The sequence below is a fragment of the Pseudomonas agarici genome (genome assembly GCF_001543125.1).
Taxonomy (GTDB): Bacteria; Pseudomonadota; Gammaproteobacteria; order Pseudomonadales; family Pseudomonadaceae; genus Aquipseudomonas; species Aquipseudomonas agarici.
The window spans coordinates 2222023-2307389 of the sequence record NZ_CP014135.1 but is presented as its reverse complement, the minus strand read 5'-3'; the positions used below and the strand labels follow the sequence as shown (position 1 = coordinate 2307389).

69 protein-coding genes and 2 pseudogenes are annotated in these 85367 nt (G+C 58.2%); 45 read left to right on the top strand and 26 right to left on the bottom strand.

Annotated features, from left to right (window positions below; genetic code table 11):
- Positions 1-56 precede the first annotated feature (56 nt).
- On the bottom strand, positions 57-659 hold the full coding sequence (locus tag AWM79_RS10190; protein WP_060782760.1) for a peroxiredoxin: 603 nt from the start codon (positions 657-659) through the stop codon (positions 57-59).
- A 298-nt stretch (positions 660-957) separates the two neighbouring features.
- Here AWM79_RS10190 and AWM79_RS10185 point away from each other — a divergent pair, with 298 nt between their 5' ends.
- Positions 958-1176, top strand: coding sequence for a bacterioferritin-associated ferredoxin (locus AWM79_RS10185; protein ID WP_017131301.1), 219 nt, complete (start codon positions 958-960; stop codon positions 1174-1176).
- A 201-nt stretch (positions 1177-1377) separates the two neighbouring features.
- Positions 1378-1851, top strand: coding sequence for a bacterioferritin (bfr, locus tag AWM79_RS10180; protein WP_017131300.1), 474 nt, complete (start codon positions 1378-1380; stop codon positions 1849-1851).
- Positions 1852-1943: 92 nt separating this feature from the next.
- Here bfr and grxD read toward each other — a convergent pair whose 3' ends face one another.
- Positions 1944-2282: a Grx4 family monothiol glutaredoxin gene (grxD, locus tag AWM79_RS10175; RefSeq protein ID WP_017131299.1), complete on the bottom strand. Its 339-nt coding sequence runs from the start codon at positions 2280-2282 to the stop codon at positions 1944-1946.
- A gap of 162 nt (positions 2283-2444) precedes the next feature.
- Entirely contained in the window at positions 2445-2735 is a 291-nt protein-coding gene (locus tag AWM79_RS10170; RefSeq protein WP_017131298.1) for a hypothetical protein, read from the bottom strand.
- 424 nt (positions 2736-3159) lie between these two features.
- On the opposite strand from AWM79_RS10170, the gene argF reads away from it, so the two are divergent.
- Together argF and AWM79_RS10160 are read left to right on the top strand one after the other, a co-directional pair.
- Positions 3160-4080 (top strand): ornithine carbamoyltransferase, encoded by a 921-nt coding sequence (gene argF, locus AWM79_RS10165; RefSeq protein ID WP_026013099.1) that lies wholly within the window; start codon positions 3160-3162, stop codon positions 4078-4080.
- Entirely contained in the window at positions 4077-5126 is a 1050-nt protein-coding gene (locus AWM79_RS10160) for an ABC transporter ATP-binding protein (protein WP_060782759.1), read from the top strand. Before argF ends, AWM79_RS10160 begins: the two co-directional genes overlap by 4 nt.
- Here AWM79_RS10160 and AWM79_RS25565 read toward each other — a convergent pair.
- The 4 genes from AWM79_RS25565 to ybaK form a co-directional block, all read right to left on the bottom strand.
- The gene (locus AWM79_RS25565) at positions 5111-5296 is read right to left on the bottom strand and encodes a hypothetical protein (RefSeq protein WP_244159631.1); all 186 of its coding nucleotides are present in this window, start codon (positions 5294-5296) and stop codon (positions 5111-5113) included. The two genes, AWM79_RS10160 and AWM79_RS25565, sit on opposite strands and share 16 nt — an antisense overlap.
- Before the next feature lie 17 nt (positions 5297-5313).
- On the bottom strand, positions 5314-8115 hold the full coding sequence (locus AWM79_RS10155) for a non-ribosomal peptide synthetase (RefSeq protein ID WP_244159630.1): 2802 nt from the start codon (positions 8113-8115) through the stop codon (positions 5314-5316).
- A gap of 262 nt (positions 8116-8377) precedes the next feature.
- A complete protein-coding gene (locus tag AWM79_RS10150; protein ID WP_060782758.1) occupies positions 8378-9160 on the bottom strand; it encodes a PhzF family phenazine biosynthesis protein in 783 nt (260 codons plus the stop codon).
- A gap of 63 nt (positions 9161-9223) precedes the next feature.
- A complete protein-coding gene (ybaK, locus tag AWM79_RS10145) occupies positions 9224-9694 on the bottom strand; it encodes a Cys-tRNA(Pro) deacylase (RefSeq protein ID WP_060782757.1) in 471 nt (156 codons plus the stop codon).
- A gap of 359 nt (positions 9695-10053) precedes the next feature.
- On the opposite strand from ybaK, the gene AWM79_RS10140 reads away from it, so the two are divergent.
- The 11 genes from AWM79_RS10140 (at position 10054) to AWM79_RS10090 (ending at position 22621) form a co-directional block, all read left to right on the top strand.
- A complete protein-coding gene (locus AWM79_RS10140; RefSeq protein WP_060782756.1) occupies positions 10054-10902 on the top strand; it encodes an MIP/aquaporin family protein in 849 nt (282 codons plus the stop codon).
- A gap of 78 nt (positions 10903-10980) precedes the next feature.
- Positions 10981-12486 (top strand): glycerol kinase GlpK, encoded by a 1506-nt coding sequence (glpK, locus tag AWM79_RS10135; RefSeq protein ID WP_060782755.1) that lies wholly within the window; start codon positions 10981-10983, stop codon positions 12484-12486.
- A 184-nt stretch (positions 12487-12670) separates the two neighbouring features.
- Complete coding sequence (locus AWM79_RS10130; protein ID WP_060782754.1) at positions 12671-13426, top strand: DeoR/GlpR family transcriptional regulator; 756 nt, start codon at positions 12671-12673, stop codon at positions 13424-13426.
- 317 nt (positions 13427-13743) lie between these two features.
- Entirely contained in the window at positions 13744-15288 is a 1545-nt protein-coding gene (gene glpD, locus AWM79_RS10125; protein WP_060782753.1) for a glycerol-3-phosphate dehydrogenase, read from the top strand.
- 316 nt (positions 15289-15604) lie between these two features.
- Positions 15605-16537, top strand: a complete 933-nt coding sequence (locus AWM79_RS10120) for a glutamate/aspartate ABC transporter substrate-binding protein (protein WP_017131290.1) — start codon at positions 15605-15607, stop codon at positions 16535-16537.
- 201 nt (positions 16538-16738) lie between these two features.
- On the top strand, positions 16739-17485 hold the full coding sequence (locus AWM79_RS10115) for an amino acid ABC transporter permease (RefSeq protein WP_017131289.1): 747 nt from the start codon (positions 16739-16741) through the stop codon (positions 17483-17485).
- A complete protein-coding gene (locus AWM79_RS10110; protein ID WP_017131288.1) occupies positions 17485-18156 on the top strand; it encodes an amino acid ABC transporter permease in 672 nt (223 codons plus the stop codon). Before AWM79_RS10115 ends, AWM79_RS10110 begins: the two co-directional genes overlap by 1 nt.
- Positions 18153-18887: an amino acid ABC transporter ATP-binding protein gene (locus AWM79_RS10105; protein WP_017131287.1), complete on the top strand. Its 735-nt coding sequence runs from the start codon at positions 18153-18155 to the stop codon at positions 18885-18887. Before AWM79_RS10110 ends, AWM79_RS10105 begins: the two co-directional genes overlap by 4 nt.
- A gap of 170 nt (positions 18888-19057) precedes the next feature.
- On the top strand, positions 19058-20959 hold the full coding sequence (aauS, locus tag AWM79_RS10100; RefSeq protein WP_017131286.1) for a two-component sensor histidine kinase AauS: 1902 nt from the start codon (positions 19058-19060) through the stop codon (positions 20957-20959).
- A 44-nt stretch (positions 20960-21003) separates the two neighbouring features.
- Positions 21004-22281 (top strand): two-component response regulator AauR, encoded by a 1278-nt coding sequence (gene aauR / locus AWM79_RS10095; protein ID WP_244159651.1) that lies wholly within the window; start codon positions 21004-21006, stop codon positions 22279-22281.
- Between the two features lies 1 nt (position 22282).
- The gene (locus AWM79_RS10090) at positions 22283-22621 is read left to right on the top strand and encodes a GlpM family protein (protein ID WP_060782752.1); all 339 of its coding nucleotides are present in this window, start codon (positions 22283-22285) and stop codon (positions 22619-22621) included.
- Positions 22622-22736: 115 nt separating this feature from the next.
- On the opposite strand, the gene AWM79_RS10085 is transcribed toward AWM79_RS10090, so the two are convergent.
- The gene (locus tag AWM79_RS10085; RefSeq protein WP_060782751.1) at positions 22737-23393 is read right to left on the bottom strand and encodes a DsbA family oxidoreductase; all 657 of its coding nucleotides are present in this window, start codon (positions 23391-23393) and stop codon (positions 22737-22739) included.
- A gap of 52 nt (positions 23394-23445) precedes the next feature.
- Complete coding sequence (locus AWM79_RS10080) at positions 23446-24438, bottom strand: alpha/beta fold hydrolase (protein ID WP_060782750.1); 993 nt, start codon at positions 24436-24438, stop codon at positions 23446-23448.
- Between the two features lie 226 nt (positions 24439-24664).
- On the opposite strand from AWM79_RS10080, the gene metR reads away from it, so the two are divergent.
- Entirely contained in the window at positions 24665-25582 is a 918-nt protein-coding gene (metR, locus tag AWM79_RS10075) for a transcriptional regulator MetR (RefSeq protein ID WP_026013097.1), read from the top strand.
- A gap of 177 nt (positions 25583-25759) precedes the next feature.
- On the opposite strand, the gene nosR is transcribed toward metR, so the two are convergent.
- A complete protein-coding gene (gene nosR / locus AWM79_RS10070) occupies positions 25760-27112 on the bottom strand; it encodes a response regulator c-di-GMP phosphodiesterase, NosR family (RefSeq protein ID WP_060782749.1) in 1353 nt (450 codons plus the stop codon).
- A 248-nt stretch (positions 27113-27360) separates the two neighbouring features.
- On the opposite strand from nosR, the gene AWM79_RS10065 reads away from it, so the two are divergent.
- From AWM79_RS10065 to AWM79_RS26060, 6 genes and pseudogenes are all read left to right on the top strand, one after another.
- Positions 27361-29625 (top strand): GGDEF/EAL domain-containing response regulator, encoded by a 2265-nt coding sequence (locus AWM79_RS10065; RefSeq protein WP_017131279.1) that lies wholly within the window; start codon positions 27361-27363, stop codon positions 29623-29625.
- Positions 29625-31499: a putative bifunctional diguanylate cyclase/phosphodiesterase gene (locus tag AWM79_RS10060; RefSeq protein ID WP_060782748.1), complete on the top strand. Its 1875-nt coding sequence runs from the start codon at positions 29625-29627 to the stop codon at positions 31497-31499. The genes AWM79_RS10065 and AWM79_RS10060 overlap by 1 nt, the downstream gene beginning before the upstream one ends.
- 27 nt (positions 31500-31526) lie before the next feature.
- A complete protein-coding gene (locus tag AWM79_RS10055) occupies positions 31527-32483 on the top strand; it encodes a cytochrome-c peroxidase (protein ID WP_060782747.1) in 957 nt (318 codons plus the stop codon).
- On the top strand, positions 32480-34294 hold the full coding sequence (locus tag AWM79_RS10050) for a DAHL domain-containing protein (RefSeq protein ID WP_060782746.1): 1815 nt from the start codon (positions 32480-32482) through the stop codon (positions 34292-34294). Before AWM79_RS10055 ends, AWM79_RS10050 begins: the two co-directional genes overlap by 4 nt.
- A gap of 593 nt (positions 34295-34887) precedes the next feature.
- Positions 34888-34974, top strand: a pseudogene (locus tag AWM79_RS26065) (hypothetical protein); the annotation flags it as partial.
- A 57-nt stretch (positions 34975-35031) separates the two neighbouring features.
- Positions 35032-35700 carry an ATP-binding protein gene (locus AWM79_RS26060; RefSeq protein WP_425262057.1) on the top strand — a complete coding sequence of 223 codons (669 nt, stop codon included), beginning with the start codon at positions 35032-35034 and terminating at the stop codon, positions 35698-35700.
- 54 nt (positions 35701-35754) lie between these two features.
- Here AWM79_RS26060 and AWM79_RS10040 read toward each other — a convergent pair whose 3' ends face one another.
- Both AWM79_RS10040 and AWM79_RS10035 read right to left on the bottom strand, forming a co-directional pair.
- A complete protein-coding gene (locus tag AWM79_RS10040; RefSeq protein ID WP_060782744.1) occupies positions 35755-37080 on the bottom strand; it encodes an APC family permease in 1326 nt (441 codons plus the stop codon).
- A 129-nt stretch (positions 37081-37209) separates the two neighbouring features.
- Positions 37210-38031 carry a carbon-nitrogen hydrolase family protein gene (locus tag AWM79_RS10035; RefSeq protein ID WP_060782743.1) on the bottom strand — a complete coding sequence of 274 codons (822 nt, stop codon included), beginning with the start codon at positions 38029-38031 and terminating at the stop codon, positions 37210-37212.
- A gap of 157 nt (positions 38032-38188) precedes the next feature.
- On the opposite strand from AWM79_RS10035, the gene AWM79_RS10030 reads away from it, so the two are divergent.
- The 4 genes from AWM79_RS10030 to AWM79_RS10015 all read left to right on the top strand — a co-directional run bounded on the left by AWM79_RS10030 (position 38189) and on the right by AWM79_RS10015 (position 44971).
- A complete protein-coding gene (locus tag AWM79_RS10030) occupies positions 38189-38989 on the top strand; it encodes a helix-turn-helix transcriptional regulator (protein ID WP_060782742.1) in 801 nt (266 codons plus the stop codon).
- Positions 38990-39244: 255 nt separating this feature from the next.
- Positions 39245-41716: a beta-glucosidase BglX gene (gene bglX, locus AWM79_RS10025; protein WP_244159629.1), complete on the top strand. Its 2472-nt coding sequence runs from the start codon at positions 39245-39247 to the stop codon at positions 41714-41716.
- Between the two features lie 89 nt (positions 41717-41805).
- Positions 41806-43425 (top strand): FMN-binding glutamate synthase family protein, encoded by a 1620-nt coding sequence (locus AWM79_RS10020; protein ID WP_060782741.1) that lies wholly within the window; start codon positions 41806-41808, stop codon positions 43423-43425.
- A 421-nt stretch (positions 43426-43846) separates the two neighbouring features.
- Positions 43847-44971 carry an OpgC family protein gene (locus AWM79_RS10015; RefSeq protein ID WP_060782740.1) on the top strand — a complete coding sequence of 375 codons (1125 nt, stop codon included), beginning with the start codon at positions 43847-43849 and terminating at the stop codon, positions 44969-44971.
- 71 nt (positions 44972-45042) lie between these two features.
- Here the strand turns inward: AWM79_RS10015 and AWM79_RS10010 are convergent, their stop codons facing one another.
- The gene (locus AWM79_RS10010) at positions 45043-46464 is read right to left on the bottom strand and encodes an amino acid permease (RefSeq protein WP_060782739.1); all 1422 of its coding nucleotides are present in this window, start codon (positions 46462-46464) and stop codon (positions 45043-45045) included.
- Between the two features lie 527 nt (positions 46465-46991).
- On the opposite strand from AWM79_RS10010, the gene AWM79_RS10005 reads away from it, so the two are divergent.
- Positions 46992-50204, top strand: a complete 3213-nt coding sequence (locus tag AWM79_RS10005; protein WP_060782738.1) for a transglycosylase domain-containing protein — start codon at positions 46992-46994, stop codon at positions 50202-50204.
- On the opposite strand, the gene AWM79_RS10000 is transcribed toward AWM79_RS10005, so the two are convergent.
- From AWM79_RS10000 to AWM79_RS09990, 3 genes are all read right to left on the bottom strand, one after another.
- Positions 50106-50627, bottom strand: a complete 522-nt coding sequence (locus tag AWM79_RS10000) for a C40 family peptidase (protein ID WP_082712603.1) — start codon at positions 50625-50627, stop codon at positions 50106-50108. The genes AWM79_RS10005 and AWM79_RS10000 overlap by 99 nt on opposite strands.
- Before the next feature lie 135 nt (positions 50628-50762).
- Positions 50763-51377, bottom strand: a complete 615-nt coding sequence (locus AWM79_RS09995) for a Pr6Pr family membrane protein (RefSeq protein ID WP_060783968.1) — start codon at positions 51375-51377, stop codon at positions 50763-50765.
- A gap of 69 nt (positions 51378-51446) precedes the next feature.
- Positions 51447-51671, bottom strand: coding sequence for a VF530 family protein (locus tag AWM79_RS09990; RefSeq protein ID WP_017131742.1), 225 nt, complete (start codon positions 51669-51671; stop codon positions 51447-51449).
- A 265-nt stretch (positions 51672-51936) separates the two neighbouring features.
- On the opposite strand from AWM79_RS09990, the gene AWM79_RS09985 reads away from it, so the two are divergent.
- A complete protein-coding gene (locus AWM79_RS09985; RefSeq protein WP_060782736.1) occupies positions 51937-53961 on the top strand; it encodes a TonB-dependent receptor in 2025 nt (674 codons plus the stop codon).
- Between the two features lie 163 nt (positions 53962-54124).
- On the opposite strand, the gene AWM79_RS09980 is transcribed toward AWM79_RS09985, so the two are convergent.
- Positions 54125-55147: an NAD-dependent epimerase gene (locus AWM79_RS09980; RefSeq protein WP_017131740.1), complete on the bottom strand. Its 1023-nt coding sequence runs from the start codon at positions 55145-55147 to the stop codon at positions 54125-54127.
- Positions 55148-55636: 489 nt separating this feature from the next.
- Between AWM79_RS09980 and lon the strand changes: the two genes are divergently transcribed.
- From lon to cmoB, 4 genes are all read left to right on the top strand, one after another.
- Positions 55637-58069 carry an endopeptidase La gene (gene lon / locus AWM79_RS09975; protein ID WP_060782735.1) on the top strand — a complete coding sequence of 811 codons (2433 nt, stop codon included), beginning with the start codon at positions 55637-55639 and terminating at the stop codon, positions 58067-58069.
- A 70-nt stretch (positions 58070-58139) separates the two neighbouring features.
- Positions 58140-58532, top strand: coding sequence for a protease inhibitor I42 family protein (locus AWM79_RS09970; protein WP_060782734.1), 393 nt, complete (start codon positions 58140-58142; stop codon positions 58530-58532).
- Between the two features lie 214 nt (positions 58533-58746).
- Positions 58747-59490 (top strand): carboxy-S-adenosyl-L-methionine synthase CmoA, encoded by a 744-nt coding sequence (cmoA, locus tag AWM79_RS09965; RefSeq protein WP_017131737.1) that lies wholly within the window; start codon positions 58747-58749, stop codon positions 59488-59490.
- Positions 59487-60443 (top strand): tRNA 5-methoxyuridine(34)/uridine 5-oxyacetic acid(34) synthase CmoB, encoded by a 957-nt coding sequence (cmoB, locus tag AWM79_RS09960; protein WP_017131736.1) that lies wholly within the window; start codon positions 59487-59489, stop codon positions 60441-60443. Before cmoA ends, cmoB begins: the two co-directional genes overlap by 4 nt.
- Positions 60444-60513: 70 nt before the next feature.
- On the opposite strand, the gene tadA is transcribed toward cmoB, so the two are convergent.
- The 7 genes from tadA to treP all read right to left on the bottom strand — a co-directional run bounded on the left by tadA (position 60514) and on the right by treP (position 69977).
- Positions 60514-61008, bottom strand: a complete 495-nt coding sequence (tadA, locus tag AWM79_RS09955) for a tRNA adenosine(34) deaminase TadA (protein WP_017131735.1) — start codon at positions 61006-61008, stop codon at positions 60514-60516.
- On the bottom strand, positions 61008-62384 hold the full coding sequence (locus tag AWM79_RS09950; protein ID WP_060782733.1) for a multicopper oxidase family protein: 1377 nt from the start codon (positions 62382-62384) through the stop codon (positions 61008-61010). The genes tadA and AWM79_RS09950 overlap by 1 nt, the downstream gene beginning before the upstream one ends.
- A 239-nt stretch (positions 62385-62623) precedes the next feature.
- The gene (locus AWM79_RS09945) at positions 62624-62914 is read right to left on the bottom strand and encodes a PTS sugar transporter subunit IIB (protein ID WP_017131733.1); all 291 of its coding nucleotides are present in this window, start codon (positions 62912-62914) and stop codon (positions 62624-62626) included.
- Positions 62915-62916: 2 nt separating this feature from the next.
- Entirely contained in the window at positions 62917-65451 is a 2535-nt protein-coding gene (ptsP, locus tag AWM79_RS09940; protein ID WP_060782732.1) for a phosphoenolpyruvate--protein phosphotransferase, read from the bottom strand.
- Positions 65452-65514: 63 nt separating this feature from the next.
- Positions 65515-66741 (bottom strand): maltoporin, encoded by a 1227-nt coding sequence (locus AWM79_RS09935; protein WP_026013147.1) that lies wholly within the window; start codon positions 66739-66741, stop codon positions 65515-65517.
- A gap of 99 nt (positions 66742-66840) precedes the next feature.
- Positions 66841-68490, bottom strand: a complete 1650-nt coding sequence (gene treC / locus AWM79_RS09930) for an alpha,alpha-phosphotrehalase (RefSeq protein WP_060782731.1) — start codon at positions 68488-68490, stop codon at positions 66841-66843.
- Positions 68491-68534: 44 nt separating this feature from the next.
- Positions 68535-69977, bottom strand: coding sequence for a PTS system trehalose-specific EIIBC component (treP, locus tag AWM79_RS09925; RefSeq protein ID WP_017131729.1), 1443 nt, complete (start codon positions 69975-69977; stop codon positions 68535-68537).
- A gap of 227 nt (positions 69978-70204) precedes the next feature.
- Here treP and treR point away from each other — a divergent pair, with 227 nt between their 5' ends.
- The gene (treR, locus tag AWM79_RS09920; protein WP_060782730.1) at positions 70205-70909 is read left to right on the top strand and encodes a trehalose operon repressor; all 705 of its coding nucleotides are present in this window, start codon (positions 70205-70207) and stop codon (positions 70907-70909) included.
- Positions 70910-71048: 139 nt separating this feature from the next.
- Here the strand turns inward: treR and AWM79_RS09915 are convergent, their stop codons facing one another.
- Positions 71049-73772 (bottom strand): AAA domain-containing protein, encoded by a 2724-nt coding sequence (locus tag AWM79_RS09915; protein WP_060782729.1) that lies wholly within the window; start codon positions 73770-73772, stop codon positions 71049-71051.
- A gap of 889 nt (positions 73773-74661) precedes the next feature.
- Between AWM79_RS09915 and AWM79_RS09910 the strand changes: the two genes are divergently transcribed.
- The 10 genes from AWM79_RS09910 (at position 74662) to AWM79_RS09865 (ending at position 82202) form a co-directional block, all read left to right on the top strand.
- Entirely contained in the window at positions 74662-75279 is a 618-nt protein-coding gene (locus AWM79_RS09910) for a cytochrome b/b6 domain-containing protein (RefSeq protein ID WP_026013146.1), read from the top strand.
- On the top strand, positions 75276-76061 hold the full coding sequence (locus tag AWM79_RS09905) for a molybdopterin-dependent oxidoreductase (RefSeq protein WP_017131726.1): 786 nt from the start codon (positions 75276-75278) through the stop codon (positions 76059-76061). Before AWM79_RS09910 ends, AWM79_RS09905 begins: the two co-directional genes overlap by 4 nt.
- A 54-nt stretch (positions 76062-76115) precedes the next feature.
- Complete coding sequence (locus AWM79_RS09900; RefSeq protein WP_017131725.1) at positions 76116-76382, top strand: pentapeptide MXKDX repeat protein; 267 nt, start codon at positions 76116-76118, stop codon at positions 76380-76382.
- Positions 76383-77018: 636 nt separating this feature from the next.
- Positions 77019-77729, top strand: a complete 711-nt coding sequence (locus AWM79_RS09895; RefSeq protein WP_060782728.1) for an SDR family NAD(P)-dependent oxidoreductase — start codon at positions 77019-77021, stop codon at positions 77727-77729.
- A 53-nt stretch (positions 77730-77782) separates the two neighbouring features.
- Positions 77783-78016 (top strand): tautomerase family protein, encoded by a 234-nt coding sequence (locus AWM79_RS24290; RefSeq protein ID WP_082712602.1) that lies wholly within the window; start codon positions 77783-77785, stop codon positions 78014-78016.
- Positions 78017-78180: 164 nt separating this feature from the next.
- Positions 78181-78591 (top strand): nuclear transport factor 2 family protein, encoded by a 411-nt coding sequence (locus AWM79_RS09885; RefSeq protein ID WP_017131722.1) that lies wholly within the window; start codon positions 78181-78183, stop codon positions 78589-78591.
- A gap of 110 nt (positions 78592-78701) precedes the next feature.
- Positions 78702-79949 carry a phthiocerol/phthiodiolone dimycocerosyl transferase family protein gene (locus tag AWM79_RS09880; RefSeq protein WP_060782726.1) on the top strand — a complete coding sequence of 416 codons (1248 nt, stop codon included), beginning with the start codon at positions 78702-78704 and terminating at the stop codon, positions 79947-79949.
- A gap of 519 nt (positions 79950-80468) precedes the next feature.
- Complete coding sequence (locus AWM79_RS09875; RefSeq protein WP_060782725.1) at positions 80469-80963, top strand: Hcp family type VI secretion system effector; 495 nt, start codon at positions 80469-80471, stop codon at positions 80961-80963.
- An 11-nt stretch (positions 80964-80974) separates the two neighbouring features.
- Entirely contained in the window at positions 80975-81820 is an 846-nt protein-coding gene (locus tag AWM79_RS09870) for an RNase A-like domain-containing protein (protein WP_060782724.1), read from the top strand.
- Positions 81821-81842: 22 nt separating this feature from the next.
- A complete protein-coding gene (locus tag AWM79_RS09865) occupies positions 81843-82202 on the top strand; it encodes a hypothetical protein (protein WP_082712601.1) in 360 nt (119 codons plus the stop codon).
- Positions 82203-83247: 1045 nt separating this feature from the next.
- Here the strand turns inward: AWM79_RS09865 and AWM79_RS24930 are convergent.
- Positions 83248-83999: pseudogene (locus AWM79_RS24930) on the bottom strand (IS5 family transposase).
- 171 nt (positions 84000-84170) lie between these two features.
- Between AWM79_RS24930 and AWM79_RS09850 the strand changes: the two are divergent.
- Positions 84171-84674: a YybH family protein gene (locus tag AWM79_RS09850; protein WP_060782722.1), complete on the top strand. Its 504-nt coding sequence runs from the start codon at positions 84171-84173 to the stop codon at positions 84672-84674.
- A 419-nt stretch (positions 84675-85093) separates the two neighbouring features.
- The coding region (locus tag AWM79_RS09840; RefSeq protein WP_156430171.1) for a transposase at positions 85094-85367 on the top strand (274 nt) is incomplete at its 3' end.

Genomic DNA, 85367 nt, shown 5'->3' with positions numbered 1-85367 from the left:
TAGTGTGTTTTCACACAGTCTGCTCAAGGCCGGTTTTTTGTTCGTAGAACAACAACTTACAACTTGCTGGCGTTCTCGGTCAGGTAAGCAGCCACGCCTGCTGGCGAAGCGTTCATGCCCTTGTCGCCTTTTTTCCAGTTGGCCGGGCAGACTTCACCGTGCTCTTCGTGGAATTGCAGCGCATCAACCAGACGAATCAGCTCTTCCATGTTACGGCCCAGCGGCAGGTCGTTGATGATCTGCGAACGGACCACGCCCTTGTCGTCGATCAGGAACGCGCCACGGAAAGCCACGCCGCCCTCGGACTCAACGTCGTAGGCCTTGGCGATTTCGTGCTTCATGTCGGCAGCCATGGTGTATTTGACCTTGCCGATGCCGCCATCATTGATGGCAGTGTTGCGCCAGGCGTTGTGGGTGAAGTGCGAGTCGATGGAAACGGCAACCACTTCAACGTTACGCGCTTTGAAATCCTCCATGCGATGGTCCAGGGCAATCAGCTCGGACGGGCAGACGAAGGTGAAGTCCAGCGGATAGAAGAACACCAGGCCGTATTTGCCTTTGATGGCCGAGGACAGGGTGAAGCTGTCGACGATTTCGCCATTGCCCAATACAGCCGGGACGGTGAAGTCCGGGGCTTGTTTGCCTACGAGTACGCTCATTGGATATCTCCTGGTGTAGTAACGTTCAGAACAAGATCGCGCCTAGCCTGCCAGCCTTAAGCGACAAGCCTGTGACGCGATCTCGTTTCCTTGGAATCGACCATCATACACCGCGTTTTTTGACGCTCCTAAACGGTTTTTACAAACTCGCCCCCGCTACCCATTGCCGGGCGCTACTTCCCGTTCGTCAGCCAACCATGCAACGGACAAAGATTTTACACAGACAGCTTTGACAATCATTCTCGTTAACATTAAGATCCATGGCAATTGAACCCTAACCAGCGACAGTTCTCATCTTATGTATGTCTGCCTTTGCGCCGGCGTCACCGACGGACAAATCCGCGAGGCGATCTTCGAGGGTTGCTGCAGCTACCGCGAAGTGCGCCAGGCGACCGGTGTTGCCGGTCAATGTGGCAAATGTGCGTGCCTGGCCAAGCAAGTGGTACGCGAAACCCTGACCGAGCTGCAAAGCAGCCAGGCTGCACTGCCCTACGCGGTAGAATTTTCAGCAGGGTAAAATACGACGATTGTAAGTAACCGGACTCAGTGTCCGGTTTTTTTATGCCTGTAATTCAATCGCTTAGCACCAAGACGCGGAACACAAACATTCTTATTCCGATTAATTTTCATATATTATTCAATAACTTAGGTTTGACTCTCGCAGTTGTCGGGATCAAACTCTGCCTTATACACAGCTATTACAGGGCAGGACCCCATCATGAAAGGCGACAAATCAGTCATCCAGCATCTCAACAAGATCCTCGCCAATGAGCTGGTCGCGATCAACCAATACTTCTTGCATGCCCGTATGTACGAGGATTGGGGTCTGAACAAGCTGGGCAAGCACGAGTACCACGAGTCCATCGACGAGATGAAACACGCGGACAAGCTGATCAAGCGCATCCTGTTCCTCGAAGGCCTGCCGAACGTGCAGGACCTGGGCAAGCTGCATATCGGCGAGAACACCAAGGAAATGCTCGAGTGCGACCTGAAAATTGAAAGAACAGGCCACAAGGATCTGAAAGAAGCGATTGCCCATTGCGAAAAGAGCGGAGACTTCGGCAGCCGCGAACTGCTGGAAGATATTCTCGAATCCGAAGAGGAACATATCGACTGGCTGGAAACCCAACTGGGCCTGATCGATAAAGTCGGTATTGAAAACTATTTGCAATCGCAGATGGGCGACGAATAACTCGTCCAAAATAAAAAGCCCCGCCCTTCGATGAAGAGGCGAGGCTTTTTTATCCCTGGGCAACGTTGAACGCCGTCCAGGGTCATCCGAAATCAGGCTTCGGTCTTGGCAGCGGCTTTTTCGGCAGCATTCTTGATCAGCGTCTGCAGCTCACCGTTGGCGTACATCTCAGTCATGATGTCGCTACCACCGACCAGCTCACCGCCGACCCACAGCTGTGGAAAGGTGGGCCAGTTGGCGTACTTGGGCAGGTTGGCGCGAATTTCCGGGTTCTGCAGAATGTCTACGTAGGCGAACTTCTCGCCACAGCCCATGACAGCTTGAGCGGCTTTCGAGGAGAAGCCACATTGTGGGGCATTCGGCGAGCCTTTCATGTAAAGCAGAATGGTGTTGTTGGCAATCTGCTCTTTAATCGTTTCGATGATATCCATGGAACACCTCGGCTAAACTTTCCGACTCAGTTGTCGGCACGGTCACGCATTGTATCGGAAAGCCGAGCGTGGTGCTCGGTCTCCCCGCAGACGGCCTGTCGCGGCGGACTCAGAGTGCCGTGCTCCGCGACACGGCCGCACTGTCTGGTGAGTCGATGGGCTTCAGGCCAGAGGGAGCCTGGGGGCAGGTTGTAGTTGGATTTCCTGGACGGTTTCGCTCCGCTCCTGGCCGACATGTACGCCGGTCAGCTCACCGATCAGGCGCCAATGCTCGTCGAGGCCAGAACTGATGGTGCCCATGCGGTGGATCATCCGCCGCCCGGCTGCACGGGTGGCTTCATCTTCGCTACGTAACAATTCGAAAGACATCGAGGTCACCGAAGCGGTCATATGCGTCAGCGCCTGGGCGGTCAATCTTAGCAACTCCATGAGTTGCTGTTCTTTCGATTCCATTCCAAAGCCTCTGCGTGTCTGCAATGATACCTTTATAACCTAGGCGCATAGTTTAGGAAATGTTTCTGCTTTTAGCTGAAGCATGATGCCGCAGACAACCGCCCGAGCCAGACGCAGAAAACCACCGCAAGCCGCTTGTAGCCGCCGTCTTCAATTGCCAAGCGCCGTCGCGCCAGTGTAAAAGTGCATCGATTGTGAGGATGGAAACGAGCTTGGACAGACGTGAAAACCGACGGGAACAACTTAATTCCCTCGCTTTGGCGTGCCAAAACAAAGTCTCCTATTGGTAACACGCGACATTTTCTTATACGATCGCGTCTTCCCCTATTTCGTCGCCCCGTGCGGCTTACGCCGCAGGTCTCGCCCGTTTTTCCGAAAAACCCGGCTTTGAGCATCTGCGGTCTGTTGCAAAAGGTACTTAATGATGAGCGCAAGGCACTTTCTCTCCCTGATGGATTGCACGCCCAAAGAGCTGGTCAGCGTGATTCGTCGAGGCGTCGAGCTGAAGGACCTGCGTGATCGCGGCGTATTGTTCGAGCCACTCAAGGGGCGGATTCTCGGCATGATTTTCGAGAAGTCCTCGACCCGTACCCGTGTATCGTTCGAATCCGGCATGATCCAGCTCGGCGGCCAGGCGATCTTCCTCTCGCCACGCGACACCCAACTGGGCCGTGGCGAGCCTATCGGCGACAGCGCCATCGTCCTGTCGAGCATGCTCGACGTCGTCATGCTACGCACCTTCAAGCACAGCACCCTGACCGAATTCGCCGCCAACTCTCGCGTACCGGTGATCAATGGCCTGTCCGACGACCTGCACCCCTGCCAGTTGCTGGCAGACATGCAGACCTTCTTCGAACATCGCGGCTCGATCCAGGGCAAGACCGTGACCTGGATCGGCGACGGCAACAACATGTGCAACAGCTATATCGAAGCAGCGATCCAGTTCGACTTCCAACTGCGCATCAGTTGCCCCGAGGGTTATGAGCCCAGCCCGGCACTGCTGGTCCTGGCCGGCGAGCGGGTGCGGCTAGTTCGCGATCCGCGCGAGGCGGTACGTGGTTCGCACCTGGTCAGCACCGACGTCTGGACCTCCATGGGCCAGGAGGAGGAAACCGCCAAGCGCCTGGCCCTGTTCGCGCCACTGCAAGTTACCCGTGAACTGCTCGACCTGGCCGCTCCCGAGGTACTGTTCCTGCATTGCCTGCCGGCTCACCGTGGTGAGGAAATCAGCCTCGACCTGCTCGACGACCCGCGTTCGGTCGCCTGGGACCAGGCCGAGAACCGCCTGCATGCGCAAAAGGCCCTGTTGGAGTTTCTGGTCCAGCCGGCGTACCGCCCGGCATGAGTCATCCGCTGCTGTTGAATCTGCACAACCTCGCCTGCGGTTACCAGGACCAGCGGGTGGTGCAGAACCTCAATCTGCACCTGAACGCTGGCGATATCGGCTGCCTACTGGGCGCTTCCGGTTGTGGCAAGACGACTACGCTGCGCGCCATCGCCGGTTTCGAACCGGTCCACCAAGGCGAGATTCAGTTGGCGGGCGAAGTCATCTCCAGCGCAGGGTTTACCCTGGCTCCAGAGAAACGCCGCATCGGCATGGTGTTTCAGGACTATGCGCTGTTCCCACACCTGAGCGTCGCGCAAAACATTGCCTTCGGCATTCGCAAGCACCCGCAACGGGCTCGTGTCACCGAAGAACTGCTGGAGCTGGTCAATCTCAAGGGCCTGGGAAAGCGTTATCCCCATGAACTCTCCGGCGGCCAGCAGCAACGCGTGGCTCTGGCCCGCGCACTGGCTCCGGAACCACAACTGCTGCTGCTCGACGAACCCTTCTCCAATCTCGATGGCGAACTGCGGCGCAAGCTCAGCCAAGAAGTCCGCGAAATTCTCAAGCTGCGCGGCACCAGCGCGATCCTGGTCACCCATGACCAGGAGGAAGCCTTTGCGGTCAGCGACCATGTTGGCGTGTTCAGGGAAGGTCGATTGGAGCAGTGGGACACCCCATACAATCTCTATCACGAACCAGCGACACCGTTTGTGGCCAGCTTTATCGGGCAGGGCTACTTTATTCGCGGGCAACTGATCAGCCCGGAGTCGGTGCAAACCGAACTGGGCGTGCTGCGTGGGAACCGGGCCTACGCCTTGCCGCTGGGCGGCGCGGTGGACGTACTGCTACGACCGGACGACATCGTCCACGCGCCCCACAGCCCGCTGAAAGCGCGGGTCATCGGCAAAACGTTCCTCGGCGCGGCGACCCTCTATCGCCTACAGTTAGCGACCGGCAGCCAGTTGGAGTCGATCTTTCCCAGCCATGCCGACCACTTGCCTGGAGACGATGTCGGGATTCGCGTTGCCGCCGAACACCTGGTGCTGTTTCAAGCCCCTGGCTGATGCTGCTCCATACGTGAATATTCTTTTAGCACCCCTAGATACACCTGGAGCAGCGCGGCATCGAACTCAGGCTCAACGATGCCAGTCCCTTCAAGGAACTGCCTTACATTCGAGCAATCCCACAGGTAAGTGTCCTGGTAGAGTTCAACGGTGGACTTGCCATCGAACATATTATCCTTGAACAGACTCAGCAAAGGATAAAGGGGGGCCTTCTGATCCCACTCCCAAAGAGCGAGCCAGTCCTTGAACGGTATGGTGTCGAAAACCAGATCGCTACTCTCTTGCAACCTTGAGAAAAAATCCTTGAAGGTGAGGTTTTCTCAGGTGAGGGAATAAGGTTGAATTTCTTCCCCAGGGCCTGTGGTTTTCGAGAAATACAGCCAATGGCTCTCACCATATAGTCAACCGTGGTCAAACCTTCGCGCAAATCCTTCAGATCGGGGACCATCTTGAGGTTCATGCACGTCTGGATCAAACGTCCCCACCACTGATAACCCGCGAAGGCCCCCGTCCGGCTATGGCAGGTTGCGTAACCCAGGCGGAAAGTCATCAATGGCAGGCCTTTCGATGCCGCAAGGTCGGCAATTTTCTCCATCACCCACTTGCTGCGCACATAACCAAGATCCGTAGCCACGGCCGGCAGGTTCTGGTCGATATCATCGGCCTCATACATCACCGTTTTTCCCGTATGCAAATGCCCCCAACTATAGACCGATATGGTCGATAGCAATATCAGTGCCTTGCTGCGCATGTTTGCGGCAAACTCTATAATTTGCTTCAAACCCTCCACATTATCCTTCTTCATATACGAGTAAGGCTGGATAAAATTAACCGAACTGGCAGAGTGATAAATCATGTCAACCTTCTCCGACAGCATTTTATAAGTGCTATCAGCAAGCCCCATCAGCTCATGGGATAACTCTCCGGTATAGACTCGGACACGCTCGATATTTTTACCCAGATGTATTTCATATCGCTCCGCCGTCATCTCGATCCGCTTGCGCGCCAGCACAGGATTACTCGCTCTGACGAGACAATGAACTTCAGCCTCGCTGCTGGACAACAGTTCATCGAGAAGATGAATACCGACAAAACCTGTTACGCCAGTCAACAGGATATGTCTCGGACACTCCATTTGCTCATGACTGAAGCCTTCAGGAATATCAAACTTGAGTGGCAGTCTTACATCGTACTGCAACTCATGGACAGGCTCTCCATCCAGAGGCGCGGAACGACTGCCTTTTCGCGCCTCAAGCACAGCCGCGAGCCCGTGAATGGTTCCATGCTCATAGAGGTCTCTGATGTAGGTTTTGACGCCAAGCTGTGCGGTAATCTCCGTGAGTAATGAGATCGCCAGCAGCGAGTGCCCTCCAACCTCAAAAAAATTATCATCCAGGCCAAAGTCAGAGTGCCCCAGGAATCGACTCCAAACCTCGGCGATCAGCAATTCTTCCTGGCTACCGGCCTGAAACTTTTTAACCTCGTCATCGCGCTGAACCGATGCCAGCTCATAAAGTGCTTTCCTGTCTGTCTTTCCATTGGCGTTATAAGGTATTGAATCGAGCAAAACATATCGTGCGGGAATCATATAATCAGGAACTTCATTTCTCAGCTGTGCTGTCAACTTTCTTGTAAAGTCGCCAGAGACCTCTTCTTTATCGCGAGGAACGACAAACGCAACAAGCCGCTTACCCTGAAGCTCACTGAATGCATCAAGCATAACGACAGCAGCAACCAGCCAAGGACTACGCAGCAAAGCTACTTCTATTTCGCCCAACTCGACACGATTGCCGCGGATTTTCACTTGATCGTCTGCACGCCCGAGAAACTGTATGCTGCCATCTGGAAGCCGACGGGCCAGGTCCCCGCTGCGATACGCCCGAAGATTCATTGACGGCACCGTAATGAAACGCTCTGCCGTCAAATCCGGACGTCCCAGATAACCCCGCGCCAAGCCATTTCCGGCTATGAAAAGCTCCCCCGTGTCGCCATCCGCCACGGGGTCGAGATTATCATCCAGCACAAACACTTCCATATCCGCGACAGGAAATCCTATTGAGGAGGCAAGCTGCGGATCTGCAGTATTGCGAACGATGCGACAGGTCGCATAAATAGTCGTCTCCGTCGGTCCATAGTAATCAACCAGCGTGAAAGCCAGGCGCTCAGTATCGACCGGGTGTAGTTTTTCCCCGGCGGAGAACAAAAACTGGAGCGCCTGCTTATCTGGCTGTGGCTGGCGAACGAACTCTCCGACCATGACTGCCGGAATATAAGCATGGGTTATACCATGCCGATTATAAAACCCTAGCAGGGCCTCGGTAGAAATACGTACAGCTTCATCCAACAGATAGATCGTTGCACCAGCACTGAGGGTAGACCATATCTCCCACTGCGAGACGTCAAATCCGACACCCGCCATCAGCGTTGTACGCGATTGCGGTGTCATCATGAAACGATCATTGTGCCATTTTATCAAGTTAACCAGGGAATGATGCTCGATCAAGACACCTTTCGGCTGTCCCGTGGTGCCGGAGGTGAATATGGTATAAATAATATCATTGGGAAAGACAGAAACATCATCCGTCAAATCGTGTTTTTCTTCGTTCAGAATATCAAAAACAGCGATAACATCTTTTTCCACGAGGCAATCTGTATCAACCGCCTCCGTCGCAAGAATAACAGGAGCGAGACACTGGCTGGCAATATTCAATTTCCGGGCTTTCGGGTATTTGTTATCTACTGGAACATAGCTTGCCGACGTCTTCATTACGCCCAACTCAGCAATGATCAAATCGATCGAGCGATGTCCGAATATGGGTATGAAATCGCCCTTACCAACTTTTCGTCGACGAAGATACGCGGCTATCGCATCGCTTTTTCTATCGAGTTCAAAATAAGTAATTGCGCGGTTATCACCCTGTATGGCGATGTGGTTTGGCCACTGTTCAACACTACGATAAAATAGGTCAAGAACTGTTTCAGTACGCATGACGACTCCCTTTGTCAAATCCCCTCCCGATTCCCCTTTCAACTTTATCTTGCGCTGAATGGTCAAAGAATCGTGGGGCACGCGGACTATAGTGAAAAAACGGCAAAGCGGCCAAAACATTATTGAAACTTAAACCTGCTCTTTTATTTCAAAGCAGAATAACCTTCCAAAGCTGCTCAACGACTATTCCAACGAGAGGAGAAACATTTCCCTGGCTCGCCGGTGCTGCCACCTGGCAGCACGGTGCAAGACAATATTACGTTTACCCCAGCAGCAATTGCCCTTTTGCCACCAGAGCCGCACGACCGCCGATCTTCACCCGATCGCCTTCAAGGCGGCAGAACAACTCACCGCCCCGCGGCGAGCATTGGTAAGCCGTCAAGCCGGTCTTGCCCAGGCGTTGTGCCCAGTAGGGAATCAGCGCGCAATGGGTCGACCCGGTGACTGGGTCCTCGTTGATGCCAATGGCAGGGGCAAAATAACGCGAGACAAAATCGTGCCGCTGGCCCGGCGCGGTGACAATCATCCCTGGCCAAGGCAGCTTCGCCACCATCGCCCAATCTGGCGTGCATCTACGCACCGCCTGCTCCGAGGCCAACACCACAAACAACTCATGAGCCCCGAGCACATCGACCACAGTCGTACCAAGCGCCCGTTCGATCTCCAGGGGTCTCTCAATCTCAGCAGGCATGATTACCGGAAAATCCAGCCATAACAGGTCCCGCCCGCGACTGACACTCAGAGGGCCGGACTGGCAGACAAAATCGATGGTTTCCAGCGTTTCGCCGTAGACCTCGAACAGCACCAAGGCACTGGCCAGTGTCGCGTGACCGCAGAGCGGAACTTCGGTTGTGGGAGTAAACCAGCGAATGTGCCATTGCGCCCCTTCCCGAACCACAAACGCGGTTTCCGCCAGATTGTGTTCGGCGGCAATCCTCTGCATCAGTTCGTCCGCCAGCCAGGCGTCGAGCCGATAGACCATCGCCGGGTTACCACCGAAGGGGCGCTCGCTGAAAGCGTCGACCTGGTGAAATTCAAGCTGCATGACGTCTTTTCCTTGTCTTTGCCAACACCATAAGGGCGATGTCACTAGAACAATGCCCACCGATCAGACCCGACCGATATCCGCGAACTTCGCCTGGGTATGTTCGGCCAGTATCGACGGCGCCAACTCCACCTCAAGGCCGCGACGTCCGGCGCTGACAAAAATGCTCGCGAAAGACCGTGCACTCTGGTCGATAAAGGTCCGCAGGCGCTTCTTCTGCCCCAACGGGCTGATACCACCCAGCAGATAGCCGGTGGTCCGCTGGGCTGCGGCGGGGTCCGCCATTTCGACTTTCTTGACCCCCGCCGCTTGAGCCAGCGCCTTCAAATCCAGACTTGTGACAACCGGCACCACCGCGACCAGCAATTCGGCCTTTTCGCTGCAGACCAGCAATGTCTTGAACACCCGGGCCGGCGCGAGCCCAAGCTTTTCCACCGCCTCCAAGCCATAGGACGCAGTTTTCGGATCATGTTTGTAACTATGCACGAGATGTTCGGCACGCACTTTTTTCAGCAAATCCAGTGCTGGCGTCATGGTCGTTCCTGACGATAGGAAGGCGAACCCGGATTTTAGGCCATCCTGAGAAAAAAAGTTCCTATGACAAACTCTCAAGCCTCTATTTCAAGCCGCTGGGCATACCCGAAACAGTGCCTGCCCGACAGACACAATCCCTCATTCATCCAATCAAGGGTCAGAATATGGACGACAGTTCATTTTCGACCTTTGACATAAGCGTTCCTTGTCTATATTTTTTCGAATGTGAAAATAACAACCCGGCACCCACAGTGCTCAGTAGCAAACAGCTTTCACGGATAGGCCCTCCCGCAAGTCGGTGAACGATCACACCGATCATCGGGATTGGCGCCGGACAACAACAAAAACCGAGGTATCCAATGACCACCGCTTTGAAACAACCGTCGCTGTCGGGACAATGCATCGCCGAATTCCTCGGTACCGCGTTATTGATTTTTTTTGGTACAGGTTGTGTTGCCGCGCTCAAAGTCGCGGGTGCCAGCTTTGGCCTGTGGGAAATCAGCATCATTTGGGGGATCGGCGTAAGCATGGCGATCTACCTGACCGCCGGCGTTTCCGGCGCCCACCTCAATCCAGCCGTCAGCATTGCACTGTGCCTGTTCGCCGACTTTGAAAAACGCAAACTAGGGTTCTATATCCTTGCCCAGATGGGCGGCGCCTTCTGTGCCGCCGCGTTGGTTTATACACTTTACAGCAATCTTTTCTTCGATTTCGAACAGACTCACCATATGATCCGTGGTTCGCAAGCCAGCCTGGAACTGGCGTCGGTGTTCACCACCTATCCGCATCCGGCGCTGACCACCGCCCAGGCCTTCTTGGTCGAAGTGATCATCACCGCCATCCTGATGGGGGTGATCATGTCCCTGACCGACGACGACAACGGCTTGCCCAATGGCCCTCTCGCGCCGTTGCTGATCGGCCTGCTGATCGCCGTGATCGGCAGTGCGATGGGCCCGCTGACCGGCTTCGCAATGAACCCGGCACGGGATTTCGCGCCAAAGCTGATGACCTTCTTCGCCGGCTGGGGTGAAATAGCGTTAACTGGCGGACGCGATATCCCCTATTTCCTGGTTCCGATTTTCGCACCCATTGTCGGTGCCTGCCTTGGCGCTGCGCTGTATCGCGGGATGATCGCCCGCCATCTGCCCCGTGCCGCTGCCGTAGAGGATGCACCGACCACCACCGCCAACAAAGTCCAGGCTTCCTGAAACCCCCTGATACGCCAGCGCCTACAGGCGCCGCACCAGCGAGCCGATTTCCCCTATTTCAGTCCAAGGCAATCGAAAATGACCGACCTTCAGAATAAGAACTACATCGTCGCCCTCGACCAGGGTACGACCAGCTCCCGGGCAATCATCTTCGACCGCGATGCCAACGTGGTCTGCACCGCCCAACGTGAATTCCAGCAGCATTACCCGCAGGCAGGTTGGGTCGAGCACGATCCGATGGAAATTTTCGCCACCCAGAGCGCGGTGCTGGTCGAAGCCCTGGCACAAGCCGGCCTGCACCATGATCAGGTCGCCGCCATTGGCATCACCAACCAGCGTGAAACCACCGTGGTCTGGGATAAGACCAGCGGCCGTCCGATCTACAACGCAATCGTCTGGCAATGCCGGCGCAGCACCGAGATCTGTCAACAGCTCAAGCGCGACGGCCATGAAGGCTACATCCGCGAAACCACAGGCTTGGTCACCGACCCGTACTTTTCCGGGACCAAGCTGAAATGGATCCTCGACCACGTCGAAGGCAGCCGCGAACGCGCGCGCAATGGCGAGCTGCTGTTCGGCACCGTCGACAGCTGGCTGATCTGGAAATTCACCGGCGGCAAGACCCATGTCACCGACTACACCAACGCCTCGCGCACCCTACTCTTCAACATCCATTCGCTGGAATGGGATACGAAGATGCTGGAGCTGCTGGACATTCCCCGAGAAATGCTCCCGCAAGTGAAATCGTCCTCGCAAATCTACGGCCATACCAAGAGTGGCATCGCTATCGGCGGGATCGCCGGCGACCAGCAGGCCGCCCTGTTCGGCCAGATGTGCGTAGAGCCCGGCCAGGCCAAGAACACTTATGGCACCGGCTGCTTCCTGTTGATGAACACCGGCACCAAGGCGGTGAAATCCAACCATGGCATGCTCACCACCATCGCCTGCGGCCCGCGTGGCGAAGTGGCGTATGCCTTGGAAGGCGCGGTGTTCAACGGTGGCTCCACGGTGCAATGGCTGCGTGACGAGTTGAAGATCATCAACGATGCCCATGACACCGAGTACTTCGCCAATAAGGTCAAGGACAGCAACGGCGTGTACCTGGTCCCGGCTTTTACCGGTCTGGGCGCGCCCTACTGGGACCCCTATGCCCGTGGCGCTTTGTTCGGCCTGACCCGTGGCGTGCGTGTCGACCACATCATCCGCGCCGCACTGGAATCGATTGCCTATCAGACCCGCGACGTGCTGGATGCCATGCAACAGGATTCGGGCGAACGCCTAAAGGCGTTGCGCGTGGACGGAGGCGCGGTGGCGAACAACTTCCTGATGCAATTCCAGGCCGATATCCTCGGCACCCACGTCGAGCGCCCGCAAATGCGCGAAACCACCGCGCTCGGCGCCGCCTACCTGGCAGGCCTGGCGTGCGGCTTCTGGGGTAGCCTGGAGGAATTGCGCGATAAGGCGGTGATCGAGCGGGAATTCGAGCCGCAACTGGCCGACATCGAGAAGGAAAAACTCTACGACGGCTGGAAAAAAGCCGTGAGCCGTACCCGCGACTGGGAGCCGCACGAAGGCAGCCATTAAGCCAAACCTCCACGGGCGGAGCCGACTACCCGGCTCCCACCAATTCGCTGCCCGACCCTCAGGCACTCGCCCGCTTGACGACACCACCAGCGCACCTGCACGATTCATTGGCCGCGCAAGTAGCAGACAGGTTCTTCCTGCGGCATGATGGAAGAATTTATACGGCCGCCCAAAAGGACGCCCCATGAATCTGCCTCCCCGCCAGCAGCAAATCCTCGAACTGGTCCGCGAACGCGGCTATGTCAGCATCGAGGAACTGGCTCAGTTATTTGTCGTGACCCCACAAACCATCCGTCGCGATATCAACCAGTTGGCGGACGCCAATCTGTTGCGCCGCTACCACGGTGGCGCCGCCTACGATTCGAGCGTGGAGAACACCGCCTACGCCATGCGCGCCGACCAGATGCGCGATGAAAAACAGCGTATCGCCGAGTCCATCGCCGCGCAGATCCCCGATCACGCCTCGCTGTTCATCAATATCGGCACCACCACCGAATCCATCGCCCGTGCCCTGCTCAACCACAATCAGTTGAAGATCATCACCAACAACCTGCATGTGGCCTCGATCCTCAGCGCCAAGGACGATTTCGAAGTGCAATTGGCCGGCGGCAACGTCCGTCGCGACGGCGGTGTGGTGGGCCACGCTGCCGTCGACTTCATCAACCAATTCAAGGTCGACTTCGCCCTCGTCGGCATCAGCGGCATTGATGAGGACGGTAGCCTGCTGGATTTCGACTATCAGGAAGTGCGGGTTTCCCAGGCGATCATCGCCAATGCCCGCCAGGTCATATTGGCCGCCGACTCCAGCAAGTTTGGCCGCAACGCCATGGTCCGCCTGGGGCCGATCACCCTGATCGACTGCCTGGTGACCGACCAGTCTCCAGCCCCGGCGCTGGCGCAACTGCTCAGCCAACACAAAATCCGCCTGGAAGTGGTCTGAGCTTTAGCGGGTTCTCCTCCGTGGCGAAGGAGCTTGCCTGCTTGCCTGCACAGCAGCCATAAAATCAGCCAACGGGTTTCACTGATCACAGGGTTGTGGGACCGCATAGGGCTCCGGCGGGAGCAAGCTGCTTCATCACCGTCTCTGCTCTCACTGCCAATCGCTCCACAATGTTCGATAATTTTCCTTTCGTCCTATCCTGATCAATTTTTTCAATCGGACTTGAGTGGTCTCATGGGATTTTATCCGCTATTATTTTCGAAAATGAACATTCATGTTCAGATTCAAATATGAGATCAACACCGCGAGGCTTACCGATGACCCCCAGCACCTTGCCTGCCACCTCCCCCCCTCTTGCCGAGCGCTATGACATCGCCGTCATTGGCGGTGGCATCAACGGCGTGGGGATTGCCGCGGACGCAGCCGGTCGCGGTCTTTCGGTGTTCCTTTGCGAGAAGGACGACCTCGCCAGCCACACGTCGTCAGCCAGCAGCAAGCTGATCCACGGTGGCCTGCGCTATCTGGAGCACTATGAGTTCCGCCTGGTGCGCGAAGCACTGGCCGAACGCGAAGTGTTGCTCGCCAAAGCGCCGCATATCGTCAAACCGATGCGGTTTATCCTGCCGCACCGCCCGCACCTGCGTCCGGCCTGGATGATTCGTGCCGGCCTGTTTCTTTATGATCACCTGGGCAAGCGCGAAAAACTCGCCGGTTCCCGTAGTTTGAGATTCGGCGCCGACAGCCCGCTCAAGGCCGAAATCAGCAAGGGTTTCGAATATTCCGACTGTTGGGTCGATGACGCCCGCCTGGTTGTGCTCAACGCCATGGCTGCGCGGGAGCAAGGAGCCCATATCCATACCCGCACCCGTTGCGTCAGCGCCCGCCGCAGCAAGGGCCAGTGGCATCTGGAGATGGAACGCGCCGATGACACCCGCTTCTCGATCCAGGCCAAGGCCCTGGTGAATGCGGCCGGCCCGTGGGTCGCCAAATTCATCAAGGATGACCTGAAGCTGGACTCGCCCTACGGTATCCGCCTGATCCAGGGCAGCCACTTGATCGTGCCACGGTTATACGAAGGCGAACATGCGCACATCCTACAGAACGAAGACCAGCGCATCGTGTTCACCATTCCATACTTGGACCGTTTTACCCTGATCGGCACCACCGACCGTGAATACCAGGGCGATCCGGCCAAGGTCACGATCACCGAGGCGGAAACCGATTACCTGCTCAAGGTGGTCAACGCGCACTTCAAGAAACAACTGGTCCGCGACGATATTCTGCACAGCTACTCCGGTGTCCGGCCACTGTGCAATGACGAATCCGACAACCCTTCGGCGGTGACTCGCGACTACACCCTGGCCCTGTCCGGCAATGACGACGAAGCACCGCTGCTGTCGGTATTTGGCGGCAAGCTGACCACCTACCGTAAGCTGGCCGAGTCGGTGATGGCGCAACTATCGCCATTCTTCACACAGATGCGCCCGAGCTGGACCGCCACTTCGACGCTGCCCGGCGGTGAACAGATGAGCACCCCGCTGGCGCTGGCGCAAGAGATACGCCGCCGTTTCGATTGGCTGCCCAGCGACATCGCCCGCCGCTGGGCCACCAGCTACGGCAACCGGGCCTGGCGCCTGCTGGAAGGCGTGCAAAACCTGAGCGAGCTGGGCGAACACCTCGGTGGCGGCCTGTACACCCGTGAGGTGGATTATCTGTGCAGTGACGAATGGGCAACCACCGCCCAGGACATTCTCTGGCGCCGCAGCAAGCTAGGCCTGCTCACCAGTCCGGCGGAACAACAGCAGCTGCAGGACTACCTCGACAAGATTGGACACGATCGCAGCAAGATCGAAGCCGCGTGAACCTCTCAAGCCCCTCCCCCGAGGGGCTTTCCTCCCGTCACCGGGCAAGCGGTTGATGGCATCGACGTTCGGTTTTCCGAATGCCATCATTGGCCAGTATTCGGCTTACCGGACAAGCATTCTCGGCTCCCGGCCCAGGCTTTAAATTAAATTCCTTTAAAATCAATATCTAAAGTCATTTATCCTGGCCTGGCACGACTCATGCTCTACACTTCTGAGCGAATGTTCTGTCTGCCTTGAGCCGACCGAACCGTTCGAGGTTTCCAAGAGTCGGTTGAACGGCTCCATAAAAAAACAATTCCGAGGACATTATCTGATGCGCATCGTTCCCCATATCCTGGGCGCAGCAATCGCTGCTGCTCTGATCAGCACTCCAGTTTTCGCCGCCGAACTGACCGGCACTCTGAAGAAGATCAAAGAGTCCGGCACCATCACCCTCGGTCATCGTGACAGCTCCATTCCGTTCTCCTACTTCGCCGATGCTTCCGGCAAACCCGTGGGCTACTCCCATGACATTCAACTGGCCATCGTCAAGGGCGTTGAAAAGGACCTGGGCATGAAGGAGGGCGAACTTAAGATCAAGTACAACCTGATCACCTCCCAAACCCGTATTCCGCTGGTACAGAACGGCACCGTTGATGTTGAGTGCGGCTCCACCACCAACAACGCCGAACGCGCCCTACAAGTCGCCTTCTCGACTAACATCTTCGAAATCGGCACCCGTCTGCTGGTCAAGAAAGACAAAGATGGCAAGCCGTCCTATAACGACTTCGCCGACCTGAAAGGCAAGAACGTGGTAACCACTGCTGGCACCACCTCCGAGCGCATCATTAAAGCGATGAACGCCGACAAGCAGATGGGCATGAACATCATCTCCGCAAAAGACCACGGCGAATCCTTCCAGATGCTGGAAAGCGGCCGCGCCGTAGCCTTCATGATGGACGATGCGTTGCTGGCGGGCGAAGAAGCCAAGGCCAAGAAACCGGATGATTGGGTGATCACCGGCACCCCACAGTCTTATGAAGTCTACGGTTGCATGGTTCGCAAGGACGACCCTGCCTTCAAGAAAGCGGTCGATGACGCCATCATCGCCACCTACAAATCCGGCGAAATCAACAAGATCTACAGCAAATGGTTCGAAAGCCCGATCCCACCGAAAGGTCTGAACCTGAACTTCCCGATGAGCGACAAGGTCAAGGAATTGATCGCCAATCCGACCGATAAGCCGGCACCTGAAGTAAAAATCTAAGTCGCGACTAACCTTACCTTCAGGGCTGTCTCGGCAGCCCTGAAGGTCTGTTGACCACTTGCTGTACTGGCTTCTTATTGATTACATGGAACAACACTCGGACCGCGAGCGGTGCGCGTGTGCCTAACCAACGTCGTTAGGCGGGGCGGAGTCCCGGGAAGCACGTGCTCGTACACCGATCGAATCCGAGGGGAGACCCGAATGAATTACAACTGGGACTGGGGCGTGTTCTTCAAGTCCACCGGCGTGGGCAGCGAGACTTATCTCGACTGGTTCATCTCCGGACTAGGCTGGACCATCGCGATCGCCGTCGTGGCCTGGATCATTGCATTGATCCTGGGTTCGCTACTCGGCGTGATGCGGACCGTACCCAATCGCCTGATAGCTGGCATCGCGACCTGCTATGTGGAATTGTTTCGCAACGTGCCATTGCTGGTCCAGCTGTTCATCTGGTACTTCCTGGTACCCGACCTGCTGCCGCAAAACTTGCAGGATTGGTACAAGCAGGACCTGGACCCGACTACCTCGGCCTACCTCAGCGTCGTCGTCTGCCTCGGCCTGTTCACCGCCGCGCGGGTTTGCGAACAAGTGCGTACCGGGATCCAGGCATTGCCACGCGGCCAGGAGGCGGCTGCCCGCGCCATGGGCTTCAAGCTGCTGCCGATCTACTGGAACGTGCTACTGCCTCAAGCCTATCGCATCATCATTCCACCGCTCACCTCAGAATTCCTCAACGTTTTCAAGAACTCCTCGGTTGCCTCGCTGATCGGCCTGATGGAGCTGCTCGCACAAACCAAGCAGACCGCCGAATTCTCCGCCAACCTGTTCGAAGCCTTCACCCTGGCGACGCTGATCTACTTCACCCTGAACATGAGCCTGATGTTGCTCATGCGCCTCGTAGAGAAGAAAGTCTCGGTGCCCGGCCTGATCTCCGTGGGGGGTAAATAATGGAATTCGACTTCAGTGACATCGTTCCGGCCGTTCCCGGCCTGTGGAACGGCATGCTGATGACCTTGCAACTGATGATCCTCGGCGTCGTCGGCGGGATCATCATCGGCACCATCCTGGCATTGATGCGTCTGTCCCACAGCAAGCTGCTGTCGCGGATCGCCGGGGCCTATGTCAACTATTTCCGTTCAATCCCGCTGCTGCTGGTGATCACCTGGTTTTACCTGGCGGTCCCCTTCGTGTTGCGCTGGATCACGGGCGAAGACACGCCGATCGGTGCGTTCACCTCCTGTATCGTGGCCTTCATGATGTTTGAAGCGGCGTACTTCTGCGAAATCGTCCGGGCCGGCGTGCAGTCGATCCCCAAGGGCCAGATGGGTGCCGCCCAGGCGCTGGGCATGGGCTATGGCCAGACCATGCGCCTGATCATCCTGCCCCAGGCGTTCCGCAAGATGACCCCATTGCTGCTGCAGCAGAGCATTATCCTGTTCCAGGACACCTCGCTGGTCTATACCGTGGGCCTGGTGGATTTCCTCAACGCCTCGCGCTCGAGCGGCGATATTGTCGGTCGTTCCAATGAGTTCCTGATCTTCGCCGGTCTGGTCTACTTCACAATCAGCTTTGCCGCCTCGCTGCTGGTCAAGCGTCTGCAAAAAAGGTTTGCCGTATGATCTCTATCAAGAACATCAACAAGTGGTATGGCGACTTCCAAGTGCTGACCGACTGCAGCACCCAAGTCAAAAAAGGTGAAGTGGTGGTGGTTTGCGGCCCCTCGGGCTCCGGCAAGTCGACCCTGATCAAGTGCGTGAATGCCTTGGAACCCTTTCAGAAAGGTGACATCGTGGTCGACGGCATCTCCATCGCCGACCCTAAGACCAACTTGCCACAGTTGCGTTCGCGGGTCGGCATGGTGTTCCAGCACTTCGAGCTGTTCCCGCACCTGACCATCACCGAGAACCTGACCATCGCACAGATCAAGGTCCTGGGCCGCAGCAAGGCAGAAGCGACCCAGAAGGGCCTGCAACTGCTCGAGCGCGTCGGCCTGTCGGCTCATGCTCACAAGCACCCCGGCCAACTCTCCGGTGGCCAGCAGCAGCGCGTGGCAATTGCCCGTGCACTGGCGATGGACCCGATCGTCATGTTATTCGACGAACCGACTTCGGCGCTTGACCCAGAAATGGTCAACGAAGTGCTCGACGTGATGGTCCAACTAGCCCAAGAAGGCATGACCATGATGTGCGTGACCCATGAAATGGGTTTTGCCCGCAAGGTCGCCAGCCGCGTGATCTTCATGGACCAGGGCAAGATCATCGAAGACTGCAACAAGGACGAGTTCTTCGGCGATATCAGCGCCCGCTCCGACCGTGCGCAGCACTTCCTCGAAAAAATCCTGCAGCACTGAAACGACACCGCTCCCACCACAACGCCATAGCTGTATGAGAGCGGACATTGTGGCAGCGCCGATTACGTGGAGGCCTGACCTCCACGTAATCGGCGCGGCTACAGGTTATGCGTACATCCCGATCATTGTTTCCACAAGAAAGACGATCTGGTTGACCCAAGGCACCTGTGATGAAATGCGACCCTAATTCCTATCGCTCGACGCCGCCATCACTCGCCGTGAAACCTCGCCTGATTCGCCACCTATTCCTGCCGCCCCTGGTCATCCTGCTGATGATCGGCCTGGGTTATGCCGGCTATCGCATCAGCGAACACTACGGCATTCGCACCCTCAGCGAGAGCGGTGAACGGGCCTTGGAACTGCATGCGCGTACCGTCGAGAGCGAGATCAGCAAGTACACCTATTTGCCCAGCCTGCTGGAGCTCGAATCCAGCGTCTCGGCCCTGCTCAAGGACCCCGACGCCGAGCACCGCCAGACCGTCAACGAATACCTCGAAGGCCTGAATCGCCGCAGCCGCAGCCGCGCTATCTATGTTCTGGACACTACGGGCCGGGTCCTCGCCACCAGTAACTGGCGCGAGGCCGACAGCTACCTGGGCGAAGACCTGTCGTTCCGCGCCTACTTTCAGGACGCCGTGCGTGGCCAACCTGGACGCTTCTACGGCATCGGCAGTACCCTCGGCGAACCGGGCTACTACCTGGCCCACGGGCTTGAGGATCAAGGCAAGATCATCGGTGTGGCGGTGATCAAGGTCCGCCTCGAAGCCCTGGAAGAACGTTGGAAGCGGGCGCGACTGGAAGCCTTCGTCAGCGACGAGAACGGCATCATCATTCTCTCCAGCGACCCGACCCGGCGCCTCAAATCGGTGCGACCGCTGACCCCAGAGATCAAAGAACGCCTGGCCCGCAGCCTGCAATACTACTGGTGGCCGCTAAACGAACTGCAGCCACTGGCCCGCGAGCGCCTGGCCGAAGGGGTAGAGACTCTGACCTTCCCCGCCAACAGCGAGGTGGCCAAGGAAGGCGACAATGTCAGCTACCTGGCCCAGACCCGTGGCCTCGCCGATACCCCCTGGCATTTCACCCTGCTGACACCGTTGCAGGATCTGCGCCGGGAGGCAGCCAACCAAGGCAGCCTGGTGGCCGTGGCGTTCGCCCTGGTAGCGTTCCTACTGATCGCCTGGAATGAGCGACGCAAAGTGATCGCGACCCGGTGGGCCGCTCGCGAAGCCTTACAGGAAGCCAACAACCAACTGGAACGCAGAATCACCGAGCGTACCGTCGACCTACGAGCCAGCAACGAGCGCCTCAAGGATCAGATCCGCGAACGGCGCCAGGCCGAGGAAACCCTGCGCCGAGCCCAGGACGAACTGGTTCAGGCCGGCAAACTGGCCGCCATCGGCCAAATGTCCACCAGCATCGCTCATGAACTGAACCAGCCGTTGGCGGCATTGCGCACCCTGTCTGGCAATACCGTGCGCTTCCTCGAACGCGGTGAATTGGAGACAGCCAGTACCAACCTGCGAACCATCAACGAGCTGATCGATCGCATGGGTCGTATTACCGCCAGCCTGCGCTCCTTCGCCCGGCGTGGCGATGACAAGGGCGAAGCGAGCCTGGGCAAGGCCATCGAGGCGGCGCTGCAGGTCCTCAATAGTCGTATCGAAGCTTTGCACCTGGAAAGCCATCGCAACTATGACGATGTTCAGTTGGCGATCGACCAGACGCGCCTGGAACAGATCCTGGTCAACCTGATTGGCAATGCCCTGGATGCCATGCAGGCCCAGCCGCTGCCGAAGCTGTGGCTGGAGGGTGACTTCGTCGAAGACAAGTATCGCCTGCTAGTGCGCGACAACGGGCATGGCATTGAGCTTAAGGCACGCAAGCACCTGTTCGAACCCTTCTTCACCACCAAGCCCGGGGAACAGGGCCTAGGGCTGGGGCTGACCCTTTCCGCGAGCCTCGCCGCAGCCGCTGGCGGCCAACTGGGAGTGGAACACCCGGCCACCGGCGGTACCGCTTTCGTCCTCCATTTACCGCAGGTCAACCCTACCAAGGCCGAGCCGATATGAACAACGATCTGACCGTCCTGATCGTCGAAGACGATCCCCACGTACTGCTCGGCTGCCAGCAGGCGCTGTCTCTGGAGGATATTCCCAGCGAAGGTGTCGGCAGTGCCGAAGAGGCCTTGGCACGGATCGGCGACAATTTTCCCGGCATCGTCATCAGCGATATCCGTCTGCCGGGTATCGATGGCCTGGAGCTGCTGACCCGCCTCAAGGCCCGCGACCATAGCCTGCCGGTGGTGCTGATCACCGGCCATGGCGATATTTCTATGGCCGTCGGTGCGATGCGCAGTGGGGCCTACGACTTTATGGAGAAACCTTTTTCTCCCGAGCGCCTGGTCGATGTCGCCCGCCGGGCCCTGGAACAACGCGGCTTAGCGCGGGAAGTCTGGTCGTTGCGGCGACAACTGGCCGAACGCGACTCCCTTGAGGGGCGGATCATCGGCCGCTCGCCGGCCATGCAGAACCTGCGGGAGTTGATTGCCAACGTCGCCGACACGTCGGCTAATGTGCTGATCGAAGGTGAAACCGGAACTGGCAAGGAACTGGTCGCCCGCTGCCTGCACGACTTCAGCCGCCGCCAGTCGCAACAGTTCGTCGCTCTCAACTGCGGCGGCTTGCCGGAAAACCTCTTCGAAAGCGAAATTTTCGGCCACGAAGCCAATGCCTTCACCGGTGCCGGCAAACGCCGGATTGGCAAGATCGAACACGCCCACGGCGGCACGCTGTTTCTCGATGAAGTGGAAAGCATGCCGATTCCGTTACAGATCAAGCTGCTGCGGGTCCTGCAGGAACGTACCCTGGAGCGCCTGGGGTCGAACCAGAGCGTGGCAGTGGACTGCCGGGTGATCGCCGCTACCAAGTTTGACCTGGATGAACGAGGCAGGGCCGGCGAATTTCGCAGCGACCTCTATTACCGCCTGAACGTGGTCACTCTGGAGCTACCGCCGCTGCGCGAGCGGCGCGAGGATATCCTGCAACTGTTCGAGTACTTCCTGCAACAGTCCTCGTTGCGCTTTGACCGCACTGCGCCGGAGCTGGACAACCAGACCCTCTCGAGTCTGATGAGCCATGACTGGCCGGGGAACGTGCGCGAACTGCGCAATGTCGCCGAACGTTTCGCCCTCGGCCTGCCGGCCTTCAAGAAACCCGGCGCACAAAGCAGCGGCGGCCTGGGCTTCGCCGAAGCGGTCGAAGCCTTCGAACGCAACCTGCTCAACGATGCCTTGCTGCGCAGCGGCGGCAATCTGACCCAGGCCAGCCAGGAACTGGGCATGGCCAAGACCACCCTATTCGACAAGGTCAAGAAATACGGCCTGAGCCACTGATATGGATCTGTTCTTCAAGGCCGTGCTCGGCGCGCTGGTCGTGCTGTTGCTGGCCACCCTGGCGAAGACCCGCAACTACTACATCGCGGGCCTGGTTCCGTTGTTTCCCACCTTTGCCCTGATCGCTCACTATATCGTCGGCAAGAATCGCCCGATGGAGGACCTGAAGACCACCATCGTGTTTGGCATGTGGTCGATCATTCCGTACTTCATCTACCTCGCGACACTCTACGTGGCCCTCGACCGACTGCGCCTGGAACTGTCCCTGGCAGTGGCCCTGCTGGCGTGGCTGATTACCGCGACGCTGTTGGTGAGCCTCTGGTTGCGCTTGCACGGCTGATTCGACCACGCGTGCCGAGGCGCCACACGGAGTGATCGAACACCAGCAGATCGACAGCCTGGTGGGCGGATCCAGGTGGACAAGATCATTCACCCAAGGCACGCCGTTGAAGGCCTCAGGCCTTTGTGGACTCGGCAATGATCTGCCGGATCGCCCCGACAAAGGTTTCCACCGGCTGTCCGCCACTCACCGCATATTGATCGTTGAAGACGATGGTCGGCACTGAACTCACCCCACGCGATATCCACAATTGCTCTTGTTCACGGACCTCGGCGGCATATTCCTCAGAGGCGAGAATGGCCTCGGCGCGCTGGCGATCCAGGCCCACGCTCTCGGCGACCCGGCTCAACAGGGTGTGATCGGAAGGATCCCCCTGGTCGGTGAAGTACGCCTTGAACAAGGCTTCCTTGAGGTTGTACTGACGCCCTTCCAGGCCGGCCCAATGCAACAATCGATGGGCATCGAAAGTGTTATAGATACGGCTGTCGCCACGGGTCATGAAACTGAACCCGACTTGCGCTCCCCGCTCGCGAATCATCTCGCGGTTTTTTTGCGACTGCTCCGGCGTCGAGCCGTATTTTTGGGTGATGTGCTCGGTGATGTTCTGCCCTTCGGGCCCCATCTTCGGATTCAGTTCGAACGGCTGGAAATGAATCTCGGCCTGGACCTCACTGCCCAACAAATCCAACGCCTCGGACAGCCCACGCAGGCCGATCACGCACCAGGGGCAGGACACATCACTGACAAAATCGATTTTCAACGGGATACTCATGACAAACCTCACAGGCTCGAACGCGCCGGAAAGTTTGCACGATACACCTGCCTCAGAGCTGCGCCCAGTGGCTGATGTCCTGCTGGTGCTCGCGCAGATATGGCAGCACCGCCGCCAGCAATGGCGCCTTGAACGCCTCTTGGAAACGATGGGCCAGCCCCGGAATCAGTACCAGCCGGCTGCCCTGGATATGCGCCGCCAAGTGCACGCCGTGCATCACCGGCAACAACGGATCGGCAGTGCCATGCACCACCAGGGTCGGCACCCGTAACTGATTGAGCAAGGGCACACGACTCGGTTCGGCGAGAATCGCCATGATCTGGCGCTTGACCCCATCCGGATTGAAGGCTCGATCATAGGACGTCGCCGCCTGCTGCAACAGCATGTCCCGGTCATCGCGGACCTTCGGACTGCCCAGCGCCGCCAGCAGATCGGCCTGCTGTTCGATCGCCACCTGGCGACTCGGCGCGCTACGCCGCGACAGCAACTGCACCAGGGCCGCATTCGGCGCCGGCAGGCCTTCGGCACCGGAGCTGGTCATCACCAGAGTCAGGCTCTCGACCCGTTGTGCAGCCATGGCCGCCACACGCTGGGCGATCATGCCGCCCATGCTCGCGCCAAGCACATGAAACCGCTCAATCTGCAAGGCATCCATCAACCCCAGCGCGTCGCCGGCCATATCGGTCAAGCTGTACGGCGCCGCCACCGGTAGGCCAAGCTTATAGCGCAAGACCTCGAAGGTCAGGTTGGCACTCGCGGGCGCCTGTCGCCAGCTCGACAAGCCAACATCGCGATTGTCATAACGAATCACCCGGAAGCCTTGCCGGCACAGCGCGACCACCACCTCGTCAGGCCAGTGGATCAATTGTCCACCCAAGCCCATGACCAGCAACAAAGCCGGATCCGAGGCGCGACCGATACTCTGATACGCCAGACTGACCTGATCCAGGTCGACATACTCGGTTGGAACATTGACATCACATCGAGCAGCCGCAAAAGACGGCAGGCCGAACAACAGTGCGGCCAGGAAAATAACTACACGCATGAAAAAACACCGAAACGCAGAACCCCAATAGAGCGCGAATCTGATGAAATTTTTTCAAGCGCGCTGCCACACTTCAATGACAGTTTGATGAAGATTGCCCAGTGGTATTTTTCCGCATGACCGGCGACGCTCGCGCCAGCCGTAGCACCCTTATCGACAGTCGCCACCGTATGAGACAAACTCACCCCTAGCGCACTCACTACAAAGTTTATTCATGGAGTCCCTGGTGCTGGAAATCCGTCACTTGAAAACCCTTCACGCCCTGCGTGAATCCGACAGTCTGGTAGAGGCTGCCGAGCGCCTGCACTTGACACAATCGGCGTTGTCCCACCAGTTCAAGGAACTGGAAGAGCGCATGGGCATGCCGTTGTTCGTGCGCAAGACCAAGCCGGTACGCTTCACCAGCGCCGGTTTGCGCCTGCTGCAACTGGCTGATGCGACTTTGCCGCTGCTGCGCGGGGCGGAACGGGATATCGCGCGACTGGCCGGCGGCACCGCGGGACGCTTACATATGGCGATCGAGTGCCATAGTTGCTTCCAATGGCTGATGCCGACCATCGACCAATTTCGCGATGCCTGGCCGGAAGTCGAACTGGACCTGGCCTCCGGATTTTCCTTCGCGCCACTGCCGGCCCTGGCACGCGGCGACCTGGATCTGGTGGTAACCTCCGACCCGCTGGAATTGGTCGGTATCACCTACGTCCCGCTCTTCACCTATGAGGCGATGCTCGCGGTCGCCAACCAACATGCCCTGGCAAACAAAGCCTATATCGTGCCCAAGGACCTGCTCAAGGAAACCTTGATCACCTACCCGGTGGAACGTGATCGACTGGATATCTTCACCCGGTTCCTGGAGCCGGCCGATATCGAGCCGGCACAGGTACGTACCTCGGAGCTGACGGTGATGATGATGCAACTGGTGGCCAGCGGTCGGGGTGTCTGCGGCATGCCTCACTGGGCACTGCATGAATACAGCTCACGGGGTTATGTGAAGGCCAAGCGGCTAGGAGACAAAGGCCTGTTCGCTACACTGTACGCAGCCATCCGCGCGGACATGCTCGATGCCCCCTATATGCGCGACTTTCTGCTGACGGCCAAGGACACGTCGTTCTCGACCCTCGATGGCGTCAGCGCGGTCCGCTAGGGCCAACCCAGCAACACAGGGGGCTGGCGTCGCCGGCTCAACCGAGACGCCTGCACCCGGCGATAAACTCGCGGTTCAAGCGGTACGACGTTGTTCGAGCATCAGGCACACGGCCAGTTCAGCCCGCAAGAAGCCCATGAAGCAAGCTTCCTTTCGCTCAAGCCGTTCGAGCAAAGCTCAGGTCGCCTGCTCCAGCACCACCTCCTCCTCGGGCAGCTTGACGAAGACGCTGTACTTCGCCCTTTCCATAGCTTCGAAGCCGATCAGCTTCTCTACCAGTTGCGCGCTCAATACCTTGCCGGCATTGAGCAGTAGCATGCCGTTGTCGGCATTGAGGTTGCGCGCCAGGATCATTCCCGCCGACAACTCGCGGGTGCCCAGGACCTTGACGCTCGGATCAGCGGCGGTCACATCGCTCAGATGGTCGGCACAGACCTTGACGAACGCCTCGACCAGCTCCGGGTCGTATAGGCGCCCCGCATACTTGCGGATAAATACCAGCGCCTCATCGCTGTTCAAATGCCGTTCGAGAATCAGCCCGCGCTGCAACTCGACAAAGTCGACGACCAGTTTCAGCACCCGTGCGCCAAGGGGAATCGCTTCGCCCTTGAGGTGATCGGGGAAGCCGCTGCCATCCCAGCGCTCCTGATGATGAAGAATCAAGCGGGCCGCATCCTGCATGGGCTCCAGCGTCATCAGCAATGATTCGCTCTGCTTCGGATAGCCGCGATAACGCTCACGATCGGTATGGTGCAGCAGGTCCGCTGGCGCGCCCATCATGCCGTCGGTCCAGCTCATCTTGCCGATATTGTGCAAGGCAGCCGCCATGGCCAGGTTGCGACTATCGGTCTCGTCCAATTCATGGGCCTTGCACCAGGCCCGCACCAATTCAATGACCGCTCGATTGGTCTGCTTGTCTTGGGGCAGGCGCCACTCGACCATCCGCGAAAACACCTCGGCGGTCACGGCATAGCTGCGCTTGAGTTCTTCATAGGCCAGGTCGAGCATATCGGCGGTCTGCTGGATTTCGCTGGTGCGCGCCAGCACGCGTTTTTCCAGGGACGCGTTGAGCGATTGCAACTGCCTGTTCTGTTCTGCGGCCAACACCTGCAAGCGCTGGCGCTCATTTTCCGAGTGCTGGAACACCAACGCCTGGCGTATCGTCAGCAGCAGTTCTTCGTCGTTCCAGGGTTTGCTGATATAGCGATAGATCTGCCCCTCGTTGATTGCCTTGATCATCATGTCCATGTCGGCGTAACCGGTCAGCAGGATGCGTAGGGTCGATGGATACAATTGATGAACGCGCGCCAGTAGCGTCGCGCCATCCATATTCGGCATGCGGGCATCGCTGATGATCAGGTCGATAGGCTGCTGGGCCATGATTTCCAGAGCCTGGGCCCCGCCATCGGCCAGAAACAGTTCATAGGGCTGGCCGCGCAGCAGGCGCCGCAAGCTGTTCAGAATCGACGCCTCGTCGTCGACCAACAAAACACGGGGTTTGGTCACGGCACCGGCAGTGGATTCATCCATGGAACACCTCATGTCAATGTAGGGACTTCGTTTGCGAGACCTTTGGACGACGGACAATACCGGTCTTCGCCATAAGGGTAGATACTTTATCGCCACTACGACCGTCGCTGACACAAGTATTTCAGCATGTCAGCGCAAGCCGATCTATGCTTCAGGGAGTCGAGCGCGCAGTCGCCGTGTAGTCAACCGAGAAAGGATTTCTGCATGCATTCGGTATATTTCGACCTTCATATGCTCCAGGATTGGCAATGAGCAGCATGGTGCCCCGTATCAACCGCCGCATTTTGGTTATCGATGACACGGCATCCATCCACCAAGACTTCCGTAAGATTCTTTGCCCTTCTGTCGTCGAAGACGATCTGCAATCGGCTGAGTCAGCCTTGTTCGGCGCCGTCATCACCCGTTCGCAATACGTTTTCGAACTGGACTCGGCCTTCCAGGGCCAGGAGGGCCTGGTCAAGGTCGAACAAGCATTGGCCGGGAATCGCCCCTATGCCATGGCCTTTATCGACATGCGTATGCCTCCGGGTTGGGACGGCCTGGAAACCATCGAGCGGCTCTGGCAGGTCGACCCCAAGCTGCAGATTGCCCTGTGCACCGCCTACTCTGACTACTCGCTGGAGGACATGAGCGAGCGTGTCGACATGGGCGATCGCCTGTTGATTCTGAAAAAGCCGTTCGATGCGATCGAGATCCGCCAGCTAGCCAGCGCCCTGACCGCCAAATGGCAAATGACCGAAGAGGCGGCGCTGAAAATGGATTTGCTCGAACAGGCCGTCGAGGAACGCACCCGCGAACTGTCCGATGCCAACATCATCGTTCAGAACAGCCCGACCATTCTCTACCGCCTGCGGGGCGAGCCGTCGTTTCCGCTGATGTACATCTCCCACAACATCACCAAGTTCGGCCATGTGGCCAAGGATTTGGTGGGCTCAGACGATTGGCGCCAGGTGCTGATTCATGCCGAGGATCAGACCAAGGTCGACACGGCCATGGCCCGGGTACTGGACAAGGGCGCCCAGGGTGCGTCCATTGAATACCGCCTGCGCACCGGCGACGATCAGTGGCGCTGGGTCGAGAACCGCTACGTGCCGGTACGCGACAGCGAAGGTCGCCTGTTGGAAGTTGAAGGCATCATCATCGATATTACCGAGCGCAAGGTGGCCGAGGAAAAGATCGCGCTACTGGCCCGCACCGACGGGCTCACCGGACTGGCCAACCGCTCGACCCTGATCGAGCGCCTGCATCAGAGCTTCGCGGCCGCACAGCGCGGCGCCTCGCCGTTTGCGGTGTTCTACCTCGACCTGGACCACTTCAAGCGGATCAACGATACCCTGGGTCATCCAGTAGGTGACCTGCTGCTTCAGGAAGTGGCGCGACGGTTGAAGAGCTGTACCCGCGAAACAGACCTCGTGGCGCGGCTCGGCGGCGACGAGTTCGCCGTGCTACAAACCGAAATGCGCGAGCCGGCCGTTTCCGGGGCGCTGGCGGCGAAAATTCTCAGTGCCTTGGTCGAACCCTACCACCTCGATGGCAACGAGGTACGGATTTCCGCCAGTATCGGCATCAGCACCTATGTGCAGGACATTGACAACGCCGACACCTTGCTGGTTCAGGCCGATATGGCGCTCTATCGTTCCAAGGAAAACGGTCGCAACCAGTACCACTTCCACTCCGAGGAGATCGATCAGGAAGTCGCCGACCGCGTCGCCATCGCCAATGACCTGCGACAAGCCATCGCACACAACGAACTGGAACTGCACTATCTGCCCGAAGTCGACCTGGCCAGCGGCAAGATCCTTGGCATGGAGGCACTGGTACGCTGGAACCATCCCGAACGTGGCCTGCTCAGTCCCGATGCTTTTATTCCGGCTGCGGAAAAGACCGGCACTATCGTCGCCCTTGGCCACTGGGTGCTGGACCGGGCCTGCCAGCAGATGCGCAAATGGCGCGACGAAGGTATAGCGCCCCCAGTGATTGCGATCAATCTGTCGCTGGCACAACTCAAGAGCGGCGGCGAATTGGTTCACGACGTCATCGAAACCACCGCTCGATGGGGCCTGGTGCCCGCCGACCTGGAGTTCGATGTCACCGAAGCGACTCTGGCCCAGACCAAGTGGACGCAGAACGAGGTGCTGCCGCGCTTGCGCGAGCTCGGGGTGAAGATCGCGATTGACGATTTCGGTACCGACTACTCGTCGTTCGACTACCTCAAGACCTACCAGGTCAATCACCTGAAACTGGCGCAGTCGTTTATCCATCACGCCACCCAGGACCTGGAGAGCGCCGCCACCTTGCGCGCCATCATCAACTTCGCCCGGGAGGTAGGTATCGGCATCATCGCCGAAGGCGTGGAAACCCTGGAGCAACGCAGCTCGCTGATTTCCACCGGCTCACCGATGAACGCCCAGGGCTATTACTTCAGCAAGGCTGTCAACAGCCAGCACGCCTCGCAACTGTTGCACAAGGGCAATATCAATCCGCAAACACCACTCGACCGCGAGGTGCAGTGATGGATGCCCTAACCGGTGCCGCCAACCGGCGCATCCTGATCATCGACGATACGCCCTCGATTCATCAGGACTTTCGCAAGATCCTCTGCCCCACAGCAGAGCACGCGCCGGGCCTGGACACGACTGAAACCTTGCTGTTCGGTGTCTGCAAACACCAGCACCAGACGTTTGAACTCGACTCAGCGTACCAGGGACAGGAAGCCCTGGAGCGGGTGACACTCGCACAGGCCGCCCAACGCCCCTACGCCATGGCTTTTATTGACATGCGCATGCCGCCCGGCTGGGATGGATTGGAAACCATCGAGCGGCTCTGGAGGGTGGCTCCAGATTTGCAGATCGCCCTCTGCACCGCCTATTCGGACTACTCGTGGGAATCCATGGCCGAACGCCTGGAATTCGGCGATCGACTGCTGATCTTGAAGAAGCCGTTCGACAGTCTGGAAATCCGCCAGATGGCCAGTGCCCTGACCTGGAAATGGCAACTGACCAAGGACATGGCCATGCGCATGTGCGATCTGGAACGGACAATCGAGGAGCGGGTGCAGGAGTTGTTGCAGGTCTCGCGCCTGCTGCAATTCGATGTGCTGACCGGGCTGCCCAACAGCACGTTGCTCGGTGGCCGGCTGGGCCAGACGATTGCGCGTGCCCGGCGTCAAGACGAACAGGTCGCGGTGATGTTCCTCGGCCTGGACCGCTTCAAGCGCATCAACAATGCGCTCGGTCATCCGGCCGGCGATGAAATGCTCAAGCATGTGGCCCAGTGCCTGACCGGAGCATTTTCCCACCCGGACTCGGTGTTTCGCTACGGTTCTGATGAATTTGTCCTGGTACTGCCCGATATTGCTGCCTCCCAACAAGCCAAGGACATCGCCGAAAAAGTCCTCAGCGCCATCACCGCGCCCCTCGAAGTGGCCGGCCACGATCTGCGGGTCACCGCGAGCCTGGGGATCAGTCTCTACCCCGGCGATGGCCTGGATGCGCTGAACCTGATCAAGAAAGCCGAAACTGCCATGCGCAACGTCAAGGAACACGGTCCGAACAATTTCGGTTTTTTCATCGAAGACATGAGCCTGCGTGCCCGCGAGCAGCAGTCTATCGAATCGGGCATCCACCGAGCCCTCGAACGCGACGAATTCGTGCTGCATTATCAGCCCAAGCTGGACCTGGCCAGCGGCGTCGTGGTCGGGGCGGAGGCATTGATCCGCTGGCGGCACCCGCAGCGTGGCTGGGTCTATCCGGGCGAATTCATCCCCGTGGCCGAAGACTGCGGCCTGATTGTCCCACTCAGTCGCTGGGTCTTGCGCCAGGCCTGCACCCAGGCCAAAGCCTGGCAGGAGGCTGGTTTATCCCCGATCATCATGTCGGTCAATGTCTCGGCCATCGACTTGCGGCAGCGAGATTTTCTGGCTGGGGTCGAGCAGGCGCTGGGAGACACCGGCCTGGATCCGACGCTACTGGAGCTGGAAATCACCGAGAGCGTCCTGATGCAGAACGTCGATACCACCCTCGAGGTGTTGCATGCCATCAAAGCACTCGGCATCCGCCTAGCCATCGACGACTTCGGTACCGGCTACTCAAGCCTGAGCTACCTGCGACGCTTTCCCATCGATGTACTGAAAATCGATCAGTCGTTCGTGCGCAACGTCAGCAGCAACGGCAGCGACGCGGTGCTGGTCAAGGCAATCATCAACCTGGGCAAGAGCCTGGATCTGAATATCATCGCCGAAGGCGTGGAAACCCTGGAACAACTGGACTTTCTCAAGGCCAATCACTGTGGGGAAGCCCAGGGTTATTATTTCAGCAAGGCCATCGAAGCCGGCGAATTCAGCCGTTGGTTAAAGGACCCGCGACGCCAAGCGCCGGAACATGACTGATCGATCCCCAGCCGTAGGAAGCATGCGATGTCAGCCTCTGGAACGCTCCTGCTACTGCTCTGCGCAACGCTGTGCCTGCCTGTCCTGGCGGCCTCGCTGGACGAACCGCTGAAACCCGTGCCAGAGATTGCGCAACAAGATCCTCGTCGCGTGGAATTGGGTCGCCAGCTATTCAATGAAAAACGCCTATCGATCAACAACAAGCTGTCCTGTGCCACCTGCCATCAACTGGACAAAGGCGGCGCCGACGACAAGCCGCTGTCGCTCGGTTTGCATGACACCCGCGTCGCCGTCAACACGCCCACCGTGTTCAATGCCGCCTTGAACTTCCGGCAGTTCTGGAACGGTCGCGCCGAAAGCCTGGAAGCCCAGGCCGACGACGTGCTGCAAAACCCGATCGAGATGGGTAACACTTGGCCGAACATCATCGACACTCTGGTCAAGGACCCTGCCTACCTGGCGGCCTTTCGCGACGCTTACGCCGACGGCGTAACGGTCGACAATGTGCGAAATGCCCTGAGCACCTACGAACGCACCCTACTGACCCCCAACTCGCGCTTCGACCAGTACCTAAAGGGCAACACCGACACCCTCAGCCTCGACGAAAAATACGGCTACCAACGCTTCAAGGACTACGGCTGCATCGCTTGCCACCAAGGGGTGAATATCGGCGGCAACATGTACCAGAAATTCGGCGTAATGGGCGACTATTTCAAGGCCCGCGGTAATCCGACCCAGGCCGACTTGGGACGCTACCTGGCCACCGGTGCCGAGGAAGACCGCTATGTGTTCAAGGTCCCCAGCCTGCGCAACGTAGCCCTCACCGCGCCGTACTTTCATGATGCCTCGGCCAAAACCCTCGATGAAGCGGTCACGGTGATGTTCACCTATCAACTGGGGCGTATCCCTTCCGATGAGGACAAACGTCTGATCATCCTGTTTCTCAAGACCCTTACCGGCGAATTGGGAGGCAAGCCGCTATGAAGCTCAAACGTCGCCCGTGGAACCAGATGCTCTTGCCGTTGTTGACCCTGGTGCTGTCGTCGGCGCTGGTATTTCTCTACCTTATGTCCCGTGGCGAAGGCACTCAGGACTACTCCGGCGCCCGCGATCTGGTCGCCCAGGTCAAGCAACTGGACGCCCGCTGGGACACGGAGATCCTCAAGGCCAGAGTTGCACTGACACGCAACTACGATGCGCTGATCAAGCCCCGCAGCGACATGCAGGAACTGCTGCACGCGCTCCAAACGCAGGAACTGGTACACAAGCGCGATACCTCCGACGCCTGGAAGGATCGCTGGGGCACCCTGGAACAGGCCCTCGCCGAGAAAACCCGGCTGGTCGAACAGTTCAAGTCGCACAATGCGGTATTGCGCAACTCGCTGGCGTTCCTGCCAACGGCTGAAGACGACATCCAACGCCAGCTCAGCGGGCTCGAAGACTACGACAAGCTGATGCTCCAGACCACCTCCAACGATATCTACGACCTGCTGCTCAGCACCCTGGAGTTTGCCCAGACCGCCACCCAGGAACACTCCAACAGCATCCTACTGGGCATCAATCAGGTCGGCGTGGACCAGCGACGCCTGCCTGCGACGTTCAAGGCACCCATGGATATCCTGCTCAACCACGTCCAACTGATCCTGCGCGAGCAGCCTCTGGTCAACACCTTGCTTGACGATATCGCCGCCGTACCGGTTTCCGAGAGCCTGAATGCCATTACCGATCAACTGAACCAGGATCAGCAAATCACCGACCGCATCGACCGGCAATACCACCTGTACCTGCTGATCTTTTCGGCGCTGATGGTCGTCCTATTGCTGTACCTGGCCACCCGGCTGCTTCGCAGTTATGCACAGATCAACCAGATCAACCGGGATCTGCAAACCGCCAACGAGCACCTGGAGCAACGGGTGGAGGAGCGTACCCGCGAGTTGCGCGAGGCCCAGAGCGAACTGGTCGACGCTGCCCGCCAGGCCGGTATGGCCGAAATCTCCACCAACGTCTTGCACAACGTCGGCAACGTGCTCAACAGTGTGAACGTCTCCGCCGACCTGGTGATCCACAAGCTGCGTGCCAGCAAGGCACTGGGCCTGAGCAGGGCGGTCGCGCTGATGAACGAGCATCCCGACGACCTGGGCGAGTTCCTCACCCATGACGACAAGGGCAAGTTACTGCCGGGCTACTTTAACCAACTCGTCGAGGCCATTGCCGCGGAACAGCAAAGCATGGCCGAGGAACTCGGCCAGTTGGGCAAAAGCGTCAACCACATCAAGGACATCGTCTCGACCCAGCAATCCTACGCCGGTGCTTCGCGCCTCGAAGAAGCCGTGCACATAGGCGATCTGCTCGAGGATGCATTGCGCATGAACTCCGGCGCTCTGACCCGGCACAATGTCACCGTGATCCGCGACTATGAGGATGTGCCCCGGATCATGGCCGACAAGCACCGCATGCTACTGATCCTGATCAACCTGATCAGCAATGCCAAGCAAGCGATGTCCAAGTTATCCGACCGGGCTCGCAAGCTCACCCTGCAAGTGCGGGTGATCGAAGGTGCAACCCTGCATATCAGTGTCAAGGACGACGGCGAAGGTATCCTGGCGGAGAACATGACACGCATCTTCGCCCACGGCTTCACTACCCGCAAAGACGGCCACGGTTTTGGCTTGCATAGCTGCGCGCTGGCCGCGATCGAGATGAACGGGCACTTGAGCGTCCATAGCGACGGCCCTGGCAAAGGCGCGATCTTCACCCTTGAACTACCCTTGAAAATCGCCGTGGGGGGCTCATGACACCACACTCCAATCGTCGCATCCTGCTGGTGGACGACACACCGTCGATCCATGATGATTTTCGCAAGATACTGCTGCCGGTGCAGGGCGATAGCCCGGATCTCGACCTGATGGAGGCCGCGCTGTTCGGCCACGAGGTCAAGACCGGTACCAGCCAGCCGTTTGAACTCGACTCCGCATATGGCGGACAGGAAGGCCTGGCCAAGGTCGAGTATGCCCTGGCCCACGAACAGCCTTATGCTCTGGCGTTCGTCGATATGCGCATGCCCCAAGGTTGGGATGGCGCCGAAACCATCGAGCACTTGTGGAAAGTCGACCCGAACCTGCAAGTGGTGGTCTGTACCGCTTATACCGACTATTCCTGGGAGGACTTGCTGAAGCGCCTGCATGGCCACGAGCGCCTATTAATTCTGAAAAAGCCTTTCGATAATATCGAAGTCCAACAACTGGCCAATACCCTGATCAACAAATGGGAAATGACCCAGCGCGCCAACCTGCAAATGCACACCCTCGAAGACCTGGTGGAACAACGCACGCTGGCTCTCAAGCAGGCAAGCCAAGCCCTCCAGCACGAGATCGACGAACGCAAGCAGCTCGAAAGCCAACTGGTGCAGTCGGAAAAGCTCGCTTCCCTTGGTCAATTGGCCGCCGGTGTCGCCCATGAAATCAACAACCCTATCGGTTTTATCAGCTCCAACCTCGGCACCCTCGGCGGCTATTTCAATCAACTGCAAGCGATGCTCGACGCCTATCGCAGCGCCGAAGAAGGCATCGCTTCCAGCGAATTGCGCACGCACTTGCAAGCCTTGCGCGAAAAGGTCGAATTGGACTTTCTCCGGGAAGATATCCCGCTGCTGATCAAGGAGTCCCAGGAGGGCATCGGGCGGGTCGGGCAGATCGTCAAGGACCTGAAAAACTTCTCGCGGGTCGACTCCAGCCAGGAGTGGCAGTGGAGCAACCTGCAGCAAGGCATCGAGTCGACCTTGAACATCGTTGCCAACGAACTCAAGTACAAGGCCGATGTGATCAAGGACTACGCCGAACTGCCGGAAATCGAATGCCTGCCCTCGCAGATCAATCAGGTCATCATGAACTTGGTGGTCAATGCCGCCCAGGCGATGGGGCCGGAGCGCGGCACCATCAGCTTGCGCGGCGGATCGTTGGGAAATCGGGTCTGGCTGGAGGTGGCCGACAACGGTTCGGGCATGACGGCGCAAACCGTGCAGAAAATCTTCGATCCGTTCTTCACCACCAAGCCGGTCGGCCAGGGCACCGGGTTAGGACTGTCACTGTCCTATGGCATCGTACAGAAGCACGCCGGGCAGATTTCGGTACGTAGCGAGTTGGGGGCAGGCACCACCTTCAGGGTCGAGCTACCGATCCGCCAGAATAAAACCGGCACATGAAAAATCTGCCTGCCCCGGTCTTCGCAGGTCCTGGCGCGAAAACCGGCTCATGACTCAATTGGCTTCCTGAAAATCCATCTCCGGCGGTTGCTTGCGAAAGCCACCCGTCAGGCACGCCAGGTAGACCAGGCCGATCGCCAACCAACTGACGCCCAGGTAAATCGCCCGGTGATCGAGGCTGGCTATCAGCCACAGGTCCGCCAGCAGACCGATCAACGGGCAGATCAGGAACAGCAACAGCTCGCGCGGACCGCGTTTCTGTGCGCCGATCCAGGAGTGGAAGATCACCGACAGGTTCACCAAACTGAAAGCCAGGAAAGCGCCGAAGTTGATGAACGAGGTTGAGGTGGTCACGTCCAGCTTGAGCGCCAGCAAGGCCACCACGGCGCACAGCAGAATGCTGTTGATCGGGGTGCCGAAGCGCTCGCTCAAGGTACCGAAGAACGACTTGGGCAACACCCCGTCACGCCCCATGGCATACAGCAGGCGAGAACCGCTGGCCTGGGCCGACAGGCCCGAGGCAAACTGGCCGACGATCAGGCCGATCAGGAAGATCGTCACGAACAGGTCGCCACCGATATTGCGGGCGATCTCGTAAGCCGCCGAGTCGACGTTATCGAACACGAACGCGGGATGGGCCAACTGCACGAAGTACGACACACCGACGAAGATCAAGCCACCGATCAGGGTAATCAGCATGATCGCCCGTGGAATGGTGCGGCGCGGATCGCGGGTTTCCTCGGTCAAGGTGCTGACCGCGTCGAAGCCCAGGAAGGAGTAGCAGGCAATGGCCGCGCCACTCATCACCAACGGCATCTGCATCTCGCCATTGAAGAACGGCGCCAGAGTCCACAGCGGCTTGCTGGCGTCACCGCCCATATAATGGATCGCCAGGGCGACAAAGGCCACCAGTACCAGAAACTGCACCAACATCAGCAGCGCGTTGATGCCATTGGCCAGGCGCAGACCGACGATATTGATCAGGCTGGTGATGATGACAAAGGCCAGTATCCAGACCGCTTGCGGTACCGAGGGAAACGCCGAGTTGAGGTAGGCCGCGCCGATCAGCCAGATCGCCATCGGCAGAAACAGATAGTCGAGCAGTACCGCCCAGCCGGCGATAAAGCCAAGTTTCGCGCTGATAGCCTTACGGACATAGCTATAGGCCGAGCCGGCCACCGGAAAGGTCGCGGCCATGCGACTGTAGCTCATGGCCGTGAAAAACATTGCCACCAGCGCCGCGAGATAGGCGGCAGGCACCCTGCCCTCCGTGGATTGAGCGAGGATGCCGAAGGTGCCGAGGACAATGATCGGCGTCATGTAGGCGATGCCGAACAGCACCACCGAGCCCAACGAAAGGGTGCGTTGCAAACGAGCCATGAGGCGACTACTCCGAATGTTATTGGATTTATGACAGAGCCGAGTTCGGCGAAGGTGTAGCGGTATTACAAAATCCCTATCGGTCCGAAACAGTCCCTTGTGGCGAGGGGCTTGCCCCCGTGATGGGTTTCAGTCCTGCGCAATCAACAACTCGCGCACACCATTGGCATGCTCGATCACCTCGCCCGGCAAACGCAGGCGCTGGTCGTCCAGGTAACGATAGTCACGCCGTGCGGCGGCCAGTTGGCTCAGGTCCAGCTCCACACTGAACTGGCCCTCCTCGCGACCGGCCTCCATGAGCAGGACCCCGAAGGGGTCCACCAAGGCGCTGCCACCGGCGAACAACAGGTCGCCATCGCCTTCCCCGACCCGGTTGACCATCAGCGCGAAAGCCTGGTTTTCCTGGGCTCGAGCCATGATGGCGGTGCGGTGGGTCGGCCCATAGGGGTCCATGTTGCCGTTGGTGACGATCAGCAATTGAGCACCCAACTGCGCCAAGGCGCGGGCGGTTTCCGGGAATTCGATGTCGTAGCAGATCAGCAGGCCGACGCGCACACCGTTCCACTCGCAGGTCACATACCGATCACCGGGATTGAACACACCGCGATCCGAGGCCCACAGGTGGGTCTTGCGATAACGCAGGGCAATGCCTTGCGGGGTGATCATCAGCGTGGTGTTGTAGAATCGACCGTGGTCGTTCTCGGCCATACCAATGACCACCGCCAGGTTGCGCTCGCGAGCGGCCTGCTGAACCGCCCGCACGGTCGGGCCGTCCAGCGGCTCGGCGATCCCAGCCACGGCCTCGGCGGACGGAAAGCCCATCAGGTGGGTTTCCGGAAACACGATCAGTTGGGTATCGGCGGCACATGCAGCAATTGCGGCGAGCGCTCGTCCGAGGTTGTAAGCTGTATCGTTATCCCGGCCAGCAAGCTGGGCAAGTTCGACTTTCATGGGTATTCCTTGTTTTCCGGCGCGGACCAGGCTCAATGACGGCGCGGAGCTGGCAGAATAACTGCCCGGCCATTGTGTGTAAGTGTGGCCTCAGTATGCGCACCCACGCCAGGCCATGGGAATTACGCGGCCGAGGTAACTCGATAGGGGTAGACCAATGACACTCATCCTCGATGACATCGCCTGGCACCGCTCGGTGGGGCAAATGATCGAAGCCCTCGACCGCCCGAACTTCTGGACGCAGCTGGTGCGCCTGCTCAACCAGTACGTGGCGTTCGACAGTTGGGTGGTTCTGCTGTTCAGCAGCCAGCGGCACCCGGAAGTGTTCGCCGAATGTCCGGAAGAAGACGGCAGCCCCGACCCACTGTTCCAGGATTACCTCAAGGGCCTGTACCTGCTGGACCCGTTCTACATCGCCAGCCGCGAATACTCGCGCACCGGCCTGTATCGCCTGGCCGAAGTGGCGCCGGAGCACTTCGAACTGACCGAGTACTACCAGCGCTACTTTCGTCTGAACGTGGTGGCCGATGAAATCCAATTCAATTGCCAGCTCGATGATGACCGTACCCTGTGCCTGTCGCTGGGCTCCACCCGTCGTTTCAGCGCAGAACAGATTGCCCTCTTGTCACTGATTCAACCCTGGGTACTGGGCTTGTTGCGCCAGCGCCTGCCCCATGAAGTCCACGAAGAGACCGCCGTAACAGCGTCACCACAACAGGGTGACTGGCGCATCCAGCTGGAAGCCTCGGTGCAACAACTCAAGGGCGCGCAACTGACCGCCCGCGAGCTGGATGTCGGGCGCCTGATGCTCAGCGGCTGTTCGAGTAAGGAAATCGCCCGCAAACTGGAAATCTCCATCGAAACGGTGAAAGTCCACAAGAAACATATGTATAGCAAGCTGGGGATCAAATCCCAGTCCGAGTTATTCTCGATTTTTCTCCAGGCACAAAATACCTAAGCCTTGAACATCCTGCGCGGATTCACACCGCCTATCAGCCCCAGGTAAAACCTGTCAATTTTGACAGTAGACACCGGTATTTTCTTGAGGGAACAATCGACCTGAATCGAATTACCCTACGCCGACTGCTTGCCTGTACAAAAGGAAGTTGCATAAGGCCCCTCCACACGGAAAAGGCCCTTGTCATGGACAGACATTCCAGTGAATTCGAGCGTTAACGCCTACGTTTTCACGGATCGCTTTCGGCAGGCCACTATGTTTACGCGACGTTCCTTCCTGGCGTTTGCCTTACTTCCCCCTCTATTTGCCTCATTGGCCGCACCACCATCGGCATCGGTCGATACTCCCCTGAAGTTGGCTGCCCTCACGCCGTTTGCCCTCGACGGTATGATCAGGCTCGCCGAAGCAACCGCCCCGAAACCGCAGGTACTGACGCCTACAGTGCCAGAACCACTGCTCTCTGGAGTGGGCTACGAGTCCCACGGCAAGGTCGGACTCAAGGAGCATGCGCTGCTCGCCCAAGAAATCGAACAACTGCTCGCACGGATGACGCTCGAAGAAAAAGCCGGACAACTCACTCAACTGAGCGTGCAAAAGTCGCCCACCGGACCGATTGTGAGTAGCGGCAGCGATGACGACATACGCACTCCGGGTGTCGGCTCGCTGATCGGGGCCGAGAGTGTTCAGGACACGCGCCGCTTACAACGAATCGCCGTGGAGGAGTCTCGCCTGCACATTCCCCTGCTGTTCTCGCTCGATGTCCTGCATGGTTTTCGCACGATCTTTCCCGTTCCGTTGGCCGAGGCAGCGGCTTGGGACCCGGACCTGGCACAACGTACCGCCCGAGCCGCCGCCATCGAAGCCAGCGCCAGCGGCGTAAACTGGACCTATGCCCCAATGATCGATATTGCCCGCGATCCACGCTGGGGGCGCGTCGTGGAGGGCTCTGGCGAAGACCCCTTCCTGGGTTCGGCGCTCGCGGTGGCGCGCATACGCGGCTTTCATGGCCAGGGGCCACCCGCCACCTCCACGCTGCTGACCACCGCCAAGCATTTCGTCGGCTACGGTGCCGCCGAAGGAGGACGAGACTACAACACCAGCGATCTTTCGGAGCGCACCCTGCTCGAAACTTACCTCCCGCCGTTTCACGCCGCAGTACAAGCCGGAGTAGATGCTGTCATGCCTGGTTTCAACGAACTGAACGGTATCCCCATGCACGCCAATAGCCCACTGCTCAAGGACACACTGCGTGAACAGTGGGGCTTTCGCGGTATCGTCGTCAGCGATTTCGCCGGCGTGCTTGAACTGATGCCCCACGGCGTAGCCGCGACATCCACGGCGGCGGCCAAACTCGCCTTCGACGCCACGGTGGATATCGATATGGTCAGTGGCTTCTACGTACACCAGTTACCGGCAATGGTGCGCAATGGCCAGCTCACCGAGCATGCATTGGATACCGCCGTAAGGCGCGTATTGGAGGCCAAGCAACGACTTGGGTTGTTCGACGACCCCTATCGCTATATCAATGCAGCCCGTGAAAACGCCAGTCTATTGACCGCGGGCAGCCGGGCGCTGGCGAGGGAAGCGGCGCGCAAATCCATAGTCCTGTTAAAAAACCAGGGGGCACTGCTGCCCTTGCCCAAGGATCTGTCCAGGCTCCTGGTAGTGGGCGCGCTCGCCGACGACAAACTCTCGACCCTGGGCCCCTGGTCAGGCGTCGGGCGCGCCGAGGAATCGATCAGTGTTCTGCAAGGCATCAGACAGGCGGTTTCGCCCGCCACACAGGTGGTCTACCTGCCGGGGGCGTCGCCCGATAACGCCGACCTTCATGCAATCGAGGAGGCGCAGCAGGCTGCCGCCAGCGCCGATGTGATTATTGCCGTACTCGGCGAGCGTGCGAACATGAGCGGAGAAGCACACAGTCGCTCCACTCTCGATTTACCTGGAGCACAGGATGCCCTGCTGGCACGACTGATCGAAACCGGCAAGCCCTTGGTGGTTGTCCTCATGAACGGTCGCCCACTGGCCATCCCCAGGATGGACGCACAGGTCCCGGCGATCCTCGAATCCTGGTTCCTCGGCACGGAAATGGGCAATGGGGTGGCCGATGTCCTATTCGGCGACAGCAACCCCAGTGGCAAGCTACCCATCACCTTTCCCCGGTCGGTAGGGCAGATACCGATCTACTATGCCCACAAGAACACCGGACGACCTCCAAGTGCCGATCCGCCCTACACCTCGTCCTATATTGACCAGTCCTGGAAACCGCTCTATCCATTCGGTCATGGACTGAGCTACACGAGCTTCACCTACGACCCACCTCGGCTGAGTGCCACGCAACTGACAGCCGCGGACACCTTGCAGGTGGACGTCACCGTCCACAACAGCGGGCAACGCGAGGGCGAAGAAATCGCGCAGCTCTACCTGCGCGATAATATCGCCAGCGTGACTCGTCCCGTGCGGGCCCTACGCGGCTTCACCCGAGTGAAGCTGATGCCGGGCGAGGCTCGTAAACTGCGCTTCCTACTCGACAAAGACGACTTCGCCCTGCTGGACCGCTACTTTCTATGGCGGGTGGAGCCCGGCACCTTCACCGTTTTCGTGGGTGGCAGCTCCACTACCGACAATCAAGCAAGCTTCGAAGTGACCGGCCTGGCCAGGGTAGAAGGCCAGGGTTCGACGATTCCACGCACGCTACGTGCTCCCGTGAACAACGCGCAAGAGTGAAACGAACCGGGACGACACACTTTGTGTCGTCTTCCCGACAAGCGCAAAATGCCTGACCGACCTGATGAGTCCGACCCAAAGGAAACCGTATGAGCCTGTCCCTTCTGAGCCGCTATGCCTTCTTTGCCGGCTGCGTGATCTTCACCTTCGCCAGCCTGCCATTCCTCAAGCATGACTGGCTCTGGCCGTTCGCCCTGGTCACTGGCCTGCTTAGTTTGCTGGGCCTGTTCGACCTACTGCAATGCCGTCACGCGGTGCGTCGCAACTACCCGATCCTGGGCAATATCCGTTATCTGGTCGAAGGCATTCGTCCGGAGATCCGCCAGTACCTGCTGGAATCCGACAGCGACGCCCTGCCCTTCTCCCGCGCCCAACGCTCATTGGTGTACTCGCGGGCCAAGAATGAAAGCGCCGACAAGCCCTTCGGCACCCTGATCGACGTGTACCAGTCGGGTTTCGAATTCATCGGCCACTCGATGCGTCCGGCACCGTTGAGCGATCCTAGCGCCTTTCGGGTGATTGTCGGCGGGCCGCAGTGCAAGCAACCGTACTCGGCCTCGATATTCAATATCTCGGCGATGAGCTTCGGCTCCCTCAGTGCCAATGCCATCCGCGCCTTGAATCAGGGCGCCAAGCTCGGCAACTTCGCCCATGACACCGGCGAAGGCAGCATCAGCCCATATCATCGGGAAAACGGTGGCGACCTCACCTGGGAACTGGGCAGTGGCTATTTCGGTTGCCGTACCGCCGACGGCCGCTTCGACCCAGAGCGCTTCGCCGCCCAGGCGCAGAACCCGCAGGTGCGGATGATCGAAATCAAAATGAGCCAGGGCGCCAAACCCGGCCACGGCGGCATTCTGCCCAAGCACAAGGTGACCCAGGAAATCGCCGAAACGCGCGGGGTCATGATGGGCGAAGACTGCGTCTCGCCGTCACGTCACAGTGCCTTCTCGACACCCATCGAGATGATGCAGTTCATTGCCCAACTGCGTGAACTGTCCGGTGGCAAGCCGGTGGGTTTCAAATTCTGCCTGGGCCACCCGTGGGAATTCATGGGCATTGCCAAGGCGATGCTGGAGACCGGCATCTACCCGGACTTCATCGTAGTCGATGGCAAGGAAGGCGGCACCGGCGCGGCACCGGTTGAGTTTACCGACCATATCGGCGTGCCCATGCGCGAGGGCCTGCTGTTCGTACACAACACCCTGGTCGGTTTGAACCTGCGGGACAAGATCAAGCTCGGTGCCAGTGGCAAGATCGTCAGCGCTTTCGATATCGCCAGTGTCCTGGCCATCGGCGCCGACTGGGCTAACTCGGCGCGTGGCTTCATGTTTGCCATCGGTTGCATCCAGTCACAGAGCTGCCACACCAACAAGTGTCCAACCGGCGTCGCCACCCAGGACACCCTGCGCCAGCGTGCGCTGGTGGTACCGGACAAGGCCCAGCGGGTATTCAACTTCCATCGCAACACCCTCAAGGCCCTGGCGGAAATGCTCGCGGCGGCGGGGCTCGATCATCCGTCCCAACTGGAAGCCAAGCATCTGGTCCGCCGCATGTCGGCGACCGAGATCAAGCTGTTCTCGCAACTGCATGTGTTCCTCAAGCCGGGTGAATTGCTCACCGGTGAAGTGAACGGCGAGTTCTATTCGCGCATGTGGCAAATGGCCCGAGCCGACAGCTTCGAACCCCACCAAGTGATCGCGGCCTGAGGTCAGGCCGGCTGATGCCAGCCACGTCGCGTTTCTTCAGGCAGCGGCATACTTCAATGCCGCTGCCCTGCATTTACTTGAGGATAATAAAGAACCGGGCCTGCCCCACAGGCTAGTGGCCTGTGTGGTTAGTTCTATTAGTCAATTTCGGATGCCATAAATCCCTGGCTTGCGTTGCTGTTCCTCGCCATAGCCCGGCTATGACTCGTCACAGCGCCTTAGCCATGAACTTATGGCATCCGAACTTGAGCTAACGAACTCACCGTACAGGCCACTAGAGCAGAAAAATGTGACATTTGGTAATAGCCCACTTTTGCAATTACCCGAAAATCCCGCCACCCTGCGCGCCGCCGACCCGCAGTGCGCAAATTCCGACAGCCGCGCCGGTCATATTCAACATTCGCCCACAGAGCCCGCTGCCATGCTAAACGGACGCGACCCACGCATCGACTTTTTTCGGGGACTGGCGCTGATCTTCATTTTCTGGGATCACGTGCCCCACAACCCCCTCGGCCAGATCACTCTGCGTAATATCGGATTCAGTGATGCGGCAGAGGTCTTCGTGTTTCTCGCCGGCTATGCGGCGATTCTCGCCTACGGCAAGATCCTACAACGCGAGGGTTATTGGCTCGCCACCTTGAAAATCCTGCGCCGCGCCTGGGTGCTGTACGTGGTGCATATTTTCCTGCTGGCGATGCTGATGGGGATCGTGTTCTTCGCCAACAGCCATGTCGAGACTCGCGATCTGGTCCAGGAAATGGGTCTTACGCATTTCGTCACCCACCCGCAACAAGCCCTGGTGGATGAATTACTGCTGCGTTTCAAACCGAATCTGATGGACCCGCTACCGTTGTATATCGTGCTGCTAGCCGGTCTGCCGCTGGTGTTACCCTTGCTGCTGCACAAGACCTGGCTGGTGGTGCTGGTGTCGTTGACGGTGTACCTGCTGGCGCCAAGGCTGGGCTGGAATCTGGCGGCGATTGCCGACGGTGTGTGGTACTTCAACCCAGTCACCTGGCAGTTGCTGTTTGTACTCGGTGGCGCGGCGGCGATTCGCGCCCGGCAATCCAAGCCCGCGCCAGCACGGGCGCTGTCCCGCCAACCGCTGTTTGTCGTGGCGGCCCTCTATGTGCTGGTGTGCGCCGTGCTCACCATTTCCTGGAGATGGCCGCAGATCCACGACGCCTTGATGCCGGTGGCGCTGAGTGAGCTGATTTATCCCATCAGCAAGACCGATCTGTCACCGATGCGCCTGTTGCACTTCCTGGCGCTGGCCTATGTCACCGCAAAGTTGCTGCCCAAGGGTAGCTGGACACAAAACTGGCTGGCACAACAGACCTGCCGCATGGGCCGTTACTCGCTGGAAGTCTTTTGCCTGGGTGTGTTGTTGGCGCCCCTGGCGGACATGATCAATGCCATGGCCGACGACGCCTTCGCCATGCAAGTATTCACCGCCTTGTTCGGTGCCGCACTGATGGCCCTGCTGGGCGCCTGGCTGGATTTCAACCAACGGCTGGGACAACCGGCTCGGACAGTAACGGCGTAGAAGCGCGATACCGCCAACAACAAGCCCGCGGTCGATTGCTCGTCCACGGGCTTGTTCATTTCATACAGCGCTCAGGAAGTCGGACTCGTGACACCAGTCGATACGTTGTTCGGTTGCAGCTTGAACACATAGAACAGCAGCGTCAGCAGCACCAGAAAGGCCGGACCGATGTACAGGGCGACGCGGGTGTCGGGGAAGTAGGCCATCAACGCGACCACCAGCACCAGGAACGCCAACGCCAGATATGAACTGAGCGGATACAACCACATACGATACTGCAGGCCAGCACGCTGTGAAGCCGTCAGGCCCTGGCGGAATTTCAGTTGCGCCAGCAAAATCATCACCCAGGTCCAGATCGCGCCGAAGGTAGCGATGGATGTCACCCAGACAAAGACTTTCTCCGGCACCAGGTAGTTAAGTAGCACACCGAGCAGCAAGGCCCCGATGGACAACAGCAGCGCACGGCGGGGCACGCCATTGTTCGAAGTCCTGGCAAAGGTTGCCGGCGCCTGGCCGTTCTGCGCCAGGCTGTAGAGCATACGCCCGGTGCTGAAGATGCCACCGTTGCAGGAGGACAATGCAGCGGTGATCACCACGAAGTTGATGATACCGGCAGCGGTTTTGATCCCCAGACGCTCGAAGGTCATCACGAACGGGCTGCCCTGGGTGCCGATGGCGTTCCATGGGTAGATCGACAGGATCACGAACAGCGCGCCGACATAGAACAGCAGGATGCGCCAGAACACTGAGCCGATGGCATTCGGAATGGTCTTGTGCGGGTTACGCGCCTCGCCAGCGGTCAAGCCGATCATTTCCACGCCCAGGTAGGCGAACATCACCATCTGCAAGGACATCAGCACACCGCTGATGCCGTTGGGCATGAAGCCACCATTGCTCCACAAGTTGGAAATGCCCAGGGCCACACCGTCATTGCCAAAGCCGAAGGCGATCACGCCGACGCCGCCGATAACCATCGCGATGATGGTGACGATCTTGATCAGGGCAAACCAGAACTCGAATTCGCCAAAGGCCTTCACGGCGATCAGGTTGATCGTGCCCATGCTGACCAGCGCCGCCAGGGCCCAGATCCAGCGGGGCACATCGGGGAACCAGACGCCCATGTACACCGCGACCGCCGTGATTTCCGCCACGCAGGTCACCAGCCAAAGGAACCAGTAGTTCCAGCCGGTGAGAAACCCCGCCAGCGGGCCGAGATAGTCCTGGGCATAACGACTGAAGGAGCCGGCGACCGGATTGTGCACGGCCATTTCACCGAGGGCACGCATGATCACCAGGATCGCCAGGCCACCGATGATGTAGGACAGCATGATCGCCGGCCCCGCCATTTCGATAGCCTGGGCAGAACCGAGAAACAGGCCCACGCCGATGCAGGCGCCGAGCGCCATCAGGCGAATATGTCGTTCACCGAGTTCGCGTTTGAGCGGGCCGCCTTGAGCGGTCTCGCCAGGGGGCAGGTGAGTGCCAACAGGCATAGGGGACAACCTCGTCTTGTTATTGGATATGAACCACCGAGCCAAGGCGCGACGGACAGATAAGCCCGGACTCCCGGATACCGGGGCCGCTTCGTGAGCGATGCCGTCCCACAAGGCAAACCTGCAGGATCAGCGGGGTGCGCAGTATAAAAAGCGGGGAGCAGGATTTTTCACTCTATAAACTACAAGTTTCAGCGATAACTCTCGGCGAAAGCGCTGAAAACAGAGGTACGTTACCTGGGTTCTACCAGCCCTGTCGCACAAAAAACGCGGAGGAGTATTGCACGGCAATGAGGCAACGTCATACTCCAAGCCGAAGCCGACCTTAATCCGCTTAAGGCTCTGGCTCAAGCCTTTCAGCCCAGAATCCGACAATATGCGTGACGTCGTATTCCCGACGTATTCCCACTAACAAGCCGTTCACAGGCAGGAAATACCTGACCACCCTCACAAAATTTTCCTCGCCCTCTGGCAGCGTCTAAGCTTCAGGCAAGTGCGATCAATCTGCGTGAATGGATGAATCGACTATGGGTGCTCAATGGAACTCCGATTCGACCAAAAATGTGGTGCCAACCCACAGTTCGGATGAGGCGCCTTTACCGAAAAAAAAACGTAGACGCAGGCCCTGGTGGCCGTTGTTCTGGCTGGCGGTGTTGATCGCCCTGATTCTGCTCGGGGTCGCCGCCTCCCACGAAATGCATACCTCCAAACTCCAGGCACGGGAGTTCAGCCGTTTTGCCGCTGACCTGAGTTACTCCCTGGCTCATGGCCCCAGCGACTCACTGCTGTACCCCGGCGACGGCCCTTTCGACAAACGCATGGGCTATAGCGACATAGGGACTTTCCTCTCCCGGCTGGCCAAGCGCGGCTACCTGGTCGAAGCACAGGCACGCTTCTCCCCCGCCTTGCTCGACTACAGCGAGGCTGGCTTTTTTGTGCCCTACGTGGAGAAAATCCAGGCCGGCCTGTCGATCACCGACTGCCGGGGCGCCGACCTCTACCAGTACAACTATCCACAACAGCTCTATGCTAACTTCGCCGCCATCCCGCCGCTGGTGGTCAACAGCCTGTTGTTTATCGAAAACCGCGATTTGCTCGACCCTGCTCACCCCATGGCCAACCCCGCCGTGGATTGGCCGCGTTTCGGCAAAGCGGTGCTGTCGCAGATTGCCAAGATCTTGCATATCGGCGGCCAGACCGCTGGCGGCAGCACCCTGGCAACGCAACTGGAGAAGTACCGCCACTCTCCGGATGGCCTGACCTTGTCAGGAGGCGAGAAGATCCGGCAGATGATTTCCGCCAGTGTACGGGCTTACCAGGACGGGCCACAGACCCTGCAGGTGCGGCAGAACGTGGTGCGTGACTACCTCAACAGCGTGCCCCTGTCGGCGGTGCCCGGTCACGGTGAGGTCCATGGCATGGCCGAGGGCTTGCGGGTCTGGTACGGCGCGGACTTCGCCCAGGTCAACGCACAGTTGGACAGCGCCGCCAGCGATCCGACGAGCCTGGCCAAGCGTGGGCTGGCGCTGCGTGAGGTGCTGTCGCTGATGATCGCCCAGCGGCGTCCGTCACACTACCTCGCGCGAGGTCGCAATGAGCTGGCCGAACTGACCGACAGCCACTTGCGCCTGCTGGCCCAGAATGGCGTGATCGACGCACCGCTGGCCGCCGCCGCGCTGGCGAGCAAGGTCAGCTACCGGGACTGGCTGCAAGAGCCAACCATCCAGCCGGTGGAATCGAACAAGGGCATCAGCGTGGCCCGCAGTCGATTGGCGGCGATGCTCAACCGTTCGTTGTACGACCTCGATCGCCTTGACCTGTCGGCCACCAGCACCTTGCAATCACAGTTGCAAGGCCAGGTCAGTGACTACCTGCGCCGCCTGGCGAACCCGGAGTTCGCCGACTCTATCGGCCTGCTGGGCGAACGCCTGCTCACCGCCAGCAGCACCCAACAGGTGCGCTACAGCTTCACTCTGTTCGAACTAACTGCCGACAGCTACCGGGTCCGCGTACAGACCGACAGCACCGACCAGCCCTTCGACATCAACGAAGGCAGCAAACTGGAACTGGGCTCCACCGCCAAGCTGCGGGTCCTCACCACCTACCTGCAGATCATCGCCGAACTGCATGATCGCTACGGCGATCAATCCCCGACGGCACTGAAGAAAGTCGAGATCAACGAGCAGGACCGCATCACCCGCTGGGCCGTTGACTACCTGGCGCAAAACAGCGACCGCAACCTGCCGAAAATGCTCGATGCAGCGCTTAACCGCCAGTATTCGGCGAGTCCTGGCGAAAGCTTCTTTACCGGCGGCGGCCTGCATCGCTTCCACAACTTCCGCAACGAAGACAATGGCCGCCGCCCGACCTTGCTTGAGGCGCTGCGCGAGTCGATCAACCTGCCGTTTATCCGGCTAATGCGCGACCTGGTGCGCTACAGCACCTACCAGGGTCCGAACAACAGTGCCGAATTGCTCAAGGACGATGACAATCCGCGCCGCCAGGAATACCTGGCGCGCTTCGCCGACCGCGAAGGCACGGCCTTCATGTTGCGCTTCTGGAAAAAATACCAGAACAAGGATTCCCAGGAACGCCTGGAAACCTTCCTCGACAGCATGCGCCCGACGCCGATTCGCCTGGCGGCCGTCCATCGCTACCTGCTGCCGCAAGCACCGCAAGCGGCGTTCAACGCCTTTGTCCGGTCCCACCTGAAAACCGAGAAGGTCACTGACGAACGCCTTGCCAAGCTCTACAACAGCTACGGTCCCGGGACCTACGACCTGCCGGACCAGGGCTATATCGCCAAGGTTCATCCGCTGGACCTGTGGTTGCTCGGCTACCTGTTGAAAAACCCCCAGGCCAAGTTCAGCCAGGTGGTGAGCGCCAGCGAGTTCGAACGCCAGGAAGTCTATGGTTGGTTGTTCAAGAGCAAGCACAAGAGCGCCCGCGACAGCCGAATCCGGGTGATGGTGGAGATCGAAGCCTTTCTCGATATCCACCAGCGCTGGCAACAGGTCGGCTATCCCTTCGACCATCTGGTACCGTCCCTGGCGACGGCTATCGGCAGTTCCGGCGACCGCCCGACGGCATTGGCAGAACTGATGGGGATCATCCTCAACGACGGGATACGGATGCCGATACTGCGCATCGACAGCCTGCACTTCGCCGCCGACACGCCCTATGAAACACAATTGCTCAATGACCCAGGCAGGGGCCAGCGGGTCATGCCCTCGGAGGTGGCCACAGCGTTGCGCCTGGCGTTGTCACAAGTGGTGGATGCCGGGACCGCCCGGCGCGTTTCCGGCAGTTTCAAACAGCCGGACGGCACCTCGCTGGCCATGGGCGGCAAGACCGGGACGGGGGATAACCGGATCGAAGCCATCGGCGCGGGCGGGCGGGTCTTGAGCTCGAAGTCGATCAACCGCACCGCGACCTTTGTCTTCTACATCGGCGACCATCACTTTGGCACCTTGACCGCCTTCGTTCCGGGGCGCTCGGCTGAAACCTTCAAATTCACCTCGGCATTGCCGGTCCAGGTGCTTAAGGGCATGGCGCCGATCCTGACGCCCTATCTGCAACCAGGCAGCAACACCTTATGCACCGCTACGAGCGTCGCAACCGCCGCCGAGAAACAGCTCCATTCAGCCTTCGGCATGAAAACGCTTGGCCAGGGTGTAACTCTTTTTCCAGTAGGCGTTGCTCAGGGAATCAATGCGCACGGTTTTGCCACTGCGCGGTGAGTGAATGAACTTGCCCCCTCCCACATAGAGCCCGACATGGCTCACACTGCCCCGACCGTTGCGGTTGAAAAACACCGCATCGCCGGGCTTCAGGCTGCCGCGCTGGATAGTCTTGGCGCTGGAGCGGCGCATCCCCACCGTGGTTCGCGGCAGATGGATATCGGCCTCGTTCTGAAACAGGTAGACCAGTAGGCCACTGCAATCGAAGCCTTTGACCGACATGCCGCCCCAACGATAAGGCGTCCCGATCAATTGATGGGCACGGTCAATAACATTGTCGATGGATGGCTCCACCGCCCCATCGGTGGCCCGGACCTGGGTGGCCTTGACCGAAGAATTTTTCGCTGATTTGAGGGTGGCATGGGCTGGCCAGAAGCTTCCCAACACCAGTAAAAACAGCACAGCTAACACTGACCTGGACATGATAAACGTCGCCTTTGTTGACATCAGGCGGCATGGTACGGAGCTGTCCAGGGCTTGCTTAGAGTGCTTTTCTCGGCTTTATGTAGGAAATATCCCAAGAATAAACACGAAAATCTCCACCCTTGCGTCGGGTGATCAGTGTGAGTGCCTTCCACGCCAGCGGTCCACGCCGATCAACAGCAGCGCCACCAGCACAAACCCCAGCAGGATCTGCCCGGCATTGATGAACACCTGTGGATAACCCAAGCTATCGACATCGACAAAGGGATACGGATACGCCCCGATCACATGACCGCGCAACAGCACATAGGCGAAATACATCAGTGGGTAAACCATCCACGGCACCACCTGCCACCAACGCAAAGTGCCCTTCGGCACGCAGCGCCACCAGTAGGCCACGAACAGCAGCGGCATCAGGTCGTGCAGCAATTCATCCGCCAGCCACTGCAATCCCTGGGGATGCCACAGGGGACGCAATAACAGGTTGTACGCCAACCCCACCACCACAATATTCGCCACGATGGCGGTACGCACCGAAGGCCTGAGAAAAAATCGTCGGCCGGACGACTCCCTCGGTGTCACTTCATAGGTCAGCACCACCGCCACCAGGGTGTTGGTCAGCACCGTGAAGAAACTGAAGAATGTCAGCAGCCCACCCAACAGACTTGCCTCGACCTGCCAACGCGAAATCAGCATCAGTTGCAATTGGATGCCCAAGCCACTCCAGCCCAGCAGCGCCGCGACCAGCAACGCGAGACGCGAACAACCATCCGTGGCACCGTGATGGTCAGGCAGGCCTTTGAATTCCACGACGCGGCGTCAGCGCTTGGTGCGCATCAATTTCACATAAAGCTTCTCGACCTTCTCCCGCGCCCACGGGGTCTTGCGCAGGAAGGTCAGGCTTGACTTGATGCTCGGATCACTCTTGAAGCAACGGATATCGATGCGCTCGACCAGGCCTGCCCATTGGTAATGAGCCACCAGGACGTTGAGAATCTGCTCCAAGGTCACCCCATGCAGGGGGTTGTTGGGTGTATCGGTCATGCCAAACCTTCAATGACGAAATGGGACAAGTCGGGCACCTTAGCCGAGGCCTTCGCCAGGGGGAAGAGCCGCAGCGGACAATGAGGCTGTGTGCCCCTGCGATAACGCAGAAAGCGCTCAGAATTGAGTCTAACGTGTTTGCGAACCGATAAAATATGTTACGTTATAACAACTCAACATTATTCATCGATCAAACCCAGCCGTTTTCAATCTGTTCTTGCGACTCAAAAGTGCACGCCGCACCCCGCTTGCCAAGGAAACATTCATGCTTTTCTCCTCTCCTCTACGCACTCATCTGACTCCGCTGGCCGCCGCCTGGTTGATGGCAGGTCCGGCCCATGCCTTGGAGCTGCAACCTCAGGTCATCACCGCCAACCCGCTGGGCAGCGAACACACCGCCTCTCCCAGCACCGTGCTCGAAGGCGACGACCTGACCCTGCGCCAGCAAGGCAGCCTCGGCGAAACCCTGAACAAACAACCTGGGGTATCGTCGTCCTACTTCGGGCCGGGTGCCAGTCGACCAATCATTCGCGGCCAGGACGGCGACCGCATCCGTCTGTTGCGCAATGGCGTCGGTGCGCTGGATGCCTCGTCGCTGTCCTACGACCACGCAGTGCCACTGGACCCGGTCACTGTCGACCGAATCGAAATCGTCCGTGGCCCCGCCGCCCTGCTCTACGGCGGTAGTGCCATCGGCGGGGTGGTCAATACCTTCGACAACCGTATTCCAACCAATCCCATCGACGGCATCCACGGGGCCGGCGAGCTGCGTTACGGTGGTGCCGACACCACCCGCAGCAGCGCTGGCAAACTGGAAGCCGGCAACGGCAGCTTTGCCCTGCACCTGGATGCCAACGCCCGCGAATTCAATGACCTGCGCATTCCCGGCGACGCCCGCAACCGCAACGCCCCGGCCAGTGAAGACGGCGAAGGCCGCCATGGCCGCCTGGGCAACAGCGACGGTCGCCAGGACGGTGGCGCGGTGGGCGGCTCCTACACTTGGGAGGACGGTTACGCCGGCCTGTCCTACAGCAACTATGACAGCAACTACGGCTCCCCTGCCGAGCAGGATGTACGCATCCGCATGCAGCAGGATCACTACGCCTTCGCCTCGGAAGTCCGCAACCTGCAAGGGCCTTTCAGCTCGGTGAAACTCGATGCCGGTTACACCGACTACGAACACCGCGAAATCGAAGGCGGCGAAGTCGGTACGGTCTTCAAGAACAAGGGTTATGAAGCCAGAGTCGAAGCCCGTCACCTGCCGGTCGGTCCCTTTAACGGAGTGATCGGCGCACAAGTTACCCGCAACGAATTCTCCGCCCTGGGCGAGGAAGCCTTCGTCCCGCAGACCGACACCAACAGCGGGGCACTATTCCTGCTCGAAGAACTCAAGGCCAGCGACCGCCTGACCTTCAGCCTCGGCGGCCGCCTGGAACACACTACGGTCGACCCGGACAGCAAGGGCAACGAACGCTTTGCCAATGCCGAGCGCAGCAACAGCTTCACCGCTGCCAGCCTGTCCTCCGGCGCGGTCTACACCCTGACACCGATTTGGTCCCTGGCCGCGACGCTGGGCTACACCGAACGGGCGCCGACCTTCTACGAGCTGTATGCCAACGGCGCCCATGTGGCCACCGGCACTTATGAAGTCGGCGATGCCAACCTGTCGAAGGAAAAAGCGGTGTCCAGCGACCTGGCCCTGCGCTTCGACAACGGCACTCACAAAGGCAGCTTCGGCGTGTTCTACAGCCATTTCTCCAACTACATCGGCCTGTTGGGCAGCGGGCGCACCCTCAACGACGAAGGCCTGGAGGACGCTGACGGGATTGCCGAATACCGCTACTCGGGCGTGCGGGCACACTTCGCCGGCTTCGAGGCACAGGATCACTGGAAGCTCGGCGAAAGCGCTTATGGCAGCTTTGCCCTGGAACTGTCCGGGGACTACACCCGCGCCACCAATCTCGATACCGGCGAAGCCCTGCCGCGTATCGCGCCATTGCGCCTAAACAGTGGTTTACTGTGGGAACTGGATCGCTGGCAGGCCCGCTTCGATGTCGAACACGCGGCGGGACAAGGTCGGGTACCGGACAACGAATCAGGCACCTCCAGCTATACCACCTTCGGCGCCAGCGCCGGTTATCACTTCGATATCGGTAGCAGCCAGTGGCTGGCCTTCGTCAAGGGCGACAACCTGACCAACCAGACCGTGCGCTACGCCAGCTCGATCCTGCGCGATATCGCGCCGGCACCGGGACGCAGCGTCGAGTTCGGCTTGCGTACCACGTTCTAGGGACTGTGGGAGCGGAGCCTGGCTCTGTACGAAATGTATCCGCGCTCGCCCAGGCAGCGTTGAAAACAGGCTAGCTTTGCCCGGCCTCGTTCGAAGGCATTTCGTACAGACCTAGCCGGCGAAGGAGACAACGCGGTTATTGCAAACACAGACGGATGGATTGTCAAACACCTGACCGAACATAATAGTTGCAGTACCACTTCACGAAGCGCATCGCGCCTTCTTCGATCAGCGTATTCGGACGAAATCCTATATCGCGCGATAAATCACCGATGTCTGCGCACGTCACTGTCATGTCTTCCACTGGCCGCGTCATCCGGTTGAGCTTCGCCTTTCGCCCCAGCAACTTCTCCAGGATTTCGATCAGATGCATCAACTGCACCGCATGGTGAGTACCGATGTTATAGATCCGGTAAGGCGCATCGCTGCTGGCCGGGTCCGGGCGATCCCCATGCCACGTCGGATCGACCTCCGGTACGCGTCGCATCAAACGCATCACGACCTCCGTGATATCGTCGATAAACGTAAAGTCCCGCTGCATATCGCCGTTATTGAACAGGTCGATGGGGTGTCCTTCAAGAATGGCCTTCGTAAAGGCGAACAACGCCATATCCGGCCGCCCCCAAGGGCCATAGACCGTGAAAAAACGTAGCCCTGTCGTCGGCAGCCGATAGAGATGTGAATAGGTATGCGCCATCAATTCATTGGATTTTTTCGTTGCGGCATAAAGGCTGAGAGGGTGGTCCACATTATCGTGAGTTGAGAAAGGCAGCCGCGTGTTCGCACCATATACGGAGCTTGACGAGGCGTAGATCAGATGCCGTACAGAGGTATGTCGGCATATCTCCAGGATATTCATGAAACCGACGAGATTCGACTCCACATAACCGCTCACCGGGTTCTTGGGTGAACAACGAACGCCTGCCTGAGCGGCCATATGCACAACATATTCGAAACACTCGGAGCTGGCGAGAGCGTGCATATCCTCCTGGTTCGCAACATCCAGTAATTCGAAGCGAAAACCCGCCGACTTTTGGAGCATCGCCAGCCGTGCTCTTTTCAACGAAACGTCATAATAGTCATTCAGGTTGTCAAGACCGACCACTTGGTCACCGTCTTGCAGTAAGCGCCGAGCAATATGAAACCCAATAAAGCCTGCGACTCCGGTTACGAGAATCTTGCTCATGGTGTTACCTCGTACCGTCGATCAGTACACCGGACAGAGACGAAACAGGCCGGCGGATAGATTCGCCATGGCCGCGACTCTCGTTGCAAGCCTCCAATAGATAGAGCATGCATGAAGTCAATAGGACCCTAGAAGAACGCGGAACAAGACTCTACTGTCAGAAATGACAGTCCTGACCAATGGCCAGTCTTTGTTCGTCAACGATTCAGCGGGTCCAAAAAAGCTGGCCTGACGGGGTACTAAAAATTCGGCGAGCGCAGATTAGCGACCGTCGCACAAAAGATCGCACGACGAACGAAGCGATTGGCTACTATTTGGGTCAAATCGACGAACGAACGCTGCCTGGAAAAATTTCCACAAAAAAACAAGCATGTACAAACTACCTTCTACAGCTATCGGTCGGATTGAGCCTGGCTATCGCTCCAGCCCATTGAAACCAGCAGAAGCCCGCCCCATCTAACCTGCATACTCAACAGTGCAGGTGCCCCAATGAGCAACCAGCAAGAATTCCCCGATCATCCGACCCAACAGGCCGACGCCGAGCGTCTCGCGGACAACCCCGAGACCGCCGCCACCGCCGGTACCGGCCTGGCCCTGCCGGGACAGAATCTGCCGGACAAGGTCTACATCATCCCGATCCACAACCGTCCGTTCTTCCCAGCGCAGGTGCTGCCGGTTATCGTCAATGAAGAACCCTGGGCCGAAACCCTGGAGTTGGTGAGCAAGTCCGAACATCACTCGCTGGCGCTGTTCTTCGTCGACACGCCGACCGAGGACACCCGTCATTTTGACACCAAGAGCCTGCCGGAGTACGGCACCCTGGTGAAGGTCCACCACGCCAGCCGCGAAGGCGGCAAGCTGCAGTTCGTCGCCCAGGGCCTGACCCGCGTGCGCATCCGCACTTGGCTCAAACATCATCGTCCACCGTACCTGGTGGAAGTCGAATACCCGCACCAGCCCAGCGAGCCGACCGACGAGGTCAAGGCCTACGGCATGGCGCTGATCAATGCGATCAAGGAACTGCTGCCGCTCAACCCGCTGTACAGCGAAGAACTGAAGAACTACCTCAATCGTTTTAGCCCCAACGACCCGTCGCCGCTGACCGACTTCGCCGCCGCTCTCACCTCGGCGACCGGCAATGAGCTGCAGGAGGTTCTCGATTGTGTGCCGATGCTCAAGCGCATGGAAAAAGTCCTGCCGATGCTGCGCAAGGAAGTCGAGGTCGCGCGCCTGCAGAAGGAAATCTCCGCCGAAGTGAACCGCAAGATCGGCGAGCACCAGCGCGAGTTTTTCCTTAAGGAACAGCTCAAGGTCATCCAGCAGGAGCTGGGTCTGACCAAGGACGATCGTAGCGCCGATATCGAACAGTTCGAGCAACGCTTGCAGGGCAAGGTCCTGTCGACTCAGGCGCAGAAGCGCATCACCGAGGAGATGGGCAAACTGTCGATCCTCGAGACCGGCTCGCCGGAATATGCCGTCACCCGCAACTACCTGGAATGGGCAACCTCCGTGCCCTGGGGCGTGTACAGCGAGGACAAGCTCGACCTCAAGCATGCGCGTAAGGTATTGGACCAGCACCATGCCGGCCTGGATGACATCAAATCGAGAATCCTCGAGTTCCTCGCCGTCGGCGCCTACAAGGGCGAGATCAGCGGCTCCATCGTATTGCTGGTGGGTCCGCCGGGGGTGGGCAAGACCAGCATCGGTAAATCCATCGCCGAGTCCCTCGGGCGGCGCTTCTACCGGTTCAGCGTCGGCGGCATGCGCGACGAAGCCGAGATCAAGGGCCATCGGCGCACCTATATCGGCGCCCAGCCAGGCAAGCTGGTACAGGCGCTGAAGGACGTCGAGGTGATGAATCCGGTGATCATGCTCGACGAGATCGACAAGATGGGCCAGAGCTTCCAAGGCGACCCCGCCTCCGCGCTGCTGGAAACCCTCGACCCGGAACAGAACGTCGATTTCCTCGACCATTACCTGGACCTGCGTCTGGACCTGTCGAAAGTGCTGTTCGTCTGCACCGCCAACACCCTGGATTCGATTCCCGGCCCGCTGCTCGATCGTATGGAAATCATTCGCCTGTCCGGCTATATCACCGAGGAAAAACTGGCGATTGCCAAGCGCCACCTGTGGCCCAAGCAACTGGCCAAAGCCGGCGTGGCGAAAAGCCGCCTGTCGATCAGCGACGGTGCCCTGCGCACGCTGATCGACGGCTATGCCCGCGAAGCCGGCGTGCGCCAGTTGGAAAAACAGCTCGGCAAGCTGGTGCGCAAGTCGGTGGTCAAGCTGCTGGATGCGCCCGACAGCACGATCAAGATTGGCAACAAGGATCTCGAAGCGTCCCTGGGCATACCGGTGTTTCGCAACGAGCAGGTACTGAGCGGCACCGGGGTGATTACCGGCCTGGCCTGGACCAGCATGGGCGGCGCGACCCTGCCGATCGAGGCGACGCGGATTCATACGCTCAATCGCGGCTTCAAGCTCACCGGGCAGTTGGGCGAGGTGATGAAGGAGTCGGCGGAAATCGCCTACAGCTACGTCAGTTCCAACCTCAAGCAGTTCGGCGGTGACCCAGGGTTCTTCGATGAGGCCTTTGTTCACCTGCATGTGCCGGAGGGCGCCACGCCGAAGGACGGCCCGAGTGCAGGCGTCACCATGGCCAGCGCCCTGTTGTCCCTGGCCAGGAACCAGCCGCCGAAGAAAGGCGTGGCCATGACCGGCGAACTGACCCTGACCGGACATGTGCTGCCGATTGGCGGCGTGCGCGAGAAAGTGATCGCGGCACGGCGACAGAAGATTCACGAATTGATCCTGCCGGAACCGAATCGGGGCCATTTCGAGGAACTGCCGGACTACCTGAAGGAAGGCATCACTGTGCACTTCGCCAAGCGTTTCGCCGATGTCGCGAAGGTGTTGTTCTGATTGTCACTGCCCGTGGCACACGGCGAATCTTGGGTTATGCTCCGTTATCGCTGCAATGATTGGAGATACTATGACCCCGACTCACCTGTTGCTTGCGTTAAGCCTGGGGCTGCTGGCCGCCTGCGCACAGCAGCCCCGCCAAAACGTAACGGTGGAAAACCAGCGTGAGTGCCCGATGCAACTCACGCCTGGGCAGAACATGATCCTCACCCTGCCGAGCAACCCCACCAGCGGTTATCGCTGGGCCATCCAGGACTCCGCCGGCGGCGTGCTGAAGAGCCTCGGACCGGAGGTCTACCGTAACCCGCAGAACAGTGATGTGATCGGCGCCGCCGGCCAATCGAGCTGGCGCTTCCAGGCCTTCGCCGCCGGCACCGGGCGCTTGCGCCTGACCTATCAACAACCCTGGGAACCGGAAGTTGCGCCCGTACAAAGCTTCGATTGCCCAATCGTGGTGAAGTAACCTGCCCCGGTTGATTCTCGCCTCGAGGGATGCCGTTGCGCTCCTCGACGGGGTGAACATCGATTCGCGGCTGTTTGTCCAGAAGCCCCATGCTCCCGAGCCGGGGTGGGCCTGAGTTTCGCCGTGCCCGAACGCTTTATCCGACAAACCGCGCATCCCCGTGTCAACTTGGCTAAAATGCCGACCCTTTTTCTCGATCGTCGCCGGAACCGCCGTGAGCAAAGAACCCGACCGCCTTTTCGCCCAACCCCTGCCCCAGTTAACGGACTTCGCCTTCAATGAAGACGTGGTGCGGGTGTTCCCGGACATGATCAAGCGTTCGGTGCCCGGTTATCCGACCATTGTCGAAAACCTTGGCGTGCTCGCCGCGCAGTTCGCCCAGCCGGGCAGCGTGCTCTATGACCTGGGCAGTTCCCTCGGCGCGGTGACCCAGGCCCTGCGTCGGCATGTGCGCCTCGATGGCTGCCGGGTGATTGCCGTGGATAACTCCCGTGCCATGGTAGAACGCTGCCGTGAGTACCTCAACGGCCAGGACTCGATGTTCCAGGAGCTGTTGCCGGTCGAAGTAATCGAAGGCGATATCCTCGCCCTGGACTTCCAGCCCGCGTCGGTGGTGGCCCTGAATTTCACCCTGCAATTCATAGCCCCCGAGCAACGCCTTGCCCTGCTCGGACGCATCCGCCAGGCCGTGCTGCCCGGCGGCGCGCTGATCCTGTCGGAGAAACTGCGCTTCAATGATGTCGAGGAACATACGCTGCTCACCGATCTGCATATCGCCTTCAAGCGCGCCAACGGCTACAGCGAACTGGAAATCGCCCAGAAACGCAGTGCCATCGAAAACGTCATGAAGCCCGACAGCCTCGAAGAACACCGAGAGCGTCTGCTGGCGGCGGGTTTCTCAAAAGTCGTGCCGTGGTTCCAGTGTCTTAACTTTGCCTCGTTGATTGCCCTGCCATGATCGATCTGTCACCCCTCGCCCGCCGTCTGGCGGGCACCCCGCTGGCCGTTTGGGCCGACGGCCTGCAAGCCCGACTCGATAGCAGGATGGACAAAGGTCATGGCGACCTGCAACGCTGGCAGAGTGCACTCGACGCTCTGCCGAAGATCCAGCCGAGCGCGGTCGACCTGCTCAACGGGCTGATCCTCGACGGCGACTGTGACGACGCCACTCGTGTGCAGATGCGCAGTGCCCTGATGGGCCTGAGCCCCTGGCGCAAAGGACCGTTCGACCTGTTCGGTGTGCATGTCGACACCGAATGGCGCTCGGACTGGAAATGGTCGCGGGTCGCTCCACACCTAGATCTCAAGGGCAAGCGCATTCTCGATGTCGGCTGCGGCAATGGTTACTACCTGTGGCGTATGCTCGGTGCCGGTGCCGACACAGTGATCGGGGTCGATCCGAACTGGCTGTTCTTCTGCCAGTTCCAGGCGGTCCAACGCTACCTGTCGGAGCCTGCGGCGTGGCACCTGCCGTTTCCGTTCGAGGACTTGCCGGCCAATCTGGAAGGCTTCGACACGGTGTTTTCCATGGGCGTGTTCTACCATCGGCGCTCGCCCATCGAGCATTTGCTGGCGCTGAAGGACTGCCTGGTCAAAGGCGGTGAACTGGTGCTGGAAACCCTGGTGGTGGGAGGCGACGCGAACCAGGTGCTGGTGCCGGAGGATCGTTACGCGCAGATGCGCAACGTCTGGTTCCTGCCCTCTGTACCAGCGCTGGAGCGTTGGTTGCGGCGTGCCGGGTTCAGCGATGTGCGGTGCGTGGACGTGAGCGTGACCACCGTGCAGGAGCAACGTGGAACCGAATGGATGAAGTATCAATCACTGAGCGACTTTCTCGACCCCGAGGATCACAGCAAGACCATCGAAGGACTGCCGGCGCCGATGCGAGCGGTGATCGTCGCCCGCAAATAAACCTCGCCCCTGAGAGAGTTGGACTCCCTGCGGCGAGCGGGTCCAGCTTCGCACCTCAGGCAGATGTGAATCAGGACCTGGCCCGACGACGGGCCTTGAAGAACTCGCTGAGAATGCTTGCGCACTCCTCGACCAGCACGCCACCCTCGAACAGCACACGATGATTGAGAAAGTCCTGGCTGAAGAACTGTCCCTGACTCTGCACGACCCCTGCCTTGGGCTCCAGCGCGCCGTACACCACTCGGGCAATCCGCGCATGGACGATCAGCCCGGCGCACATGCTGCACGGTTCCAAGGTGACGTAGAGGGTACTGCCCGGCAGCCGGTAATTGCCCGCAGCCTGGGCCGCCGCACGAATGGCGACCATCTCGGCATGAGCGCTCGGATCGCTGGCGCTGATCGGGCAGTTGAAGCCGCGCCCGATAATCTCGCCGCCCTGGACCACCACCGCGCCTACCGGCACCTCACCCAGCGCCGCGCCCTGATTCGCCAACGACAAAGCCTCGCGCATGAAATCCTGGTCGCGGCTGCGATCGATGATCGCGGTGGGACGAATCTGGCGCATCACGCCACCTCGATGGCGGCCATCAGGCCGGTTTCCATATGGTCGACCACATGGCAATGGAACATCCACACCCCTGGATTATCCGCCACCAGGGCCACCCGCGCGCGCTCGTTCTTACCCAGCAGATAGGTATCGGTGAAGTACGGAATGATCGTCTTGCGATTCGAGGCAATGACCTTGAAGCTCATGCCGTGCAGGTGGATCGGATGTTGGTACTGGGTCATGTTCTTCAATTCGAAAATATAGCTCTTGCCCTTCTCCAATTTGGCGATGGGCCGGTCGGCGCAGGTTTTGTCGGTGATGTCCCAAGCTCTACCGTTGATCTGCCAAAGGCTCGGCGGACGGCCAGTATCGAGGTTCACCGAGACCGAGCCCACCCATTCGAAATTGAAGTTGAGCTTCTCGGCATTCGCCAGGTCCGGCTCGGCAATCGGGTTGGCCGGCAAGGCGGGGGGCCACTCGGTCGGGGCGTCGGCGTTAGCGACCGAACGGAAGGTGCCGAGCCGCACCGGGCCGTTGCGCAAGGACAACTCCTCACCCACCGCTGGGGCCTTGATCGCCAGGCAGATGCGCATGCCTGGCCCGAGCCAGTACTCCTTGCCCAGGGGCCGTGGCACCACGGGGTTACCATCCAGAGCATAGATCCGCGCTTCGGCGCCTGGGATATTGATGCGATAAGTCAACGTGTTATCAAGATTGAGCAGACGTACCCGGGTGATCTGTCCGGCCGGTAGCTCGACCACCGCTTGCGGCCTACCGTTGATGGTCGCCAGCCGTCCCGCCGTCCCGCCCCGCGCAGCCTCCCGGGGAATGCTGAAGGGCACGAATGCGCCCTCTTCATCGACATGCCAGCTTTTCAGGCTAAGGGTACGCTCATAGCGAAAACCAGTGGGCTCGCGCTCTTCGATGATCAATGGACCGACCAGCCCGCGACCCAACTCTTCGCTGCTGTTGACGTGGGGATGGTACCAGTAGCTGCCCGCATCCGGGACGCGGAACTTGTAGTCGAAATACTCGCCCGGCAAGACCGGCAGTTGTGAAACATAGGGAACCCCGTCCATTTCCAACGGCAAGCGGATGCCGTGCCAGTGGATGGTGGTGGCAACGGGTAGATGGTTGATGAAACGCACTCGCAACCACTCCCCCTGGCGGACCCGCAGCTCGGTGCCCGGCACCGAAGGACCGAAGGCCCAGGCCGGAGTCCGGTGCCCGGCCACCAGCTCGACATCCAGCGGTGCGGCGATCAGTTGGTAATCATGTCCGATTTCGGCGTCAGCCATCTTCCTCAGCCAGTACCGCGATGCACCGCCGACGCCCACACCGATCACTGCCACACCGACCAGGCCACCGAGTATTTGCCGACGGGAAAAAGACATGAACTCAACCACCTCACCGAATCAACCGAGGGCCTAAGGCCCACAAAAGGCAAATACGATACACCCGCAGTTGAGAAACAGTAAGGCCAAGCTGGCGATAGGCCGCAGGCGCGTCCTGTCAGTCAGGCCCATTCGCGGCAATGCGGTGTCCCGACAAGCCTGGTCCCCCGGGTTTTCACTCGTAAACAAATGTCGAGTACAGCCCCAACATTGTGAGAGCAGGCTTGCCGGCGATGGCGTCAGTCCAGCCCTACCAATAAATGAACCACGCCACCGGGCAATGCCATCACCCCCGGTACACCGGCTGCCCGCAACCCCGACGAATCGATTCTGCTCGCATCATGCAACTCGACCCGTAGCCGCGTCAGCGCCACACGCCGCCAGGACTTGAGATTGGCCTCCCCGCCCAGGGCCGTCAGGATCGGCGCGGCCAGTGCTGGCGCCGGGGCGGCGCTGGCGAGCGTCGATTGATCCGGCACCAAGTCCGGAGTCAGGGCCTTCCAGAACGCCCGCTTTAATGTATCGAACATGATCAGTTCTCCAAGACCGGCGCGACCGCCGTTAATTGTTGATGCTGGCGCAGCAACTCACGGACCTGCTCCGCGCTTTCCTGGCCAAGAATCCGTTGCGCCAGCGTCCGACACTCCTCCAGGCTGACCTCGCGCACCGCCGCCTTGATCGATGGGATCAACGGTACGCCGACCGACAACTCATCCACCCCCAGCCCCAGTAGGGCCGGCACCGCCAGAACCTCGGAGGCCAGGGTGCCGCAGACCCCCACCCACTTGCCATGGGCATGGGCCGCCTGCACCGTGGTGGCGATCAGGCGCAACACCGCCGGATGCAAACTATCGGCCTGACTCGCCAACTGCGGGTGATCACGGTCCATCGCCAGGGTGTACTGCGTCAGGTCGTTGGTCCCGATGGAGAAGAAATCCACTTGCGGCGCAAACAGATCGGCCATCAGGGCCGCCGAGGGCACCTCGACCATGATCCCCAGTTTCGGCAGTTCGCTCAGCCCCAGCGCTCGGGCTTCCTCGACCAGAAACAGTCGGGCCTGATGCAACTCGGCCAACTGAGTGATCATCGGTAGCATGATATGCAGCCGGGTCCGTCCGGCGCAGGCGAGGATTGCCCGCAATTGCTGGCGCAGCAGTTCGGGACGTTGCAGGCACAGGCGAATGCCGCGCATGCCGAGAAACGGGTTGGCCTCGCTGTCCATTGGCACATAAGCCAACGGCTTGTCACCACCGACATCGAGGGTACGCACCACCAGGGCGCGTTCCGGACCCAGGGCCTGGGCGATCGCAGAATAAGTGGTGCCCTGCTCTTCGATACTCGGGGCGCTGCTGCGATCAAGATAAAGAAACTCCGAGCGCAGCAAGCCGACGCCTTCGCCGCCCAGCGTCAGCGACTGCTTCACTTCCGCCAGCGAAGCTACGTTGGCCATGACCTTGACGTGATGCCCATCGCGGGTGCGCGCAGCCTGATGGGACTGTGCGGTTTCGCGCTGGCGACGCTGGCGCTGCTGCTGGCGCTTGACCAGCAACTGCTGGACGTCCGCCTCTTCGGGCTGTAGATGCAACTGCCCCAGATCGGCATCCAGCAGCACTTGGGTACCGCAGGCAATGTGTAAAGCCTGCGCCGGCAGTCCGCATAACGCCGGTAGGCCAAAGGCCCGGGCGAGGATCGCGACATGGCTGGTGGCACCGCCGCCGACCGTGGCGAACCCCAGCACCTTGCGCGTATCCAGCCCGACGGTTTGCGACGGCGTCAGTTGCTCGGCGATCAGGATCGCATCGTCCGGCAACTCCGTCGCCGGTTCCTGGACACCTTGGATCAAACGGAGTACGCGCTGGCCGACGTCCACCAGGTCCAGGGCGCGCTCGGCGAGCCGGTCGCCGCCGAGACGCTTGAACAAGGCCGCGGTCTGCGCGGTGGCTGCACGCCAGGCAAAGGCCGCGCTCTTGCCTTGGGCCAGCAGCGACTGGGCCTGCTCCAGCAGACTCGGGTCTTCGAGAAGCTCCTGGTGGGCCCGGAAAATCTGCGCCTGGGTGCTGCCGAGCGCATTGTCCTGCAAGGCCTGCAGGGCCTGGGTCGCTTCCATCAAGGCACGTTCGAGGGCGGCACGTTCGTGATCTTCGCCAACACCCGACTCCTGGACACTCAGCACTTGCTCGCAGATCTGCACCACCTTGCCGAAGGCCGAGCCTGGCGAGGCGCAGACTCCGCGCAAGAGGGTCGCGGACGATGCCTGCGGGGCATCGAAGGTTGCCACGGTGCTCTCGCTCGTAATGGTTTCACCACATCCCTGGGCAATCAGGGTCGTCAGCGTATCGAGGGCAGCCTGGGCATCCTCGCCCGCGGCACTGACCTGCAGGACATCGCCCGGACCGGTCTGCAACGCCATGATCGCCACCAGCGACTTGGCGTTGGCGCTGTCCTGGTGCCTGTGCAGATGGATACTGGCGGCAAAATCTTTCGCCGCCCGGGCCAGCACCGCCGCCGGACGGGCGTGCAGGCCATTGGCATTGGGCAGGCTAAGGGGGCGGGAGAATAACACTTCGCCCTCGCCCTTCACTGGCGCGATGCCGGGCGTCGCGGCCAGGCTCAGGCTTAGCAACGTCTGGCCGCTTTCGACCCGCCCGTCAGCAGGCACGTGCAGGGTAAGGGGCTCACCGCTGACCAGCACCACCAGGGTCAACAAACTGCGGGCATGCAGGGCCAGATAGTCCGCATCGAACTCGATCAGCGCTTGCCCTGCCTGTACCTGTTCGCCTGCGCGGACCCGTGCGGTAAAGCCCTTGCCCGCCAGATTCACGGTGTCCAGGCCGATATGCAACAGAACCTGCACGCCATGTTCATCGGTAAGGCTGATGGCATGCCCGCTGTCCTGAACATTGCTAATCACTCCGGCCAACGGTGCGCAGAGCACGCTGGACGTCGGATCGATACACAGGCCATCACCGATCAGGCGACTGGAGAACACCGAATCGGGGACCCGGTCCAATGGCATCAGCACCCCTGATAACGGCGCGAGCAGTTCCAGGGAAGAGGTTGCGGTCATGACATCACCTTCTATCGTTATTCTTTGAAACGCCGGCAGGGCAAATGCCCCACCCGCATGAACTTATTGCCACCAGTACTCAATCTGCACACCCACGTTGGCGCCATTTCGCGCCCTACCGAAAGCCCCGGTATCGGACAACGCAGAGCCCGCCGCCCACTCGTTGGCCGCCCGCTGCGCTGCTTTGTTCCAACTAGCGTAGGTGTAGTAGAGACGGACTTCGGGACGCGCCCAAAAATCCGCGCCCTTGGGTGACCAGGTCGGGGCGAAGGTAAACTTGCTGAGCTTGCGGGTGCCGCCTGGCGCCTCGACCCGGTCATGGCCCAGCTCGGTAACCAGCTTGAATTGTTCGCTGATGGCGTAGGACGGGCGCACGCCAAGAGACATCCAGGTCTGGCCCTGGCCATCGGGACGAATGTCCTTCTGATAAACCGCCGCAACCTGCCCGCCAAAACGCCGGGTCACCTGCCAATCGAAGAACTCCACCGCGCGGTAGCTTTTGTTGCCGGTATCCAGATGCTTATCGCCGGTGTAGCCCAGGCCGGTGCCCGGCCCCTCGCCGTATTGCAGGGCAAACTTGTTCTTGCCACCCAGGAAGTCGTTGCGCACATGCTGCGCGGTGATCGCCCACCCTCGTTGGGTATCGCCATGCCGAGGGGCATCGATGTAACTGAAACCGAACTCCAGCTCACCCTCGGCGTGGGTCTTGAATCCTGCCACGTTGAAATCATGGCGATTGATAGAATCCTTCTGGTACAGGTTGTCCTTGCGCGAAAACGCATAGCTGTACTTCAGGTCGCCGATCCGCACATCCTCGACACCAGCGCCGGTAGCGCTCTGGTTCCAGTAGTAGAAATCGGAGATATGGATATCGTTTCGCTTGTAGTAACGACGCCCCGTCCACAGGGAACCGCCATTGAGCGACGGCATGTTCGACCAATGCGCGTACATTTGCGGCATACGCGCTGAACCGTGGTCATTGCCCTGGAATCTCAGGTCACGATCGTACTTGTTATAGAGCGAGGCCATGGCATCGACACTGAACACCGAGCCATCGTCGAGCGTCAGCAGATCCTGGCGCAGTTCCAGCTCCCCATAGTGCTCGCACTCATTGCCGAGGCGGTACTTGGATTGTGCGCCCGGTAACTGGAAACAACTTTGCGAACTGCTGTTGAGTGAACTTCCCAACCCGCTACGCAGGTATCCGGAGAACTCCAGGGAGTAAGCAGAGAATGGCAGCCCCAGGGATACACAGCCCACCACAAGGCTTCTATTTATTATTGTTTTCATGAACCACCTCATTATTTTTATTGTGATCAATGCTCAATTGTCAGGCGCAACCTCCCAGCGCACGATGTGGTGCGAACCGTATTTGACGAAGGATTTTTCCTACTTTTCTGACAGATACAGCACAAAAGACTCGTAGGGTCGCAGCAACAATTCGCGACCGTGTGCAGGACAATCCTGATAGTTGCTGATCACCACGCGCAGCTCTTGTCCCGGACTGAAGACTCCCTCAGGCAACAGGACCTCGCAGCTATCGGCGTAAAAGTTATTGATGACCAGCAGACGCTCGCCCTGCCCTTCGCGCACATAGGCCCAGACCCGTGGATGCTCGGGAAGCAACTGACGATAAACCCCTTCGACCATCAACCTTTCGGTACGGCGCAAGGCCACCAGACGACGATAGTGATGCAGCACTGAGTCAGGCGTTTGTCGCTGTTGCTCGACGTTGATCTGCGCCGCATTCGACGGCACACCGATCCACGGCTGCACCGAACTGAAGCCGGCGTTCGGCCCTGCGCTCCACTGCATCGGTGTACGACCGTTATCGCGGGACTTCTGCATGATCGCCGCCATGCTCTGTGCTTCGGACTCGCCGGCTTCACGCTTGATGCGGTAAATGTTCAGGGTCTCGACATCGCGGTACTGGGCGATATGGTCAAAGCCAGGATCGGTCATACCCAGTTCTTCACCCTGGTAGATGTAGGGCGTGCCCTGGAGAAAGTGCAGCGCGGTGGCGAGCATCTTGGCCGAAACCGTGCGGTACTCGCCGTCATTGCCAAATCGCGAGACCACCCGTGGCTGGTCGTGATTACACCAGAACAGGGCGTTCCAGCCGCCGCCAGCCTGCATGCCGAGCTGCCAGTCGGAAAGGATGCGCTTGAGTTCGAGGAAGTCGAAATCGGCGCGCACCCATTTCTCCATGTTCGGGTAATCGACCTTCAAGTGATGGAAGTTGAAGGTCATCGACAGCTCCCGCGACTCCGCACGCGAATAACGGATGCAGTGCTCCAGGCTGGTGGAAGACATTTCACCGACATTGATCAGATCATGACCGGCAAACACTTCCCGATGCATTTCCCGCAGGTACTCATGGACATTCGGACCGTCGGTGTAGAAACGCCGTCCGTCGCTGGCGTCCTCGGGGAAATCCGCCGGTTTGGAAATCAGGTTGATCACGTCGAGGCGAAAACCTCCGACGCCCTTGTCGCGCCAAAAGCGCATCATCTTGAAAACTTCCTGGCGCACCTTGGGGTTGTCCCAGTTCAGGTCGGCCTGGGTGTGATCGAACAAATGCAGGAAATACTGGCCGGTTTGCGCCTCGTACTCCCAGGCGCTACCGCCGAACTTGGACTGCCAGTTATTCGGCTGGTCGCGCCAGATGTAGAAGTCGCGGTACGGGTTGTCCAGGCTGCTGCGGGCCTGTTGGAACCAGGCGTGCTCGATGGACGTGTGATTGACCACAATATCGAGCATCAGCTTGATGCCGCGCCGTCCGGCTTCGGCGATCAACAACTCGCAGTCGGCCATGGTACCGTAGCTCGGGTCGATGGCGTAGTAGTCGCTGATGTCGTAACCGTTGTCACGTTGCGGCGACCCCAGGAACGGAGTGATCCACAGGTAATCGACGCCCAGCCACTTCAGGTAGTCGAGCTTGTCGACCACCCCCAGCAGATCGCCGGTGGCCTGGCCTGCATGGCTATGGAAGCTCTTCGGGTAGATCTGATAGATCACCGAATGTTGCCAGTCTTGCATGGGAATTCCCTTGTCGTCAGTGGCGTCGGTATCGGGCTTGCACCTCAAGCGACGCGGTAGCCGGGACGGACGATCTTCACGCTCAAGCCGCAGGTGAGGACAAAAGGCACGACAATCGCGATCAGCATGCCGACAATAAACATCGGGATGAACGACGGAATGATCGAAATGAACCCCGGCAAACCGCCAACGCCGATGGCCGAGGCCAGCACTTGGTTCAGCGAAAGCAACACGCTGGCGAGTGCCGAGCCGATCAGCGCGCAGTAGAACGGAAACTTGTAGCGCAGGTTGACGCCGAACATCGCCGGTTCCGTGATACCGAAGTAGGCGGAGATCGCCGAGGTCGAGGCCATGCCGCGGTCGCGGGCATTGCGGCTCATGTAGAACACGGCGAAGGCCGCGCTGCCCTGGGCCAGATTGGACATAACGATCATCGGCCAGATAAAAGTGCCGCCATGGCCCGAGATCAATTGCAGGTCCACCGCGAGGAACATGTGGTGCATGCCGGTGATCACCAGCGGCGCATAGAGCAAGCCGAAGATCACACCACCGAGCGCCGGCGCCACGTCGAACAGCCAGACCATCCCTTCGGTGATCAGGATCCCCAGGTGGCGGGTCACCGGACCGATGATCGCCAGCGCCAGGACACCGGTGACGACGATGGTGGTGATCGGCACCACAAGCAGTTGAATGGCATTGGGCACTCGCGCCCGCAGCCACTTCTCGATCACGCTCATGACATAGGCGGCCATCAGGATCGGCAGAATCTGTCCCTGGTAGCCGACTTTCTCGATACGAAACCAGCCGAAGATATCGAAGTACGGCAGGCTTTGGCCGTCCAGGCCGGCGACCGCCTTACCGTAGTTCCAGGCATTGAGCAGGTCCGGATGGACCAGCATCAGGCCCAGGACGATACCGAGGATTTCGCTGCCGCCAAAGCGCTTGGCCGCCGACCAGCCGACCAGCGCCGGGAGGAACACGAAGGCCGTGTTGGCCATCAGATTGATCAGGCTCCACAGGCCGTCCAGCGACGGATAGGCCTCGAGCAGCGTTTTGTCGTCGATGAACATGCCCTTGGCGCCCATGAGGTTGTTCACCCCCATCAGCAGCCCGGCAATGATCAGCGCCGGCAGGATAGGCATGAACACATCGGAAAACACCCGCACCAGCCGCTGTATGGCGTGGGTCTTGTCGGCCCCTTTCTGCTTGACGTCGGCAATGGTCGACACCGCCAGGCCCGTGAGCTCGCGCAACGCGGCGTAGACTTTTTCCACCTCACCGGGGCCGATGACGATCTGAAACAGGCCAGCGCTAAAGAATGAGCCCTTGACCAGCTCGATCGCGGACAGGGCGACCTTGTCGACCTTATTCGGGTCTTTGAGCGCCAGCCGCAGACGGGTGACACAATGAGCGGCCTGCTCGAGGTTTTCGGCGCCGCCGAGACTTTGCAGCAGCTCGCGAGCGATATTCGGATAGTCGTGGCTCATACTTTTCTTCCGCTGTTTCTTGTTATTGGAAAGGCTTGGCAGCACACAGAAACAAAAAATACTCGTCTATACGAGTTAAAGCAATAACTCGTATAGACGAGTTGAGCGTTTATTGGCAAACGACCCGACAAATGGACAAAGCTTCGGCCTGCCCTTAAGGTTTCATGCCTTGGGACACCGCGCCCGCTACGCTATCAGCCGGCGACGTCCAATCCAGAGCGAACACCATGAGCAAATACAACCAGATCTACAGCGATCTGCTTGCCAGCATCACCACGGAGCAATTGGAAAAAGGCGATCGGCTGCCCTCGGAAACCGAACTGATGAACCGCTATCAAGCCAGTCGCGGCACGGTGCGCAAGGCTATCGAGCAACTGCAGGAGCGCGGGTTCGCGCAAAAAATCCATGGCAAGGGCACCTTCGTGCTGTCACGCAGTCCCATCGAGTTCCAACTCGGCGGCATCGTCAGCTTCCAGGAAGCCCATGTGAGCATGGGCAGCCATATCGGTACCGAAGTCGTGGAGTTCAGCGAAATCCTGCTGACGGGCGCCCTGCGAGAACGCTTTCAGGCCGAACCCGACAGTCCGCTGATCCGCATCAAGCGGGTGCGGCGCATTGATGGCAAACGGATCATTCTCGATATCAACCATTTTCTCGCCGAGCTGATTCCCGGCCTGACGCGCGACATTGCCGAGCACTCGATTTATGCCTATATCGAGCAGACCCTGCGACTGAGCATCAGTTTCGCCGAGCGCACCATCGAAGCGGAGCGTTGTGGCAAGGACGATCAGCAACACCTGGACCTGGATGGAGCCAGCCATGTGATCGTAGTGAAGAACCAGACCTTCCTGCAGGATGGCCGGCAATTCGAGTACACCGAGTCGCGGCATACCCTGGACAAGTTCTACTTTTCGGACGTGGCCAGGCGCTAGAATCTGTAGGAAATGTTTTCGAGCGAAGGCCAGGCCAGGCGAAAGCAGGCGAGCCAGCGCCGTCGACGGATGCTCAATGAGCATGACGAGCCGACCTTCAACCCCGCATGGGCGAACGCAGATGCATTTCGTACAGAGCCTAAGGCATAAGCGGCGATGCCGAGGTATTGTTGGCGCTTGCCCACTGGGCCAGAAATTTCGCGATCCGGTCCTCAATGTGGCTCTCGACGGTTCGCAATCGGAGCAACGGTATACCGCTCTTCATCAGGATGCTGTTTTTCAACTGATCCCGCGCAGCCTGCAGCGTCGTGTCGTGATACCCACCATCGACTTCAATGACACCCAAAGGTGTTTTTCCTACCCGGAAATAGAGCACGAAATCGCAACTGGCGCGGTTTCGCATGAAGTTTCGCTCGGGCGGCGTCAATGCCTCGTTGTCTGCTGAAACCAACTGATTCAAGCGGATCTGGGCATGGAACGTCATCGCCTGATTGCCTTCGCGAGATAACGCCTCACGCAGCAGCTGTGCGACGATCTGCTCGGACTTGAATCGCGAGTCGCTCGGTCGCAATCGGGCATTGAGCCTTTCCAGGGATTGATCGTATGCCTTGTAGAGCAGATCAAAAGCGCAAATGAGCAGTGAACGATGAATCTGTTGCTCGCCAGCGTAATACTCCATGTAACGCACCAGGGCAGCGATATGACCGTTGTTCTCGGTAAAGACGTCGTCGCCGGTCACTAGCGTAAAGCGAGTCTTGGCTCTTGATACCGCCACATTGACCAGATGAGGATTATCCACAAACCCGAGGTTTCGCTGACTGTATTGTTTTTTATCCAGCACGGTGGAAAAAACAATTTCGTCGCACTCGCGCCCTTGGAATTTGTGCACGGTATTCTTGACGAAATGCTCTGGCAAATGCGTCTGCGAAAGAGCAACCTGCGCTCTGTACGGAGCAATGAATCCTCTGCTGTTGGCATTGTCCCAATCACTCTCGCCATCCCACTTCAGCATTTCGAGCACTGAATCCAACTCTCTAAGGTTGGCATTCTTTCGTGTGTGATTGCCCTGGGCGGTGACGAGCAGCTGCAATGGCTTTTCACCTGAATCGTATGTCATCGGGATAAGCTGGTTGTCGTAAAACTGCTGATTGCAGAACTGGATGATCCTGGGATGGCAACGATAATGCTCCTTGAGCAGCGTCATCGGAACCGAGTCATTGAAAACACTGACGCAGGAATCGAGCAGGCTGTATTTCTCGCAATCATAGGCGTCGGCGGCAGCGGCGATACCCAGTTTCGCCGGGATATGCGGCAATTGTTTGCGATCGCCAACGACAATAAGGTTTCTGGCGCAACCCAATGCCAGTATTCCCGGCACGATGTCCTGCTGCGAAGCCTCGTCGATGATGACATAGTCGAGAAGTGCACCACGGCTGATCGAGTTGATAATGGAATGCGTGCTGCTACCCAAGATCGGGTAGCGTTTCAGAAATTTATCAAAGTTATTCCGATAGCTGTCCGAATCGAATTCCTGGTGGACGCCGGCATGCTGATAAAGATGGTGTTTCAGATGGGCCATCGAAGCGCTGGTCAGCTCCTCCAACAATGTCTTGAAGTTACCTCGCTCCAATACTTCCCGACAGCTTGCCCATGCAGACTTTTTATCCTGTAGCGACCTCTCATAAAAATGTAGCTGCAAGGAATAGATCAGGGATTGACGCTTGCCCCAATCATCGAAAGGCTTCATGCGTAGGATTCTGAAATTCAACAGCAACTCGATCCTGTCCCTTAGCCTGATACGGTTCTGCGCAAGGTGGGTCATATAAGCCATCAGATCCACGCTGCTTTTTGCAGACAACTTGTACTTGCCCAAGGGAACAGGGGCTGTCGCCATGTTCTCGCGCTGCCATTGCAACAGATATTGTTGCTCTATCGTCAACTCATCGATCTCGCCCTGCAACCGCGCCAACTCGTTCTGGGCATGAAGAAACTGCTTCAAGCGCTGGAGAACGGCTTGAATGTGCTGCATATCGGGGGCGGATCCGCTGGCTGCCGAGGGTATGGCCGCCAGGTCGTTGAAAAAGCTTTTGCGATTCTCCGTACTACCCAGCTTGGCAAGCAGATAATCCAGCCCGACTTTGCCTAGCTTTTCATAGACGTTCTCCACCGCCGCATTGTTATTCGACAGAATCGCGACGGTTTTTCCGCGTAATACAATATTGGCGATGATGTTTAATATTGTCTGGGTTTTCCCGGTGCCTGGAGGACCTTCGATCAAGCTGATCTGAGAGCTGAAGGCCCGTTCTACTGCGTCGAGTTGGCTTTCGTTGACGCCGAAAGGGTAGATAAAACCGCCCTCAGACTGCCGCGACTGACTCTGCCCCGTGCAATAGGCGTGCAATGCCGTATCGCCATGGGGGAGCACCTTATCCAATTGGCGCAATACATTCTCGGCGATGGCTTTGTCCTGCGGCGTTGCCCGTTCTATCCGCGCATTTGCCACAGAAACGAAATAGCGAAAGACTGCTTCGTCCTTGAGCGTGGTCTGCGCAACGAACACAACATCATCCAGCTTGTTGACGTAGCTCTTCTGCCCTCCCGGGTATTTAACGACGGCATACTTCTGCCCATAGATATGCGCACTGTCCACGGGATTGAACTCCGCCTGCTTTTTCTGCATGAGAAGCTTTCCCTGTAGCACCTGGGTGGGGACGACTCGGCAAGCGCTCAATGGACGGCTCAACTCCCCGCCCGAACGGAAATAACAAGTCAGTATCGGTTCTGCACCTTGAGTATTCGGCCGTATCCTCCAGTCACGGAGCTTTCCGGTTTGATCTTCACCATCCATGTAGATAGAAATCATATGATTTTATGCAAAAATTGCTCGGAGGAAGGAAACGTCACAATGGTTTCAGAATATCCCTGGATAGCCTCATTACGCCATTATTCATCCACTCCTGACCTGCGGTGACTCGTCATGGCCGTCGTCGCCATAGGGGCTGGCTGAGTGTTCTTATGCTCCCGCAACAGCCGCAAACCATCCTAGGTAAAAACGGGTTTCGCCCAGCCAATAGCCGATGCGGTCACGCTCGGTCTTGCCGATACGCCGGTCCAGCGGACGCTAGGTCATGTTCACGAGCGTTTCCCGTTCGCCTGACGGGAGGTGATGAGCAAACACTGCTAGAGATGCGAGGGCCGAGCTGAGAAAAAACGGACATCCGAAGAAGGTTAAGTTAAGTGCCGTCCAAATCTGTCCGATTTTTTGACGCCCCGGTCGACCGGGCGACGTCAGCAAATCCCCCGAAATACAACATCAATCCGCGACCATAGACAGTATATGCGGGCCACAAAGGTCTGAAATTACAGCAACTTAATGAATCCATACCTATCGATCTCCACGCTTATAAAGTAGGGTATTTTATCCATTCAATCATTGTCTACACGCTATCCCACAGAGCCATGAGAAACATCATGCCATCATGTACGGAGAAACTTAATTGTCACATCTACATAGCACTATAGACATATGCCTGCTAGCCTGGAATTTCTGAAAGAAAGCACCTCAACCAGCTTTCCACATGATGTCGGAATGATACTTTTCGATCCGATCATAACGTCGGATCAGATGTGAGCTGTTCAAGCGCCAGTATCGTCAGAGGCGAGTTATCACGATTAATTTAATTTTGCGTGAGGACTCAGAAATATTCCATCGCCTATACTCGGGCCCAACGAATAACGAATGGAAGCCAGATATGTCGCAGTCATCTGCTTCACCCAGAGCCAACCATCCACGCTGGCTAAGGCTTACTCATTGGCTCAACGCGTTGGCGGTGCTGGTGATGGTCACCAGCGGTTGGCGTATTTACAACGCCTCGCCGATCTACGAATTCAGTTTTCCCAAGTCGATTACCCTCGGCGGTTGGCTCGGCGGCGCGTTGCAATGGCATTTCGCGGCAATGTGGTTTCTGGCGATCAACGGCCTGATTTACTTGATCTTCAATCTCTTCAGTGGGCGCCTGAAGCGGCGTTTCTTCCCGGTGTCACCCAAAGGAGTACTGCATGATTTGTGGGCGGCCGCGCGCGGAAAGCTCGGGCACGCCGACCTCAATCAATACAATCAAGTGCAACGACTGGCTTACCTGTTCGTGATGGTCGACATCGCATTGCTAGTGCTGTCCGGGCTGGTGTTGTGGAAGTCGGTGCAGTTTCCATTACTGCGTGAACTGCTGTGGGGTTACGAAGGGGCGCGCCGCGTGCATTTCTTCACCATGGCACTGTTGGTGGCCTTCGTGATGGTGCACTTGGTGATGGTCGCGCTGGTTCCGAAAACACTGTTGGCCATGATCGTCACCCGCAAGGAGCAGGTATGAAAAAACGTATCCAGATACCTGGGCTGGACGAGACTTCGATCCTGATCGACGCCCGCAAGATCCTTGCCCCGCAAATCGAAGACCGCTCGCGCCGCTCGTTTCTGCTGCGTGGCCTGACCCTTGGAAGTGTGGCGATGTTGTCCGGTTGCAACATCACCGACAACGAAAGCGTCGACACCGCGTTGTCGTCCATGTCGCGTTTTAATGACCGGGTGCAAGGCTGGCTGTTCAACCCAAACGCGATGGCCCCGACTTATCCCGAATCGATGATCACCCGACCATTTCCCTTCAATGCCTTTTACGGCATCGATGAAGCGCCGACGGTGGAAGAGGAAAGCTATCGCCTGGAAGTCACCGGCCTGGTCGCCGACAAGCGCAACTGGCGCCTTGAAGAGTTACGCGCCATGGCCCAGACCGAGCAGATCACCCGGCACATTTGCGTCGAAGGCTGGAGTGCGATCGGGCGTTGGGGGGGCGTGCGCTTCAGCGACTTTCTGAAACGGGTTGGAGCCGACACCGACGCCAAATATGTCGGGTTCAAATGCGCCGACGATTACTACACCAGCATCGACATGGCCACCGCGTTGCACGCGCAGACGTTGCTGACGCTGACCTATGACGGCGCGGTGCTGCCGCGCGAATACGGCTTCCCGATGAAGCTGCGCATGCCCACCAAACTCGGCTACAAGAATCCCAAACACATTCAGGCGATTTTCGTCAGCAACACCTACAGCGGTGGCTACTGGGAAGACCAGGGCTACAACTGGTTCGGTGGTAGTTGATCAGTGCCTAATCCTTTCACCCGTCCATAAACCCATGTTCCAAGGAGTATCATCATGAAGAAGTTGACTACCGTTGTTCTGTCCATGTGCCTGGCCGTTGGTGCCGCCAGTGTTTTTGCTGCTGACACTATGAGCCACGACAGCATGAGCAAAGACTCGATGTCCAAAGACGGCATGTCCAAGGATGCGATGAAGAAAGATGCAATGAAGAAAGATGGAATGTCCAAAGACGGTATGTCTAAAGACGGCATGTCCAAAGATGCGATGAAGAAAGATGAAATGTCCAAGGACGCCATGAAAAAAGGCGGAATGTCGCAGTAATTCCGATCACCGCGGTCCCTATGGGACCGAGCCTGAATTGATCACGTTGTAGAAGCTCTGAGCTGATCTGACAGTTACTGGATTTGCGGCCATGACTGTCAGGTCAGATTCACTTGATCATTGTGGCTTGCCAGTTTTCTTTCCCTTCGTAAGCGTCTCGACCGGTCGAAGGAGAGCAAGACGACACAACCTTGACCGCGTATTCGTTGGTTGCCCAGGCAGCAAGCAGAATGCGTCCTTCGCCGTAAATTCCAGTCACCGCAACTGCGCTTCGCGGGTGCGCTGCAGCCCCAGCACGCACAGTGCCGCACACGCCTTCCTCGCCTTCAAGGCATCAGCCAAGCCCGCCCTGGGCGGCCTGCCGCAAGCTCGATTTCAAAGATCGGATTGCACCATCCAAATCTCGGGATCAGGGCCGCCTGCCGTTTTGAGCGAGGGCGTTCCAGCAGGCGTCAGCACATAGCCTTCAGGGTCGCGGCAGACAGGCTACGACGCGCCAGTACCACGAAGATTCGGAGATCCAGCCAGTCGATGTCTGTGCGTTTTTTATCAGCCATTGATCGGAGATAGCTAATTTTCCAGCTCTCGATAGGGACGTACATTCTGGTCAACGCGCAAACATAAAGGAGTTCAACAATGTCAGAGATCAAGAAAGTAGCCATCATCACTGGCGCCTCGCAGGGCATGGGTGAGGGCATCGTGAATGGGTTTCGTGCCCGCGGTTACGGCGTCGTCGCCACGTCGCGCTCGATCCAGCCCTCGACCGATCCGGACCTGGTGACCGTCCGCGGCGACATCGGCGACCCGCAGACAGGCGCACGCCTGGTCGCGGCAGCGCTCGACAGGTTCGGCCGCATCGACACCCTGGTGAACAACGCCGGTATCTTCATCGGCAAGCCGTTCACCGAATATACGGAAGAGGACTATCGGCTCAAGCTGAAGACCAACCTCGATGGCTTTTTCTTTACCACCCAGCATGTCATCCCCGTGATGCTTGAGCAGGGCAGCGGCCATGTCGTCCAGATCACGGCGTCGGCGGCGGAATTCGCCGTTTCGAGCTCCCCCGCCTTTATCGCCATGCTGACGAAGGGCGGAATGAACTCTGCCACCAAGAGTCTAGCAATCGAGTACGCCAAGCGCGGTATCCGCGTGAACGCCGTTGCTCCCGGGATCATTCGCACGCCCATGCACAATCCGCAGATCATCGAACAATTGGCCGCGTTCCACCCTATGAACAAGCTGGGCGAGGTCGAGGACATCGTTCGGGCTGTGCTCTACCTTGAGGACGCCACTTTCTCGACCGGTGAAATCCTCCACGTCGATGGCGGCCTTATCGCCGGTCGCTAAACCACCCAAGGGAGCGCGCATTGGGCCCGCCCCCCACCTTCTTGGAGAATCATATGCCAATCGTGAACATACTTGTGACCCGTGAGGGTGCTAAACGCACCACCAGCGAACAAAAGGCCGCAATCTACAAAGGAGTCGCCGACTTGCTCTTCGACGTCATGGGCAAGCCGCGTGAGGAGACAACCGTTGTCTTTCACGAACATGAGATAGACGACCTCGGAAAGGGCGGCCTGCCGCTGGCTGAGTATTTCAGCCGTCGCGCTCGGGATCATCAGACAGACTCCTGACGTCGAGCGCAGAGCGTCTCGGGCAAGCGACACAGGCATGAGACGCCGAAATGACAACGCCCCCGAAACATCGGTGAAGACTGAGTGGTCTCCTACAGGCCGCCCACGTCAGCCCACGCGATCCGATGTTTCCACTACCGGCCCCATTCAGAGGAGTGTCTCAGATGACAACCACGCATGTAGACGCCTATTTCAAGGCACTGAGCAACAAAGATAATCTGCAGATCCTTCCGCATCTTGCGGAAAACATCGTTCTTCTCGGGCCTATCTTTCCTGAACCCACCGAAGGGAAGGACGCGGTCGCAGAGGTCCTTTCCGGGTTTCTCGAGACCATCGACACCCTGGAAGTCAACCTGAGGTTTACATCGGATCGGGACGTGGCCGTCTTTTTCACTTTCACGTGCAATGGAATCACGGTCAAGGGGAACGAGCATCTGCACCTGGACGAACACGGTCTCATCGACCAGATCGAGGTCGCGTGGCGGCCACTTCCCAGCGCAGTGCTCGTCCAGGAGGTGTTCGCCAACAAGCTAGGCTTCGAGCCGATGCGCCTCGTCCCCGCGTCGGCCACTTAATCCACCATTCTGCCGGGCGATCAGAGGGCCCTCAAGAAAGGGATTTTTTTCGCTAAGACTTCAAGTGCAGCCGATTGCGCCGAGAAAGGCGCAACTGATGAGAGACCTATATGCTTGAATCCGAGCTTGGAGTCGCGGCAAAACTACGCTCTCTCGGGACTTTCGAAGAGTACTTCTGGCTTGTGGAGCGAAAAACGCCGCGCACAATAGTGGTCGTCGCCGCGCTGGAGGGCCCGACAACGATCGACGGGTGGCGAACGGCACTGAATGCACTTCAAGCGCATCATCCAATACTTTCGGCGCGCGTTCGAAAGTCCCCTGGTTTTCGCCCTTGCTTTGTCACGGCTCCTGGCGTCGATCTGCCGCTGGAAGTATTGCCATTCGGCTCCGCCCAATCACTGCTCGACTACTGCGCGAAAGAACTCGAAACTGGTTTCGCCGAGAATGAGCTGCTTTTACGAGCTACCGTCCTGCACGAAAAGCATCGCTCCACGTTAGTGCTGGCTGCCGATCATGTGGCTTTCGATGGCAGATCGCTGGTCTACTTGATCCGCGACTTAATTAGCTCGCTCGCAGGAAAGGATCTGGGAAAGCAAAAGCCCTTTTTGCCTTCGCTAGACGAGTTGCTTGGCTTGCACGGTGCAGACATTTATTCAACGCCCTCACCAGCATACAGCGGGTTTTCCGAACCGATTGAACACCCTGTCACTCAATTGGCAGCTCAACATCAATTGGAGCAAATCTCGTTAGCGCCGCAGACCGTGGCCGCGATAACGGAACGCGCACGCCAAGAACAAACGACCGTTCATGGTGCGCTGACTGCCGGGATTTTAATTGCAGGGCGAGCAAAATCCCAGCGTTGGGCCGAAACAGCGATTCGCTGTGTAAGCCCCATTGACAACCGAAAAATGCTGGGCATCGGTGACATTCCGGGTGTTCTACTGACCCTCGCCCACACCGAACTCGAATCGGCAAAGCCATACGACTTTTGGGATCTGGCGCGGCAGGTGAGAAGTGATGTTTCAGCGTTGGGAAACATTCAGGCCGCTGCCCGCAGCTTTGCGCCTTTGCGAGAAACGCTCAGCGCCGAAATGGCCCCCAGCCATATATCAGAAGCGGCTGACCGGCGTGCGCAGGCGTTGATGGTAACCAATTACGGGCGACTTGCGATACCGTCTGAGTATGGGCCGCTGCGCTTGTTATTCATCCGCCCGATGATAACCAGTGGAGTTTCGCACACGCAGACCGTCTCGCTCGCAACACTCGATGGACTTCTCTGCATGACCAATGTCAGCGCCGAACCCATTTCCGATCTTCTAATAGGGGCAAGAGATCTCATCATTTCGCAGCTGCGCTGAATGCATCCGGAATGATGTGGCTCGGCAGCTTAAGTAACACCTCCTCTTAGCGCACGAAAAAGTCCGTTTATTGAGGGCAGCCTGAATCGCCCCGTACCATGCCGCACAAACACGGCGCTTGGCGATGCACAAAGCTGCCAGAATTTGCCAGACCCAAAAAGCCAAAAGCCCACAATTACGCGGGCTTCAGGGGTATTTTTGCCAATCGCTGCCGGTCTGCCGTTCTATGCGGGATGCCGGATGCCGGATGCCGGATCATTCTCACTCTATTATCAATAACAAATAAAAATAGATATAAATCATTGAATTATAAAATTTATAAGCTCAGACACCTTGAAATATACCATTCCGATCATGGCTGATGCTTGCAGGCATTCCGATCACACACGCCTGTCGATTGGCAAGGCTCATGGTCATCTCTCAACGTGCGACTAACCCAAGCACACGTCGGGCTGGTAATTTGAGCGCAAATTCAGTTAGTGTCTTTGCCTCAGATTTTGTGAATAGCAGGGAGCTACTATGTCCTTTGATGCATTTATGAAGGTTGATGGCGTTGAGGGCGAGTCGCTTGACGATGGGCACAAAGGTTGGATCGAGCTGCTTTCATACCACTACGACGCCATGCAGTCCATCAGTCAAACAGCCAGCTCCAGTGGTGGTGCCTCCGCTGGAGGTGTTTCCCTCGGAGACTTCCAAATCAGCAAGTACATTGACCGTGCGACTCCTAAGCTATTTGAGCTTTGCTGCAGAGGGTCGCATATCAAAACCGTGACCATTCGAGTCCATCGTGCCGGGACTGAAAAATTCAAGTACTTGGACATCGTGCTGGAAGAGGTGCTGATCGCGTTGGTCAGCGGACAGGGCGCAGAACAGTCCGGCTTCCCTGTTGAAGTCGTAACCCTAAATTACGGACGTATCAAATTCGAATACTCACAACAGCGTCGTGCCGATGGTGGAAGCGCAGGCATCGTTTCTGGTGGTTGGGACAGGACCGCTAACAAGCCATTTGCGTAAGGAAACGCATTATGTCTGATGATGGAAGTTTTCGCGTCATCCTCAATTTTGCTCAGATGGCTGCAATACTTACGCACGAGTCACTTACACCCGCTGAGATTATGTCCAATCGTATATTTGGAAGCCTTCGGCTTGTCGGCGGGATTATCGAGCTCGCAGGTTCAAGTGTGCTGTGTGCGTTACCTGAGCCAACGATGATTTCAAAAGTCGGGTGCGTTGCAATGGGGGTTCACGCTTCTGATCAACTTTCAGCTGCCTCTACGCAAATTGTGACAGGCCAGCAAACTGACTCATATGCATTCAAAGCTGGAGCGACGGCGGCTGAGGCTTTAGGTGCCTCTCGAGCAACAGGCCAGGTTATTGGGTTAGCTACCGAGTTCGTAGTGCCTTTAACTACTGCATCTATGTACAACGCTTTTCGAGTTTCCTCGGTACGTGCTGGCAGGATGAGCATTACTACAAGCGAGAAGCCACTCCACGCACCAAACAACAGTATCGGCGGACACACTAAGAAGCTCCACTTCCAAAAAGATATTGCAGCACTGCAGTTGCGCTTAAAAAAGGTAAAATCAGCGAGTGTTATGTCTACATTCGAAAAAATGGATATTGCGGAATGGGCAGTAAGCCAGTCACTGAAAGCAAATCGACTTAGAATCTTGATGCATTCTAAAATTCAATTTATTCGCAAGAGCAATCGGCTAATTTTGGATTTTGACGCGAAACAGGTTGTAGGATGGGGTATCCATCGCCCCGCCCAAAATACTCCAGTCAGCATGACAAAGTTGAGAGTTATCATAGAATTCGAAGAATACAACTATATGCCAAGATATATCCTTACTGCCTTTCCGATACTTTGAGGTTTTTGTAATGCGTGGATATATGGAATTGATAGACCTCATGAAGAGTCTGGGTGACGGAATACTCGACCATCTCCCTGAAGACCAAAGAACCGGACAGCTTACCGTCGAAGAAATAATCGACCAATGGATGGCGAAAAAGTCATATTTTTCCGCCCTTTCGCTAAGAAAGGATGTTACAAATTATATAAAGCTTCAACGGTCCGGAAATTTCGAAGTTGATGAGATATTGTCATGGTACGACCTTTGTTTCATCCCTGAGAGATTCGGTGTTGAAGAGCATATTTTTCTTACTAGCATCCTCGGCTTGATTGATTTTCATATTGAGAAAAAGAGAAAAGCCTTCTTTGTTAAGTGTTTTGGCTGGTTAGGCTACAAATAAAGATTCTACGTGTACGAATGATACTAACGGCTACATAAACCATGAGAATGGGCAGGAAAGAGTATTTAACACTGGCAACTCAGTTCCTGACTGACATCTCCAAGCTTAGCACTCTCGATACCATGCCGGCATTGCTAATGCCGATTATGGTATCGAGGCACTTGTGCTGATGCCAACCATCCGCGCCATGAAAAACGCCATTAATGACACAGTAAAAGTCACTATCTATCCTTATTTTCACAACAAAATCAGATAGTTGCGAATACCCCCTACACTCTGAGATCAATCGCTGAAGAAATTCCACACCCGTGAAGGCCGCGTAGACGCGGACGCTAGCCGGATCACTAAAGTCTTCTTTGAGCACCCTAAACTATCGAATTTCGGGCACGATCACCAAGAAAGTGCGATTAGGCGAGGCAAGAACTTATAAAAAATCGGTTGGAGAATGATATTCATAGGATAGTGAGTATTAAAAATCATATGACTTCGGAAGGTTTAGAATATGTACACCCTCCGTTTGGGCAAGAAACATCCTTCATTGAAGATTATTTCGAAGGAGACTTGTATGTATTTCTAACGAATGTTTTAAGCTTGCTTGATAACGAGTACAAAGCCCGCTCACGAAATTTCTTATCAGGATTTACAGGGCGTGGCTGAAAGCTTTATGTCATCCACAACCAAAGTTTTTCCGAGTTGGTAGCAATCTAAACAGTAGAAGCGAGTCGCCTCATAATCATGATATATTAGCACTCTCGATATCATGCTGACATTACTAAGCCGTACATTGTAGGCATTCTCTACTAATGCCTACAATGTACGCCATGAAAAACGCCATTGATGATGCAGTAAAATTCACCATCTATTCTCATGTTCACAATAAAATTAGATAGTTGAGGATACCCTCTACTCCCACTCGATTATAAATTTCGATAAAAATTATATATAAATCAGCATGTTATTTTCACGAAAATTCAAGATACCATGAAAAATACCATGCTCGATTCTGCGAACCGCAGGCCGACCGTGAATTAGGGTCTGTGGGGATTCATCTTGAGTTGACGACAGCACCAGCGAGGTAGACCATGGCTTCGAAACTCTGATCGGTTTTGCATGCCCGCATGGCGATGCGTTTGAACTCTTTGAGTTTGCAGAAGAAGTTCTCGATGAGGAGGCGCTAGGCGTAGATGTCAGCATCTATCCTGAGCTTCTGCGCACGTGCGGGGTGCTGCGAGCTGACGACCCGGGCGCCGCGGTCGTTCAATTCGGCAACCAGCGCGCTGCTGTCGAAGGTCTTGTCGGCGATCAGCCCGTCGAAGGCGATCCCATTGATCAGTGGTGGTACCTCGACGCTGTCATGGCGCTGACCCGGCATCAGACGGAAGCTCACGAGGTTGCCCAGGGTATCGGTGAGCGCCAGTATCTTTGTTGTCATGCAACCTTTGGAGCGGCCAATGGCCTGACTCGAACTTCCCCTTTTGCGCCTTGGCCATGGCCATGGACCTTGACGATTGTCGCATCGACCATGACATATTCCAGGTCGGGTTCGTCCGAGATCGCGTCGAATATGCGCCTGAAAACATCGGCTTCCCGCCAATCGCGAAAACGACGGAATGCCGTGTTCCAGTTGCCGAACCGATCCGGCAGATCACACCGCGAACTGCCTGTGCGCACGATCCACAGCACTGCCTCCAGAAACAGTCGATTGTCTTTCCCGCTGCGACCGGGGTCGCTTGGCTTACCAAGGCAGTGCGGCTCGATCTTCACCCATTGGGCATCCGTCAGAACATCTCGATCCATCCGAAGTATGAATCATATCCGCGTCAATTTATGAATCGCCACAGACCCTAGCGATTTATTCAGAAATCTCGTCTACGGTCCTGGTGTCCTGGAGCGTATTGAGGGTCTTGAACTGACGCTGCTCAATGCTGCTATCATTCATTTTTCAATCATGAGAAGGGGCCGACCGCGATGAAAACTGGACTACTTCTGATTGGCGCGCTTGTGACTGTGGGATTGGTTTGCCCCCCCTTCGCTGCCGAAGCGCAGACTCAACAGACGCTGGATAATGAAGATCCGGTGATCGGTGCAAAAAAGGCATGCGACGGTTTCGGCGCTTTGGCTGCAAAGAGCACTACGGACCAGTTGGTCAATGGCTTCTACACCGAAAACGCGATGTACATCGGCCCGACGCTACCTGGAGGCATACTGATCGGTCGGGAAGCTATTCGAAAAAGCTATGCGGAATCACCTGCAGACGTCACTTTCAAAGGCGTCTGCGAGCATGCCCAGAAGCTCAGCGACACAGTTGTTGCCATTAGCGGTCATTGGACCACAACCCCGAACGACCCACACAAGGGCGAGGGAAGCAAAGGCAGTTTCGCCCTTACCTTCGTAAAAGAAGATGGGAAATGGCTCACGGCGGTGGACAGCTGGAACATTGAACAGCCGGCTCCGCCGGCCAAGGCCCCGTAGCGGGCTGGCGAGAGACCTTGGGTTGCCGCGAGGTCGAGGGCGCGGTTGAGCACTGCGATGACGGGGTAGGCGATTTCTACAGCGTCTATCTCCATTTCGATCCGGAGTGGCAAGACGATCCGATCGGCTTGCACGGTGTCACGTGTATCGCCGACTGCCCTACATTTCGCGAAGCACTGGACTTCGCCGAAGAGCAGGCCGCGCGTTGGTTGTTTTCGATCAAACCCGGGAGCAGCGCGAATAGGCGCGTTAGCCGGGCCGCAGGCGCACCAGATTGATCTCTTCGAGCACAAACTGACCCGCAAATTTCATCGAGGAGCTGTGGCGAGTGATTTCCGAGGTTCAGCCGTCAATTTGTAGTGGTCTAATGATCCCGGACACTCATTTAGGCGAGAATGCTCGCCAGAACGAGGTGTCAGATGACCAAACAACGCCGTACCTTTTCCCCTGAATTCAAGCGCGAGGCTGCCGACCTCGTTCTCAAGCAGGATTACAGCCTCATTGAGGCCAGCCGCTCGCTTGGTATCGGCGAGTCGGCTTTGCGCCGATGGGTCGACCAGGTGCAGCAAGAACGCACGGGCGTCACCCCGCAGAGCAAAGCGCTGACCCCGGAGCAGCAGAAAATCCAAGAGCTGGAAGCCCGAATTGCTCGCCTTGAGCGGGAAAAATCGATCTTAAAAAACCGCCTCCCCG

Excerpts from the sequence above, each read along its gene's own strand:
- AWM79_RS10190 (WP_060782760.1), bottom strand. The coding sequence starts at position 659 with ATGAGCGTACTCGTAGGCAAACAAGCCCCGGACTTCACCGTCCCGGCT.
- AWM79_RS10185 (WP_017131301.1), top strand. The coding sequence starts at position 958 with ATGTATGTCTGCCTTTGCGCCGGCGTCACCGACGGACAAATCCGCGAG.
- bfr (WP_017131300.1), top strand. The coding sequence starts at position 1,378 with ATGAAAGGCGACAAATCAGTCATCCAGCATCTCAACAAGATCCTCGCC.
- grxD (WP_017131299.1), bottom strand. The coding sequence starts at position 2,282 with ATGGATATCATCGAAACGATTAAAGAGCAGATTGCCAACAACACCATT.
- AWM79_RS10170 (WP_017131298.1), bottom strand. The coding sequence starts at position 2,735 with ATGGAATCGAAAGAACAGCAACTCATGGAGTTGCTAAGATTGACCGCC.
- argF (WP_026013099.1), top strand. The coding sequence starts at position 3,160 with ATGAGCGCAAGGCACTTTCTCTCCCTGATGGATTGCACGCCCAAAGAG.
- AWM79_RS10160 (WP_060782759.1), top strand. The coding sequence starts at position 4,077 with ATGAGTCATCCGCTGCTGTTGAATCTGCACAACCTCGCCTGCGGTTAC.
- AWM79_RS25565 (WP_244159631.1), bottom strand. The coding sequence starts at position 5,296 with ATGTTCGATGGCAAGTCCACCGTTGAACTCTACCAGGACACTTACCTG.
- AWM79_RS10155 (WP_244159630.1), bottom strand. The coding sequence starts at position 8,115 with ATGCGTACTGAAACAGTTCTTGACCTATTTTATCGTAGTGTTGAACAG.
- AWM79_RS10150 (WP_060782758.1), bottom strand. The coding sequence starts at position 9,160 with ATGCAGCTTGAATTTCACCAGGTCGACGCTTTCAGCGAGCGCCCCTTC.
- ybaK (WP_060782757.1), bottom strand. The coding sequence starts at position 9,694 with ATGACGCCAGCACTGGATTTGCTGAAAAAAGTGCGTGCCGAACATCTC.
- AWM79_RS10140 (WP_060782756.1), top strand. The coding sequence starts at position 10,054 with ATGACCACCGCTTTGAAACAACCGTCGCTGTCGGGACAATGCATCGCC.
- glpK (WP_060782755.1), top strand. The coding sequence starts at position 10,981 with ATGACCGACCTTCAGAATAAGAACTACATCGTCGCCCTCGACCAGGGT.
- AWM79_RS10130 (WP_060782754.1), top strand. The coding sequence starts at position 12,671 with ATGAATCTGCCTCCCCGCCAGCAGCAAATCCTCGAACTGGTCCGCGAA.
- glpD (WP_060782753.1), top strand. The coding sequence starts at position 13,744 with ATGACCCCCAGCACCTTGCCTGCCACCTCCCCCCCTCTTGCCGAGCGC.
- AWM79_RS10120 (WP_017131290.1), top strand. The coding sequence starts at position 15,605 with ATGCGCATCGTTCCCCATATCCTGGGCGCAGCAATCGCTGCTGCTCTG.
- AWM79_RS10115 (WP_017131289.1), top strand. The coding sequence starts at position 16,739 with ATGAATTACAACTGGGACTGGGGCGTGTTCTTCAAGTCCACCGGCGTG.
- AWM79_RS10110 (WP_017131288.1), top strand. The coding sequence starts at position 17,485 with ATGGAATTCGACTTCAGTGACATCGTTCCGGCCGTTCCCGGCCTGTGG.
- AWM79_RS10105 (WP_017131287.1), top strand. The coding sequence starts at position 18,153 with ATGATCTCTATCAAGAACATCAACAAGTGGTATGGCGACTTCCAAGTG.
- aauS (WP_017131286.1), top strand. The coding sequence starts at position 19,058 with ATGAAATGCGACCCTAATTCCTATCGCTCGACGCCGCCATCACTCGCC.
- AWM79_RS10090 (WP_060782752.1), top strand. The coding sequence starts at position 22,283 with ATGGATCTGTTCTTCAAGGCCGTGCTCGGCGCGCTGGTCGTGCTGTTG.
- AWM79_RS10085 (WP_060782751.1), bottom strand. The coding sequence starts at position 23,393 with ATGAGTATCCCGTTGAAAATCGATTTTGTCAGTGATGTGTCCTGCCCC.
- AWM79_RS10080 (WP_060782750.1), bottom strand. The coding sequence starts at position 24,438 with ATGCGTGTAGTTATTTTCCTGGCCGCACTGTTGTTCGGCCTGCCGTCT.
- nosR (WP_060782749.1), bottom strand. The coding sequence starts at position 27,112 with ATGGATGAATCCACTGCCGGTGCCGTGACCAAACCCCGTGTTTTGTTG.
- AWM79_RS10065 (WP_017131279.1), top strand. The coding sequence starts at position 27,361 with ATGAGCAGCATGGTGCCCCGTATCAACCGCCGCATTTTGGTTATCGAT.
- AWM79_RS10060 (WP_060782748.1), top strand. The coding sequence starts at position 29,625 with ATGGATGCCCTAACCGGTGCCGCCAACCGGCGCATCCTGATCATCGAC.
- AWM79_RS10055 (WP_060782747.1), top strand. The coding sequence starts at position 31,527 with ATGTCAGCCTCTGGAACGCTCCTGCTACTGCTCTGCGCAACGCTGTGC.
- AWM79_RS10050 (WP_060782746.1), top strand. The coding sequence starts at position 32,480 with ATGAAGCTCAAACGTCGCCCGTGGAACCAGATGCTCTTGCCGTTGTTG.
- AWM79_RS26060 (WP_425262057.1), top strand. The coding sequence starts at position 35,032 with ATGCTCGACGCCTATCGCAGCGCCGAAGAAGGCATCGCTTCCAGCGAA.
- AWM79_RS10040 (WP_060782744.1), bottom strand. The coding sequence starts at position 37,080 with ATGGCTCGTTTGCAACGCACCCTTTCGTTGGGCTCGGTGGTGCTGTTC.
- AWM79_RS10035 (WP_060782743.1), bottom strand. The coding sequence starts at position 38,031 with ATGAAAGTCGAACTTGCCCAGCTTGCTGGCCGGGATAACGATACAGCT.
- AWM79_RS10030 (WP_060782742.1), top strand. The coding sequence starts at position 38,189 with ATGACACTCATCCTCGATGACATCGCCTGGCACCGCTCGGTGGGGCAA.
- bglX (WP_244159629.1), top strand. The coding sequence starts at position 39,245 with ATGTTTACGCGACGTTCCTTCCTGGCGTTTGCCTTACTTCCCCCTCTA.
- AWM79_RS10020 (WP_060782741.1), top strand. The coding sequence starts at position 41,806 with ATGAGCCTGTCCCTTCTGAGCCGCTATGCCTTCTTTGCCGGCTGCGTG.
- AWM79_RS10015 (WP_060782740.1), top strand. The coding sequence starts at position 43,847 with ATGCTAAACGGACGCGACCCACGCATCGACTTTTTTCGGGGACTGGCG.
- AWM79_RS10010 (WP_060782739.1), bottom strand. The coding sequence starts at position 46,464 with ATGCCTGTTGGCACTCACCTGCCCCCTGGCGAGACCGCTCAAGGCGGC.
- AWM79_RS10005 (WP_060782738.1), top strand. The coding sequence starts at position 46,992 with ATGGGTGCTCAATGGAACTCCGATTCGACCAAAAATGTGGTGCCAACC.
- AWM79_RS10000 (WP_082712603.1), bottom strand. The coding sequence starts at position 50,627 with ATGTCCAGGTCAGTGTTAGCTGTGCTGTTTTTACTGGTGTTGGGAAGC.
- AWM79_RS09990 (WP_017131742.1), bottom strand. The coding sequence starts at position 51,671 with ATGACCGATACACCCAACAACCCCCTGCATGGGGTGACCTTGGAGCAG.
- AWM79_RS09985 (WP_060782736.1), top strand. The coding sequence starts at position 51,937 with ATGCTTTTCTCCTCTCCTCTACGCACTCATCTGACTCCGCTGGCCGCC.
- AWM79_RS09980 (WP_017131740.1), bottom strand. The coding sequence starts at position 55,147 with ATGAGCAAGATTCTCGTAACCGGAGTCGCAGGCTTTATTGGGTTTCAT.
- lon (WP_060782735.1), top strand. The coding sequence starts at position 55,637 with ATGAGCAACCAGCAAGAATTCCCCGATCATCCGACCCAACAGGCCGAC.
- AWM79_RS09970 (WP_060782734.1), top strand. The coding sequence starts at position 58,140 with ATGACCCCGACTCACCTGTTGCTTGCGTTAAGCCTGGGGCTGCTGGCC.
- cmoB (WP_017131736.1), top strand. The coding sequence starts at position 59,487 with ATGATCGATCTGTCACCCCTCGCCCGCCGTCTGGCGGGCACCCCGCTG.
- tadA (WP_017131735.1), bottom strand. The coding sequence starts at position 61,008 with ATGCGCCAGATTCGTCCCACCGCGATCATCGATCGCAGCCGCGACCAG.
- AWM79_RS09950 (WP_060782733.1), bottom strand. The coding sequence starts at position 62,384 with ATGTCTTTTTCCCGTCGGCAAATACTCGGTGGCCTGGTCGGTGTGGCA.
- AWM79_RS09945 (WP_017131733.1), bottom strand. The coding sequence starts at position 62,914 with ATGTTCGATACATTAAAGCGGGCGTTCTGGAAGGCCCTGACTCCGGAC.
- ptsP (WP_060782732.1), bottom strand. The coding sequence starts at position 65,451 with ATGACCGCAACCTCTTCCCTGGAACTGCTCGCGCCGTTATCAGGGGTG.
- AWM79_RS09935 (WP_026013147.1), bottom strand. The coding sequence starts at position 66,741 with ATGAAAACAATAATAAATAGAAGCCTTGTGGTGGGCTGTGTATCCCTG.
- treC (WP_060782731.1), bottom strand. The coding sequence starts at position 68,490 with ATGCAAGACTGGCAACATTCGGTGATCTATCAGATCTACCCGAAGAGC.
- treP (WP_017131729.1), bottom strand. The coding sequence starts at position 69,977 with ATGAGCCACGACTATCCGAATATCGCTCGCGAGCTGCTGCAAAGTCTC.
- treR (WP_060782730.1), top strand. The coding sequence starts at position 70,205 with ATGAGCAAATACAACCAGATCTACAGCGATCTGCTTGCCAGCATCACC.
- AWM79_RS09915 (WP_060782729.1), bottom strand. The coding sequence starts at position 73,772 with ATGATTTCTATCTACATGGATGGTGAAGATCAAACCGGAAAGCTCCGT.
- AWM79_RS09910 (WP_026013146.1), top strand. The coding sequence starts at position 74,662 with ATGTCGCAGTCATCTGCTTCACCCAGAGCCAACCATCCACGCTGGCTA.
- AWM79_RS09905 (WP_017131726.1), top strand. The coding sequence starts at position 75,276 with ATGAAAAAACGTATCCAGATACCTGGGCTGGACGAGACTTCGATCCTG.
- AWM79_RS09900 (WP_017131725.1), top strand. The coding sequence starts at position 76,116 with ATGAAGAAGTTGACTACCGTTGTTCTGTCCATGTGCCTGGCCGTTGGT.
- AWM79_RS09895 (WP_060782728.1), top strand. The coding sequence starts at position 77,019 with ATGTCAGAGATCAAGAAAGTAGCCATCATCACTGGCGCCTCGCAGGGC.
- AWM79_RS24290 (WP_082712602.1), top strand. The coding sequence starts at position 77,783 with ATGCCAATCGTGAACATACTTGTGACCCGTGAGGGTGCTAAACGCACC.
- AWM79_RS09885 (WP_017131722.1), top strand. The coding sequence starts at position 78,181 with ATGACAACCACGCATGTAGACGCCTATTTCAAGGCACTGAGCAACAAA.
- AWM79_RS09880 (WP_060782726.1), top strand. The coding sequence starts at position 78,702 with ATGCTTGAATCCGAGCTTGGAGTCGCGGCAAAACTACGCTCTCTCGGG.
- AWM79_RS09875 (WP_060782725.1), top strand. The coding sequence starts at position 80,469 with ATGTCCTTTGATGCATTTATGAAGGTTGATGGCGTTGAGGGCGAGTCG.
- AWM79_RS09870 (WP_060782724.1), top strand. The coding sequence starts at position 80,975 with ATGTCTGATGATGGAAGTTTTCGCGTCATCCTCAATTTTGCTCAGATG.
- AWM79_RS09865 (WP_082712601.1), top strand. The coding sequence starts at position 81,843 with ATGGAATTGATAGACCTCATGAAGAGTCTGGGTGACGGAATACTCGAC.
- AWM79_RS09850 (WP_060782722.1), top strand. The coding sequence starts at position 84,171 with ATGAAAACTGGACTACTTCTGATTGGCGCGCTTGTGACTGTGGGATTG.